The organism is Bradyrhizobium sp. 23AC (genome assembly GCF_054863025.1).
Genome location: NZ_JAVAYN010000006.1, coordinates 1 through 114,322, shown reverse-complemented (window position 1 = coordinate 114,322; position 114,322 = coordinate 1). Strand labels below are relative to the sequence as shown.

At 64.4% G+C, this 114,322-nt stretch carries 104 protein-coding genes and 1 tRNA gene; 67 read left to right on the top strand and 38 right to left on the bottom strand.

Going from position 1 to position 114,322, the window contains the following annotated elements:
* Positions 1–91: 91 nt before the first annotated feature.
* From RAD10_RS16430 to RAD10_RS16410, 5 genes are all read left to right on the top strand, one after another.
* A complete protein-coding gene (locus RAD10_RS16430) occupies positions 92–1,210 on the top strand; it encodes a helix-turn-helix transcriptional regulator (RefSeq protein ID WP_461618338.1) in 1,119 nt (372 codons plus the stop codon).
* Positions 1,211–1,318: 108 nt separating this feature from the next.
* Positions 1,319–2,437, top strand: coding sequence for a helix-turn-helix transcriptional regulator (locus RAD10_RS16425; protein WP_461618337.1), 1,119 nt, complete (start codon positions 1,319–1,321; stop codon positions 2,435–2,437).
* Positions 2,438–2,689: 252 nt separating this feature from the next.
* Positions 2,690–2,926 (top strand): hypothetical protein, encoded by a 237-nt coding sequence (locus RAD10_RS16420; RefSeq protein ID WP_461618336.1) that lies wholly within the window; start codon positions 2,690–2,692, stop codon positions 2,924–2,926.
* Positions 2,865–3,098, top strand: coding sequence for a hypothetical protein (locus tag RAD10_RS16415; RefSeq protein WP_461618335.1), 234 nt, complete (start codon positions 2,865–2,867; stop codon positions 3,096–3,098). Before RAD10_RS16420 ends, RAD10_RS16415 begins: the two co-directional genes overlap by 62 nt.
* A gap of 14 nt (positions 3,099–3,112) precedes the next feature.
* Positions 3,113–3,841 carry a sulfite exporter TauE/SafE family protein gene (locus tag RAD10_RS16410; RefSeq protein ID WP_461618334.1) on the top strand — a complete coding sequence of 243 codons (729 nt, stop codon included), beginning with the start codon at positions 3,113–3,115 and terminating at the stop codon, positions 3,839–3,841.
* On the opposite strand, the gene RAD10_RS16405 is transcribed toward RAD10_RS16410, so the two are convergent.
* Together RAD10_RS16405 and RAD10_RS16400 are read right to left on the bottom strand one after the other, a co-directional pair.
* Positions 3,838–7,038 carry an efflux RND transporter permease subunit gene (locus RAD10_RS16405; protein ID WP_461618333.1) on the bottom strand — a complete coding sequence of 1,067 codons (3,201 nt, stop codon included), beginning with the start codon at positions 7,036–7,038 and terminating at the stop codon, positions 3,838–3,840. The two genes, RAD10_RS16410 and RAD10_RS16405, sit on opposite strands and share 4 nt — an antisense overlap.
* A gap of 160 nt (positions 7,039–7,198) precedes the next feature.
* Positions 7,199–8,440: an efflux RND transporter periplasmic adaptor subunit gene (locus RAD10_RS16400; protein ID WP_461618332.1), complete on the bottom strand. Its 1,242-nt coding sequence runs from the start codon at positions 8,438–8,440 to the stop codon at positions 7,199–7,201.
* A gap of 198 nt (positions 8,441–8,638) precedes the next feature.
* Here RAD10_RS16400 and RAD10_RS16395 point away from each other — a divergent pair, with 198 nt between their 5' ends.
* Positions 8,639–9,244, top strand: a complete 606-nt coding sequence (locus RAD10_RS16395; RefSeq protein ID WP_092252553.1) for a TetR/AcrR family transcriptional regulator — start codon at positions 8,639–8,641, stop codon at positions 9,242–9,244.
* Positions 9,245–9,278: 34 nt separating this feature from the next.
* Here the strand turns inward: RAD10_RS16395 and RAD10_RS16390 are convergent, their stop codons facing one another.
* Positions 9,279–10,760 (bottom strand): amidase, encoded by a 1,482-nt coding sequence (locus tag RAD10_RS16390; RefSeq protein ID WP_461618331.1) that lies wholly within the window; start codon positions 10,758–10,760, stop codon positions 9,279–9,281.
* Between the two features lie 522 nt (positions 10,761–11,282).
* Here RAD10_RS16390 and RAD10_RS16385 point away from each other — a divergent pair.
* The 4 genes from RAD10_RS16385 to rnz are packed head-to-tail and all read left to right on the top strand — an operon-like array spanning position 11,283 to position 15,865.
* Complete coding sequence (locus tag RAD10_RS16385; protein ID WP_461618330.1) at positions 11,283–12,500, top strand: multidrug effflux MFS transporter; 1,218 nt, start codon at positions 11,283–11,285, stop codon at positions 12,498–12,500.
* 15 nt (positions 12,501–12,515) lie between these two features.
* On the top strand, positions 12,516–13,913 hold the full coding sequence (gene guaD, locus RAD10_RS16380) for a guanine deaminase (protein ID WP_461618329.1): 1,398 nt from the start codon (positions 12,516–12,518) through the stop codon (positions 13,911–13,913).
* A gap of 10 nt (positions 13,914–13,923) precedes the next feature.
* Complete coding sequence (locus RAD10_RS16375; protein WP_461618328.1) at positions 13,924–14,907, top strand: antibiotic biosynthesis monooxygenase; 984 nt, start codon at positions 13,924–13,926, stop codon at positions 14,905–14,907.
* A 52-nt stretch (positions 14,908–14,959) separates the two neighbouring features.
* Positions 14,960–15,865, top strand: coding sequence for a ribonuclease Z (rnz, locus tag RAD10_RS16370; protein ID WP_461618327.1), 906 nt, complete (start codon positions 14,960–14,962; stop codon positions 15,863–15,865).
* A gap of 41 nt (positions 15,866–15,906) precedes the next feature.
* Here rnz and RAD10_RS16365 read toward each other — a convergent pair whose 3' ends face one another.
* Both RAD10_RS16365 and RAD10_RS16360 read right to left on the bottom strand, forming a co-directional pair.
* Positions 15,907–16,638, bottom strand: coding sequence for a DUF3750 domain-containing protein (locus RAD10_RS16365; RefSeq protein ID WP_461618326.1), 732 nt, complete (start codon positions 16,636–16,638; stop codon positions 15,907–15,909).
* Between the two features lie 134 nt (positions 16,639–16,772).
* The gene (locus tag RAD10_RS16360) at positions 16,773–17,606 is read right to left on the bottom strand and encodes an IclR family transcriptional regulator (protein ID WP_461618325.1); all 834 of its coding nucleotides are present in this window, start codon (positions 17,604–17,606) and stop codon (positions 16,773–16,775) included.
* Between the two features lie 121 nt (positions 17,607–17,727).
* On the opposite strand from RAD10_RS16360, the gene RAD10_RS16355 reads away from it, so the two are divergent.
* From RAD10_RS16355 to RAD10_RS16315, 9 genes are all read left to right on the top strand, one after another.
* Entirely contained in the window at positions 17,728–18,648 is a 921-nt protein-coding gene (locus RAD10_RS16355; protein ID WP_461618324.1) for a dihydrodipicolinate synthase family protein, read from the top strand.
* 24 nt (positions 18,649–18,672) lie between these two features.
* On the top strand, positions 18,673–20,112 hold the full coding sequence (locus RAD10_RS16350; RefSeq protein WP_461618323.1) for an FAD-binding oxidoreductase: 1,440 nt from the start codon (positions 18,673–18,675) through the stop codon (positions 20,110–20,112).
* 2 nt (positions 20,113–20,114) lie between these two features.
* Complete coding sequence (locus RAD10_RS16345) at positions 20,115–21,221, top strand: four-carbon acid sugar kinase family protein (protein WP_461618322.1); 1,107 nt, start codon at positions 20,115–20,117, stop codon at positions 21,219–21,221.
* The gene (gene pdxA, locus RAD10_RS16340) at positions 21,218–22,255 is read left to right on the top strand and encodes a 4-hydroxythreonine-4-phosphate dehydrogenase PdxA (protein WP_461618321.1); all 1,038 of its coding nucleotides are present in this window, start codon (positions 21,218–21,220) and stop codon (positions 22,253–22,255) included. The genes RAD10_RS16345 and pdxA overlap by 4 nt, the downstream gene beginning before the upstream one ends.
* The gene (locus tag RAD10_RS16335; RefSeq protein ID WP_461618320.1) at positions 22,212–23,402 is read left to right on the top strand and encodes an iron-containing alcohol dehydrogenase; all 1,191 of its coding nucleotides are present in this window, start codon (positions 22,212–22,214) and stop codon (positions 23,400–23,402) included. The genes pdxA and RAD10_RS16335 overlap by 44 nt, the downstream gene beginning before the upstream one ends.
* Before the next feature lie 59 nt (positions 23,403–23,461).
* A complete protein-coding gene (locus RAD10_RS16330) occupies positions 23,462–24,433 on the top strand; it encodes a Bug family tripartite tricarboxylate transporter substrate binding protein (RefSeq protein ID WP_461618319.1) in 972 nt (323 codons plus the stop codon).
* Positions 24,434–24,465: 32 nt separating this feature from the next.
* Entirely contained in the window at positions 24,466–25,584 is a 1,119-nt protein-coding gene (locus tag RAD10_RS16325) for an acyltransferase family protein (protein WP_461618318.1), read from the top strand.
* Positions 25,585–25,760: 176 nt separating this feature from the next.
* Positions 25,761–25,834: transfer RNA gene (locus RAD10_RS16320), tRNA-Gln, on the top strand.
* 168 nt (positions 25,835–26,002) lie between these two features.
* A complete protein-coding gene (locus RAD10_RS16315; protein ID WP_461618317.1) occupies positions 26,003–26,365 on the top strand; it encodes a DUF1428 domain-containing protein in 363 nt (120 codons plus the stop codon).
* Between the two features lie 17 nt (positions 26,366–26,382).
* Here the strand turns inward: RAD10_RS16315 and RAD10_RS16310 are convergent, their stop codons facing one another.
* The gene (locus RAD10_RS16310; protein WP_461618316.1) at positions 26,383–27,057 is read right to left on the bottom strand and encodes a TetR/AcrR family transcriptional regulator; all 675 of its coding nucleotides are present in this window, start codon (positions 27,055–27,057) and stop codon (positions 26,383–26,385) included.
* A gap of 121 nt (positions 27,058–27,178) precedes the next feature.
* Here RAD10_RS16310 and RAD10_RS16305 point away from each other — a divergent pair, with 121 nt between their 5' ends.
* Positions 27,179–29,467 carry an arylsulfatase gene (locus RAD10_RS16305; RefSeq protein ID WP_461618315.1) on the top strand — a complete coding sequence of 763 codons (2,289 nt, stop codon included), beginning with the start codon at positions 27,179–27,181 and terminating at the stop codon, positions 29,465–29,467.
* 11 nt (positions 29,468–29,478) lie between these two features.
* Here RAD10_RS16305 and RAD10_RS16300 read toward each other — a convergent pair whose 3' ends face one another.
* From RAD10_RS16300 to RAD10_RS16290, 3 genes are all read right to left on the bottom strand, one after another.
* A complete protein-coding gene (locus tag RAD10_RS16300; protein WP_461618314.1) occupies positions 29,479–30,042 on the bottom strand; it encodes an invasion associated locus B family protein in 564 nt (187 codons plus the stop codon).
* A gap of 66 nt (positions 30,043–30,108) precedes the next feature.
* Positions 30,109–33,255 carry a multidrug efflux RND transporter permease subunit gene (locus RAD10_RS16295; protein ID WP_461618313.1) on the bottom strand — a complete coding sequence of 1,049 codons (3,147 nt, stop codon included), beginning with the start codon at positions 33,253–33,255 and terminating at the stop codon, positions 30,109–30,111.
* Positions 33,252–34,424: an efflux RND transporter periplasmic adaptor subunit gene (locus RAD10_RS16290; RefSeq protein ID WP_461618312.1), complete on the bottom strand. Its 1,173-nt coding sequence runs from the start codon at positions 34,422–34,424 to the stop codon at positions 33,252–33,254. The genes RAD10_RS16295 and RAD10_RS16290 overlap by 4 nt, the downstream gene beginning before the upstream one ends.
* A 377-nt stretch (positions 34,425–34,801) precedes the next feature.
* On the opposite strand from RAD10_RS16290, the gene RAD10_RS16285 reads away from it, so the two are divergent.
* The 6 genes from RAD10_RS16285 (at position 34,802) to RAD10_RS16260 (ending at position 40,619) form a co-directional block, all read left to right on the top strand.
* Positions 34,802–35,041, top strand: a complete 240-nt coding sequence (locus tag RAD10_RS16285; protein ID WP_018319817.1) for a hypothetical protein — start codon at positions 34,802–34,804, stop codon at positions 35,039–35,041.
* A 226-nt stretch (positions 35,042–35,267) separates the two neighbouring features.
* The gene (locus RAD10_RS16280; RefSeq protein WP_461618572.1) at positions 35,268–37,667 is read left to right on the top strand and encodes a TonB-dependent receptor; all 2,400 of its coding nucleotides are present in this window, start codon (positions 35,268–35,270) and stop codon (positions 37,665–37,667) included.
* Positions 37,668–37,669: 2 nt separating this feature from the next.
* Positions 37,670–38,359, top strand: coding sequence for a Fe2+-dependent dioxygenase (locus RAD10_RS16275; RefSeq protein WP_028145173.1), 690 nt, complete (start codon positions 37,670–37,672; stop codon positions 38,357–38,359).
* Positions 38,356–39,339: a tonB-system energizer ExbB gene (gene exbB / locus RAD10_RS16270; RefSeq protein WP_461618311.1), complete on the top strand. Its 984-nt coding sequence runs from the start codon at positions 38,356–38,358 to the stop codon at positions 39,337–39,339. Before RAD10_RS16275 ends, exbB begins: the two co-directional genes overlap by 4 nt.
* Before the next feature lie 3 nt (positions 39,340–39,342).
* The gene (exbD, locus tag RAD10_RS16265; protein WP_461618310.1) at positions 39,343–39,798 is read left to right on the top strand and encodes a TonB system transport protein ExbD; all 456 of its coding nucleotides are present in this window, start codon (positions 39,343–39,345) and stop codon (positions 39,796–39,798) included.
* Between the two features lie 8 nt (positions 39,799–39,806).
* On the top strand, positions 39,807–40,619 hold the full coding sequence (locus RAD10_RS16260; RefSeq protein ID WP_104463066.1) for an energy transducer TonB family protein: 813 nt from the start codon (positions 39,807–39,809) through the stop codon (positions 40,617–40,619).
* Here RAD10_RS16260 and RAD10_RS16255 read toward each other — a convergent pair.
* The 3 genes from RAD10_RS16255 to RAD10_RS16245 form a co-directional block, all read right to left on the bottom strand.
* A complete protein-coding gene (locus RAD10_RS16255; protein ID WP_091955167.1) occupies positions 40,607–41,029 on the bottom strand; it encodes a hypothetical protein in 423 nt (140 codons plus the stop codon). The genes RAD10_RS16260 and RAD10_RS16255 overlap by 13 nt on opposite strands.
* Positions 41,030–41,091: 62 nt before the next feature.
* Positions 41,092–41,772, bottom strand: a complete 681-nt coding sequence (locus RAD10_RS16250) for a site-2 protease family protein (RefSeq protein ID WP_461618309.1) — start codon at positions 41,770–41,772, stop codon at positions 41,092–41,094.
* Positions 41,773–41,847: 75 nt separating this feature from the next.
* On the bottom strand, positions 41,848–42,711 hold the full coding sequence (locus RAD10_RS16245) for a LysR family transcriptional regulator (protein ID WP_461618308.1): 864 nt from the start codon (positions 42,709–42,711) through the stop codon (positions 41,848–41,850).
* Positions 42,712–42,800: 89 nt separating this feature from the next.
* Between RAD10_RS16245 and RAD10_RS16240 the strand changes: the two genes are divergently transcribed.
* Positions 42,801–43,712 carry a DMT family transporter gene (locus tag RAD10_RS16240; RefSeq protein ID WP_461618307.1) on the top strand — a complete coding sequence of 304 codons (912 nt, stop codon included), beginning with the start codon at positions 42,801–42,803 and terminating at the stop codon, positions 43,710–43,712.
* A 2-nt stretch (positions 43,713–43,714) separates the two neighbouring features.
* On the opposite strand, the gene RAD10_RS16235 is transcribed toward RAD10_RS16240, so the two are convergent.
* The 5 genes from RAD10_RS16235 to gntR form a co-directional block, all read right to left on the bottom strand.
* Positions 43,715–44,107 (bottom strand): GFA family protein, encoded by a 393-nt coding sequence (locus tag RAD10_RS16235; RefSeq protein WP_461618306.1) that lies wholly within the window; start codon positions 44,105–44,107, stop codon positions 43,715–43,717.
* Positions 44,108–44,114: 7 nt separating this feature from the next.
* Complete coding sequence (locus RAD10_RS16230; protein WP_461618305.1) at positions 44,115–44,861, bottom strand: SDR family NAD(P)-dependent oxidoreductase; 747 nt, start codon at positions 44,859–44,861, stop codon at positions 44,115–44,117.
* A gap of 17 nt (positions 44,862–44,878) precedes the next feature.
* Positions 44,879–45,610: an SDR family oxidoreductase gene (locus RAD10_RS16225; protein ID WP_461618304.1), complete on the bottom strand. Its 732-nt coding sequence runs from the start codon at positions 45,608–45,610 to the stop codon at positions 44,879–44,881.
* A 113-nt stretch (positions 45,611–45,723) separates the two neighbouring features.
* Complete coding sequence (locus RAD10_RS16220) at positions 45,724–47,553, bottom strand: IlvD/Edd family dehydratase (protein ID WP_183237261.1); 1,830 nt, start codon at positions 47,551–47,553, stop codon at positions 45,724–45,726.
* 136 nt (positions 47,554–47,689) lie between these two features.
* On the bottom strand, positions 47,690–48,790 hold the full coding sequence (gene gntR, locus RAD10_RS16215) for an HTH-type transcriptional regulator GntR (protein WP_461618303.1): 1,101 nt from the start codon (positions 48,788–48,790) through the stop codon (positions 47,690–47,692).
* A gap of 202 nt (positions 48,791–48,992) precedes the next feature.
* Between gntR and RAD10_RS16210 the strand changes: the two genes are divergently transcribed.
* The 14 genes from RAD10_RS16210 to RAD10_RS16145 all read left to right on the top strand — a co-directional run bounded on the left by RAD10_RS16210 (position 48,993) and on the right by RAD10_RS16145 (position 61,817).
* Complete coding sequence (locus tag RAD10_RS16210; RefSeq protein ID WP_461618302.1) at positions 48,993–50,060, top strand: ABC transporter ATP-binding protein; 1,068 nt, start codon at positions 48,993–48,995, stop codon at positions 50,058–50,060.
* 46 nt (positions 50,061–50,106) lie between these two features.
* Positions 50,107–51,426, top strand: a complete 1,320-nt coding sequence (locus tag RAD10_RS16205) for an ABC transporter substrate-binding protein (RefSeq protein WP_461618301.1) — start codon at positions 50,107–50,109, stop codon at positions 51,424–51,426.
* 100 nt (positions 51,427–51,526) lie between these two features.
* The gene (locus tag RAD10_RS16200) at positions 51,527–52,444 is read left to right on the top strand and encodes a carbohydrate ABC transporter permease (protein WP_201759889.1); all 918 of its coding nucleotides are present in this window, start codon (positions 51,527–51,529) and stop codon (positions 52,442–52,444) included.
* Positions 52,437–53,372 (top strand): carbohydrate ABC transporter permease, encoded by a 936-nt coding sequence (locus RAD10_RS16195; protein WP_028145159.1) that lies wholly within the window; start codon positions 52,437–52,439, stop codon positions 53,370–53,372. Before RAD10_RS16200 ends, RAD10_RS16195 begins: the two co-directional genes overlap by 8 nt.
* A 68-nt stretch (positions 53,373–53,440) precedes the next feature.
* A complete protein-coding gene (denD, locus tag RAD10_RS16190; RefSeq protein WP_461618300.1) occupies positions 53,441–54,427 on the top strand; it encodes a D-erythronate dehydrogenase in 987 nt (328 codons plus the stop codon).
* Between the two features lie 24 nt (positions 54,428–54,451).
* A complete protein-coding gene (locus RAD10_RS16185; protein ID WP_461618299.1) occupies positions 54,452–55,426 on the top strand; it encodes a sugar kinase in 975 nt (324 codons plus the stop codon).
* Positions 55,427–55,439: 13 nt separating this feature from the next.
* Positions 55,440–56,090: a bifunctional 4-hydroxy-2-oxoglutarate aldolase/2-dehydro-3-deoxy-phosphogluconate aldolase gene (gene eda / locus RAD10_RS16180; protein WP_461618298.1), complete on the top strand. Its 651-nt coding sequence runs from the start codon at positions 55,440–55,442 to the stop codon at positions 56,088–56,090.
* 59 nt (positions 56,091–56,149) lie between these two features.
* A complete protein-coding gene (locus RAD10_RS16175; protein ID WP_028145155.1) occupies positions 56,150–57,319 on the top strand; it encodes an acetyl-CoA acetyltransferase in 1,170 nt (389 codons plus the stop codon).
* A 122-nt stretch (positions 57,320–57,441) separates the two neighbouring features.
* Complete coding sequence (locus RAD10_RS16170; protein WP_028145154.1) at positions 57,442–57,648, top strand: hypothetical protein; 207 nt, start codon at positions 57,442–57,444, stop codon at positions 57,646–57,648.
* Between the two features lie 127 nt (positions 57,649–57,775).
* Complete coding sequence (locus tag RAD10_RS16165; RefSeq protein WP_461618571.1) at positions 57,776–58,990, top strand: CaiB/BaiF CoA transferase family protein; 1,215 nt, start codon at positions 57,776–57,778, stop codon at positions 58,988–58,990.
* The gene (locus RAD10_RS16160; protein WP_461618297.1) at positions 58,987–60,123 is read left to right on the top strand and encodes a thiolase family protein; all 1,137 of its coding nucleotides are present in this window, start codon (positions 58,987–58,989) and stop codon (positions 60,121–60,123) included. Before RAD10_RS16165 ends, RAD10_RS16160 begins: the two co-directional genes overlap by 4 nt.
* Positions 60,120–60,479 (top strand): Zn-ribbon domain-containing OB-fold protein, encoded by a 360-nt coding sequence (locus RAD10_RS16155; RefSeq protein WP_461618296.1) that lies wholly within the window; start codon positions 60,120–60,122, stop codon positions 60,477–60,479. The genes RAD10_RS16160 and RAD10_RS16155 overlap by 4 nt, the downstream gene beginning before the upstream one ends.
* 481 nt (positions 60,480–60,960) lie before the next feature.
* A complete protein-coding gene (locus tag RAD10_RS16150; RefSeq protein WP_461618295.1) occupies positions 60,961–61,488 on the top strand; it encodes a carboxymuconolactone decarboxylase family protein in 528 nt (175 codons plus the stop codon).
* Between the two features lie 26 nt (positions 61,489–61,514).
* Positions 61,515–61,817, top strand: a complete 303-nt coding sequence (locus RAD10_RS16145; protein WP_165637169.1) for a nucleoside triphosphate pyrophosphohydrolase family protein — start codon at positions 61,515–61,517, stop codon at positions 61,815–61,817.
* A 79-nt stretch (positions 61,818–61,896) separates the two neighbouring features.
* On the opposite strand, the gene glsA is transcribed toward RAD10_RS16145, so the two are convergent.
* The 4 genes from glsA to RAD10_RS16125 form a co-directional block, all read right to left on the bottom strand.
* On the bottom strand, positions 61,897–63,744 hold the full coding sequence (glsA, locus tag RAD10_RS16140; RefSeq protein WP_461618294.1) for a glutaminase A: 1,848 nt from the start codon (positions 63,742–63,744) through the stop codon (positions 61,897–61,899).
* 21 nt (positions 63,745–63,765) lie between these two features.
* Complete coding sequence (locus RAD10_RS16135) at positions 63,766–65,841, bottom strand: TRAP transporter permease (RefSeq protein WP_461618293.1); 2,076 nt, start codon at positions 65,839–65,841, stop codon at positions 63,766–63,768.
* Between the two features lie 231 nt (positions 65,842–66,072).
* Entirely contained in the window at positions 66,073–67,239 is a 1,167-nt protein-coding gene (locus RAD10_RS16130; protein WP_461618292.1) for a TAXI family TRAP transporter solute-binding subunit, read from the bottom strand.
* 168 nt (positions 67,240–67,407) lie between these two features.
* On the bottom strand, positions 67,408–67,629 hold the full coding sequence (locus RAD10_RS16125) for an acyl-CoA carboxylase biotin carboxyl carrier protein subunit (protein ID WP_461618291.1): 222 nt from the start codon (positions 67,627–67,629) through the stop codon (positions 67,408–67,410).
* A gap of 93 nt (positions 67,630–67,722) precedes the next feature.
* Between RAD10_RS16125 and RAD10_RS16120 the strand changes: the two genes are divergently transcribed.
* The 4 genes from RAD10_RS16120 (at position 67,723) to RAD10_RS16105 (ending at position 73,033) form a co-directional block, all read left to right on the top strand.
* A complete protein-coding gene (locus RAD10_RS16120) occupies positions 67,723–68,697 on the top strand; it encodes an IclR family transcriptional regulator (RefSeq protein WP_461618290.1) in 975 nt (324 codons plus the stop codon).
* On the top strand, positions 68,627–70,186 hold the full coding sequence (locus RAD10_RS16115) for an acyl-CoA carboxylase subunit beta (RefSeq protein ID WP_461618289.1): 1,560 nt from the start codon (positions 68,627–68,629) through the stop codon (positions 70,184–70,186). The genes RAD10_RS16120 and RAD10_RS16115 overlap by 71 nt, the downstream gene beginning before the upstream one ends.
* A 269-nt stretch (positions 70,187–70,455) precedes the next feature.
* Positions 70,456–72,153, top strand: a complete 1,698-nt coding sequence (locus tag RAD10_RS16110; RefSeq protein WP_461618288.1) for a GMC family oxidoreductase — start codon at positions 70,456–70,458, stop codon at positions 72,151–72,153.
* Positions 72,154–72,439: 286 nt separating this feature from the next.
* Positions 72,440–73,033, top strand: coding sequence for a hypothetical protein (locus tag RAD10_RS16105; RefSeq protein WP_461618287.1), 594 nt, complete (start codon positions 72,440–72,442; stop codon positions 73,031–73,033).
* Positions 73,034–73,132: 99 nt separating this feature from the next.
* Here the strand turns inward: RAD10_RS16105 and RAD10_RS16100 are convergent, their stop codons facing one another.
* The gene (locus tag RAD10_RS16100) at positions 73,133–74,608 is read right to left on the bottom strand and encodes an FAD-binding oxidoreductase (protein WP_461618286.1); all 1,476 of its coding nucleotides are present in this window, start codon (positions 74,606–74,608) and stop codon (positions 73,133–73,135) included.
* A gap of 192 nt (positions 74,609–74,800) precedes the next feature.
* Between RAD10_RS16100 and acuR the strand changes: the two genes are divergently transcribed.
* From acuR to RAD10_RS16070, 6 genes are all read left to right on the top strand, one after another.
* Positions 74,801–75,478 (top strand): acrylate utilization transcriptional regulator AcuR, encoded by a 678-nt coding sequence (acuR, locus tag RAD10_RS16095; protein WP_461618285.1) that lies wholly within the window; start codon positions 74,801–74,803, stop codon positions 75,476–75,478.
* Between the two features lie 16 nt (positions 75,479–75,494).
* On the top strand, positions 75,495–76,070 hold the full coding sequence (locus RAD10_RS16090) for a peroxidase-related enzyme (RefSeq protein WP_461618284.1): 576 nt from the start codon (positions 75,495–75,497) through the stop codon (positions 76,068–76,070).
* Positions 76,071–76,126: 56 nt separating this feature from the next.
* On the top strand, positions 76,127–77,341 hold the full coding sequence (gene acdA / locus RAD10_RS16085; protein WP_461618283.1) for a 3-sulfinopropanoyl-CoA desulfinase: 1,215 nt from the start codon (positions 76,127–76,129) through the stop codon (positions 77,339–77,341).
* A 56-nt stretch (positions 77,342–77,397) separates the two neighbouring features.
* On the top strand, positions 77,398–78,204 hold the full coding sequence (locus RAD10_RS16080) for a CoA transferase subunit A (RefSeq protein WP_461618282.1): 807 nt from the start codon (positions 77,398–77,400) through the stop codon (positions 78,202–78,204).
* On the top strand, positions 78,201–78,947 hold the full coding sequence (locus RAD10_RS16075; protein ID WP_461618281.1) for a CoA-transferase: 747 nt from the start codon (positions 78,201–78,203) through the stop codon (positions 78,945–78,947). The genes RAD10_RS16080 and RAD10_RS16075 overlap by 4 nt, the downstream gene beginning before the upstream one ends.
* A 223-nt stretch (positions 78,948–79,170) precedes the next feature.
* Complete coding sequence (locus RAD10_RS16070; RefSeq protein ID WP_461618280.1) at positions 79,171–79,665, top strand: hypothetical protein; 495 nt, start codon at positions 79,171–79,173, stop codon at positions 79,663–79,665.
* A 135-nt stretch (positions 79,666–79,800) separates the two neighbouring features.
* Here the strand turns inward: RAD10_RS16070 and RAD10_RS16065 are convergent, their stop codons facing one another.
* The 5 genes from RAD10_RS16065 to RAD10_RS16045 all read right to left on the bottom strand — a co-directional run bounded on the left by RAD10_RS16065 (position 79,801) and on the right by RAD10_RS16045 (position 84,248).
* Positions 79,801–80,568, bottom strand: coding sequence for an amino acid ABC transporter ATP-binding protein (locus RAD10_RS16065; RefSeq protein ID WP_461618279.1), 768 nt, complete (start codon positions 80,566–80,568; stop codon positions 79,801–79,803).
* A 23-nt stretch (positions 80,569–80,591) separates the two neighbouring features.
* Positions 80,592–81,284: an amino acid ABC transporter permease gene (locus tag RAD10_RS16060; RefSeq protein ID WP_461618278.1), complete on the bottom strand. Its 693-nt coding sequence runs from the start codon at positions 81,282–81,284 to the stop codon at positions 80,592–80,594.
* Entirely contained in the window at positions 81,281–82,075 is a 795-nt protein-coding gene (locus RAD10_RS16055) for an amino acid ABC transporter permease (RefSeq protein WP_461618277.1), read from the bottom strand. The genes RAD10_RS16060 and RAD10_RS16055 overlap by 4 nt, the downstream gene beginning before the upstream one ends.
* A 62-nt stretch (positions 82,076–82,137) precedes the next feature.
* Entirely contained in the window at positions 82,138–83,058 is a 921-nt protein-coding gene (locus RAD10_RS16050) for an amino acid ABC transporter substrate-binding protein (RefSeq protein ID WP_461618276.1), read from the bottom strand.
* A gap of 29 nt (positions 83,059–83,087) precedes the next feature.
* Complete coding sequence (locus RAD10_RS16045; protein ID WP_461618275.1) at positions 83,088–84,248, bottom strand: aminotransferase class V-fold PLP-dependent enzyme; 1,161 nt, start codon at positions 84,246–84,248, stop codon at positions 83,088–83,090.
* A 239-nt stretch (positions 84,249–84,487) separates the two neighbouring features.
* Here RAD10_RS16045 and RAD10_RS16040 point away from each other — a divergent pair, with 239 nt between their 5' ends.
* Positions 84,488–85,282: an IclR family transcriptional regulator gene (locus RAD10_RS16040; RefSeq protein WP_461618274.1), complete on the top strand. Its 795-nt coding sequence runs from the start codon at positions 84,488–84,490 to the stop codon at positions 85,280–85,282.
* Positions 85,283–85,575: 293 nt separating this feature from the next.
* Here RAD10_RS16040 and RAD10_RS16035 read toward each other — a convergent pair whose 3' ends face one another.
* The 3 genes from RAD10_RS16035 to RAD10_RS16025 all read right to left on the bottom strand — a co-directional run bounded on the left by RAD10_RS16035 (position 85,576) and on the right by RAD10_RS16025 (position 88,711).
* Positions 85,576–85,851, bottom strand: a complete 276-nt coding sequence (locus RAD10_RS16035) for a DUF3303 domain-containing protein (RefSeq protein ID WP_018319867.1) — start codon at positions 85,849–85,851, stop codon at positions 85,576–85,578.
* Between the two features lie 155 nt (positions 85,852–86,006).
* Positions 86,007–86,618, bottom strand: a complete 612-nt coding sequence (locus tag RAD10_RS16030; protein WP_461618273.1) for a YybH family protein — start codon at positions 86,616–86,618, stop codon at positions 86,007–86,009.
* Positions 86,619–87,535: 917 nt separating this feature from the next.
* Positions 87,536–88,711, bottom strand: coding sequence for a patatin-like phospholipase family protein (locus tag RAD10_RS16025; RefSeq protein WP_461618272.1), 1,176 nt, complete (start codon positions 88,709–88,711; stop codon positions 87,536–87,538).
* Positions 88,712–88,910: 199 nt separating this feature from the next.
* On the opposite strand from RAD10_RS16025, the gene RAD10_RS16020 reads away from it, so the two are divergent.
* From RAD10_RS16020 to RAD10_RS16010, 3 genes are all read left to right on the top strand, one after another.
* Entirely contained in the window at positions 88,911–89,690 is a 780-nt protein-coding gene (locus tag RAD10_RS16020; protein ID WP_461618271.1) for an acetoacetate decarboxylase, read from the top strand.
* Positions 89,691–89,802: 112 nt separating this feature from the next.
* Entirely contained in the window at positions 89,803–90,819 is a 1,017-nt protein-coding gene (locus tag RAD10_RS16015) for a transporter (protein WP_461618270.1), read from the top strand.
* Positions 90,820–90,855: 36 nt separating this feature from the next.
* Entirely contained in the window at positions 90,856–92,220 is a 1,365-nt protein-coding gene (locus RAD10_RS16010; RefSeq protein WP_461618269.1) for a carbohydrate porin, read from the top strand.
* On the opposite strand, the gene RAD10_RS16005 is transcribed toward RAD10_RS16010, so the two are convergent.
* From RAD10_RS16005 to RAD10_RS15995, 3 genes are all read right to left on the bottom strand, one after another.
* Entirely contained in the window at positions 92,217–93,512 is a 1,296-nt protein-coding gene (locus tag RAD10_RS16005) for an MFS transporter (protein WP_461618268.1), read from the bottom strand. The two genes, RAD10_RS16010 and RAD10_RS16005, sit on opposite strands and share 4 nt — an antisense overlap.
* 112 nt (positions 93,513–93,624) lie before the next feature.
* Entirely contained in the window at positions 93,625–94,821 is a 1,197-nt protein-coding gene (locus tag RAD10_RS16000; protein ID WP_461618267.1) for an acetyl-CoA C-acyltransferase, read from the bottom strand.
* A gap of 280 nt (positions 94,822–95,101) precedes the next feature.
* Positions 95,102–95,872, bottom strand: a complete 771-nt coding sequence (locus RAD10_RS15995) for an enoyl-CoA hydratase (protein ID WP_461618266.1) — start codon at positions 95,870–95,872, stop codon at positions 95,102–95,104.
* Between the two features lie 154 nt (positions 95,873–96,026).
* On the opposite strand from RAD10_RS15995, the gene RAD10_RS15990 reads away from it, so the two are divergent.
* Entirely contained in the window at positions 96,027–96,560 is a 534-nt protein-coding gene (locus tag RAD10_RS15990) for a PaaI family thioesterase (protein WP_461618265.1), read from the top strand.
* Positions 96,561–96,624: 64 nt separating this feature from the next.
* Positions 96,625–97,242, top strand: coding sequence for a TetR/AcrR family transcriptional regulator (locus tag RAD10_RS15985; protein WP_461618264.1), 618 nt, complete (start codon positions 96,625–96,627; stop codon positions 97,240–97,242).
* A 97-nt stretch (positions 97,243–97,339) separates the two neighbouring features.
* Here the strand turns inward: RAD10_RS15985 and RAD10_RS15980 are convergent, their stop codons facing one another.
* Positions 97,340–98,254 (bottom strand): LysR family transcriptional regulator, encoded by a 915-nt coding sequence (locus RAD10_RS15980; protein ID WP_461618263.1) that lies wholly within the window; start codon positions 98,252–98,254, stop codon positions 97,340–97,342.
* 101 nt (positions 98,255–98,355) lie between these two features.
* Here RAD10_RS15980 and RAD10_RS15975 point away from each other — a divergent pair, with 101 nt between their 5' ends.
* The 8 genes from RAD10_RS15975 to RAD10_RS15940 all read left to right on the top strand — a co-directional run bounded on the left by RAD10_RS15975 (position 98,356) and on the right by RAD10_RS15940 (position 107,585).
* The gene (locus RAD10_RS15975; protein WP_461618262.1) at positions 98,356–99,852 is read left to right on the top strand and encodes a CoA-acylating methylmalonate-semialdehyde dehydrogenase; all 1,497 of its coding nucleotides are present in this window, start codon (positions 98,356–98,358) and stop codon (positions 99,850–99,852) included.
* A gap of 22 nt (positions 99,853–99,874) precedes the next feature.
* The gene (locus tag RAD10_RS15970) at positions 99,875–101,020 is read left to right on the top strand and encodes an isobutyryl-CoA dehydrogenase (RefSeq protein ID WP_092252673.1); all 1,146 of its coding nucleotides are present in this window, start codon (positions 99,875–99,877) and stop codon (positions 101,018–101,020) included.
* Positions 101,017–102,084 (top strand): enoyl-CoA hydratase/isomerase family protein, encoded by a 1,068-nt coding sequence (locus RAD10_RS15965; protein ID WP_461618261.1) that lies wholly within the window; start codon positions 101,017–101,019, stop codon positions 102,082–102,084. The genes RAD10_RS15970 and RAD10_RS15965 overlap by 4 nt, the downstream gene beginning before the upstream one ends.
* Positions 102,085–102,097: 13 nt before the next feature.
* Positions 102,098–103,000, top strand: coding sequence for a 3-hydroxyisobutyrate dehydrogenase (gene mmsB, locus RAD10_RS15960; protein ID WP_283811329.1), 903 nt, complete (start codon positions 102,098–102,100; stop codon positions 102,998–103,000).
* A 128-nt stretch (positions 103,001–103,128) separates the two neighbouring features.
* The gene (locus RAD10_RS15955) at positions 103,129–104,859 is read left to right on the top strand and encodes an AMP-binding protein (RefSeq protein ID WP_461618260.1); all 1,731 of its coding nucleotides are present in this window, start codon (positions 103,129–103,131) and stop codon (positions 104,857–104,859) included.
* On the top strand, positions 104,860–105,339 hold the full coding sequence (locus RAD10_RS15950; RefSeq protein ID WP_028145119.1) for a MaoC family dehydratase: 480 nt from the start codon (positions 104,860–104,862) through the stop codon (positions 105,337–105,339).
* 105 nt (positions 105,340–105,444) lie between these two features.
* The gene (locus RAD10_RS15945; protein WP_018319886.1) at positions 105,445–106,362 is read left to right on the top strand and encodes an SDR family NAD(P)-dependent oxidoreductase; all 918 of its coding nucleotides are present in this window, start codon (positions 105,445–105,447) and stop codon (positions 106,360–106,362) included.
* Positions 106,359–107,585: a BaiN/RdsA family NAD(P)/FAD-dependent oxidoreductase gene (locus RAD10_RS15940; protein WP_461618570.1), complete on the top strand. Its 1,227-nt coding sequence runs from the start codon at positions 106,359–106,361 to the stop codon at positions 107,583–107,585. Before RAD10_RS15945 ends, RAD10_RS15940 begins: the two co-directional genes overlap by 4 nt.
* A gap of 9 nt (positions 107,586–107,594) precedes the next feature.
* On the opposite strand, the gene RAD10_RS15935 is transcribed toward RAD10_RS15940, so the two are convergent.
* The gene (locus tag RAD10_RS15935) at positions 107,595–108,812 is read right to left on the bottom strand and encodes an MFS transporter (protein ID WP_461618259.1); all 1,218 of its coding nucleotides are present in this window, start codon (positions 108,810–108,812) and stop codon (positions 107,595–107,597) included.
* Between the two features lie 90 nt (positions 108,813–108,902).
* On the opposite strand from RAD10_RS15935, the gene RAD10_RS15930 reads away from it, so the two are divergent.
* A complete protein-coding gene (locus RAD10_RS15930; protein WP_461618258.1) occupies positions 108,903–109,802 on the top strand; it encodes a LysR family transcriptional regulator in 900 nt (299 codons plus the stop codon).
* Here the strand turns inward: RAD10_RS15930 and RAD10_RS15925 are convergent.
* From RAD10_RS15925 to RAD10_RS15915, 3 genes are all read right to left on the bottom strand, one after another.
* Positions 109,799–110,878, bottom strand: a complete 1,080-nt coding sequence (locus RAD10_RS15925) for an alanine racemase (protein WP_461618257.1) — start codon at positions 110,876–110,878, stop codon at positions 109,799–109,801. The genes RAD10_RS15930 and RAD10_RS15925 overlap by 4 nt on opposite strands.
* Positions 110,879–110,986: 108 nt before the next feature.
* Positions 110,987–112,798 (bottom strand): ABC-F family ATP-binding cassette domain-containing protein, encoded by a 1,812-nt coding sequence (locus RAD10_RS15920; RefSeq protein WP_461618256.1) that lies wholly within the window; start codon positions 112,796–112,798, stop codon positions 110,987–110,989.
* Positions 112,799–112,800: 2 nt separating this feature from the next.
* On the bottom strand, positions 112,801–113,292 hold the full coding sequence (locus tag RAD10_RS15915; protein ID WP_461618255.1) for a YaiI/YqxD family protein: 492 nt from the start codon (positions 113,290–113,292) through the stop codon (positions 112,801–112,803).
* Between the two features lie 104 nt (positions 113,293–113,396).
* Between RAD10_RS15915 and RAD10_RS15910 the strand changes: the two genes are divergently transcribed.
* Entirely contained in the window at positions 113,397–114,194 is a 798-nt protein-coding gene (locus tag RAD10_RS15910) for a hypothetical protein (protein ID WP_461618254.1), read from the top strand.
* Positions 114,195–114,322 lie beyond the last annotated feature (128 nt).

The following is a 114,322-nucleotide window of genomic DNA, read 5'->3' as shown; positions in this document are numbered from 1 at the left end:
GCCCGGCCGGCGCCTCCTCCGATCGGAGGATGTCGCATGCTACGGTTGTGTTATGCTCCCCGGCATTGATCATTCAGTGCCATTTTGAGCCATGCACGGATCGCAAAAGCTGCCAGATCTCGTCGAGTCCATCTACGATGCCGGGCTCGATCCTTCGCTGTGGAATAACGCGGTGGCCGGTATCCGGGATTTCGTCGGCGGCCAGGCCTGCGGGCTGTTCTCGAAGGATTCGATCAGCAAATCCGGTGTCACGCATTACTATTGCGGAGCGGACCCGCACTACATCCAGCTCTATGCCGAGACCCATTCGAAGTTCGATCCGCTGACGGTGCTGCCGCCACACGGCCAGATTGTGAGCATTCCGGATCTCGTCAATTTCGATGAATATCGGCGCGGGCGCTTCTACCAGGAATGGATGCAGCCGCAGGGGTGCAGCGACGCGGCCAACGTCGTGCTCGAGATGTCGAATGCGAGCTGCCCGGTGATGATGACCGTGCTGTCCGGCCGCCGCATGGTCGATCGGCGCATGAAGCAGCGCCTCTCGCTGCTGGTGCCGCACGCCAGCCGCGCGCTGCTGATCAACCGCGCGATGACCGCGCAACTGACGCTGGCGACGGCACTGGCGGACGTGCTCGATAGTTTGACGGTCGGGATCTTCCTGCTCGACGGCCTCTGCCGCCTGGTGCATGCGAATTCGGCCGGTCAGCTCCTGCTCGCGGCCGATGACGTGGTGCGGTCCGTTGCCGGGCAACTCGTGACCAGCAGCGCTGAAGCCAATCAGAGCCTGCGCAAGGCGTTTGCGGACCATCGCGACGGTAGAGTGTTTTCCGCAGGCGGCCGCGCGATTCCGCTGTTGTCCGCCACCGGCGAGCGCTACGTCGCTCACATGCTGCCGTTGTCGTCCTTGCTGCGCAACGGCAGCGAACGCGTGATCGATGCCGCCGGTGCGCTGCTTGTGCGCAAGGTCTCGCTCGGTGGACAATCCTGTGGCGAATTGATCGCGCGAACGTTCGAGCTGACGCCGGCGGAGCTCCGCGTGTTCCTGTCGATCGTCGAGATCGGCGGCATCCCGGAGACGGCGGCCGCGCTCGGTATCGCGGAGACGACCGCGAAAACGCATCTGCATCGCGTCTTCGCCAAGACCGGCGTGTCGCGGCAGGCCGATCTCGTCAAGCTCGCGGCGGGATTTGCCAATCCGCTCGTCCACTGACAAATTGCCGTCGGCGTTGAACCTTTTTCTCCCGCGACAGACTCACAGGAGCCGCCAGGCGCGGAGAAACATTCCGCAAATCTCCGACTTTGACCATTGGCTCTTCCGATGCCCCGACCGCCAAGACATTCCGAGCTGATCGAGAGCATCTATGATGCAGGACTCCACCCTGAGCTGTGGAGCGACGTCGTCGTCATGCTCAACGCCTTCATCGGCAGCCAGGCCTGCGGCCTGATTTCGAAGGACACGGTCAGCAAGTCGGGGGCGACCCATTATTATTGTGGAGTCGATCCGCACTACATCCAGCTCTATTCCGAAACCTACTCCAGGTACGATCCGCTCGCCCGGCTTCCTGGGTATGGGGAGGTGCGCAACATTCCGGACCTCGTGAATTTCGACGAATACCGCCGCGGGCGGTTCTATCAGGAATGGTTGCGGCCCCAGGGCTGCATCGACGTCGCCAACGTGGTGCTGGAGCAATCGAAGTCGCCATGTCCGATGTTGCTGACCGTCATCCCGGGCAGGGAGATGCTGGGCGCCGAGCAGCGCGCGCGAATGCAGTTCCTGGTCCCGCATGCGAGCCGGGCGCTGATGATCAACCGCGCGATCGAGCGGAAGCAGCAACGCGCGACCGCGCTGGCCGACGTCGTGGATCGTCTGAATGCAGGCGTCATCCTGCTCGATGCAGCCTGCCGGATCGTCCACAGCAATCCGGCGGCCGAGACGATCCTCGCCGCCGACGACGTCCTGCGCTCGATCTCCGGCCGGCTGGTGACGAGATCCTCCGAGGCCAATCTGGCCCTGCGCAAGATCTTCCGCGATCCGGGCGAGGTGGCTCTGGCTGCGGCCAAAGGTCGAAATATCTCTCTGACGGCGCATGACGGTTCGCACTACGTCGCGCACGTGATTGCGCTGCCCTCGCTGCTGCGCGATGGTGCGACCGAGCGCACGTCGGCCGTTGGAGCCTTGCTGGTCTGGAAGGCGGAACTCGACAGCCGCTCATGTGCCGGCCTGATCGATCGCACCTTCGAACTGACGCCCGCGGAACTGAGGGTTCTGCAATCGATCGTCGAGGTCGGCGGCGTGCCGGAGACCGCGGCCGCATTGGGGATCGCCGAGACGACGGTGAAGACGCATCTGCATCGCGTCTTCGCCAAGACCGGCGTGTCCCGTCAGGCCGATCTGGTCAAGCTTGCGGCGGGATTCTCCAATCCGCTTCTGCATTGACGCGCGTGCGCGTCGCGGGCTCTTCGCTGCAGCACGCCGATAGGTTCAAATAGAGACATCATTAGAAAGTTATCGCGCGTCATTCGATCGAATGACGCGATTTTTTGCGTTCTCTTCTACAGACGCGTCACACGATTTCTTGTTCGACGTATCAGGCTTCTTTGTGAAGCAACTCACAGCAGGCCGGGGTGAATCTCATCATTCTCCCGCACAGGTTGAGAGGAGGCCGTTATGCGAAGGACGTCACTTGCCATGGCCGACAAGTTCCGCGACATCGTCGCTCGCATCGGCGCCGTGTTCCGCGAGCAGCGCAAGATCGACGCGCAACGCGCATTGCAACGCTATCACCACTTGCTGGCCCAGCCCGGCGAAACATTGCCTTTGAACGAAATCATTCCGGTCAGCAAGCAAGAGGATGTTTCAGGAAATGCCCACGGATCTGATGCGCGCGAGCGCGCCGCCGGCGAGCCCGCCTACGAGCGCGCGTAATTTCAACATCGTCGCGATCGCGCTGACCGGGGGGCTCGTCGCTCTTCAGCTGGTCGGGCTGGCGCTTCTGGAACGATCCCACGCCCAAGCGATGCAAATGTCGTTTCCGCGCGAACCGGCCGTCTGCACCGAGAGCTCGGATGCTGCCGTTCCGCAGATCCCCTACGATTGACCGGAGGACGGTCCGTGCCTGATGTCACGACTCTGATGCTGCTTAGCATTGCCGTCTTCGCCGGCGCCTTCGTTTCGGGGCTCTCGGGTTTCGCGTTTTCGGCCGTCGCGGGCACGATCCTGCTGCGGGTGTTTCAGCCGCTCGAAGCCGTGCCGCTGATGATGGCTTGCAGCATCGGCGTGCAGGCGACCAATCTGTGGGCGCTCCGGCGCAGCATTCGTTGGGAGGGCAGTCTGCTGCTGATCGTCGGCGGATTGATCGGCGTTCCCATCGCGGTGTCGCTGTTGCAGAGCGCGGATACGCATCTGCTCAGGCGCGGCTTCGGCATCATCGTCGCGCTCTATGCCGCGTATATGCTGCTGCGGCCGACGCTGGTCACGGCCGGAGAGGCCGTCGGCCGGCACTGGGTGGCGCTGATCGGATTTGGAGGAGGGCTCGTCGGCGGGCTCACCGCGATGCCCGGCGCGATCCCGACGATCTGGTGCGACATGCGCGGCATGCCCAAGAGCGAGCAGCGCGGCCTGGTGCAGCCCTTTATCGCGGCAATGCAGCTGTTTGCCATTGCGCTGCTGGTCGGGCATCAGGACCTGTCGTCAAAGGTCTTCGTCGACCTTGCCGTCAGCCTGCCGGCGTTGTTTGCCGGCTCGGCGCTCGGCGTGATCGCTTTCCACCGGGTCAACGAGACGGTCTTTCGCAAGACCGTGCTCGTTCTGTTGCTCGTGTCGGGGATTTCCCTGATCTAGTGTCCTTGGACTTCGTGAAGTCCTTGGACCGGCGCCGCGCTGATGTCGCTGCCGTGATGCACCAGCGGCTTGTTACCGGTCACGGTCCGCAGCAGCACATAGAACACCGGCGTCAGGAACAGGCCGAACACGGTGACGCCGATCATGCCGGAGAACACGGCGACGCCCATGGCTCGCCGCATCTCCGAGCCCGCGCCGGTCGAGAGCACCAGCGGCAGCACGCCCATGATGAAGGCCATCGACGTCATCAGGATCGGACGAAGCCTTAAGCGGCTCGCCTCGATCGCGGCGCGGATCGGCGTTCGCCCGGCGAATTCGAGCTCACGCGCGAACTCGACGATCAGGATCGCGTTCTTGGCCGATAGTCCCACGAGCACGATCAGGCCGATCTGGGTGAAGACGTTGTTGTCGCCCTTGGAGATCCAGACGCCGAACATGGCGGCGAGCAGGCCCATCGGCACGATCATGATGATCGAGAGCGGCAGGGTCAGGCTCTCGTAGAGCGCGGCCAGCACCAGGAACACCAGCAGGATCGCCAGCGGAAACACCCAGAGGCCGGAATTGCCGGCGATGAACTCCTGATAGGTCAGGTCGGTCCACTCGAAGGCAAAGCCGGGTGGCAACGTCTCCGCCGCGATCCGGGTTGCCGCCTCCTGCGCCTGGCCCGACGAGAAGCCGGGCGCGGCGGCGGCGTTGATGTCGGACGACAGGAATCCGTTGTAGCGGATCGCGCGCTCCGGTCCCGCGCTCTGGCGGACATTGAGCAGCGCCGACAACGGCACCATGTCGCCCGAGGACGAGCGCACCTTCAACTGCCTGATGTCGTCGGCGCGCGCACGGAACGGTGCGTCGGCCTGCACATAGACCGAGTAGGTGCGGCCGAACTTGTTGAAGTCGTTGACGTAGTAGGAGCCGAGGTAGATCTGGAGCGTGTTGAAGACTTCAGTCACGGGCACGCCAAGCTGCAGCGCCTTGGTGCGGTCGATGTCGGCGAAGAGCTGGGGCACGTTGACCTGGAAGCTCGAGAACACGCCCGCTATCTCCGGCGCCTTCTGCATTGCCGCCATGAACGCGTTGGTCGCCTCGTTCAGCGCCTCGTAGCCGAGACCGGCGCGGTCCTCGATCTGGAGCTTGAAGCCGCCGATGGTGCCGAGGCCGTTGACCGGCGGCGGCGGGAACATGGCGATGAAGGCCTCCTGGATGCCGGCGTATTTCTTGTTCAGGTCGGCCGCGATGGCATTCCCGCTCAGGGCCGGACCCTTGCGCTCGTCGAATGGCTTGAGGGTCGAGAACACGATGCCGGCATTGGACGAGTTGGTGAATCCGGAGATCGACAGACCGGGGAAGGCCACGGAGCTCTCCACACCGGGCTGGGTCAGCGCGACGTCGCTCATCTTGCGGATCACCTCTTCGGTGCGGTCGAGCGTTGCGCCATCGGGCAGGCGCGCGAAGCCGACGAGATATTGCTTGTCCTGGCCCGGCACGAAGCCGCTCGGCACCTGCTGGAACAAGAGGGCGGTAAGGCCGACCAGGACCACGTAGAGTCCCATCACAGCGGCCTTGCCCGAGATCACCTTGGTGACGGTGCCGCTGTAATTGTCCGAGGAGCGCGTGAAGGCCTTGTTGAAGCCGCGGAAGAACCAGCCAAGGCCCTTTTCCATGATGAGCGTCAACCGGTCCTTCGGCTCGTTGTGCCCCTTGAGCAGCAGCGCCGACAGCGCCGGCGACAGCGTCAGCGAGTTGATCGCCGAGATCACGGTCGAGATCGCGATCGTCAGTGCGAACTGCTTGTAGAACTGCCCGGTGAGGCCGGAGATGAACGCCAGCGGCACGAACACCGCGATCAGCACCATGGCGATGGCGATGATCGGGCCCGAGACCTCGCGCATGGCCTGATAGGTGGCGTCGCGCGGCGACAGCCCGGCCTCGATGTTGCGCTCGACATTCTCGACCACGACGATGGCGTCGTCGACGACGATGCCGATGGCGAGCACGAGGCCGAACAGGCTGAGAGCGTTGATGGAGAAGCCGAACACGTGCATCACCGCGAACGTGCCGACGATCGACACCGGCACGGCCAGCAGCGGAATGATCGAGGCCCGCCAGGTCTGGAGGAACAGGATCACCACCAGCACCACCAGCGCGATCGCTTCCAGCAGCGTGTGGATGACGGCCTCGATCGAGGAGCGTACGAACTGGGTGGGGTCGTAGACGATCTGATAAGACACGCCTTCCGGCATGTTCTTCTTGATCTCGGCCATGGTGGCGCGGACGTTGTCGGAAATCTGCAGCGCGTTGGAGCCCGGCGCCTGGAAGATCGGGATCGCAACCGCCTGCTTGTTGTCGAGCAGCGAGCGCAGGCCATATTGCGAAGCGCCGAGCTCGATCCGCGCGACGTCGCGCAGCCGCACGACCTCGCCGCGCGTGCCGGTCTTGACCACAATATCGCCGAACTGCTCTTCGCTGGAAAGCCGGCCTTCCGCATTGACGGACAGTTGCAGGTCGATGCCCTGCACGTTCGGGGAGGATCCTACGACGCCGGCGGCGGCCTCGACGTTTTGTGCCTGGATCGATTTGACGATGTCGCTCGCGGTCAGGCCGTGCTCGGCCGCCTTCTGCGGATCGACCCAGACCCGCATCGAATAGTCGCCGGCGCCATAGAGCTGGACGTCGCCGACGCCGTCGATCCGTGCCAGCCGGTCCTTGACGTTGAGCACCGCGTAGTTGCGCAAATAGGTCATGTCGTAGCGGCCGTTCGGCGACAACAGATGCACGACCATGGTGAGGTCCGGCGAGGACTTCTTGGTGACGATGCCGAGCTGGCGCACCACGGCGGGCAGGCGCGGCTCGGCCTGCTGCACGCGGTTCTGCACCAGCTGCGTCGCCTTGTCGGGGTCGGTGCCGAGCCGGAACGTCACCGTCAGCGTCATCGCGCCGTCGGTGGTCGCCTGGCTCGACATGTAGAGCATGTTCTCGACGCCGTTGATCTGCTCCTCGATCGGGGTCGCGACCGTCTCCGCGATCACCTTGGGATTGGCGCCGGGATAGGTGGCGCGCACCACGACGGAGGGCGGCACCACGTCCGGATATTCCGAGATCGGCATCGCGAACAGCGAGATCAGGCCGGCAAGGAAAATCAGGACCGACAGCACGCCGGCAAAAATCGGACGATCGATGAAGAATTTTGAGAGATTCATGGCTTTGCCCCTGGGCAATATCTTGGTCGTCCCCGGACAGCTCCGCCGTCATTCCGGGGCGCGCGAAGCGCGAACCCGGAATCCAGAGGTGATGTGATCGGAGTTTCATACGCTCGAGATCCCGGGTTCGCGCGATGCGCGCCCCGGGATGACGGGTGCACTAGCGTTGCACCACGTCCTGGTTGCTGTGGTTCGAAGCCTGTTGCCCACGCGCGCCCATCGCTGCGACCTCCGTCTTGAGGAGGGCGCCGGGACGCACGCGCTGCAGGCCGTTGACGACGATACGATCGCCGGACTTCAGGCCCGAGGTGACGATGCGAAGCCCGTCGACTGCGCTGCCGAGCGTGATCGGACGGTAGACCGCGCGGCTGTCGTCGCCGACCGCCATCACGAACTTCTTGTCCTGGTCGGTGCCGATCGCGCGCTCATCGATCATCACCAGCGTCTGTTGCTTCGGCTGGCCCATGCGCACGCGGGCGAACTGGCCGGGGATCAGACGCCCGTCCTCGTTCTGGAACACCGCGCGCACCCGGATGGTGCCGCTCTGGCCGTTGACCTGGTTGTCGATGAGCTGGATGTGGCCTTTCGCCGAGAGGCCGCCGGAGGTCGCCATCTCCACGGGGATCTGGTCGAGCTTGCCGCGTCCGCCCTTGGCGTCCGCGATCGAGTTCAGCGCACGCAGCACGACCTCTTCGTCCGCATCGAAGGACGCATAGATCGGATTGACCGAGACCAGCGAGGTCAGCACCGGGGAGGCGGTGCCGGCAGCGACGAGATTGCCGACGGTGATCTCGATCTTGCCGACGCGGCCGTCCACGGGCGCGCGCACCTCGGTGTAGTCGAGATTGAGCTTTGCAGTCTGGAGCGTTGCCTCGGCTGCCTTCACGCTGGCGATCGCTTCGCGGTTGGCGTTCTCGCGCTGGTCGAAATCGCGGCGTGTCACGACGGCGTTGCCGACCAGCTGCGCGCCGCGTTCGACCTCGCTGGTGGTGAACACCACGCGCGCCTTTGCGGCCTCGAGTTGGGCGTTGGCCTTGTCGACCTCGGCGGCGTAAGGCGCCGCATCGATCTTGAACAGCACGTCGCCCGCCTTCACCAGCGCGCCTTCGGTGAAGTTGGTCGCAAGGATCGCACCGGCAACGCGCGGGCGGAGCTCGACGCGGTTGATGGCTTCCAACCGGCCGGAGAAGTCGTCCCACAGCGCGGTCTGGCGCGGCTCGATCATGGCGACGGTGACGGGCACCGCCTGTTCAGCCGCAGCAGCGGTTGCGGTTGCCTGCGCGGAACGAAGATAGTGGCTGGTCGCAATCGTACCGGCCACGGCGAGGGCGCCCACGATGGCGACGCCGCCTAGAAGGCGGCGGAAACGGCCCGTGCGGGAGGTCTGTTGGGAGGGGGGCATTTGCGCGCTCCAGATATGTAGTATTCACTACAGATGTGGAGCTGGATGTCGCAGTGCAAGATACATATGTACCATTCACTAAGAAAATTGTACGCCGATACCGCGACGATTGGAAGACACAAGAAAAAGAAAGCCAGAACAAATAGATAGGACCGGCGTTAAGCTGATACAGACCGCCGATTCCGAGGAGACAGGCACATGCGCATGGGACGCCCCCGCGAATTCAACGCCGAAACGGCGTTGGACCAGGCGATGGAAGTGTTTTGGCGCCATGGCTATGAGGGCGCCACGATCGCGCAGCTGACCGAGGCCATGGGCATCAATCCGCCCAGCCTCTATGCCTGTTTCGGCAATAAGGAAGGTCTGCTGAAGGCTGCGCTCGATCGCTACACCAAGCTGCGCGGCGTCTGGATGGACGAGGTGGTGGCCGCATCCACCGCCCGCGACGTCGCCGAACGGATGCTGATGGGCATCGCCGAGAAGCAGACCGATCCCGCCAATCCGCCCGGCTGCCTGCTCGTGCAGGGCGGCATCGCCTGCGGCACCGGCTCCGAAAACGTTCCGTTCGAGCTCGCCGCCCGCCGCGCCCAGAACGAGGACCAGCTCCGCGATCGTTTTGTCCGCGCCAAGGCCGATGGCGATCTCAAGGAGAGCGCCGATCCTGCGGCGCTCGCGCGCTACGTCTCGGCCGTCGCGGTCGGCATGGGCGTGATGGCATCCTCGGGCGCAGATCGCGAAGCGCTGCGGCAGGTGGCGAGTGTCGCCGTGCAGGCGGTCGAGGCGCAGTCGGCCGACCGAGCGTGATGGCCGTAAGCGCCGCCGGCTGTCTTCCCGCAGCTTATGCAGACAGCCCCGGCGGCGGCACGAAGCCGCCGAACTCGCGCTCGATCAGTCCGGCGAGCGCCATCGTCGTACGATCCTCCAGATAGGGCCCGATGATCTGGACGCCGACCGGCAGGCCCGACGACGTCCGCTCGATCGGAACGGCGGTCGCAGGTAACCCGCAGGTGGAAGCGGGGTCGGCCCAGATGAAGCACGCATCGGAGTAGTTGTAGAGCAGTCCATCGATGTCGAGCTGCCGCGCGTCGAACGGTTCGGACTGGTCATGCGGAAAGGCCGGCACCGCCGCTGCCGGATAGATCACCGCGTCGAACTCGCGGAAGAGCTCCTGCCACCGTTGCTGCAGCTGCAGGCGCGCCGCATCGGTCGCGAGCCATTCACGATGGATCATGGCCCAGCCGCGGGCGCGCTCGGCCTGCAGGCTGCGGTCGTCGGGCGCGAGTGTTGCGGCAAGTCCTTGCGCGTCTGCAAGGGCGGCCGGTGTCAGGCGCGGGCTTCGCGCAGCGTTGAGCAGTTTCATGTAGAGCCGCGCAGACTCGGCGAGATCGGGCAGCGAGGTGCTCGAGCGCGCGACACGCGCGCCCGAACGCTCGAGCCGTTCCGCCAATCGCCCGATGGCTGAACGCACGGCGTCACCCGTCGGCATCAACGGATGTGTATCGATCACAAGGATCCTGAAATCCCCGAGCCGGTCGTGGCGCGGGGCCGGCAGCGCGAGGCGGTAGCCGACGCCGTCGCGCGTCTCGTCCGGGCCGGCGATCACGTCGAGCGCCAGTGCAAGGTCCGAAGCTGTGCGCGCCATCGGCCCCACGACCGCGAGATCGCCCTGGCCGGGGACGGGCGGTGCCGGCGGCAGGCTGTATCCGCGCAGCGGGACCAGGCCGAGGCTCGGCTTGTGTCCGAACACGCCGCAGAAATGCGAGGGCACCCGGATCGAGCCGCCGATATCCGAGCCGATCGAGAGCGGACCGAAGCCTGCGGCCAGCGCCGCGCCGCATCCGCCGGAGGAGCCGCCGGGCGACCGGCCGAGGTCCCAGGGATTGCTGGTCGTCCTGTAGATCTCGTTGTAGCTCTGGAAATCCCTGAGGCCGATCGGGATGTTGGTCTTGCCGATGACGATGGCGCCGGCCGCCTTCAACCGCGAGACGACGAGGGCATCCTCTGTCGGCTGGAAGTCCCTGAAATGCGGAAAGCCCCATGTCGTCGGCAGGCCGGCGACGTTGAACGGTTCTTTCATGGTCACGGGAATGCCGAGCAATGGCTGCCGCTCGCCGCAGCCAAGCGCGGCATCGGCAGCGCGCGCGGCCGCTCTCGCGCGGTCGAAATCGCGCACGATGACCGCGTTGATCTGACCGTCGAGTGCCTCGATGCGCGCGATCGTGTGTTCGAGCAATTCCAACGCAGATATCTTGCGCGCATGCAGGGCGCTCGCCAGTGCTCTGATCGAGCCGTAGGTCAAGTCAGCAGCATCTGCGGTCATCACGAACTCCAATGTACCTCATCGCGGCATCCACACTATCCCCGCCGCAGATCGTTCGGGGCACCGAACATGCGATTTTGAAAGGGGGATGAGGAGGCGGCGCAACGGGCACCAGATCTGCTTGCCGGGGGCACCGGTGCGGAGGCCGGGCTTCGAAACAGCTATGCCTTCCGACCCGTTAACGGACCGGCGCGCTGGCGGGATTCACAATCGGCCATCAGGCGAGTCAGCGCCTGCTTTGCCCGACGTGTCAAACGTCCGCGCGGGCGGCCTTGGCGACGTGCGGCGCGAAATTCTTCAATGATTTGTACTTTGCATGGGGTTGTTTTCGCGTTTTTTGTTTGGGCGTCCCCCGGGCCAGGGCATCAGCCGTCAAAGGCCGTATCGGTGCGGGCGCTCCTAAGAATTCTTACACACAGTTCTGGCACGCTCCCGCGCGTCAAAGTTCCCGCAACCTGCATCGTCGCGTCTCACTGCGCGCACGAAAAGACGGGGCCCGCGGAGATCAAGGGGGCGTTGCTCATGACCGCACTTGCTTCGGACGCCGGTTGCGCGAAGCGGGGGATCGTGCCGATCCTGCTGTGCGTCGTGCCGTTCAGCCAGATTCCGCTCGATGCCTATACGCCCGGCCTGCCGCAGATGGTGGTGGATCTGGTCGCCGATCCCGCGTCGATGCAGAACACCGTCACCGCCTACATGCTCGGCATGTCTCTGGCGCTGGTGCCGGTCGGCATCGCCTCCGACACGCTGGGCCGCCGCAACGTCCTGCTCGCAGGCCTGTCGGTGCTGATCGCGATGAGCATCGCCTGCGCGCTCGCCACCAGCGCCTCGCTGCTGCTGGCGCTGCGCTTCCTGCAAGGGATCGGCGGCTGCACCTGCCTTGTCGTGGCCTATGCGGTTGCGGCGGATTGCTATCGCGGCCGTGAGCTCACGGCGATCTCCGGCCTGCTGGGCGCTGCCTGGGGGCTCGCGCCGGTGCTTGCGCCCGCGGCCGGCGGCTTCATCGTCGAGCTGACGTCATGGCGCGGTGTCTTCGTCATCATTGCGCTTGCCGCGGCCATCGTCGCTGCGATCGTCGTGTTTCTTCTGCCCGAGACATTCCCGTCGGAGCGGCGCGCGCCGTTCGATCCGCGCCGCACGGCGGGTATCTTGCGCGAGGCGCTGGTCCGGCCGGGCTTCCTGGCTTTCGTGCTGGTCTTCGCCGCAGCAGCCAGCGCGCAGCTGGCGTTCGGGGTCGTCGCGCCGTTCTTCTACCAGACCGGCCTCGGCTATTCCGCGGCGATCTACGGCCTCGTCGCGCTCGGCCTTGGCGGGGTCAATCTCGCCGGCGAGCTCGGCTGCGCGCATTTCGCGCGCGTCATGCCGGCCCGCATGCTGGGCTTCGGCGCCTTCGCGCTGTTTCTCGCCGGCTCCGCCGTGCTGACCGTGACAGGCATCGTCGTCGGTCTCGATTTCGCGTCGATCACGATCGGCGGTGCGCTGGTGCTCGGCGGCTGCGGCGTGCTGTGCCCGATGATGTACGGCATGGCGCTCGGCCTGTTCGAACGCGACCACGGCCTGATCGGCGGCCTGATCAGCGCGCTCTGCTATCTCGCCGTGAGCGGCGCCATGGCGATCGCGGCGGTGCTGCCCGAAGCAACGCAGGCGCCGATCGGATGGCTCTATCTCGGCCTCTGCGCCATCGCGGGCACGCTGCTCGCGATCTCGCTGCCGTCAGTGCGCCAAGCTACACAGTCTTAAGGAAGGGACCCAATCATGACCACGGTCGGTATTCGCGGCACGTTCTTCGACTTCGTCGACGATCCCTGGAAGCATGTCGGCAACGAGCAGGCCGCCGCGCGCTTTCACCAGAACGGTCTCATGATCGTCACCGATGGCGTCATCAAGGCGTTCGGACCCTACGAGACGATCGCCGCCGCCCATCCCGGCGTTGAGATCACCCACATCAAGGACCGCATCATCGTCCCGGGCTTCATCGACGGTCATATCCATCTGCCGCAGACCCGCGTGCTCGGGGCCTATGGCGAGCAGCTGCTGCCGTGGCTCCAGAAGTGGGTCTATCCGGAAGAGCTGAAGTACCGGGATCGCAACTACGCGCGCGAGGGCGTCAAGCGTTTCCTCGACGCGCTGCTGGCCTCCGGCACCACCACCTGTCAGGCCTTCACGAGTTCGTCGCCTGTTTCAACCGAGGAACTGTTCGAGGAAGCGGCCCGCCGCAACATGCGCGTGATCGCGGGCCTCACCGGCATCGATCGCAACGCGCCGGCCGATTTCATCGATACGCCCGAGAATTTCTATCGCGACAGCAAGCGGCTGATCGCAGAGTATCACAACAAGGGCCGCAACCTCTACGCCATCACGCCGCGCTTCGCCTTCGGCGCCTCACCGGAATTGCTCAAGGCCTGTCAGCGCCTCAAGCACGAGCATCCGGATTGCTGGGTCAACACCCACATCTCCGAGAATCCGGCTGAATGCAGTGGCGTGCTGGTCGAGCACCCGGACTGCCAGGACTATCTCGGCGTCTACGAGAAGTTCGACCTGGTCGGACCAAAATTCTCCGGCGGCCACGGCGTCTATCTCTCCAACAACGAGTTTCGGCGCATGTCGAAGAAGGGCGCCGCAGTGGTGTTCTGCCCGTGCTCGAACCTGTTCCTCGGCAGTGGGCTGTTCCGCCTCGGCCGCGCCACCGATCCCGAGCATCGCGTGAAGATGTCGTTCGGTACCGACGTCGGCGGCGGCAACCGCTTCTCGATGATCTCGGTGCTCGACGACGCCTACAAGGTCGGCATGTGCAACAACACGCTGCTCGACGGCAGCATCGATCCCACGCGGAAGGACCTCGCCGAGGCCGAGCGCAACAAGCTCTCGCCCTATCGCGGTTTCTGGTCGATCACGCTCGGTGGTGCCGAGGGCCTTTATATCGACGACAAGCTCGGCAATTTCGAGCCCGGCAAGGAAGCCGATTTCGTCGCGCTCGATCCGAATGGCGGGCAGATCGCGCAAGCGTGGCACCAATCGCTGATCGCCGAGGGCGCCGGCCCGCGCACGATGGACGAGGCCGCGAGCATGCTGTTCGCCGTCATGATGGTCGGCGACGATCGCTGCGTCGACGAGACCTGGGTGATGGGCAAGCGCCTCTACAAGAAAGGCTGAAGCCGCCGCGATGAGCGCATCTCCTGACACAGCCGGCCAGCCGGTCGCCCTCGTCATCCAGCGCCGCATCACTGATGATGGCTTTGCCACGTTCGCGCGGTGGAACGGCGAGGTGGGCGAGGCGCTCAAGGCCTGGCCCGGCTTCCTCGGCCAGGAGGTGGTGCCGCCGCAGCCGCCGGCGCATGTCGACTGGGTGACGATCCTGCGCTTCGCCAGCCCGGCCGCCGCGCGCGCCTGGCTTCAAAGCGAGGTGCGGGCGAAGCTGATCGGAGAGGTGCAGCGCTTCTTCGTCGGTTCGGAGGATGTCCATATCTTGCCCGACACCGGCGTTCAGCGTGACAGCGCGGTGTCGGCCGTCATCTCCTTCAAGGTGCCGGATGGACTGGAGGACGCGTTTCTGAAATGGCAGCAGCGCATCCAGGCCGCCGAGGCCGAGTTCAAAGGCTTTCTGCGGCACAAGATCGAGCGGCCGATTCCGGGCTTACGCGACGAATGGATCGTCATCCTGTCGTTCGACAGCGACGCCAACCTCAATGCATGGCTGGGCTCGCCCGTCCGGCAGACCCTGCTGAAGGAGGGCGAGCGCTTCAACGCCGGCATGAACGTAAAGCGCGCGAGCTACGGCTTCAATTTCTGGTTCCCGGCCGGCAAGACTGGGGCTCCAGAGCAGGGCCCAGCCCTGATCTGGAAGAGCAACCTCATCGTCCTCCTGGTGCTTTATCCCGTGGTCTATCTGTGGGGCACTTTCGTCAGCCGGCCGCTGATCGACAGCCATGGCGTGCCGGTCTGGCTGTCGCTGTTCGTCGGCAATCTCGTCAGCACCCAGCTGCTCGGCTGGTGGCTCGTGCCCGCGGCCTTCAAGGCACTCGACTGGTGGGTCGCGCCGAAGGCGGCGATCAGTCGCCAAATCGCGGGCTACGCGCTTCTTGCCGCGCTCTACGCCGCGTCGATGGGGCTGTACGCGCTGCTGCTCGCGTGGCAATGGGGACGGTGAGACCGTCCACCGTTCCGTCGCGGAGAGGGGCGGTCGCTGGACATCGACGACCATGTTTGCCCTGACATTCCTCGGCACCTCGGCGAGCGTTCCCTCCGCGGAACGCAACCATCCGGCCCTGCTGATCGAGGTCGCCGGACAGCGCATGCTGGTCGATTGCGGCGAGGGCACGCAGCGCCAGTTGCTGCGCAGTGGCGCAGGTTTTCGACGGCTCGACCGCATTCTGCTGACGCATGCGCATCTCGATCATGTGCTCGGCATCCCCGGCCTGTTCTCGACGCTGCGTTTGCGGCAGAGCGCCGAGGTGATGATGGTTCATGGTGGCCCATCGACGCTGGAGACGGTCATCCAAATGCTGGCCGGCTTGTGGGGCGCGGGCAGGGCGCCGCTTCCGGTGGAATTCTCTCCCTTGGCTGCAGGACGGTTCGTCGACGCCGGTGACTTCACCATCGACTGCTTTCCGGTCCGCCATCGCGACACAGACAGTTTTGGATTCGTCTTCCAAAGCCCCGCTCGCCGCCACCTTCAGCCGGATCGGCTGGCGGCGCTTGGCGTTCCCGACGGTCCCTTGCGCGGCGAGCTGGCCGCAGGCCGGGCAGTCGTAATCGAGGGCGATCAAACGATCAATCCGGAAGACGTCCTGGGGCCGCCGAGCGGCGGCAGGAAGCTCGTCGTGATCGGCGACACCGAAACCACCGAGGGGCTGGCGCAACACGTCGTTGATGCCGACATGCTGGTGATCGAGGCAACGTTTCTCGATCGTGACGCGTCGACCGCGCGGGACTACGGGCATCTCACCGCGGCAGAAGCGGCGTCGTTTGCGGCAGCGAGCAATGTGAAGCAGCTCGTGCTGACCCATATGTCGGGACGCTATGAGGACGAAGAGATTTTCGCCGAGGCGGCGAGCATCTTCCCGAACACCCGGATCGCCGCCGACTTCGATCACATCGTGATCTAGCCGTCGCGACGAGACATCGCCCATCGCCGTCTCGTCCGGCTCTACAGACCGGCGGCAACACCGAGGCGGCCGATGCCCGGCAGCTTGACGGCGGGCCGGCGGATGTCGAGGCCGAGCACGGCGCCGAAGAAGTTGATCTCGAGGCCTTCGACCCAGCCGAGGGTCAGGCCGAGATAGCCGAAGAGCGAGGCATAGAAACCGGTGCGCGAGGCGGTCAGCCCAATCCATTCCCCGGAATAGGGATAATCCTTGCCGATCGCGGTCGGCGGCAGAACCGCGCGAAGTTCCGGCACGGCATCAAGAGCGGCTTGAACGAAGGTATTTGAATTCGGTCCCGGCCAGGCGCTGTAGTCGCCGTAGGTTCGAAACTTGTAGGTCTCGATCACAGTCCGAATCCTGGGAATGAGGAGCTCGGCCCGTGACCCATCTACGGCGACGACGGTTTCCGGCAGGGCGCCGAACCACCTTCCATCGGGGGCGAAGCCGTTGCTCCGGATCGGTTCGCCCCACGCGGTGTAGTCGTATCGGCTGTAGCTGGTCGCATCCTTTTCCTTGACGACGATCCACGTGTGGACGGCAAAGATGCTTCGCCACCGGACCGTTCGGGCCGCATAAACCCGGATCAGGGCATCGGGATGGGAAGAAGCCGGCGGCAGCAGGCCTGCGCTGGAACGGTCAGCCGTCTGCCAATTGCTGCGGCCATCTCCAAGCCAATAGTACCGCGCGGCCGATAGGCCGATCGGCACGAACAGGAGCAGGAAGAAAATGAGCACGGCTCTTCGCAAGGGGAGATCGGGTTTCGGAAGGAAGTCTCGAGGATATAGGTCGCGAAAGCTTTTTCACAATGATCTTCGAATGCAGATCGTCAGCTGTGAGGTCACACGGGACACGTCCGCGAAGAGATCGCTCAGCTCGTCAATCCCGACTTGATCGCGAGATCCTGCACCTGGCTGGTCAGCTCCATCAACCGCGGCAGCGCCTGGTCGCGGAAGGTCGCCATGTCCATGCGCATGGCATCGACCGTGATGCTCAATCCCCCGATCACGAGGCCCTGGGCGTCGAAGATCGGCGTCGCCAGCGTGCGCAGGCCGTAGGCGTTCTCGCCGTCGGAGACGGCGTGGCCCTTTCTCTTCACCTGATCGAGCCGGGCGAGCAGGGCATCGAGATCGGTCAGCGTCCGTTCCGACAGTTTGACGCGAGGGCGCGATTCCAGTCGCTCGATCTGCTCGTCCCGCGCCAGATGCGCCAGCATGACGTGACCGAGCGCGGCGCTGTAGGCGGGAATGCGCGTGCCCGGCCGGCGATCCATCTTGTGGCGGTCGAGGCCCGCGCCGACGCGCGCGAGATAGACCACGTCACCGCCGTCGAGGATACCGAGCGAAGCCGCATCGCCGACATCGGGCACGAGATCTCGCAGCAACGGCTCGACCATCGGCCTTAGCGACCCATGCGACAGCACGGTGTAGCCGAGGTCAAGGCAGGCAACGCCGAGGCGGAACCGGCGGCTCTGCGGCACGGCCTGGAGATAGCCGAGCTCGGTCAGGGTCTGGATCAGCCGGAACGCCGTTCCGCGATCGAGATCGGCCCGTGCGGCAATCTCACTCAGGGTGAGCTCAAAGGCTTCGCTGCTGAAGCTCTTGAGCACGGCAAAGGCCTTGCCGACGGACGCGACGTGATTCTTGGGGTTTTTTGGGAGCGATTCCGATTTGCGCTTTGTGGCCTTCTTTTCGACCTTGGCCATGCTCGAATGCCTTGCCACGACAGCCACCGCCCTTGACGTGGCGGCAAGCTGATTTTACGACTGGTCAAGCCAATAACAAATGTTCGCAATCCGAACAACTGATTTGACGATCGGAGGAAGTTTGTCGACACCATCGCTGCACCCTCATGGTGTGTTTTCCGCCGCGCTCACTCCGCTCGACGCCGAGCTCGCCCCCGATCATGCGCGCTTCATCGCGCATTGCCGCTATCTCCTCGATGAGGGCTGCGACGGCATCGCGCTGCTCGGCACGACGGGCGAGGCGAACTCCTTCTCCGCGGCGGAGCGCATGGCGCTGCTCGAGGCGGTGGTGGCTGCCGGCATCGCGCCGCAACGTCTTCTGCCGGGCACCGGCGTCGCCGCGCTCAGCGAGACCATCGCCCTGACGCGCCACGCGCTTTCAGTCGGCGTCGACACCGTCGTGATGCTGCCGCCGTTTTATTATAAGGGTGTCACGGACGACGGCGTTTACGCGTCCTATAGCGAGATCGTGCAGCGCATTGGCGATGCCAGGCTCAAGGTCGTGCTCTATCATATCCCGCAGATGTCGGCGCAGCCGATCTCGCATGCGCTGATCGAGCGGCTGCGAACGGCATATCCGGCAACGTTCGTGGGTATCAAGGACTCCTCCGGCGACTTCGCGAACATGACCGCGATGGTCGAACGCTTTCCCGGCTTTTCAGTCCTGGTCGGAGCCGATCCGTTGCTGTTGCCGCTGCTGCGCAAGGGCGGCGCCGGCTGCATCACGGCGACCTCCAATCTGGTCGCGCGGGATCTTGCCTATGTCTACAAGCATTTTCGCGATAGCGACGACGACGCGGCGCTCAAGACGGCGCAGGCGCGCATCGTGAAAGCGCGCGAACTGGTCTCGCGCTTCCCGCAGATGGCCTCGCTGAAGACATTGGTGGCAGAGCGCACTGGCCACGCCGGATGGCAGCGCCTGCGGCCGCCGCTTGAGTCCTTGCCGCCAGAGCAGGTGAAAGAGCTGCTCGCGAATGCTGCGGCATTCGCAGCCGCTTTGTAGCCGGCGCGACGACGAGGCGATCCGATGTCAGACTCCTTCCAGGACGCGCTCTCCGGGCTTGCCGCGATCGTCGGCGACAAGCAAATCATCGCGTCCGGGTCCGATCAGGAGCCTTATGTGGTGGACTGGCGCGGGCGTTATCACGGCCGCGCGGTTGCGGTGGTGAAGCCCGGCTCCACCGCCGAGGTCGCCGCCGTCGTCAAATTCTGTGCGGCACGGCAGCTCGCGATTGTGCCGCAGGGCGGCAACACCGGCATGTGCGGGGCGGCAACGCCGGACGATCGGGCCGGCAATGTGGTGATCCGGCTCGACCGGATGCGCGCCGTGCGCGATGTCAGCCCACTCGCGAACACGATCACGGTGGAAGCCGGCTGCATCCTCGCGGAGGTGCAAAATGCGGCGCGCGACGTCGATCGCTACTTTCCCTTGAGCCTGGGTGCCGAAGGCTCCTGCCAGATCGGCGGCAATATCTCGACGAATGCCGGCGGCACGGCGGTGTTGCGTTACGGTCCGACGCGCGATCTCGTGCTCGGGCTGGAGGTCGTGTTGCCCGACGGGCGAATCTTCAACGGCCTGCGTGCACTGCGCAAGGACAATACGGGCTACGCGCTCAAGCAGCTGTTCATCGGGGCGGAGGGGACGCTCGGCATCATCACCGCGGCGGTGTTGAAGCTGTTCGCGCCGCCGCGCAGCTCGGCGCTGGCGCTGCTGAAACTGCACGGCGTGGAGCGGGCGCTCGAGATCATGCAGCGCTTGCGCGGCACGGTCGGTGACCGGCTCGGCAGCCTCGAGATCATGTCGCGCGCGCAGATCGAGGCGATCGCAGAGACCGTGCCGCATGTCACGATCCCCTTCGAGCTGACGACGCCGTGGTATCTGATCGTCGAATTGACCGACACGCTCGCCGGCGTCGACCTCGATGAGCCGCTCGCCACGGTGCTGGCGGATGCGATGGAGGCCCACCTTGCCGAGGACGTCATCCTGACCTCCAACCTCGCGCAGGCGAAGGCGATCTGGGCTGTCAGGCACAGCGTGTCCGAAGGCAACAAGCGTAGCGGCTATGTCGTCTCGCACGACAGTGTCGTTCCGCTGGAGCGTCAGGCCGCTTTCGTCACCAATGTCGAGGCACGGATCAACGCCGCGGTACCTCACGCGCGGGTCGTGATGCATGGCCACATCGGCGACGGCAACATCCACGTCATCGCCCTGATCGACCGCGCGGGTTGCCAGGACCCGGCGGCGACGGCTGCGCTTGTGGCTGAGATCAACGAGATTGTCGATGACGAGACGGCGGCGCAGGGCGGAGCGATCAGTGCCGAGCACGGCATCGGCATCACCAATCGTGGCCGGCTTGCCCGTGTTGCCGATCCTCTCGACATCGAGCTGATGCGCGATATCAAGAAATTGCTCGATCCGAAGGGCTTGATGAATCCCGGCAAGATCTTTGGTGCGGGAGCGGCATAACCATGACGAGCGTCCGCCTGCTTGCCGACGATCTCACCGGTGCGCTCGACACCGCGGCGGAGTTCGTCGGCCTGTGCGGTCCGTTCGATGTCGTCTGGTCGGGCGCGCTTGCGCCGCTGGAGTCCGGGAGCCTGGCGATCGATAGCGGCACCCGCGAGCGGTCGAAGGCCGAGAGCGTCGAAATCGTTGGGCGACTGGCGCCCCACCTTCAGGGCGGGACGATCGCCTACAAGAAGGTCGATAGCCTCCTTCGGGGGTCTTGGGCGGCTGAGCTCGACGCCTGCCTGCGCAGCGGCCATTGGGCTTCTTGCGTGGTCGCGCCGGCGTTCGATTATCAGGGACGTCGCACCGTCGGTGGCCAGCAATTCGCCCGCACCGTGCATGGCGATTGGCACAGAGTCGGCGACAATTTGCTGGATCAATTGCGGCAAGACGGCATCGAAGCACGACAGGGCACGCCCGACACGCTCTCGCAAGGCGGCGTTCAGGTGTTCGATGCCGAGAGCGACCTCGACCTCGATCGCGTCGTCGAAATGGCGCGGCGCATGCCGGGGCCCGTGTTGTGGTGTGGGAGCGGCGGCCTGGCCGGTGCGCTTGCCCGCGGTCAAGGCGCCGCTGCGTCCTCGCAACTGAAGCGGCCGGTGCTGGGGGTGTTTGGCTCCGACCAGGCTGCCACCGCATCCCAGCTGGCGGCATGTGGTAACGCCACCATTGCGCTGGCCGAGGGGGAGGGCGACGCGGGCGTTCGGCGCAAGCTGGCCGACGAGGGTGTGGCGCTGGTGAAATTCGCCCTCGCCGACGGCTTAGTGCGGGCCGAGGCGGCGCGGCGGATCGCGCACGAGATGGCGGGGCTGATCGCGGCACTCGAACCGCCGGGCACGCTGGTTGTTGCCGGTGGGGAAACCCTGAAGGCCGCATGCGTTGCCCTTGGCGCGCATGCGCTCGAGGTGACAGGAAGTATCGTGCCGGGATTGCCGCGCTCGATCTTGCAAGGCGGCCGTTGGGCCGGCGTCGATGTCATCTCGAAGTCCGGCGCATTCGGCCCCAGCGAGCTGTGGCGGGACCTGCTTCGGGATAATCATTTGCTTAGCAAGGGGAGTCCGACATGACCTCTCGTCATCTAGCCATCACCATGGGCGATCCCGCCGGGATCGGGCCGGAGATCATCGTCAAGGCCTGCCTCGGGCTGAAGGATCGGATCGCGAAAGGCGATCTGCGGATCCTGATCATCGGCAGCGGCGCGGCGCTCGATGGTGCGAAAGCCGCGCTTGGTGCCGGCATTGCGATTCCCGAAGTGCGCGCCGAGGATCGCGACTGGCCAAACCTCTGCTTACTCCAGGCCGATAGCGAGGGCGACCCGATCAAGCCCGGCGTGCTCAGCGCCGACGGCGGCCGCTTTGCCTACAAGGCGATCGAGCAGGGCGTGCGCCTGACGCAGGCGGGCCGGACCGCGGCGATCGTCACGGCGCCGCTCAACAAGGAAGCGCTCAACAAGGCCGGCTATCATTTCCCTGGTCATACCGAAATGCTGGCGCATCTCACCGGCGTGCGCGGCTCGGTGATGCTGCTCGCCCATGGCAACATGCGCGTCAGCCATGTCTCGACCCATGTGGCGCTCGAGGACGTGCCGAAGCGTCTGACGCCGGAGCGGCTGCGCATGGTCATCGACCTCACCAACGATGCCCTGCTGCGGCTCGGCATTGCCAAACCGAAGATCGCGATCGCTGCGCTCAATCCACACGCCGGCGAGGGCGGCCTGTTCGGCCGGCAGGACATCGACGTGTCCGCGCCGACGATTGCGGAAGCGGTCGCCGACGGCCTCGACGTCGTCGGCCCCGTGCCGGGCGATACCATCTTCGTCAAGCTGCGCGCCGGCCAGTACGACGCCGCGGTCGCGATGTATCACGATCAGGGCCACATTCCGGTCAAGCTCCTTGGTTTCCAGGTCGATCCTGCGACCGGCCGCTGGCAGGAGCTGTCCGGCGTCAACATCACGCTGGGCCTGCCGATCATCCGCACCTCCGTCGACCACGGCACCGCCTTCGACATCGCCGGCAAGGGCATCGCCAACGAGCACAGCCTGATCGAGGCCATCGACTATGCCGAGCGTCTCGCCGGTGGCGCTTCCCCTGTATCCAAGTGACGAGATCGACCGCACGATGACCAACGCCTTCACGCCCATCGAAATCCAGCGTCCCACCATCCTCGAGTTCGGCAACGGCACGATCGGCGCTGCGGCGCGCTTCGCCGAGCGGATCGGTGCCAGGCGGCCGCTTGTGATTTCCGATCCGTTCAATGCACGCCGGGTCGACATGCTGGCGCTGCCGGGTGCGGTGAAGGTATTCGGTGACGTCAAGCCCGAGCCCGACCTGCCCAATCTCGAGAAGGCCGTGGCGATGGCGAAGGACGTCAGCCCTGATCTCGTGGTCGGTTTTGGCGGTGGCAGCGCGATGGATCTCGCCAAGCTGGTCGCGGTGATGTGCACGAGCGACGTGCCCTTTGCCGACATCGTCGGGCCGGAGAAGGTGGCCGGCCGCAGCGTCGCGCTGATGCAGATTCCGACGACCTCGGGCACCGGCAGCGAAGCCGGCACTCGTGCGCTCGTCACCGATCCCGTCAGCCAGAACAAGCAGGCGGTGCAGAGCCGCTTCATGCTGGCCGACATCGCCATCGTCGATCCGGATCTGACGATGACCGTGCCGAAAGAGGTCACCGCGGCAACCGGGGTCGATGCGCTGGCGCATTGCGTCGAGGCCTATACCAGCCGCAAGGCGCATCCGACGATCGACCTCTACGCACTCGAAGGCGCGCGGCTGGTCGGCCGCTATCTCGAGCGCGCGGTGGCCGATGGCGGCGACCGCGAGGCGCGTGCGGGCCTCGCGTTGGCCTCGCTCTATGGTGGCTATTGCCTGGGACCGGTGAACACGACCGCCGGCCACGCGGTGGCGTATCCGCTCGGCACCCGTCACCACGTGGCGCATGGCCTCGCTTGCGCGGTGATTTTCCCGCATACGCTGGCCTTCAACATGCCGGCGGTTAAAGCGAAGACGATCGCGGTGCTCCAGGCGCTCGGGCTGCCGGAGCAGAGCGATCCAAAGCTCGCATTCGACGCCACCTACGGGTTCTGCAAGAACCTCGGCATCGAGATGCGGCTGTCCGCGCTCGGCGTGCCCCGGGACGATCTCGGCGTGATGGCCGACGAGGCGCACGCCATTCGCCGCCTGCTGGACAACAATCCGCGCGACCTCGGCCGGGATGCGATCCTGAACATGTACGAGGTCGCGTTCTAACAGTCTTCGCCGCACGCGCGCGGCAACCAATCAACAACACGGAAAACAGAGGAACTTCTATGAGATCGATGTGGCTCGTCCTTGCCTCAGCCTTGGTGCTGGCGGCCTCACCCGCAAAGGCGCAGGACGGCTATCCGTCCAAGCAGGTGACAGTGGTCGTTCCCTTCGCCGCCGGCGGCACCGCGGATATCTTCGCGCGGATGGTCTCCAACCATTTGCAGGCGAAGTTCGGCAAGCCCTTCGTGGTCGAGAATGTCGGCGGTGCCGGCTCGATCCTCGGCGTGACGCGGGTGGCGAAATCGGCGCCGGATGGCATCACGCTCGGTCTTGCCAGCACGTCCGCGCTTGCGATCAACCCGTCGCTCTACGGGCCGAAGCTCAGCTACCAGCCGGACAAGGACCTGGTGCCGGTCGCCGAGATCAGCGTCGTGCCCAACGTTCTCGTCGTCAATCCCAACAAGATCAAGGCGCGTACCGTGCCGGAGCTGATTGCCTATCTGAAGGCGAATCCGGACAAGGTCTCGTTCGGCTCGGCCGGCGTCGGCACCTCGCAGCATCTTGCCAGCGAGCTGTTCCAGCAGATGACCGGCACCAAGATGGTGCACGTGCCCTACAAGGGCTCCAGCCAGATGCTGACGGACCTGCTCAGCGGCCAGATCGATCTCGCCTTCGACAACGTTCCGCTGCTGTTGCCGCAGGTGAAGACCGGCCAGCTCGCGCTGCTCGCGACCGCAACGCCGAAGCGCGCCGCCTTCGATCCCGAAGCTCCGGCCGTTGCCGAATTCCTGCCCGGCTTCGAGGCGGTGGCCTGGCACGGTTTCATCGTGCCCGCGGGCACGCCCAAGCCGATCGTCGAAAAGCTCTCGGCCGAGATCCGCGCCTTCATGCAGCAACCGGAGACGGTGCAGAAGATGGCCGAGCTCGGTGCCACCGCGGTCGCCGTGGATTCCGAGCCGTTCGCGGCCTACATCAACGCTGAGACGGCGCGCTGGAAGAAGGTGATCGAGGCCGCCAACATCAAGCTGGAGTAGGGCGGCACGCGATGAGATAAGCCGGCCGCCGCATGTCGAGAGCGGCGGCCGCTTGTTCAGTGCCGGTCGCCGGTCTAAGTTCGCATCAGCCAACGGGTGCGGGGCTGATGGGGACTGTTCGTTTTCTGCTGGCGGCGATCGTCGTTGGATTTCATTGCCAATTTGGCGTCATTCACCAGACAATCGGAGGCTTGGCCGCTGTAGAAGTCTTCTACATCATCAGTGGCTTCTACATGGCCGCCGCCTATGAGCGGCACTATCCCGGACGGCCTGCTGCATTCTTCGCCAGCCGCTTCGCGAGGCTTTATCCGTTCTACCTCGCTGTCCTGGCAGCTACGTTCGCGCTACATCTGTGGAACCCGGCGAACGAGAGCGGCATCTTCAATTCCCTCCGAACGGAAGAGCGGCCCTATGTGATCAACCTGTCGCTGCTGGGTCTCGATCTCTATTCCGCCATGCACAGCACCACGTATCTCCTGGTTCCGCAGGCGTGGTCGATCAGTGCGGAGATCGTCTTCTACGCGCTGCTGCCTGCCTTGCTTCTCCTCAACAGAAAATGGCTCGTTGGGTTGGTGGTCGCTGCCTTCGCGATCAAGATGACCATTCTGCACGTCTACGAATGGAAATGGGCTTACTTCCCGTTTTACAGCCAGATCGGCTATTTCGGCACCGGCGTTGTGCTCTTCTCGTTGCGAGATCGCCTGACATGGTCGACGCGCGCGGGCTACTGGCTCGCGGCTCTCTACTGCCTCTATCTCCTCGGCGACGTCTATGCCGACGTCGACTATCACGGGGGCATCGTTCAGGGCGTGCCGCTGGTCGTCGCGACCTGCATCGTGATTCCGACGCTCTTCACGAGGATCAACGGACCGCTGTCGACCGCATTGGGTGATGCCTCCTATGGCGTCTATCTCTCGCATTTTCTCTTCATCCAGATCGCGATCAATCTGCAGTTCTTTGATCCGATCACGCTGACCAATCCGCACATTGTGAGCCATTGGCGAATTCTGTTTCAGACCCTGGGCATCCTGCTCGCATCCACCGTCGTTGCGCTCGTCTTCGAGTTCACGGTGCAGCGATGGATCGATCGGGCGCGCCGATCGCTGTTCTACAGCCGCAAAGAGCCGCAGGATTCCTTCGGGAAGGCTTGAGACAGTCCGTCTTGCCTGCGCGAACGCAGCGAGAACAACCCGACGATGTTCACAGAGGGGCTGGACCGCGAAGGTCAGCGCGGCTATATGAGCGGCCTGTGAGCCGCTGATTTGCAAAACTGTCAGCCCGCCTTGCAGGACTTCCGAAGAAAGCTCAGCGATTTCAAGCGCTTCGGTGGGGAATGGTGTAACGGTAGCACAACAGACTCTGACTCTGTTTGTCTTGGTTCGAATCCAGGTTCCCCAGCCAGTTCAGGGCACGCCCAAAGGTCCAGATCTCGAGGTCCCTCGGTGACAGTGACGGTCCATGGGCCGCGCCGCCGGTCGCGACCGTTTGCCTCATCTGAAATCGTATTTCCGCGGTCGGATCGCCGTGCTCTGCATCGTCCTTGGGTCACACAACTCAAGGAGATCCCTGATGCCCTATGTCGATGGTTTCGTTCTGGCTGTGCCGAAGGACAAGATCGAGGCCTACAAGGCGCTGTCGACGGCCGCCTGCGCGCTCTGGATGGAGCACGGCGCGCTCGATTATGTCGAATGCGTCGCTGACGATGTCCCCTATGGCGAGCTCACCTCGTTTCCGCGCGCGGTGATGGCGAAGGAGGACGAGGTCGTGGTGTTCGCCTGGATCGTCTACCGCGACCGGGAGACCCGCGATGCCGTCAACAAGAAGGTGATGGCCGACCCGCGGCTGAAGATGGAGGGCATGCCGTTCGACGGCAAGCGCATGATCTATGGCGGCTTCACGACCTTGCTCAGGGCGAGCGACGTCGTCAGCTGACAGGCGGGGGAGAAAGCCTATCTCGGAGGTGCGCGGTCGACTTCGGCCTGCAGCAGCAGCAACAGGCAACCGGCGAGCCGCGCCTCCATCCCCTTCGACGACAGCGATAGCGGGCCGGGATCGTTGAGGATCGCGTTCACCAGCGTGCCGAGCACCACCTGGAAGCCGAACGCGATGGCGCGGCTCTTGGCGGCCTTGCGGCCCTTGCCCATGGCCGGAAGCAGGAGAGGGGTGGCACGCGCAGTGGTCGCCTTTGCGAGCGCCTTGAACGGCGTCCATTTGTCGGGGCGGGTGTCGTCGTGCTGGAGGGCCGCACGCAACACCCCCTCGTGGTTGCGCATCCAGCCGATGATGCCGCTGACGATGATATGGCAGAGCCTGTCGAGGCCCGGATCGGGTGACGGCGGCCCAATCCCCGCAAGGCGCTCCTCGCCGTCGCGCGTGGCCAGCGCCATCAGCGCGTTGAAATAGGTCTCCTTGCTCTCGAAGCGGCTGTAGAAGGCGCCGACGGTGGCGCCGACTTCGGTGCAGAGCGCCTCGATCGAAAGTTCCGCAAGGCTGCGCGTCCTCAGCATCTCCGCGCCGGCGCGCAGCAGCGCCAGCGTAGTCTCCCGGCTGCGCTTCTGCCGCGACGGGGCGACGCCCGGCAGGTCGAAATCGCGAAGCTCCGGCTGGTCTGACCGTGGGCGCATCCGTGCTTGCATCCGCCAAAAATCATAATCATAATTCGGATTATAATTTAGGGCGAACCGCGCCGCGGGTCAACCGCGGATGCGAAGACAATGAAACACCGAATCCGACAGGGAGGATCAGATGAGCGCAGGCAGCGGCACGCCGTTCGGCGGCACCGTCGGCAAGACGGTTGCGGAGTCAAAACCCTGGTGGCCGGATGAGCCGAGGCCGCCCGAGGGGGCGCCGAACATCCTTGTCGTGCTGTTCGACGACGTCGGCTTCTCCGATTTCGGCTGCTATGGCTCGGCGATCAGGACGCCGACCATCGACAGGCTCGCCGCAGAGGGCCTGCGGTACAGCGGTTTCCACACCACCGCGATGTGCTCGACGACGCGCGCCGCGCTGCTCACCGGGCGCAACCATCACTCGGTCGGCGTCGGGTGCCTGGCCAATTTCGATTCCGGCTATCCGGGCTACCGCGGCAAGATCGCGCGCGAGGCCGCGACGCTCGCCGAGATGTTGCGTGTGCACGGCTATCGCAACTACATGGTCGGCAAATGGCACGTCACGCCGCTGACCGAGAGCGGCGCCACAGGTCCGTTCGACGGCTGGCCGCTCGGGCGCGGTTTCGATCGCTTCTACGGCTTCCTCGACGCCGAGACCGACCAGTACGCGCCGGAGCTCGTGTCCGACAACACGCATATCGATCCGCCGGGTACCTATGCCGACTGCTATCATCTGACCGAGGACCTGATCGACCAGTCGATCCGCTTCATCGGCGATCACGTCGCCGATCGTCCTGACGTGCCCTGGCTGACCTGGGTCGCACTGGGGGCCTGCCACGCGCCGCATCAGGCGCCGGCCGAGATCATCAGGAGCTATGACGCCGCCTTCGCGCATGGCTGGGACGTCGAGCGGGAGCTAAGGCTGTCACGGCAGAAGGCGATGGGCCTCGTGCCCGGGGATACGCGGATGCCTGCGCGCAATGACGGCGTGAAGGCCTGGGAGGAGCATTCGGCGGACGAACGCCGCGTCTTCACGCGCCTGCAGGCGGCCTTTGCCGGCATGCTCGACCATTCCGACCGCCATCTGGCGCGGCTGGTCGCATTCCTCGACACGGCCGGCATCCGCGACAACACCGTGATCATCGTGATGTCCGACAATGGCGCGAGCCAGGAGGGCGGACCGCTCGGCTTCGTCAACGCGATGGGACCATTCAACTTCAAGCCAGAGCCGATCGCGGAGAAACTTGCCCGCATCGACGACATCGGCGGGCCCGACACCCACAGCAATTTTCCGCATGGCTGGGCGATGGCCTCCAACACGCCGCTGCGGCGCTACAAGCAGAACACCCATGGCGGCGGCATCCGCGATCCCTTCGTCATCAACTGGCCGAACAGGATCGCGGCCAAAGGCGAGCTGCGGCACCAGTTCGTCCATGCCTGCGACCTCACGCCGACGCTGCTGGAGCTGATCGGCATCGAGGCGCCCGCGACAATCGCCGGCTGCCGGCAGATGCCGCTCGAAGGCGAGAGCTTTGCGCGTTCGATCTCGGATGCGTCGGCGCCGTCGAAAAGCTCGCCGCAATATTTCGAGATGTTCGGCCATCGCGGTCTCTGGCACGCCGGATGGAAGGCGGTCGCCTTCCATCCGTCGGGCACGCCGTTCGAGAACGACAAATGGGAGCTGTTCCATCTCGACGAGGATTTCTCGGAGACCAACGACCTCGCGACGAAGGAGCCGGAGCGTCTGGCGAAGATGATCGCGACATGGTGGGAAGAGGCCGAGAGGCACAAAGTGCTGCCCCTCGACGACCGCTTCGGGCCGCGCTTTGCCGAGAACGCCGCGCGCTTCCACGGTGCGCGCCACCGTTTCGTCTTCCACGCCGGCATGGGGCACGTGCCGACCGACGTCGCGCCTGATGTACGCAGCCGCAGCTACACGATCGAGGCGCATGTCGAGATCGGTGAGGCGGGTTCGGACGGCGTGCTGATCTCGCACGGCGATGCGACGTCGGGCTACAGCCTCTATGTCAGCGAGGGCCATCTCGTGCACGATCTCAACATCGGCGGCAGCCACCAGATCGTGCGGTCGGATCGCAAGGTTCCGTCTGGCGCGCGTCGTCTCGGCGTGCATGTCGAGCGCCTCGTGCGCAAGGAGGCGCCCGCAAAGGGCTCGCGCACCGGCGTCACCGAATACACGCTGCTGATCGACGGCGAGCCGGCTGGCTCGCTCCAGACCCAGCTCGGATTCCACACGCTGATCTCGTGGTCAGGTCTCGACATCGGCCGTGACCGCGGCAGCCCGGTGTCGCATTACGAGGCGCCGTTCGAATTCGCCGGACGGCTGCTGCGCGTCACCGTCACCATGCACAATGACCAGCGGCTCGACGGCGACGCCGTCGGCAACGCGCAGATGGCGCGGCAATAGGGCGAAGTGCGTTACTTGATCTTGTCGTAGGCGGAAGCGAAATCGCCCAGCGGCATCGGGATCGCAATCGTCTCCTTGGCCATGTTCTGGAAGGAGACCTTGAGCTGCTTGCCCGACCGCAACGCGGCAAGCAGGTCCGGCGCGATCGGCGCCGAGGCGTAGCAGCCGCGGTTCTCGCAGGTCTGGATCTGGAGGTCGACCGTCTTGCCTTCGTCGACCTGGAGCTTGGCGCCGATGGGAAGGTTGAGGCCGAGCGGTAATTGCAGCAGGGCCACCGGCGTGCGGGTGTCGGTCGCGATGCGGATGTTGATCAGGACGATGGTCTGGCCGGTCTTGGTCAGCACCGCGTTCTGCTCCATCGCACATTCGAGCGGCGCGTCACGGCTGGCGCTGGTGCAACGCACGATCCAGCCGGGCTGTTGCGCCGGCGCGCCATCAGCCTGTGGCTGCGTCGGAGCCGGTGCCGGCTGTGCCGCAGGGGCGGGGGCGTTCTTCTTGGCCTGTTGGGCATACGCGGCGCCCAAGGGCAACAGGACAGCTGCGGCGAGGGCGACAAGTCTGGATTGCATGAGCATGGCGAAACCGCGTTGGCGTGAACCGGGGGCCTCGCTGTAGCGTCGCCGGAAGCGCCGTGCAAGCCGCTACTCGGCAGCTTCCTTAACGGTGCCGTGCTCGACCGCCTCGCCGCCTTCGCCGTCACCCGAACGGCCCCAGCCCGAGAACCAGTTGTTGAGCTCGTCGAGATAGAGATAGACCACCGGCGTGGTGAACAGCGTCAGCGCCTGGCTGACGATCAGGCCGCCGACCATGGCGTAGCCGAGCGGCTGGCGGATCTCGGCGCCGGTGCCGTGACCGAGCATCAGCGGCACGCCGCCGAGCAGCGCGGCCATCGTCGTCATCATGATCGGGCGGAAGCGGAGCAGGGCGGCCTGGCGGATCGATTCCGCCGGCGTCTTGTGCTCGTCTCGCTCGGCGGCGATGGCGAAGTCGACCATCATGATGCCGTTCTTCTTCACGATGCCGATCAGGAGAATGATTCCGATCAAGGCAATGAGGCTGAAGTCGAAGCCGGCCGCCATCAGGATCGCGAGCGCGCCGACGCCGGCCGAGGGCAGCGTCGACAGAATCGTGATCGGATGGATGTAGCTCTCGTAGAGGATGCCGAGGATCAGGTAGACCACGACGAGCGCGGCAAGGATCAACAGCGGCACAGTGCCGAGCGATTGCTGGAACGCCTGCGCCGTGCCCTGGAAGCTCGAATTCAGCGTCGGCGGCGCGCCGAGATCTGCCATCGCCTTCTGCACGGCTTCCGTCGCCTGGCCGAGCGCGACGCCCTGGCCGAGGTTGAAGCTGATGGTGATCGCCGGGAATTGGCCCTGGTGGCTGATCGAAAGCGGACGGACCGGATCGGTGGTCCAGGTCGCGAAGGTCGATAGCGGGACCTGATCGCCCGTCAGCGGCGACTTCAGATAGAGCTTGTTCAGGCTGTCGAGATTCCCCTGCATCTCCGGCAGGATCTCGAGGATCACCTTATAGGTGTTGAGCTGGGTGAAATACTGCGTGATCTGCCGCTGTCCGAAGGCGTCATACAGCGTGTCGTCGATCAGCTGCGGCTGGATGCCGTAGCGCGCGGCGGTGTCGCGGTTGATCTTGAGCTGAACCGTGGTGCCCTGGGTCTGCTGGTCGGTCGCGACGTCGCGCAGCTCCGGCAGCGTCTGCATCTTGGCGAGGATTTTCGGCGCCCACTCGTTGAGCTCGGCGAGATCGGCGTCCTGCAGCGTGAATTCGAACTGCGTTCGCGTCGGCCGTCCGCCGAGCCGCACATCCTGGGCTGCCTGCATGTAGACGCGGGCGCCCTCGACCTTGTCGAACTGGGGACGCAGTCGCGCGATGATCTGCTGAGCCGAGGCATCGCGCTTGTCGCGAGCCTTCAGCGTGATGAATATGTTGCCGTTGTTGCCGGCGCGGCCGCTGCCGCCGATCGACATGGCGACGCTGGCAACATCGGGATCGGCGAGGATGATCTTGCCGAGCTGTTCCTGACGCCGGGTCATCTCCTTGAACGAAATGTCCTGCGAGGCTTCCGAGGTGGCGGTGATCAGGCCGACATCCTGCTGCGGGAAGAAACCCTTCGGGATCAGGACGAACAAATAGATCGACAGTCCGAGCGTGGCGAAGAAGATCGCCAGCGTGGTGCGCCGCCAGGCCAGGGCGTGATCGAGAACGTATTCGTAGCCGCGCAGCATCGCGTCGAAGGCGCGCTCGCTCCATTGATAGAACCGGCCGTGGCGCACCTCGCCATGGGCGCGCAGGAAGCGCGAGGCCATCATCGGCGTCAGGGTCAGCGACACGAACATCGAGACGAAGATGGTCATCGCCAGCACGACGGCGAATTCGCGGAACAGGCGCCCGATGATGCCGCCCATCAAGAGCAGCGGAATCAGCACTGCGACCAGCGAGATGCTGATCGACACGATGGTGAAACCGATTTCCTTCGAGCCGCGGAAGGCCGCCGCCATCGGCGATTCGCCTTCCTCGATGTAGCGCGTGATGTTCTCGAGCATCACGATGGCATCGTCGACGACGAATCCGACCGCGATGGTGAGCGCCATCAGCGATAGATTGTCGAGGGAATAGCCGACGACCCACATCAGCGCGCAGGCGCCGAGCAGCGCCAGCGGAACCGTGATGGCGGGAATGACGGTGGCCCAGAAGCTGCGCAGGAAGATGAAGATGACCATGACCACGAGCGCGATGGTCAGCAGCAACGTGAACTGGACGTCCTCGACCGCGGCGCGGATGGTCGTGGTACGGTCACTGATGAGCTCGATCTTGATGGCGGGCGGGATCGCCGCCACGAGGCGGGGCAGGGTCGCCTTGATCCGATCGACGGTCTCGATGACGTTCGCGCCCGGCTGCTTGAATATCACCAGGAACACGCCGCGCTTGCCGTTGGCCCAGGCCGCCTGCTTGGCGTCTTCAGCGGCGCTGACCGCCTGGCCGATGTCGCGGATTCGCAACGGAGCGCCGTTGCGATAGGCGATGATGACGTCGTTCCAGTCCTTCGCGTGCGTGAGCTGGTCGTTGGCATAGATCGTGTAGGCGCGCTTTTCGCCGTCGATATTGCCCTTCGGACTGTCAACCGTGGTGATCGCGATCTGGCTGCGTACGTCCTCCATCGACAGGCCCTTGGCGACTAGCTTCGCCGGATCGACCTGGACGCGGATGGAGGGTTTCTGCTGGCCGCCGATGAAGACCTGGGCGACGCCGGAGAGCTGGCTGATCTGCTGGGCGAGCTGGGCGTCGACCGCGTCGCTGACGCTGGTCAGAGGCAACGTCTCCGATGTCGCAGACAGCAGCAGGATCGGCGCATCAGCCGGGTTGACCTTGCGGTACGTCGGCGGCGACGGCAGGTTCTTCGGCAGCTGGCCGCTGGCGGCGTTGATGGCGCCCTGCACGTCATTGGCGGCACCGTCGATGCTGCGGTTGAGATCGAACTGGATGGTGATCGACGCGGTGCCCAGATAGCTCGTCGAGGTCATCTGCGCGATGCCGGGAATCTGCGCAAACTGCCGCTCCAGCGGCTGCGCCACCGACGAAGCCATCGTCTCGGGGCTGCCGCCCGGCAAATTGGCGGTGATCTGGATGGTCGGGAAGTCGACCTGCGGCAGCGGTGCGACCGGGAGCAGGGGATAGGCGACGAGACCGACGAAGAGGATGCCGGCCATCAGCAGCGAGGTGCCGATGGGATAACGGATGAAAGGTGCCGAAATCCCGCCCTCGGTCATTCCTGTCGTACCTTGTTCTGGGCCGGGTTCGAACTCGCCACCGTCGTCGAGACGAGGCTTCCGGGCTGCACCTTGAACTGGCCGCCGGTGATCACCTGCTGACCGGGGCTGAGCCCTTCTTCGATGACCGAATGTCCATCGATGGCGTAGCTGACCTTGACCTTGTGCACCTCGGCCTTGTTGTCCTGATTGACGGTATAGGCGTAGAGGCCGTTGGTCGAATGCTGGACCGCGTCATCCGGAACCACGGTCGCATCCTTCAGCGTCCGCACCAGAAGCCGCGTCGAGACCGACTGGCCCGGCCACAGCGTGTGGTCCTTGTTGTCGAACACCGCCTTGAGCCGGATCGTTCCGCTGCTGGTGTCGACCTGATTGTTGATGACCGCAAGCTTGCCCTCGGCCAGCGTCTTCTTGCCGTCGGTGGTGAAGGCGATCACCTTGAGCGCGCCGCTCTTCTGGCCTTCGGTGATATAGGGCAGCTGGTCTTCCGGCGCGGTGAAGATCACGGAGATCGGCTCGACCTGCGAGATCGTGACGATGCCCGTCTGCGTCGAGGCGTTGACGATGTTGCCGATGTCGACCTGGCGCAGGCCGGCGACGCCGGTGATCGGCGCCTTGACCTGGGTGTAGTCGAGCTGGGTCTGGGCGTTGGCGATCGCGGCTTCGTCGGCGGCGATCTGGGCGGTGAGCTGGGCGACGGTCGAGCGCTGGGTGTCGACCCGCTGGGCAGTCGCGAATTCGCCGAGCTTCATGGCGCGCTGAAGTTCGAGATTGGCGTTGGCGAGACTAGCCTCGTCCTGCTCCTTCTTGGCCTTGGCCTGGTCGAGCGTGGCTTGATAGGGACGGGGATCGATCGAGACCAGAAGTTCGCCCTGCTGGACGATCTGGCCTTCGCGGAAGGCGAGCTTGTCGATCTGGCCATCCACGCGGGTGCGGACTTGCACGGTGTTGAACCCCTGAACCGTGCCGAGACCGGTCAGGTAGACCGGGAAATCGACCTTCTGAACCGGGGCAACGCTGACGGGGACGGCGGGCGGGCGGGGTGGACCCTTCTGGGCGGTCTGGGTTTTTCCAGCCTGGGGGGCGCCGAATTTCTGCCAACCATAGTAACCCGCAGAGGCCACGGCCGCGATGATCAGAATCCAGAGGATCGGCCGGGACTTTTTCATATCGTCTCGTGTCGGCTCTTGTGCCCTCAGCTACGAATTATGGGGCAATCGTAGGGTTCCATAGCGTTTGTATAATACACGCCAAGTTCCAGTGTAAACAGCACTATCCGTTGAGAATCCTAAACAATTGGCAAGCTTTGCACCGTCTGGGCAGTGGTCTGGCGCGGCGGTGTGCAGTGCTGCATTTTCCCGGCAGGTGCGTTCGGCGAGCAAACCCCAAACAGCACTCCCAGGCGGTGTGCTCAGGCCGAACGACGCGAGTGCGAGCCGCAGGTCGGTGCCCGTAACAAGAATGGTTCTAAGTCGGGCGGAAGCCGTTTCGGTTGTCAGGAATTTCGGCATCGTCCATATCGGCGCCGCCACAAAGGGAGCGCAGGATGGACGAGCTGAACGGCAAGCTGATCGCGTGTCAGATTCTGATCACGGGATTGATCGCGCGTGTCGCCAATGAGCAGCGCGATCCCTTGCGCTTCCTCACCGACTTCCGGGACGAGATCAAAGCCGTCGTGAACGGCGTCAACATCGCCGGCATGGACAGCACCGATCGCGTGCGCGCCGTTGCGCTGAAAACCGTCGATGAATTGTTTTCGCTGATGAAGCCGCCGAGCAGCGATTGATGTTGTGAGCGAGACCGTCGATTGCCGCGCATCGGCGCGCTGTCTTTTAGAACGAGTCCAATGTCAGTTTAGAACGGTTTCAAACTGTAGTTTAGAATTGTTTTGAACTGGACTGATTCAAGGGTTCTTGCGAGGCGCTCGCATTGACCCGCTATTTTGCGGTCGATACCAACAACCCACCGTTCGTCGAAGTGAATGAGCGAACAGGAAGATGGGGCGTTTGGTAATGGGGCAGGTGGTCGCACCGAAGTCGTTGCGTTCGGTCGCAGCATTCGGTCTGGTGGATGAAAAATTCGCAAGCGTTTCCGGCAAGAAGGTCTCGGCAGTTGCGAGCTTGATCGCGGTGGCGTCGGTGTCGAGTGGCGCGCAGGCGCAGCAGTCGAACCTGCCGCCGGTGACGGTCGATGCTCCCGTCGAACGTCCGCGTCCAGCGTCGTCGAAGCCCTCGCCGGAGCAAGTCCGCGCCCGCAACGCGATTCGTCGGGCCGCGCAGCGCGAGCAGGCGGCACAGCAGACGGCGCCGACAACGCCGTCAGGCGCTCCCGACGGAAATCCCTATGCCGATCCGGCCGCGCCCTACAAGGTCGACCACGTCCAGGCCAGCGGCAAGTTTCCCGAGAAGATGCTGAACACGCCCAAGTCGATCACGGTGCTCAGCAAGGAAGTGCTCGAGGACAAGAACGCGACGACGCTGAAGGAGATCGGGCGCTCGACCGCGGGCGTGACGCTGGGCTCGGGCGAGGGCGGCAACGCGTTCGGCGACCGTTTCTTCATCCGCGGCTTCGATGCGCGCAATGACGTGTTCATCGACGGCATCCGCGATCCCGCCGTATCCATCCGCGAGAACTTCTTCACCGAGCAGATCGAGATTCTGCGCGGGCCGGCATCCTCCTACGCGGGCCGCGGCACCGCCGGCGGTGCCATCAACATCGTCACCAAGCAGGCTGGCGACGTCAACTTCAAGCGCATGGATACCGAGTTCGGCACCGATCAGACCAAGCGCGTCACGCTCGATGTCAACCAGGTCATCGACCCGACCTTCTCGGTGCGCACCGGCGGCCTGTTCCAGGATGCCAACGTCGCCGGCCGCGATTATGTGACCGACAATCGCTGGGGCACCTTCATCTCGACCAAGTACACCCCGACCAACGATATCAAGATCACCACGAACTACGTCCACACCGACCTCAGCGGTCTGCCGGATTTCGGCGTGCCCTATTACAGGCAGGGCAATGTGCCGGTGACCTCGGCCGGTATTCCGCGCGGCAACTGGTACGGCTTCCTCAATCGCGACTTCCAGACGGCGCGGCAGGATTTCGGCACCGGCACGATCGAGTACAAGGTCAACGATGCCATCACGCTGACCAGCAAGGTGCGCGGCGAGCATTCTGTGCTCAACTATATCGGCACGCTGCCGCAGAACCCGATTACGACCAGCCCCAATCCGATGCTCTGGACTACGACGGCGAGCGCGCAGAGCCGCTTGCAGAACGTGGACGTGTGGACCAATCAGAACGAGGCTACGTTCAAGCTCGATACTGGCGGGGTCAAGCACACCGCCGTGTTCGGCGTCGAATATTCGAACGAGAACATCTCGATCGACCGCTACGCCGGCCTCGCGTCGGAACTGGCCGGAAGCCCCTTCACGAGCACCGGTGCCGTCACGGGGGTCAATCTCTACTCCCCGCAATATACCAACATTCCCTTCGGCATTCCGGGGCTCGTCGGAAATCCGACGCGCTACGGCGTCAACACCAGCAGCGTGTATGTCATGGACACCGCGAACTGGCAGGACACGATCATCGTCAACGGCGGTATCCGCTACGACGGCTACAGCCAGAGCGCGTCGACGAACTCGGCCTACCTCAAGCAGAACAACGATCTCGTCAATTACAACGTCGGCTTGGTCTACAAGCCAATGTCGATCGGCAGCGTCTATGCAGCCTACGCGACCTCGGCCAATCCGTTCGGCTCGGAGCTTGACGCGACCGGTACCGACTACGGTGGTGTTCCCGCCAACTCGACCATCCTGCTCGGACCCGAGCGCAACAAGGCGATCGAGGTCGGTACCAAATGGGAGCTTGCTGATCGCCATCTGCTGGTGACCGGCGCGCTGTTCCAGACCACCAAGGACAACGCGCGCGAGACCGTCAGCGGCCTGCTTACCTCGGGCGCTGCCTACAGGATCCAGGGCATCGACATCGAAGCCGAGGGTAAGATCACCGATCGCTGGAGCATCTTCGGCGGCCTGGTGTTGATGCAGTCCAAGGTCACGCAGAGCGGCGTTGCCTCGAACATCGGCTTGCAGCTTGCCAATATCGCCCACCAGTCGTTCAGCATGCTGACCAAATACAAGTTCGACGATGGCTGGGAGCTTGGCGGACAGGCGGTGTATCGCTCGAAGGTCTATGGCGGCACGTTCGCGGCCAACACCAACGAATTGCCGAGCTATTGGCGCTTCGATGCGTTCGTCGAGAAGAAGATCGACAAGAACTGGACGATGAAGTTCTACGCCCAGAACCTGACCAACAAGCTGTATTACGACTCGTTCTATCGCAGCGCCGTGCCGTTCGTCGCAGTCGCGCCGGGCAGAGCGTTCTACCTCGTGACCACAGCGAAGTTCTGATCATGTTGACGTGCCTGCCTGGCGTTCTCAGCAAGGATGATGTGGCGGATTTCCGCCGCATCATGGACGCAAGCGCATGGGAGGACGGCCGGTCCACCGCCGGCGCGCAGTCGGCGATGGTCAAGCGCAACGAGCAATTGCCGCCCGATAGCGAAGTCGCGCGCAAGCTCGGCAACCGCATCATCTCGGCGCTGACATCGAACCCGCGTTTCATCGCGGCGGCTATACCGCTCCAGATCTTCCCGCCGCTGTTCAACCGCTATGCGGCGGATAGCGGCCACCATTTCGGCCTGCATGTCGACAATGCGATCCGCGGCGACCGTCTGACCGGCCTTCGCATCCGCACGGACCTGTCGGTGACGCTGTTCCTCGCCGAGCCGGAAGAGTACGACGGTGGCGAACTTGTGATCGAGGACACTTACGGCTCGCACGAAGTCAAGTTGCCAGCCGGCGACTGCGTGCTCTATCCCTCGACCAGCCTCCACCTCGTCACGCCCGTGACGAGGGGAACACGGGTTGCGTCTTTCTTCTGGCTTCAGAGCATGATACGGGACGATCAAGCCCGGAGCATGATCTTCGACCTCGACACCGCGATTCAGGCGCTGGTGGACCGGCTCGGGCGTGACGATCCCGAAACGGTCAAATTGACGGGTATCTATCACAACCTCATTCGCTACTGGGCCGAAGTATGAAGACCATGACCTTCCAAGCAAGCCTTGCCGCAGCTTTGATGCTGACGGCCGCCTGGCTCGCATCCCCCGTTTCGGCCCAGACACAACCCCCCTCGGCACCGGCGCAGTCGACGGCTCAGCCGGCCCCGGTCGCTCCGGCGGCGCCCGCGGCCACCACGCCTGCGGTCCCGGCGCCTTCGGCTTCGACGGCAGCCACCCCGGTTGCTCCGACGGCGCCCTCCGCCGCCGCCGTTTCGACCACCGCGAAGCCTGATGCCAAGCCCGATGCGTCGGCCGGCATCGCGCCGGCGATGAAGGAATTGTCGCCCTGGGTGATGTTCATGTCGGCGGACGTCATCGTGAAGGCGGTGATGATCGGGCTCGCCTTCGCGTCGCTGATGACCTGGACCGTCTTCATCGCCAAGTCGATCGAGCTGTCGGTCGCATCCTCCAAGCTTCGTTCGGCGCTGAAGAAGGTTGCGGAGACGCGCTCCCTCGCCGAAGCGCAGATGGCGCTCGGAGCCAAGGAGGGCATCCTGCCGTCGTTCCTGACGGCGGCCCTGCGCGAGGCGCGGATGTCGGCCGGCCTGTCCAGCGACGCCGGTATCAAGGACCGCGCCGCCTCCAGCTTTTCCGAGATCGTGCGCGCCGAGGCGCGGCGGATCCGCATCGGCATGGGCGTGCTCGCGACCATCGGCTCGACCTCGCCCTTCGTCGGCCTGTTCGGCACGGTCTGGGGCATCATGAACAGCTTCATCGGCATCTCGAAGTCGCAGACCACGAACCTCGCCGTTGTCGCGCCCGGCATCGCCGAAGCGCTGCTCGCCACCGCGATCGGCCTCGTCGCCGCGATCCCGGCCGTCATCATCTACAACCACTTCTCGCGCGTGACGAAGAGCTATCTCGAGCTCGTCAGCCGTGCCTCGGGTGCCGCGGGGCGGCTGCTCTCGCGTGATCTCGACCGCAGCCACGGCAGCGTTCATTCGCGCGCAGCGGAGTGAGCCATGGGCGTTTCGCTCGCAGACAATGATGACGACGACGATTTCTCGGAAACGCATGACATCAACGTCACGCCGTTCATCGACGTCATCCTGGTGCTGCTGATCATCTTCATGGTCGCAGCTCCGCTCTCCACGGTCGACCTGCCGATCGATCTGCCGACGTCGAGCGCGACGCCGCAGAAGAAGCCGGACAAGCCGACCTATCTCAGCATCAAGCCCGACCTGACGCTTGCCATCGGGGAAAACCCGGTTCACCGGGCCGAGTTGATCGGGACGCTCGACGGACTGTCCGACATGAGCAAGGATAAGTACGTGTTCCTGCGTGCCGACAAGTCGGTACCGTATGGGGAGTTGATGGGCGTCATGGAGCTCTTGCGTTCAGGCGGCTATACGCGGGTGAAGCTGGTGGCGCTGGAAGGCGCGCCGGGGGCGCCTGCGGCAGGCGCGGCTCAGCCTTAGAGGCCCGCATGTCGGACGAACACAGACCATCTCGGAAGCTCTGGATCCTGGCGGCGGTGGCCGCGCTCGTGCTCCATTTGGGTGGTGCTGCGCTCGCGCTGGCTCATTTGCGCGCTGACGACGACGGCGACGGCCTGGGTGCGAACGGTGCGGAATTCGCCGTGGAGATGGCATCGCCCAAGGCGCCCGAAACCGATCTGCCGCCCGGGCCCGACAGCGAAGCGATGCAGGAGCAGCAGGCGCTTCCTGAGCAGAAGGCCGAGACCAAGGAGACGGAGCTTCCAAAGGACCAGTCGCAGCAGGTCGAGGATCCCGACCGCGTCGTGACCGAGAACAACGCGAAGAAGCCGACCGAAGACGATCCGAAAATTCAAGCGATCGAAACGCCGGCCGCCGAAGCCTCGCCGAAATCGGTTGCGACGGCACGGCAGACGCTCGAGGAGGACGCGCGCGAAGCCGAGAAGGCACTGGCGCCCGTCATCGGCATTGGCAAGGACATCCTGAAGCTGACCGCCGACTGGAACCGCAAGATCAGCGCGCATTTGTCGCTGCACAAGATCAATCCGGAAGGCAAGCAGCCCAATAACCAGAAGGTCAAGGTGAGCTTCGCGATCAACCGGAAGGGCAACGTGCTGTCGGTGGATGTGGTGGAGTCATCAGGGGATTCAGCCTACGACGCGGCCGCGGTCTCGATCGTCCGCAAGTCGGATCCGATCCCGCAGCCGCCTGCCGGGCTGACCGAGGACCGGTTCGAGCGGACCGTCGATATCATCTTCACGCCGGCCGACGCGAAAAAGAAGAAGACCGCTCAGCGCCAGTAGAGCCGGATGCCGACATAGACGACGACCAGGCAGGCGAAGATCAGCGCCACCGGGAGCGGCCGTTTCTGGGTTCCAGCTGCCGCACCAGCCCCGAAAAAGCTGGTCGTCTTTGGCTTCGGCGCCGGACGGCGGAAAGCGGTAACATTGTCCGCCGCTGCTTCAGGCGGGCGAGGGCGGACGTCGGGTGCCGCCCCCGCACCGCCCATCTCGGCATAATAGGCCTTGTAGATCGCACCGATGGTCGCCTCGGTGGCCTCGCCCTCGCTCATCTGCGCCAGCAGGTTCTGGTAGCTCGCCAGAAACTCCTGGGCTTCCGGCGGCAGCGCGGACGCCCCATTGAGCTTGGCCATCATCTTCCAGGTGGCAAAATCGGCGCGGGCGCGGGTGTCCGCGCGTCGCGCGATCAGCATATCGGCAGCTTTGACCAAGTCGGCCTCTGGCCCTTCGGCTTAAAGTTCGGGTGGCTGTTCAACTACGCATTGCCGGTCAGGAAGAGAACAGCCTGAATCACATAACCGGTCAACGTTCGCAGTATTGCTGAAATAACATCAAGATTTAGACCGAACTGGGAACCTGCAAGAGGCAGCAGGATCAACAGGCCGATCAGGATCAGCATCCCGAACGGCTCGAGCCGGGCCAGCGGCATGGCGAGCGGGCGGGGCAACAGCCCGACCGCGACGCGCCCGCCATCGAGCGGCGGGATCGGCATCATGTTGAAGACCGCGAGGATGGCGTTGATGATGAGCCCATTCTTGAGGTTGTCGGCGACCCATTTCGCCGAGCTTGCGGGGACAAGGGGCAGGGCGTGGAAGGCGAGGGCCACTGCAAGCGCCAGCAGGATGTTGGTGACCGGCCCGGCCAGCGCCACCCAGACCATGTCCAGTTTGGGGTTGTTCAGCTTGCGGAAATTGACCGGCACTGGCTTGGCATAGCCGAACAGGAACGGCGAATGCGTAAAGAGCAGCATCGCCGGCAGGATCACGGTGCCGAATGGGTCAATGTGGCGGAGCGGGTTGAAGCTAACGCGGCCGAGCCGCGAGGCCGTGTCGTCCCCGAGCCGGTCCGCGACGAAAGCGTGCGCAGCCTCGTGGAAGGTGATGGCGAGCACGAGGGGAAGCACCCAGACGGAAAGGTCATAGAAGGAAATGTTCACGGCTCGTCCGTCCCGGTTTGCCAGCGCGCTTCGCAAAGCAGGCCGTATAGGGCCACAATCCTTCACGATCCACCGTTATATGGCGTCCAATTCCGAAATTGCCCGTTGCAAATGATCCGCCAGGTGGGTGCCTGCGGTCGACAGGTCGCTCGCGCGGTGGAGGCGTATCTCCGCCGCCGGCAACGGCGGCATGCCGTCACGATCGGACAGCGCACGTAGGCTCGGCGGCAAGGTCCCGGCCTTCACCACCGTCACTGCGAGGCCTTGAGCCGCGATCGTCTCGACCGCTGCGAGCGTCCGGCTGACATAGGCGAGACGCCAAGGCAGGTCCGCGGCGTCGAGCGCGTCCGCAGCCCACTGGCGAAACAGACAGCCCGGCGGGTAGAGCGCCATGGGAAGGGGACACTGCGCCGCGGTCCGATAGGATGGGGCGGCCGCCCAGACCGCCTGTTCGCGCCTCAATAACTCGCCATCGCCGCATCCTTGCGGATGCATGGCGATGACGAGGTCGTAGGCCTCGCCGAGCCGCGCCGGCATCGTCGCGGTCAGTCCCGTCTCGATCTCGACCCGGACTAGTGGATGGTGCTTGGCAAAGCTCGCCAGCAGGGGCGGAATGACGAGGGTGCCGTAATCGTCCATCACGCCGAGGCGGACTACGGCGTCGGCCTTGCGCGCGCGGAGCGCGCCGACGGCCTCCGCGTTGAGTGCGAGAATGCGCCGCGCATAGGCGCGCAGCTCTTCGCCCGTCGCGGTCGGCACGACGCCAGCCCTGGTGCGCTGAAACAGCTTGGTGCCAAGCCGCTCCTCCAGCCGCCTGATCTGGACGCTCACCGCCGATTGCGTGCGATTGAGCACATGGGCCGCGCGCGTGAACGAACGATGCTCGTCGACCGCGAGAAACGCCTTCAGCAGGTCGGGATCGAGATCGGGTGTGCTCATGACGAAAACTTATCCCAGCATCACGGAAATTCCATTCCCTGTTTCGGCGTGCCTCGTATGCTGCCTTCGAAGTATCGACGGGAGGAATCGTGGGCGAAATCTCCGGCGTTCTGGCGGCCGTACTGTCGAGCGGTCTTGGCGGCACCTCGATCGGCGCCACGCGCTATCTCGTGAGCAACCTCGATCCGCTGGCGATCGGTTCGTTCCGCTTCGGCATCGGCTTCCTCTTGCTGCTGCCCCTGACGCTATTGCGCGGCGATCGCTGGCCACCGCGCGCGGACTGGGCCGCCGCGACCGGGCTCGGCATGCTGTTCTTCGCTTTGTTTCCGATCCTGTTCAATGCATCGTTGATCTTCACGACTGCCGCGCGCGGGGCGCTCGCCTTATCCACGCTGCCGCTATTATCCCTCGTGATCGGGGCCGCGCTTGGTGCCGAAGCGCTGACCTGGCGCAAATCGATCGGCGTGGTGATTGCAACCTTTGGCGTCGCGGTCGCGCTGCTCTCCGACCTGAGCTCGGCGCCATCGGGCGCATGGCGCGGTGACCTCTTGATGATGGCGGCCGCACTGTGCATGGCACTGTATGGTATCTGGTCGAAGCCACTGATCCGGCGCTCCAGCCCGATCGCCTTCACCACCATGAGCATGGCCGCCGGCGCAGCCTGCCTCATCCTGCTCTCCTGGATTCGCGGCAGCTTTGCGCCGGTCGCGGGCTTCGGTGCACCGCAATGGCTGGCGGCTCTCTATCTCAGTGCATTCGGCGCGGCGCTGACCTTCTATCTCTGGGCTTTCGCGCTGGAGCGGACGACGCCGACGCGTGTCGCGATCTCGGTGACGGTCAACCCGATCACGGCGTCGCTGGTCGGCGCTTGGCTGCTGAACGAGCCGTTGCGCTGGAATCTGGCGGCCGGGATCGTCGCGGTCTTTGGCGGGATCTGGATCGCGACGACAATGGGTCGGCGGGCGCCGACGTCAAGCGCGCCTGCGTCAGGCCAAGCCTGACATCACGCCGGGATCGTTCCCGGATATTGCACCAGGCCGTCGTCGAGCTTGAGCCAGGCGGGCTTTTCCGAGATCCAGAAGTGCTCGGTCGGCGCGAAGGCATTGCGGTCGTCGAAAACGGAGAGGGACACGCCCGCCAGCGTACCATTGCGCCGCCACGCGAACAGGCGGGTGCCGCAGCGCTTGCAGAACACGCGGTCGATGTTCTCCGACGACGCATAGCGCTCCGTCTCGCCCTCGACGCTCAGCGCGCGCTGGTCGAACTGCGCACGGGCGAAGAAGGGCGAGCCCATCGCCTTCTGACACAGGCGGCAATGGCAGACGCGAACGTTGAGCGGCTCGCCCTCCGCCTTGAACCGCACCGCGCCGCACAGGCATCCACCTTCCCGGGTCATGATGTCCTCAATAGGTTGCGCGCCCGCCCGAGATGTCGAACACGGCGCCGGTCGAGAAGGCACAATCTTCGGACGCGAGCCAGGCCACCATCGCGGCGAGCTCTTCGACCAGCACGAAGCGCGCCTTTGGAATCTTCGACAGCATGAAGTCGATATGCTGCTGCGTCATCTGGTCGAAGATCGCGGTCTTGGCCGCGGCCGGCGTGACCGCATTGACGAGGATATCATGCGCGGCGAGCTCCTTGCCGAGCGACTTTGTCAGCGCGATCAGGCCGGCCTTGGACGCCGAATAGTGCGAGGCGTTCGGGTTGCCTTCCTTGCCGGCGATCGAGGCGATGTTCACGATGCGCCCGTATTTCTGCTTGAGCATCGCGGGCACGATGGCCTTGCAGACGATGAAGGGACCGTCGAGGTTGATGCGCAGCACCTTGCGCCATTCCTCCAGATCGGTCTCCCAGACCGGCTTGTTGACGCCGGCGATGCCGGCGTTGTTGACGAGGATGTCGATCTTGCCGAACGTGGCGAGCGTCGCATCGCGCGCCTGCTCGACGGCTGCGGTGTCGGTGACATCGACCTTGAAGACCTTGGTCTCGCCGCCGATCTCTTTCGCCGTCTTCTCGGCCAGCGCGGCGTCAAAATCCCAGATCCCGACCTTGGCGCCAGAGGCGGTGAGGCGCTCGGTGATGGCGCGGCCAAAGCCCTGCGCGCCGCCGGTGACGATGGCGACGCGGCCGTTGAGGTCGATCTTGTTCATGCCGGGTGCCTCTGGGATCAGAGCATGTAGCCGCCGTCGACGACGAGGTCGACGCCGGTGGTGAAGGCGCTCTCGTCACTGCCGAGATAGACCGCCATCGATGCGATCTCGTCGGCGGTGCCGAGCCGGCCCATCTTCTGGCGGGAGATGAACATCTCCTTGCCTTGCGGTCCCTGTGCGGCGGCGCGGTCGAGCATCGAGGGGGTCTCGACGGTGCCGGGGCAGATCGAGTTGCAGCGGATGCCCTTGGTGATGAAGTCGAGCGCGACTGCGCGCGACAGCAGCGACACTGCCGCCTTCGACGAGCTGTAGACGTAGCGGTTCGCCGGCGGCCGCAGCGCTGCGCAGGACGAGATGTTGACGATGCTGCCGCCGCCGCCCGCGATCATGTCGGGCAGGAAGGCCCTGATGGTCCGGTGCATCGACTTGACGTTGAGGTCGAACGAGAAATCAAAATCCTCTTCCGAGCACTCCAGGATGGTGCCGTGATGCACGAAGCCGGCCGCATTGAGCAGGATGTCGATCTTGCCGATACGCTTGGCAAAGGCGTTGACGTCGGCGGTGTTGCGCACGTCGAGCTTTGCGACCTCGGCGATGCCTTCCTTGGTCAGATCAGCGATGCCGGCCTCGTTGATGTCGGTGGCGATGACGGTTGCGCCTTCACGCGCGAATGCAAGGGCGCATGCGCGCCCGATGCCGGCGGCTGCAGCCGTGACGACGGCGCGTTTGCCCTTGAGGCGGTCTGCCATGTTGTTTTCTCCTGATATCCTCATTGCGTAGCCGGGATGAACGCGCGAGCGCGATATCCGGGAACGGGGTGTCCCGGGTGTAGCTTCGCTCACCCGGGCTACATGTACCTAACTCAGTGATTATCCCGCGCCACACCAAAGGTGCCGGCGACGTTCTGGTAGCGCGTGGCGAGCTCCATGCAGGCGCCGGTCGATTGCTGGCCGACGGTGTTGCGATAGATCTCCTGCCACGGCGTCTGGTTCTGCGGATGCTTGAAGCCGCCATTGGCCTTGAGCTCGGCGTGACGCTTCTTCAGCTCCTCGTCCGAGATCAGGATGTTGGCGCTGCCCTTGTTGAGGTCGACGCGGACCTTGTCGCCGGTCTTGAGGATCGCAAGCCCGCCATTGGCGGCGGCTTCCGGCGAGGCGTTCAGGATCGAGGGCGAGCCCGAGGTGCCGGACTGGCGGCCGTCGCCGATGCAGGGCAGGGACAGGATGCCGCGTTTGATCAGCGCTGCCGGCGGCTGCATGTTCACGACCTCGGCGCCGCCAGGGTAGCCGATCGGCCCGGTGCCGCGGATGAACAGCACGCAGCGCTCGTCGATGTCGAGCGAGGCGTCGTCGATCCGCTCGTGATAGTCCTCCGGACCCTCGAACACGATGGCGCGGCCCTCGAATGCGTTAGGGTCTTTCGGATTGCTGAGATAGCGGTCGCGGAATTCCTTGGAGATCACTGAGGTCTTCATGATCGCGGAATCGAACAGATTGCCCTTCAGCACCAGGAAGCCGGCATCCTTCACCAGCGGCTTGTCGTAAGCCCAGATCACGTCGTTGTCGGGGACCGGCGCGTCCTTGCAGTTCTCGCCGATGCCGCGGCCGTTGACGGTGACGGCGTCTTCGTGGATGCGCTTGTGCTTCATCAACTCGCGCACCACGGCAGGCACGCCGCCGGCGCGGTGGAATTCCTCGCCGAGATAGAAGCCGGCCGGCTGCATGTTGACCAAGAGCGGCACGTCGTGGCCGACCTTCTGCCAGTCCTCGATGGTGAGCTCGACGCCGATGTGGCGGGCCAGCGCGTTGATGTGGATCGGCGCGTTGGTCGAGCCGCCGATCGCCGAATTGATCACGATGCAGTTCTCGAACGCCTTGCGGGTCAGGATGTCCGAGGGCTTGAGGTCTTCCCAGACCATCTCGACGGCGCGCTTGCCGGTCTCGTAGGCGATCTGGCCGCGCTCGCGATAGGGCGCGGGGATCGCCGCACATCCCGGCAGCGAGAAGCCGAGCGCTTCGGCAAGACCGTTCATGGTCGAGGCGGTGCCCATGGTGTTGCAATGGCCGACCGAGGGCGCCGACGAGGCCACGATCTCCATGAACTCTTCATAGTCGATCTCGCCCGCGGCGAGCCGCTCGCGCGACTTCCAGACGATGGTGCCGGAGCCGGTGCGCTCGCCGGCGTGCCAGCCGTTCAGCATCGGGCCGCCCGACAGCACGATCGCGGGCAGGTTGACGGTCGCAGCCGCCATCATGCAGGCCGGCGTGGTCTTGTCGCAGCCGGTGGTGAGCACGACGCCGTCGAGCGGATAGCCGTAGAGGATCTCGACCAGGCCGAGATAGGCGAGGTTGCGGTCGAGCGCGGCGGTCGGGCGCTTGCCGGTCTCCTGGATCGGATGGGTCGGGAATTCCATCGCAATGCCGCCGGCCTCACGGATGCCCTCGCGGACGCGATGGGCAAGCTCGATATGGTGGCGGTTGCAGGGGGAGAGGTCGTTGCCGGTCTGGGCGATGCCGATGATCGGCTTGCCGGACTGCAGCTCGGCACGGGTGAGGCCGTAATTGAGGTAGCGCTCCATGTAGAGCGCCGTCATGCCCGGATTATGCGGGTTGTTGAACCATTCCTGCGAACGAAGGTGGCGGCGGGAGCCGTTGCCGGCGGGCGCATGCCCATTGGTTGGCTTTTTTGTCATTGGTTTCTCCTGCAATGCAAACGCACTGGCGTCCGTCCATTTACATCAGTCTTGGGGTGTCGGCTTGTGCGATGCCCAATGACGCCAATGACGGATCGCTGGCCCGCTGGCGGGTCGTTTCCTCACAAATGCGATACTAGTCATGGCTACTTGGTAACGCTACCATTTTGTTCGCCGCGCCTGCCCCTGAAACGGTCGGCCTGCTGTCCGAATGGCGCGGCGATGAGCTTTGCCGCTCGATCACCCTGAAGCCGAGATCGAGCACCGGCTGCTCCGGACGCCGTCCGTCGATCGCCTCGATCAGCATGGTGGCGGCCGTCTTGCCCATCTCGTAGCGGTTGGTGCGCACGCTGGTGAGGGTGGGGACGGCGGAGGCCATGAATTCTAGGTCGTTGAAGCCGACGATCGCGATCTGCTCGGGGACGGCGATCTCCCGGCGCCGGCATTCGAACAGCACGCCGAGCGCAAGGTCGTCATTGGCGCAGAACACCGCATCGAGATTGGGCTCGCGCGCCAGGAGATCGGTGAACAGCGCGCCGCCCAGCGTCACCGAGGTCGGTGTCGCCGTGGTGACGACGAGACGCTGCTCGAAAAGTGCGGCATCCTTCATCGCCGAGACATATCCGTCCAGCCGCCGCTGCACCCGCGGGTCCATGCGCGCACCGACGAAGCCGATCTTGCGGCGGCCCTGCTCGAACAGGTGCGCAACCGCTGCGCGGGCTGCATCATAGTGCGAAAAGCCGATCATCATGTCGACCGGATCGGGGCCGATCTCCATGATCTGAACGATCGGGCAATCCGCGGCCTCCAGCATGGCGCGCGATTCCGTGGTCTGGTCGATGCCGGTGACGATCAGCCCGGCCGGCTTCTGCGCGAGAAACAGTCGCAGCAGCTTCTCTTCCTGGAGGATGCTGTAGCGCGTGTTGGACAACTGGATCGAGTAACGGCTGCCTTCGGATGCATCGTAGATGCCGCGCAGCACGTCCGAGAACACGTTGTTGGTGAGGGAGGGGATCAAGACACCGATGACCTCGGTGCGTTGCGAGGCCAGCGCGCGGGCCGCAAGGTTGGGCACATAGCCGAGCTCCTTGGCGGCGCTCTCGACCCGCGTCCGCTTGCCGATCGACAGGGCCTCCGGATTACGGAAGAAGCGGGACGCCGTAATCGGGCTGACTCCGGCAAGCTCGGCGACTTCCGCCAGCCGGATCTTGCCTGACTTGGTGCGTTTTCGACCCATTTGCTGCTCTTAACACAGTCAGTCCCGCAAACAAAGGAACGTTGACAGCGCTACCAGCAACGACTAACCAAAGACAAATTGCCAAAACCGCACAAACTGCCGACAATGTTGCCCGCTAAGATCGGGCCGAGTTCGGTGAAGTCTGAAAAAACAAGACGGTCGCGGCGCTAGAGGCGCCGTGGACTTTCGAGGAGGGAGCTAGATGTCGTCTGTGCAAATCCGCGACGTGCGGAAATCGTTCGGCAATTTTGAAGTCCTGCACGGCGTGACTGTACCGATCGAGGACGGCCAGTTCGTCGTTCTGGTCGGCCCCTCCGGCTGCGGCAAGTCGACGCTTCTGCGCATGCTCGCCGGTCTCGAGAACATCACCTCCGGCACGATCTCGATCGGCGACCGCGTCGTCAACAATGTCCAGCCCAAGGAGCGGGACATTGCGATGGTATTCCAGAACTACGCGCTCTATCCGCACATGACGGTCGCCGACAACATGGGCTTCTCGCTGAAGCTGCGGAATGCGGGCGCCGACGAGATCAACAAGCGCGTCAAGCGCGCCGCCGAGATCCTCGCGCTGTCGCCGCTGCTCGATCGCTATCCGCGCCAGCTCTCCGGCGGTCAGCGCCAGCGCGTCGCGATGGGCCGCGCCATCGTGCGCGACCCGCAGGTCTTCCTGTTCGACGAGCCCTTGTCCAACCTCGACGCCAAACTGCGCGTCGCCATGCGCACCGAGATCAAGGAGCTGCACCAGCGGCTGAAGACGACGACCGTCTACGTCACCCACGACCAGATCGAAGCCATGACCATGGCCGACAAGATCGTCGTCATGCATGACGGCATCGTCGAGCAGATGGGCACGCCGCTCGAGCTCTATGACAAGCCCGACAACCAGTTCGTCGCCGGCTTCATCGGCTCGCCCGCGATGAACTTCCTGAAGGGGCATGTGCGCGTCAACGGCGTTGCGACCTTCGAGGGGCCGAACGGCGTCAAGCTGCCGCTCAAGACCGCGCCCGCGGCGTCCGACGGCCGTCCCGCGGTCTACGGCGTGCGGCCCGAGCATTTCACCATTGCCGACGACGGTGCCGAAGCCGAGATCATCGTGGTTGAGCCGACCGGCTCGGAGACGCAGGTGTTCGCCAAGATCGGCGGCGAGCAGGTGGTCGCGGTCTTCCGCGAACGCCACCAGTTCAAACCGGGCGACAAGGTCCGGCTGAAGCCCGACCCGTCACTGGTGCATCTGTTCGACGAGGCGACGGGAAAGCGCCTGAACGCGTAGCGTAAGTTTAAGTTAAGATAATAAAAAGCATCACAGGGAGGACGACATGCAAGACTTTACCCGCCGGACTCTGCTTCAAGGCGGAACGGCACTGGCTGCAACCGGCATGCTTACCGGGCCGGCACTGTTCGATTTCGCCAAGGCCTGGGCGCAGAGCGCGCCCTGGAAGGCGGAGCCCGGTGCCAAGCTGACCGTGATGCGGTGGAAGCGCTTCGTGCCGGCTGAGGACGATGCGTTCAACGCAATGGTCGCGGCGTTCAAGGCTGCCACCGGCACCGAGATGAACGTGTTCAGCGAATCCTTCGAGGACGTGCAGCCGAAGGCCTCTGTTGCGGCCAATACCGGCTCCGGGCTCGATCTCGCCTGGGGCCTGCACACGTTGCCGCAGCTGTTCCCCACCAAAGTGCTGAAGATGAACGACGTCGCCGATTATCTCGGCAAGAAGTACGGCGGCTGGACCGATGCGGCCGCCAAGACCTGCAAGCAAGGCAACGACTGGCTCGGCATTCCCGTCGCGACCAACGGCGGTTACATGACGTACCGCAAGTCCGCGCTCGACAAGGCGGGGTTCAAGGAATTCCCGAAGGACTTCCCCAGCTTCCTCGAGATGTGCAAGGCGCTGAAGGCGAACAACACGCCGGCCGGCTTCGCTCTCGGGCACGCCTCGGGCGACGGCAATTCGTGGCTGCATTGGGTGCTGTGGGGCCACGGCGCCTACACGGTCGACCAGAACGACAAGATCATCATCAATTCGCCGGAGACGGCAAAGGCGCTTGAATATTGCAAGTCGCTGTACGATGCCTTCATCCCGGGCACCGCGTCTTGGAACGATTCGTCCAACAACAAGGCGTTCCTCGCCGGCGAGCTCTATTGCACGGCGAACGGCATCTCGATCTACGTCGCCGCCAAGACCGATGCGAGCAAGAAGGAGCTCGCCGAGGACACCTATCACGCGCTCTGGCCGGTCGGACCGGTCGGCAAGCCGACCGAGCTGCAGCTTGCGCTGCCGATCCTCGCCTTCAACTTCACCAAATACCCGAATGCGGCGAAGGCTTTCGTCGCCTTCATGCTGGAGAAGGAGAACTACGAGAAGTGGCTGGACGGCGCGCAGGGCTATCTGACGCAGACCTTGAACGGCTATGAATCGGCGCCGATCTGGACGGCGGATCCCAAGAATGCCGTGTTCTCGCAGGCGTCCAAGCGCACTCTCCCGGCGGCCGGTATCGGCACCGTCGGCGAAAAGGCGGCGACGGCAATCGCCGACTTCATCGTCGTCGACATGTTCGCCAACTACTGCACCGGCACCAAGGATGCGAAGGGCGCGATGGCGGAAGCCGAGCGCCAGCTGAAGCGCATCTATCGCTAGGCGTCACGGGGCGGGCGGCCATTCGGCCGCCCGCTCGTCAACATTTCGATCAGGGATATCGGGCATGGCTGATGTCGCAATTCCCCGGGCCAAGCCTCATATGAGCGAGGACAGCGCCTGGACCCAGCTCAAACACAATCGCAACTGGCTCGGCTTCTGGTTCATGGTGCCGGCCATGGCGTTCCTGATCTTCTTCCTGGCCTATCCGCTGGGGCTCGGCATCTGGCTGTCCTTCACGGACACCCGCATCGGCAGGGTCGGGCACTTTGTCGCCACCGAGAACTATGAGTGGCTGTGGGACGATTCCATCTTCTGGCTGTCGGTGTTCAACACGCTGCTCTACACCTTCGTCGCCAGCGCCCTCAAATTCGCGATCGGGCTTTATCTCGCGCTGCTGCTGAACGAGAACATGCCGTTCAAGGCGATGTTGCGCGCGATGGTCCTGATCCCCTTCATCGTGCCGACGGTGCTCTCGGCGCTGGCGTTCTGGTGGATCTTCGATTCGCAATTCTCCATCATCTCCTGGTCGCTGAGGCATCTCGGTATCATCAACCAAAACATCAACTTCCTCGGCGACACGACCTGGGCGCGGATTTGCGTGATCTTCGCCAATATCTGGCGCGGCGTGCCGTTCGTGGCGATCACGCTGCTGGCGGGCCTGCAGACGGTGTCGCCCTCGCTCTATGAAGCCGCAACGCTCGACGGCGCCACGCGCTGGCAGAATTTCCGCTTCATCACCTATCCGCTGCTGACGCCGATCATCGCCGTCGTGATGACCTTCTCGGTGCTGTTCACCTTCACCGACTTCCAGCTGATCTGGGCGATGACCCGCGGCGGCCCCGTCAACGCCACCCATCTGATGGCGACGCTGTCCTACCAGCGCGCGATCATCGCCGGGCAGCTCGGGGAGGGCGCGGCGATATCCAGTGCCATGATCCCGTTCCTGCTCGCCGCAATCATGGTCTCGTGGTTCGGCCTCCAGCGCAGGAAATGGCAGCAGGGAGAGAACAATGACTGATCTGCCCACCAGGTCCGTTGATCTCAAGGCCGTGCTATCCGGATCCTCTCCGACGGTGGCGAAGGACGATCACAGCGAGGGCATGAGCTATCTGCAGTCGGTGCCGCGCCGGATGGTGACGCTGTACCTGCCGCTCGCGATCATCGTCATCGTTCTGCTGTTCCCGTTCTACTGGATGGCGCTGACCTCGGTGAAGCCGGACGAGCAATTGCTCGATCTCGACAGGTACAACCCGTTCTGGACCTGGAATCCGACCTTCAAGCATTTCCACAAGCTGCTGTTCGAGAGCTACTACCCGTACTGGCTCTGGAACACGATGTACGTGGCCGTCTGCGCGACGGTGCTTTCGATCATCGCGTCGGTGTTAGCTGCCTACGCCATCGTGCGCTTGCGCTACAAGGGCGCCAATCTCGTCGGCGGGCTGATCTTCCTCGCTTATCTGGTGCCGCCGTCGATCCTGTTCATCCCGCTCGCCACGGTTGTGTTCCAGTACGGCCTGTTCGACTCGCCGCTGGCGTTGATCCTGACCTATCCGACCATCCTGATCCCGTTCTCGACCTGGCTGCTGATGGGTTATTTCAAGACCATCCCGTTCGAGCTCGAGGAATGCGCGCTGATCGACGGGGCGAGCCGCTGGCAGATCCTGATCAAGATCGTTCTGCCGCTCGCAATCCCCGGGCTGATCTCGGCCTTCATCTTCTGCTTCACGCTGTGCTGGAACGAGTTCATTTACGCGTTGACCTTCCTGCAGTCGACCAGCAACAAGACGGTGCCGGTCGCGATCGTCAACGAGTTCGTGGACGGTGACATCTACCGCTGGGGTTCGCTGATGGCCGGAGCCTTGGCCGGCTCGCTGCCGCTCGTCATCCTTTACGCCTTCTTCGTGGAGCATTATGTGTCCGCGATGACCGGCGCCGTGAAGGAATAGTCGGGGGGTCTGCCACGGGAGCGCGCCGGAGGCTGCGCGCTCCGGCCAATAACCAAGGAGTTAAGCTCTTGCACGTTCTGGTTCTGGGCGCCGCCGGCATGGTCGGCCGCAAATTGTGCGAACGGCTGTTGCGTGACGGCCGGCTCGGCAAGAGCGACATCACCAAGCTCACCATGCACGACGTGGTCGAGCCGAAGAAGCCCGAGAAGGCCGGTTTCCCGGTCGAGACGGTGTCGGGCGATTTCGCCGTGCCGGGCGCTGCCGAAAAGCTGATCGCCGGCCGCCCGGACGTGATCTTCCATCTCGCCGCGATCGTCTCGGGCGAGGCCGAGCTCGATTTCGACAAGGGTTACCGCATCAATCTCGACGGCACGCGAATGCTGCTCGATGCCATTCGTTTGGTCGGCGGCGGCTACAAGCCGCGCGTTGTGTTCACGTCCTCGATCGCGGTGTTCGGCGCGCCGTTCCCGGATGCGATCGGCGACGAGTTCTTCCACACCCCGCTGCTCAGCTACGGCGCCCAGAAGGCGATCGGCGAGCTCTTGCTCGCCGACTATTCGCGCCGCGGCTTCCTCGACGGCATCGGCATCCGCCTGCCGACCATCTGCATCCGGCCCGGCCTGCCCAACAAGGCGGCATCGGGCTTCTTCTCCAACATCCTGCGCGAGCCGCTGGCCGGCAAGGACGTGATCCTCCCGGTGTCCGAGGACGTACGCCATTGGCACGCCACGCCGCGCTCCGCGGTCGGCTTCCTGCTCCATGCCGGCACCATGGATCTCGCCACGGTCGGCCCGCGACGCAACCTGACCATGCCGGGTCTGTCGGCGACGGTCGGCGAGCAGATCGCCGCCTTGAAGCGGGTTGCGGGCGACAAGGTCGCGGCGCGCATCAAGCGCGAGCCTGATCCCTTCATCGTCGGCATCGTCGGCGGCTGGCCGCGCAATTTCAATGCGAAGCGGTCGCTCGAGCTCGGCTTCACCACTGCCGAGAAGACCTTCGAGGACATCATCCGCATTCACATCGAAGACGAGCTCGGCGGCAACTTCGTCGCATGATCTCTGACTGAGCGGGCCCTGGTGATGGCGAGCGTTGCTTGCATCGGCGAATGCATGGTCGAGCTCAGACAGGCGCAAGGAAACGCGTCTGCCGGGCAGGGGCAGGGCGGCGGGCTGTATTCGCGCGGCTTCGGCGGTGACACCCTCAACACCGCGGTCTATCTGGCGCGGCTCGAGGTCAAGGTCGATTATCTCACCGCGCTCGGCGATGACGGCCTCAGCGACGAGATGATCGCGGCCTGGAACGCGGAGAATGTCGGTACAAGGCGTGTCGTGCGGCTGGCCGGCAAGCTGCCCGGCCTCTACATGATCCAGCTGGATGCGAAGGGTGAGCGCCAATTCTTTCACTGGCGCGACAGCGCGGCGGCGCGGCAGCTGATGAATCTGCCGGAGACCGATGAGCTCCTCAACTCGCTGATGAGCTACGACATCGTCTATCTCTCCGCGATCACGCTCTCGATCTACGATGCGCCCGGGCGCGAGCGCCTGTTCGCGGCAATCAAGCGCGCGCGCCTGCTCGGCACCCGCTTCGTGTTCGACACCAATTTTCGCGCGCGGGGATGGCCGGACCGCGACGTCGCGCGCGAGGTGTTTGCGGCTGCTTTCGCCGCCGCCGACATCGTGCTGACCTCCACCGAGGATCTGCTCGCGCTCTATCCCGGCGAGAGCAACGACCAGCTGATGGCACGTATCCCGACGCCCGAGCTGGTGTTCCGGCTCGCCGAGCCCGTCAGCCTGCTGCGTTTCCCCGGGGCTACCCATGAGGTCCGCGCCGAACTGATGACCAAGCCCGTCGTCGACACCACGGCGGCCGGCGACAGCTTTGCCGCGGCCTATATCGCGGCCCGGCTCGCCGGTTCCGATCCGGTCGAGGCTGCCCAGGCCGGGCATCGCCTCGCCAGCCTCGTGATCTGCTATCCCGGCGCCATTATTCCGGGCTATGCCATGCCGCCGAAGAAACGGCACCGGCCGGCGACCTCCCGCCAGGCGACCAAGTAAAGATCGAGACCCTATGACCACGACTGCCCAACAGAACCACCTCGCCGCGCTGTTCAAGGCGGCGACCGTCATTCCCGTCCTCACCATCGAGCGTATCCAGGATGCCGTGCCGCTGGCGCGCGCGCTGGTTGCCGGCGGCGTCCGCACGCTGGAGGTGACCATGCGCACCCCGGTTGCGATCGAGGCGGCGAGGGCGATGATGGCCGAAGTCCCGGAGGCGGTCGTCGGCATCGGCACGATCCTCAATCCGGCCGACTTCACCCGTGTCGAGAAGCTCGGCGTCGCCTTCGGCATCAGCCCTGGCCTGACCCCCGATCTCCTCAAGGCCGCCGCCCACAGCTCGCTGCCGTTCGCGCCGGGCATCGCCACAGCGTCCGAGCTGATGATGGCGCTGTCGCACGGCCTCGACGTCGCAAAATTCTTCCCGGCCGAGCAGGCCGGCGGCATCAAGGGCCTGCGTTCGCTCGGCGGACCGTTCCCGAACGTGCGGTTCTGCCCGACCGGCGGCATCGGTGAGGCCAACGCGGCGAGCTGGCTCGCCGAGCCCAATGTGGTCGCGGTCGGCGGTTCCTGGCTGTGCCCGACGGCCGAAATCAGGGCCGGGAACTGGGCCGGCATAACTGCCATCTGCCAGCGCACCCTCAAGGCCCTGAAACCCGCGTGAAGTCTTGCCATCCCTGCGCTAAGACTTAGCTCAGGAAGAGACCCCAGGGAGACATGACCATGACCGCCAGCATCGTCGGATGGGCGCATACGCCGTTCGGCAAGTTCGACACCGAAACCGTCGAAAGCCTCGTCACCCGCGTCGCTAATGAGGCGATGGCCGATGCCGGCATTTCGGCCGGCGATGTCGACGAGATCGTGCTCGGCCATTTCAACGCCGGCTTCTCGGCGCAGGATTTTACCGCCTCGCTGGTGCTCCAGGCCGACCCGAAGCTGCGCTTCAAGCCGGCCACCCGGGTCGAGAACGCCTGCGCCACCGGTTCTGCCGCCGTGCACCAGGGCCTGCGCGCGATCGCCGCAGGCGCCGCCAAGATCGTCCTGGTCGTCGGCGTCGAGCAGATGACCCGCACCCCGGGCGCCGAGATCGGCAAGAACCTGCTGAAGGCGTCCTACCTGCCCGAGGACGGCGACACCGTCGGCGGCTTTGCCGGCGTGTTCGGCAAGATCGCCAGCTCCTATTTCCAGAAGTACGGCGACCAGTCCGACGCTCTGGCGCTGATCGCGGCCAAGAACCACAAGAACGGCGTCGCCAATCCCTTCGCCCAGATGCGCAAGGATTTCGGCTTCGACTTCTGCCGCGCCGAGAGCGAGAAGAACCCCTACGTCGCCGGCCCCCTGAAGCGCACCGATTGCTCGCTGGTCTCCGACGGCGCCGCCGCGCTGGTGCTGGCCGACGCCGAGACCGCCAAGGGCATGACCAAGTCGATCGGCTTCCGCGCCACCGCGCACGCCCAGGACTTCCTGCCGATGTCCAAGCGCGACATTCTCCAGTTCGAGGGCTGCACCGTTGCCTGGCAGCGCGCGCTGGAGAAGGCGGGGGTGACGCTGTCCGATCTTTCCTTCGTCGAGACCCATGACTGCTTCACCGTGGCCGAGCTGATCGAATACGAAGCGATGGGCCTGACGCCGAGGGGGCAGGGCGCCCGCGCCATCAAGGAAGGCTGGACGCTCAAGGACGGCAAGCTGCCGGTCAATCCGTCCGGCGGCCTGAAGGCCAAGGGCCATCCGATCGGCGCCACCGGCGTTTCCATGCATGTGATGACCGCGATGCAGCTCGCAGGCCAGGCGCCCGAGGGCATGCAGCTCAAGAACGCCAAGCTCGGCGGCATCTTCAACATGGGCGGTGCCGCGGTCGCCAACTACGTCTCGGTGCTGGAGCCGCTGAAGTAGGTCTTGTAGGGTGGGCAAAGGCGCGAAGGCGCCGTGCCCACCATCTTCCTTGCGCTAGATCATGGTGGGCTCGCTTCGCTTTGCCCACCCTACGGCTCCTGATTGATTGGCGGAAAAGCATCATGAGCACTGACTACGAAGACTCGCTGTCGATGGACGCACTCAACGGTCGGATTGCGATCCTCGAGGACAATATAAGGCAGCTTATCGAGCAGGCCGCAGCCGCCTCAGGCGAGCAGAACGAGTCGCGCATCGCCGACCGGATCAGCCAGCAGAACGAAGAGCTCGACCGGCTCCTCAAGATCCGCGAATCCCGCCAGAAGAAATAGCGGCCGGTATCACCGCGCGGCGCATGCGGCCATACGCCGGCCGCCCTTGTGCGCGCGGCCTCGCTGCCTTTAGCTGGACCGAAATCGCGGGGCCGCGCCTTGGCCCCCGCGCAATCGGGAGCGAATGATGGGGCCGCTGAAGGGCATCAAGGTCATCGACATGACCACCGTGCTGATGGGGCCTTATGCGACCCAGATGCTCGGCGATTACGGCGCCGACGTCATCAAGGTGGAATCGCTCGATGGCGACGTCACCCGCCTGATCGGCCCGATGCGTCACGCCGGCATGGGCCCGGTGTTTCTCAACACCAACCGCAGCAAGCGTTCGATCTGCCTCGATTTGAAGAAGCCCGCCGGCCGCGAGGCCGTGCTGCGGCTTCTGAAGGACGCCGACGTGTTGGTCTACAACGTCCGTCCGCAGGCGATGGCGCGGCTGCAACTCGGCTACGACGTCGTCTCGAAAATTAATCCGCGCCTCGTCTATGCCGGCGTGTTCGGCTTTGGCCAGGATGGCCCGTATGCCGCAAAGCCCGCCTATGACGATCTGATCCAGGGCGCCACCGCGCTGCCGGCGCTGATGGCGCAGACCGGCGACGGTGTGCCGCGCTACGTGCCGAACGCGCTGGTCGACCGCATCGTCGGCCTTACCGCCGTCGGCGCGATCTGCGCCAGCCTCGTGCATCGCGACCGCACCGGACGCGGCCAGCGGGTCGACATCCCGATGTTCGAGACCATGGCCGGCTTCGTCATGGGCGATCACATGGGCGGGCTCACCTATGAGCCGCCGCTCGACAAGGGCGGCTATGCCCGCCACCTCTCACGCGACCGCAGGCCCTATAAGACCTCGGACGGCTATCTCAGCGTCATCGTCTACAACGACAAGCAGTGGGAGAATTTCTTCAAGGCGACGGCGCGCGATGATCTGCGTGTCGATCCCAAATTCGCGACTTTCGCGGGGCGCGCCGCCAATATCGACGTCGTCTATGCCGAGCTCGCACGCATCTTCGAGACGCGCCCCACCGCCGAATGGATCGACCTGCTCACCAAGGCCGACGTCCCGGTCATGCCGATGCACGACCTCGCCTCGATCCTGCATGATGAACATCTGGAGGCGACGAATTTCTTCCCGGTCGTGACCCATCCGACCGAGGGCCCGATCCGCAGCATGAAGGTGACGGCGACCTGGTCGGAGACGGAGGCCGAGCCGGCGCGGCTGGCGCCGCGGCTCAACGAGCACGGCGCGGAGATTCTTCGCGAGATCGGATACTCCGCCGACGAGATCGCCGCCATGGTGCGCGACGGCGTCACACGCTCGCCACCTGAGTGGGGAGAGGCACCATGAGCTTCATCACCGGCGTCGGCCTCACGCCCTTCGGCAAGCATGAAGGCTCGTCCTCGCTCGACCTGATGAGCCAGGCCGCGCAAGCCGCGCTCGACGATGCCGGGCTGAAGCGTTCGGATATCGACGGCATCCTCTGCGGCTATTCCACCGTCTCGCCCCACATCATGCTGGCGACCGTGTTCGCCGAGCACTTTGGCATTCGCCCGTCTTACGCCCACGCCGTGCAGGTCGGCGGCGCCACGGGGCTCGCGATGACGATGCTGGCGCATCACCTCGTCACCTCGGGCGTCGCGCGCAATGTGCTCGTCGTCGCCGGTGAGAACCGCCTCACCGGGCAGAGCCGTGATGCCTCGATCCAGGCGCTGGCGCAGGTCGGCCATCCCGACTACGAGGTGCCGCTGGGTCCGACCATTCCCGCCTATTACGGCCTCGTCGCCAACAGGTACATGCACGAATTTGGCGTGACCGAACAGGATCTCGCCGAATTCGCCGTGCTGATGCGCAGCCACGCCTGCACCCATCCCGGCGCGCAATTCCACGAGCCCATCACTGTTGCCGACGTCATGGCCTCGAAGCCGGTGGCGATGCCGCTCAAGCTGCTCGATTGCTGTCCGGTCTCCGACGGCGGCGCGGCCTTCGTTATCAGCCGCGAGCGGACCGGAGAGGCGGGCGTGCGCATCCGCGGCTGCGCGCAGGCGCATACCCATCAGCATGTCACGGCCGCGCCAGCGCTCAGTGAACTCGGCGCCGAGATCTCCATCGCCCGCGCCAAGAAGGCCACGGGCCTTGCGATCTCTGACGTGCGCTACGCCGCGATTTACGACAGCTTTACCATCACGCTCGCAATGCTGCTGGAAGACCTCGGCCTTGCCGGCCGCGGCGAAGCGGCCGCGCGGGTCCGGGCCGGCCATTTCGGCCGCGACGGCGCGATGCCGCTGAACACCCATGGCGGCCTGCTCAGCTACGGCCATTGCGGCGTCGGCGGCGCAATGGCGCATCTGGTCGAGGCGCACTTGCAGATGACGGGGCGGGCGGCGAGCCGCCAGGTGCGCGACGCCTCGATTGCGTTGCTGCATGGCGACGGCGGCGTGCTGTCGTCGCATGTAAGCATGTTCCTGGAGCGGGTGCGATGAGCGAGCGTCTGGCGGACTGGACCAAGGGCGAAGCGGCCATCACCTACCAGACCTGCAGCTCATGCGGGCACGTGCAGTATTTCCACTGCGCCTTCTGCGCGGCTTGTGGCGAATCGGATCCGCGCGAGCAGCGCGCCAGCGGCAAAGGCAGGGTCTATGCCACCTCGCTGGTCTGCCGCGCCGCCACGCCCGAGACGCGCGCGCACGTGCCTTACAACATTTTGCTGGTCGATTGCGCCGAGGGTTTTCGCATGATGGCGCATGGCGACAACGGACTCGCCATCGGCGATTCGGTCGTCGCGAGCTTCAAGCCGTTTGCCGGGAAACTCGTGCCGTTCTTCACGAAGGACACGTAACGGGATTCGTCATTCGGGGGCGGTCATGGGACCGAGCCTGGAACGGGTATTCTGGGCCTGGCCTGTGCGAGGGCCACCCCGGAATGACGAAAACTCTAGAACTCCAACTAACGCCCGTAGAACAAGATGCTGGCGATGACGAGCATCGCCGTCACCGCCAGCATATGCGCGAGCGCTCCCGAGGCCGCCCCCTTGGTGGCTTCCTTCATGCCTTTTTCTCCCTAGACTTGGGCGTGACTCATCGTTGTGCGGCTAGCGCACCCAATGGCCAATTGTTTTACTCGGAACACCCCATTTGCGAGTACTCACCGTGATTTGTCCCCACGCGGCGAATATCGACTGTGTCAGGGTCGATCAGCAATGCGGCGGCAATTTGACTCGATAATGTTGCTCCTGCGTCCTCGCGCGAATAGAGTCTTCGGGAACTTGCGCGGACGACGACAAAAAGCATCAAAAAATCAGGGAAAACTTCAGGAAAATCATGGCCCGCATCAGCTACAGCGACCCGTCCAAGGCATCCGACCGCACCCGCGAAATTCTCGACAAGAACCGCAACGCCAACATCTTCCGCATGATGGCGCACTCGCCGAGCTATTTCGAGCAGTACTGCCGCTTGGGGGGCGCCATCCGTCACAAGGGCGAGCTCGATCCGGTTGTGCGCGAGATTGCGATCACCCGCACCGGCATCTTGTGCGAGGCCCCGTACGAGATCGTCGCGCACAAGCGGATCGGCAAGAATGTCGGCGTCACCGACGCGCAGAACGAGGCGCTCGAAAATTGGCAGGCGGCGACGTGCTTCAACGAGGTGCAGCGCGCCGCGCTCGCCTTCACCGACGAGATCGTGAAGCTCAAGAAGCCGACGGATGCGACCTTCAAGGCGATCGCAGCGAAGCTGACGCCGGCTGCGCTGGTCGAGCTCCAGCTCTCGGTCGGCTTCTACATCATGACGTCAAAATTCCTGGAGACGTTCGAGATCGATCTCCAGCCCGTTACCGAAGTGGTGGGCTGATCGAAGCACCGCGGCGAGGGATGCCAATGACGATCGATGAATATGCGGCCTGGGCTGCGAGCGTTGCGAAAGTCGATGAACATCCGTCCAACGAGCGGCTGTCCTATCTCGGTCTCGGCCTCGCGGGCGAGGCCGGCGAGGTGGCAGAGCACATCAAGAAGCTGCTGCGCGATGACTGGCTCGATAAGGCTGGCCTCGTCGATGAGCTCGGCGACGTCATCTATTACTGGGCCTGCCTCTGCGCGACGACCGGCCAGAAACCGTCCGAGCTACTTGAAAAGAGCGCGGCAAAGATCAAGCGACGGCTGGGCGAGGCGGCCAGCCGGTAGGGCGCGACGGACTGAGGGGGAGGGAGCGCACCTCCATCGGGACGCCAAGCGCGGCTCATCCCATCAGGACTTGGATCACTCACGTCGACGTCAGAATATCGACCTTCGCGTTCGCCACGATCAGGCGGTCGGCGAGGAGCTGGGCGAGGTTGCGCATGATGCGCTCGCTGGCGTGCGGGTGCTGCTGGCGAAAGCGTTCGAATTCCTGCAGCGGAGCCTCATAGGCGGTCGCCGCCATGTCGGCGAAGACGTCGGCCGAGCGCGTGGACTCCAGCAACGCCATCTCGCCGAACGCCATGCCCGCGGTCAGCGTCGCGAGCCGCACGCCGTCAGGCAGCGTGACGTGCACGGCGCCGCTGCGCAGGAAAAACAGGGAATCGGCGGGATCGCCCGTGGTGAGAATCTTCGCGCCGGACTGATAGGTGCGGATGGTGCAGATCGAGGTGAGATCCGTCAGCTCGTCCTCGCCAAGGCCCTCGAGCAGCGGTTGCTCGGCAAGCTCGGTGGTCTCGTGGAAGTCGATCGAGCCGCCGTAGCGGTAGACGATCTGGTCTTCGGCCCATTCGATCGCGGTGTCGAGCAGGTAGAAATCACGGACGTTCTTCAGCTCGGCCGTCCATTCCCGCAACGTGTCCCATTCCTTGGATGCGCGCCTGACGCCGGACAGCACGACAGTCACGTTCAGCGCCGCGAGCTCCTCGAACGCTTCGGCGACGAGCCGCGCCCCGGCGCGCGTGGTGGAGGTGACGCGGTGCAGATCGAAGATCACGAATTGCGGACGGGGCCGCCCCGCGAGCCGCCGGGAGACGTAGTCGACCGCGGACAGCGACAGCGTGCCGACCAGCTCGATGATCCGCACCTCCTGCTCATGCGCGGCGAGAATCTCGCGCTCCTGCGGCCGGCGCACGCGGCGTGACGGGCTCTTGCCGATATCGTAGTCGGCGATGACGGCGTTGCGCGCATCGTCGCTGCGGTTGAGCATGTGCAGATCGTAATGCGAAGACAGCGCCTCGCAGACCTTGATGCCGCGCACGCTGTTGCCATGCTTGTCGAGCTTCGGCGAATAGCTGCCGAGCCCGAGGCGGGCGGGGAGGGCGGCAAGGATGCCGCCGCCGACGCCGCTCTTGGCGGGAATGCCGATCCGGTAGATCCATTCGCCGGCATAGTCGTACATGCCCGAGGACGTCATCACCGACAGCGTGCGCGAGATCGCGTAAGGCGTCAGCACCTGCTCACCCGTGACCGGATTGACGCCGCGATTGGCGAGGGTCGCCGCCATCACCGCGATGTCGCGCGCGGTGACCAGCACGGCGCATTGCCGGAAATAGACGTCGAGGACGCCTGCGACATTGTCGGAGATCACGGCGTTGGTCTTGAGCAGATACCCGATCGCGCGGTTGCGGTCGCCGGTCTGGCTCTCCGAGCCGTAGACGGCCTCGTCCACCGCGAGATCGCGGCCGGCGAAGCGGCTCAGCGCGCGGCGAATCTGCTCGAAGGCATCTGCACCCTTGCTGTCGTAAATCAGCCCAGTGCAGGCGATCGCGCCGGCATTGACCATCGGGTTGAACGGGTGGTTCTCGGAATTCAGCCGGATCGAGTTGAAGGGATCGCCTGATGGTTCGACGCCGATCGCGCTCTCGACCCGGCCTGCGCCCAGAAGGTCCAGCGCCAGCGCAAACACGAACGGTTTTGACATCGACTGGATGGTGAAGGGCACCCTGGAGTCGCCGACCTCGTAGACATGGCCGTCGAGCGTGGCGAGGCTGATGCCAAAATAGGCAGGATCAGCCTTGCTCAGCTCGGGGATATAGTCGGCGACGCTGCCCGAGGTTTCGGCGGAGAATTCGTTGAGGCAATTATCCAGAAACCGCAGCAAGGGCGGCTTCGAGCGGGTCCAGGCGGCGGCGAGAGGCGAGAGCGGGGTCATCGCCTCTCTTGTGCAACGCAATCAGGGTACGCGCAACCCGTTCGGCACCTCCGTCTGCCGTCGGACTAGCAGCAGGGCGAGCAGAACCGTGGGTGCAAGGATGGCAAGGCCCAGCAGCGTCACCTGCATCTGCGACAGCGGCATGATCCCGCCGCCCGGTGTCGCCACCACGAAGCCGCCGATCACCAGCAGAACGCGGATCGGCCATTCCAGCCCGCCAGCGCGGCGGAGGTCGCCGACGAAGGGCTGGTAGCCCTGGATGCCGCCGCAGATGAACAGCGTGCCGAACGCGGCAAGTCCCATCAGGCCGAGACCGGCGAGATACGGGCTCGGCCCTTGCAGCACCAGCGCCGGATTGAGCACGAAGAAGAACGGGATGAAATAGATGATGCTGCCGACCCACATCGATTCCCAGCCCGTCTTCATCGCCGGCGAGCCGGCAATGCCCGCGGCCGCGAAGGACGCGATCGCGACCGGCGGGGTGATCGACGACAGCATGCCCCAATAGAAGATGAACATGTGCACGGCCATCTTGTTCAGCCCGAGCTTCTCCAGCGCGGGCGCGACCAGGATGGCGAGGAAGATGTAGCAGGCCGTCGTCGTCAGCCCGAGGCCGAGGATCAGGTTGGTGAGGGCGCACATGCCGAGCAGCAGGAAGGGATTGTCGCCGGCAATATGCAGGAGATCGTTGGCAAGGCTCGACACCACGCCGGTCATCGAGAAGGCGCCGATCAGGAGGCCGCAGCCGGCGAGGATGCCGACCAGCTCGACGAAGGTGCGGCCGTTGACCTCGAGAAACTTGCCGATCGTCGCAAAGGTCCAGCGCGTGTCCTTGGAGAAGAACTGGTTGAGCACGAGCAGCAGCGCGGTCGCGTAGAATGGTGCATGGCTCTCGCGCTTGAAGTAGAGCAGCATCACGATCAGCAGGGCGATGACGAAGACGTAGTACCAGCCGTCCTTGATCGTATCCATGATCCGCGGCAGCTCGGCGCGCGGAATCCCCTTCAGCCCGTGGCGCGCGGCGTAGGAATCGACCTGCATGAACAGGCCGACATAATAGAGCGCGGCCGGGATGATGGCGGCGACCGCGACCTCGGCGTAGCTGACATTGAGGAACTGCGCGATCACGAAGGCGGTCGCGCCCATCACCGGCGGCGCCAGCACCGCGCCGGTCGAGGCGCAGGCCTCGATCGCGCCGGCATAGGAGGCGCGAAAGCCGCTCTTCTTCATCACGGGGATGGTCATGGTGCCGGCGGTCAGCACGTTGGAGATGATCGAGCCGGACATCATGCCGAGCAGGCCGCTCGCAAAGATGCAGACCTTGGCCGCGCCGCCGCGGAACGTGCCGCACATCGCGAAAGAGAGGTTAATGAAGAATTTGCCGGCGCCCGTCATCATCAGCGCAGTGCCGAATACGAGGAAGCCGATCACGGTATCGGCGAAGGCCTGGATCGGAATGCCGAGCAGGCTTTCGCCGGAGAGCACGTGATAGGCGGTCGCCTGCTCCAACGTCGATTGCGTGCCGCGGAACGGGCCGAGCCAGCTGGATTCGGCGAACAGCGGATAGACGGTGAAGGGGAACACGCTCAACAGCAGGCTCCAGCCGCCGGTGCGGCGCAACGCCTCCATCAGCATCGCCCACATTACGAGCCCCGCGGCGATCACGTTGTTCGGCGCGCCGCCGAACTCCCAGCCGGCCTCCGCCGCCTTGCGCACGTTCGACATCAGCAGCAGCGCTGCGGCGAAAGTCGCGACGAACAAGACGAGGTCGTACCAGGGAATCCGGTCGAGCGGGGCGCGCTCCGTGCCGGGAAAGATCAGGAAGGTGAAGGGCAGCATCAACGCGATCAGGAGATAGAAATACTCCGTGTTGAGCTGGGTGTAGCCGATGAAGAAGCGCAGCGAGAATTGCTGGTTGATGCAGAGCAGGATCGTCGCCGCGGTCGCCGCGACCAGCGTCCAGCGCCAGGCGCCGCGCAAGGTGCGCACGCGCGTGACTTCGGCCTCCTGCATGTTGCCGGCCGCGCCATGGGGATCGTCGAACACGACCCGCTTGGTCTCGTCTTGCGGGGCAGTGGAGGTGGAAACAGAAGACATCAATCGACCCCGCGCGTGGGCTGGTAACTAATTAGGCGAATGGCCGTTGGTTGACTCGAATGCGGCCGCGAGCTCGCTCAACCTCTCTCGCTTGCGGGAGAGGTCGGCGCGAAGCGACGGGTGAGGGCTCTCTCCTCTGGGGGAGTCCCACTGCGGAGATACCCTCTCCCGCAAGCGGGAGAGGGGGCGCACTTCTCGCGCGGCGGCCATCAAGCCCAACAACATCGCGCTCTAATCCTCGAACCCGTTCGGCATGTCGGCTTTCGCAAGCGCTGTTGCGCGGGCCTTCATCCAGCCGTCGAGAAACGCCTTGTCGTCCGACGGCGGGTTGGACTTGCCGTAATCGGCCCACGCGGCTGCCAGCACCTCCTGCCGCTTGATCAGCTTGTTGTTGTGCGCCTCCTGCGCATCGCTCCATTGTCCGGCTTCCTTCAGCGCCTTCACCGAGCCGGGATGCACCGGCACCACCCAGTTCTTGGTCTGGCGGTCGGCCGCGAGCCCGCCGGCACCGGGCGCCGAATCCTTGTAGGCGTCGTAATTTGTGATCATCGCCTTGGTGATCGCATAGACCTGGTCGGCGGGCTGAGAGGCATAGGCGACGAAGATCGGATAGGGGTAGTTGCCGAGCTCGACCGGCTTGTCCGGCGAGATGCCGGCCCCGCAGGTCGCAGTTTGCGGGAAGAAGAACGATCCAACCTTCTGCATTCGCGCCCAGCCTTCCTTGTCCTTGGCGGGCAGCGGCGGCCAGATCAAGCCGCGCGGCGAGGTCTCGGCTTCCTTGGCGGGGCCGGTGATGGTGGTGCCGAAAGCGGCGTCGACGTCGTTGTTGATCAGACCTTTCCACATCGCGCCGTAGCTTGCGAATTCGACGGCCTTGACGTCTTTCTGCGTCAGCCCGGCGAAGGCGAGCACTGCGAGCGAGTTCTGGTTCAGCGCGGGTGAGCCGACCACGAAGCCGACACGCTTGCCCTTGAGGTCCTTCAGCTCCTTCACACCGGTGTCGGCGGCGACGCCGAGCGATCCGCAATTGCAGTCGACGGTCGAGAGCAGGATCTGAAGCGGCTGCGGACCCCATTCCTTCGCGCCGAACTCGAACATGCCTTCCTGCGCGAAGTAGGTGCCGGATCCCATCGCCGAGGATGCCGCGCGCTTGGCGCGCAGCGGCGCGAGGCGGGCGACGTCGTTGCCTGCGGGCAGCACGCGCACATCGGTGCCGTATTTGTCCTTCATCATCTTGCCGACGCCGACCGCGATGTTGAAGCCGGCGGTTCCGGTATCATAGGCGGTGAACGTCAACGTCGCCGGCAGCTTGATGTCTTCGGCGAACGAATAGCGTGTAGACGCAAAAGAGATGCCCGCCACCAAGGCAGGCGCGAGCACGAGCAGCCCACGAAGCATGTTTCCCTCCAATGATCTTTCGCGTTTGCCGCGAAGATTTTCGTTCTTTGTTTGAAACAGAGTTTTGTTTGCGACGGATCATGTCACCCGTATCAGGCGATGGCAACGCCGTACCGCGCGTGCGGGAACGAGACTGACAGATTGCCGCGGAAGCGACGGATAACGCCGTCAGCACGCGACAATCGCGACCGCCTGTCCCTCGGCAACGACGTCGTCGAGTTTCACCAGAAGCGATGTGATCGTGCCGTTCGCGGGCGAGGATACCGGTATCTCCATCTTCATGGCTTCGACGATTACAACGTCATCGCCATCCGCAACGGTTCCTCCAACTTGCACGGGAGTTGCGCAGACGCGCCCGGCGACCTCCGTGACGATCTTAATTTCTGGCATGCCATCCCTTTTTGTTGTCGTCGCAAAATGCCTGAGGTAGCGTCGTCTGCAAGTGGAATTTAATTCCGCACAGCGGAACAAACGGTAGGGAACATGGGACGACGATCCGAGCGGTTGAGTAGGCAAGGTGTGCTCGCTGGCGATGCCGGTGAGGGTGATGTCATCCAGGTGGTCTCGCGCGCGTTCGACGTGTTGCGATGCTTCGAGGGCCACGAGGCAAGGCTCGGCAATCTCGAGATTTCAAATCGCTGCGGCCTGCCGCGCTCGACGGTGTCGCGGCTCACGCACACGCTGACGCGGATGGGCCAGCTGGTCTACCTGCCGCGCGATCAGAAATATCGCATCGGCCCGAGCGCGGTGGCGATGAGCGCCTCGATGATGAAGGGCGCGCAATTGCGCAGCATGATCCGGCAACGGCTTCAGGAAGTCGCCGAGCAGCTGCCGGGCACCGTCGGCCTCGTCGTGCCCGATCGCTTCCATCTGGTCTATCTGCAGTTCGCGCGCTCGGCGACCGCCCTCGGCCTGCACGAGGGCACCGGCAGCCGCATCTCGATGGCCTCGACCGCCGCGGGCGCGGCCTACACCGCGGCGCTGGCGCCGGAGATCGGCGATGCCTTCATCGCGGACGTGGAACGGGAAGCGCCCGAGGCTGCGAAGATCCTGAAACCCCGCATTGAAGCCAATCGGCAGATGTTGCGTGAGCGCGGCTATGTCGTGGCCTGCGGCTTGTGGAGCCCGCACATCAACGGACTCGCGGTGCCGATCTGGTCGCCGCAGTACCAGACCTACGTCGTCATCACGATCGGCCTTCTGTCCACGATGTATGACGAGCAGCGGCTGCATGCCGAAGTCGCACCCCTGATGCTCGAGCTCGGCCGGTCGCTCGGCAGCCTGATGGAGGGCGCGGAAGGTGACGCCTTCAACAACCGCATCCCGCGTAAACCGGTCGCAATGGCCGTGCACAACAATAACAAGCCGATCAATTCGGAGGGAGTGAATGAACTGGAAGCCGGAACTCGACGAGCTCGCCCGGCGCGAAGCCTTCGCGCGGGAGATGGGCGGCGTTGACAAGGTCAAGCGACAGCATGACCAGGGCCGGCTGACTGTTCGGGAGCGTATCGACAAGCTGATCGACAAAGGCAGCTTCCACGAGATCGGTGCCGTCTCCGGCATCGGTGAGTACGACACCAGCGGCGAGTTGCAGAAATTGACGCCGGCGAACTGCGTGTTCGGCCGCGCGCGCGTCGATGGCCGCACCGTGGTGGTGGTCGGCGACGATTTTACCGTGCGTGGTGGCTCGGCGGATGCGTCGATCTCGGCAAAACCGCTGATGGCGGAGGAGATGGCGCATGATTTCCGCCTGCCGATCGTCCGCATCATCGAGGGCTCCGGCGGCGGCGGTTCGGTCAAGACCATCGAGACCAAGGGCGCGGCGAACCTGCCTGGAGGCATCGGCGGCACACGCTGGTATCGCTTCACGACGGAGAATTTGTCGCGCGTTCCCGTGGTCGCCCTCGGCCTTGGCTCGGTCGCAGGCCTTGGCGCGGCACGCCTTGCCGCCAGCCACTATTCGATCATGACCCGGAAGTCCGCGATGTTCGTCGCGGGCCCGCCGGTGGTGAAGGCGCTGGGGCAGGACCTGTCGAAGGAGGAGCTCGGCGGCGCCGACATCCAGACCCGGGCCGGCGCGGTCGACCATGCCGTCGATACCGAAGAAGAGGCGTTCGCCTGCGCGCGGCGCTTCCTGTCTTATCTGCCGTCGTCGGTCTACGAGCTGCCGCCAACCTTGCCCTGCACCGACAATCCCGAGCGCTCCGAAGAGGCGCTGATGAACGCGGTGCCGCGCAACCGCAAGCAGGTCTACAAGATGCGGCCCATCATCGAGTCCGTCGTGGACAAGGGCTCGTTCTTCGAGGTCGGCAAGAATTTCGGCAAGCCCATCATCGTCGGTCTCGCGCGACTCGAGGGCAGGGCGGTGATGGTGCTCGCCAGCGACAGCTTTCATTATGGCGGCTCCTGGACGGCGGATGCGTGCCAGAAGGTGGTGCGCTGGGTCGACTTCGCCGAGACCTTCCATCTGCCGGTCGTCTATCTCATGGATTGCCCGGGCTTCATGATCGGTCTCGATGCCGAGAAGGCGGCGACCATCCGCCACGGCGTTCGTGCCATGGCCGCAGTGAACCAGACCACCGTGCCCTGGTGCACCGTGATCCTGCGCAACGCGTTCGGCGTCGCTGGCGTGGTGCATCAGCCGGCTGATCGCTTCTCGATCCGCTACGCCTGGCCGTCGGCCTATTGGGGCTCGCTGCCGCTCGAAGGCGGCATCGAGGCCGCCTACCGCGCCGACATCGATGCGGCCGAGGACAAGGCGGAGAAGCTCAAGGAGATCGAGGGGCGCCTCAACAAGCTGCGCTCGCCGTTCCGCTCGGCCGAAAAATTCTGGGTCGAGGAGATCATCGATCCCCGGAAGACAAGGTCGCTGCTGTGCGAGTTCGCGCGCCTCGCCGAGCCGCTGCGAAAAGCGGGACCGCCGGAGAATTTTTCGATCAGGCCTTAGGCCTCCTTGTGCCAGGCCGTGACGCTCGTGCCCCGGACGCAGCGCAGCGCTGCCCTGGCGATGCGAAGCATCGTCCGGCAGCGGTGCGCTGCAGAGCCCATGCAATAGCGAGCTCGCAGCCTTCTGGGTCCCGGCTCAGCACCGCAACGCTACGCGTTGCGGTGCGTCCGGGACACGAGAAGCTGGCGCCCGGCGCAATCCAAGGCTCTTCCACAGCAAAACAATAACGCGCTAAGCTCCGCCAACAAAAACAACAGGAAACGCCAATCGTGTATGACTTCATTATCGTGGGCGGCGGCTCGGCGGGGTCCGTGCTGGCCCACCGGCTCTCCGCGAAGAGTGCCAACAAGGTCCTGCTGTGCGAAGCCGGCCAGGACACGCCGCCCGGCAACGAGCCGGCCGAGATCAGGGACAGCTATCCAGGCACGGCCTATTTCGATCCGCGCTTCCACTGGACCGAGCTCAAGGTCACGACGCAGGTCGTCAGCCACAATAACCCGCACGTGGGGCGGCCTCCCTTGCGCAAATACGAGCAGGCGCGCGTGCTCGGCGGCGGCTCGTCGATCAACGGCCAGATGGCCAATCGCGGCGCTCCCACCGATTACGACGAATGGGACGCGCGCGGCGCCGAAGGGTGGACGTGGAACGACGTGCTGCCCTTCTTCAAAAAGGTCGAGCGCGATCTCGACTTCGACGGACCGTACCATGGCAAGGATGGCCGGATCCCGGTCCGCCGCATTCCCCGCGAGCACTGGACGCGGCATTCGCAGGCCTTCGCCGAGGCCTTCCAGCAGGCCGGCCACCGATTCCTGCCGGACCAGAACGGCGAGTTCGTCGACGGCTTCTTCCCGGTGACGCATTCGAACCAGGCCGAGCAACGCGTCTCCGCCGCGATGGGCTATCTCGATCGCGACACCCGCCAGCGCGCCAATCTCACCATCTCCACCAACACGCAAGTCCACGAGCTGCTGTTCGAAGGCACGCGATGCGTCGGCGTCAAAGCGATGGTTGACGGACGCGAGCAGGAATTCCGTGGACGCGAGATCATCCTCTCCAGCGGCGCCATCCATTCGCCGGCGCATCTGTTGCGCGCCGGCATCGGGCCGGTCGGCCACCTCAAGGATCTAGGCATTCCCGTGCTGATGGGACTGCCGGGCGTGGGGCAGCGCCTGATGGATCATCCTTCGATCTCGCTGTCGTCCTTTGTCCGCCGCGGCGCGCGCATGAACGAGCACACTAGGCGCCACATGCAGCTGGGCCTGCGCTATTCCTCCGATCTCGCAGGCGTGCCGAAGGGCGACATGTTCGTCGTGCTGCTCTCCAAGTCGGCCTGGCATGCGGTCGGCGAGCAGATCGGCTCGCTGCTGACCTTCGTCAACAAGACCTATTCCGAGACCGGACAGGTCAAGCTCGCCTCGCGCGATCCGTCGGCAGAGCCGATCGTCGAGTTCAACCTGTTGTCCGACCGGCGCGATCTCGATCGGCTGATGAGCGGCTTCCGCAAGATGGCGGCGGTGCAGATGAGCGACGTGGTGAGGGCGGTGACGGACAAGCCGTTCCCGGCCGCCTATACGGACAAGGTCCGCAAGATCGGCGTGGTCAACACCAAGAACAGGATCTTGACCAAGATCGCCGCGACGCTGATGGACGGACCGGCGGCGCTGCGTCACTACATGATCGACAATTTCGTGGTCGAAGGTTTTACCTTCGATCAGGTGATGAACGACGACGAGGCGCTGGAGGCCTTTGTGCGCAAGGCCACCATCGGCGTGTGGCACGCCTCCTGCTCATGCCGCATGGGCCGCGCCGACGATCCGATGGCGGTGGTCGACAACCAGGGCCGCGTCAAGGGCATCCAGGGCCTGCGCGTCGTCGACGCCTCGATCTTTCCGGTGGTGCCATGCGCCAACACCAACTTTCCCGTGTTGATGTCGGCGGAGAAGATCGCGGCCGCGATGATGCAGTGAATAGCGGCGTTGTGCCGATCAGGGCAGCGCAGTGACGAGGAGAGCTTGCTGCAGAATCTACGACGAATGCGAACCGGGCTTGATTGCATGCGGTGCGTTGGACACGCCGAGCGTTCATTCGTTCTCTGCGAGTTAATCATTTCGGTCGCTATTTGTAGGCTATGATGATTGCAGACAGCGTCGCGCAGACGCAGCCATTTTCAGCCGCTCTTTAGGCCCATTTCAGCCAAACTGTTATTGGTTTCTCGTTGCCTGGGGCAGGACAACTCTATTTTGGAGTCCTGCAATGTACAGGCTAGTAATTTCTGCGTACCTTTTCGTTGTCTTGAGCTCTGTTACTTCGGAAGCGCGACCTTATCGCATTCATCATGCTTCCGAATGCAATGTCACCATGCCCTGCGACTTCTCGTATTCGCAGATGCAACGCGAGCGGACTTTCAAGTCTTCACTTACTTCCAGATCCTCACTGAATTCCACGCCGTCACTGCAAGCGTACCGCTCGACGCAGCTGACAGTGACTGATGCTGGGGGCGCCGCCACGCCGGCGACCGTCTCCGGTGTCTCCGGGGCTCGCGTTGTCGGTGGTCGTCCGGCAGGTTGCCCTTCGTCCTTCTGCGGCTGCGGCGCGGCTCTGCGCGTGTTCGGTCGTATCGTGCCGGAATTGAATCTCGCGGCCAATTGGCTGCGCTTTCCGCGGACATCACCCGCACCGGGAATGGTTGCTGCGCGACGAGGACACGTTTTCGTTCTGGAGCAGCACCTCGGAGGCGATGTCTGGATGGCTTATGATGCCAACTCGGGCGGACACACCACGCGAATCCACGCACGTTCATTGCGAGGGTATGCGATCGTCAATCCGCGCGGCGGTTCGGCGGCTTGAGGACCGCGGCCACCACTCTCGACAAGATCGCGGACGGGTCGCAACATCGTTGCGACCTGCCCACGCTTGACCGATCGTCGGCGCGGGGCACAGCGTCGGTCACAGCCGCAGCACCTTGCCGGGGTTCATGATGTTCTGCGGATCGAGCGCGCGCTTGATGGTTCGCATGATGTCGAGCTCGGTCTTCGAGCGGTAATGGCTGAGCTCGTCGAGCTTGTCGATGCCGATGCCGTGTTCTGCCGAGATTGAGCCGCCCATCGAGGTGACGAGATCGTTCACGGCCCGCGTGATGGCGCCCTTGTACTGGGTCAGCGTCTGCTGATCCATGCCGGCCGGTCCCATGAACGAAAAATGCAGATTGCCATCGCCGATGTGCCCCAAAGGATAGGGCCTGATGGTCGGGAGAATGTCGAGCACGGCCTTGGTGCCCTTGGCGATGAACTCCGGAATCCCTGAGATCGCCACCGACACGTCAAAGCTGAGCCCCGGACCTTCGGCCCGGGAGGCCTCGGCGACACTTTCGCGGATGTGCCACATGTTGCGCGATTGACCGACCGTGTGGGCGATCACCGCATCGAGCACGCGGCCGGCCTCGAGTTGATCGGCGAGAAACTGCTCCATCTTCTCGGATATGCCCTCCGCGCCGTCCTGGCGCGCCCGCGAGGACGACCATTCCAGCAGCAGATACCATGGCGTGTCGGCCTTGAGAGGATCCTGGGTGCCGGGAATATGGCGCAGCACCATGTCGATGGCGGCGCGGCTCATCAGCTCGCAAGAGCCGACATTGTCTCCGGATGCCGCGTGCGCTTCCGACAGGATCTCGAGGGCCGCGCGTGGATCGCGGATCGCCAGCCACGATGTAGAGACGTCCTTCGGCGCCGGCCACAGCTTGAGCACGGCCTTGGTGATGATGCCCAGCGTGCCCTCGGCGCCCATGAAGAGGTGCTTGAGGTCATAGCCGGTGTTGTCCTTCTTGAGCGCGCGCAATCCGTCCCAGACCTCGCCGCTCGGCAGCACCACCTCCAGCCCGAGCACGAGATTGCGGGCATTGCCATAGCGCAGCACCTGCACGCCGCCGGCGTTGGTCGACAGATTGCCTCCGATCATGCACGAGCCCTGGGCGCCGAGGCTGAGCGGCAGGAACCTGTCGTGCCGGCTTGCCGTCTCCTGCAGCGTCTGCAGCACGCAGCCGGCCTCGACCGTCATCGCGTAGCCGACGGGATCGACGTCCAGCACGCGGTTCATGCGGCCGAGCGACAACACGATGCCGGTGTGCGCAGGCCAGGGCGTCGCCCCGCCCATCAGGCCGGTATTGCCACCCTGCGGCACGATGGCGACGCCATGCTCATGGCAAAGCCGGACCACTTTCGAGACTTCCTCGGTGCTGCCAGGACGAACAACGGCGCCGGCGCCGCCAACCAGCAATCCCCGCCAATCCGTCAAGAACGGTTGCTTGCCGTGCTCGTCCTCGATGAGGCCCTTCTCACCCACGATCGCGCGCAACGCATCGCGAATCTCGGCAGTCAAGGGAGCGGTCGGAATGGTGGGTTCGGACGACGGGAAGGCAACCGGCATTTTCGTTTCCCCTGGCGCATCTTGGTGTGCACTGCGCACGTAACGTGCCCGGGTATTGTCCACGTTTGGCGCGGGGAGTCTAACGGCAAGATGTCTCGAATCTGGAGCCGGTGACGAATGCGGTCCGCGGGAGAGTTGAGTCTTGGGGAGGTGAGGGTTGATTTTGCAAGACGACCGGTCTAATAAATTCTGATGAACAGAGCAGCCTCGGTTTCAGAGCCGCGCCGACGGGGTCGTCCACCCAGGGACCAGTCGCAGCCGAACGCGCCGCGCGCGCGTCTGTTGCGCACGGGCGTTGCGATTCTGACCGAGAAGGGATTCAGCGCCGTCGGCGTCGAGGAGATCCTGGACTCCGCGGACGTGCCGAAAGGGTCGTTCTATCACTACTTCGGCAGCAAGGAGGCTTTCGGCCTCGAGCTAATCGATGCCTACGCCGCCTATTTCGCCCGCAAGCTGGATCGATGGTTCGACGACATAGAGCGGGCGCCGCTGGACCGCCTGCGCGATTTCATTGCAGACGCGCGGTCGGGCATGGCGCGCTACGGCTATCGGCGTGGTTGTCTCGTCGGCAATCTCGGACAAGAGATGGGCGCGCTGCCGGAGCCGTTCCGAAAGCGGCTCGCCGCCGTCTTCAGGGATTGGGAGGCGCGGACCTCGCGCTGTCTCCGCGCGGCGCAGCAGGCGGGCGACATCCCCAAAGGCGTCGATTGCGACAGCCTCGCGCATTTCTTCTGGATCGGCTGGGAGGGCGCGGTGCTGCGGGCGAAGCTGGAAAGACGCCCCGACGCGCTCGACGTCTTCGCGCGAGGATTTCTCGCGATGATCCAGGCGAAGGAACGCGTGATCGTACCGATTTCCATCGACGAGTAACAAGGATAACCAGGCCATGACCCAGGCACTTGCAATTAGTCGCTTCCCTGTCCCTGATCTGGCCGACATGCCAGAGGACATCCGCGCCCGCATCGTCGCCGTCCAGGAGAAGTCCGGCTTCATCCCAAACGTCTTTCTCGTGCTGGCGCACCGGCCAGACGAGTTTCGCGCGTTCTTTGCCTATCACGATGCGCTGATGGACAAGCCCGGCAACCTCACCAAGGCCGAGCGGGAAATGATCGTGGTTGCCACCAGCAACCTCAATCAATGCCAGTATTGCGTTATCGCCCATGGCGCGATTCTGCGCATCCGCGCCAAGGATCCCCTGATCGCCGATCAGGTCGCGGTCAACTACCGCAAGGCGGATATCACCGACCGGCAGAAGGCGATGCTCGATTTCGCCGTGCGCGTTTCGACCGAGGCCTACAAGGTTTCCGAATCCGATTTCGCCACGCTGAAATCGCACGGGTTCACGGAAGACGACATCTGGGACATTGCCGCGATCTCGGCCTTCTTCGGCCTCTCCAACCGGCTTGCCAACGTCACCAGCATGCGTCCGAACCCGGAATTCTATAACATGGGACGCGGCTGATCGGGCTGACTGACCTGTTCGGCAAGCACGCTTGTCCGCGGACATGGAGAACGGACATGGAGCTCTCATCCCAGCAGCTGGCGCTGAAGGAGAGGGCTGCTGCGCTCTCCAACGAGACGATCCGCAAACGTGCTGCCGACATCGACCGGTCGCGTGAATATCCATGGGACGTCGTCGAGGCGCTGAAGGCCGAGCGCTTCATGGGAATGACCATTCCGGTCGAATATGGCGGCGAGGGACGAAGCTTCCTCGACACGGTGCTGGTCATCGAGGAGATCGCCCGGTCCTGTACCGTGTCCGCGCGCATCGTGGTCGAGGCCAACATGGGCGCCATCTCGACCGTGATGGCCTATGGCACCGACGCGCAGAAAAAGCGCGCGGCCGATCTCGTCCTGGATGGCGACAAGCCGGCCATCTGCATCACCGAGCCTGACGCGGGGAGTGATGCGAGCGGAATGACGACGCGAGCCGACAAGCGTGGCAACCGCTATGTGCTCAACGGCAAGAAGCACTGGATCACCGGCGCCGGGGTGTCCCGCCTCCATTTGATCTTTGCGCGCGTGTTCGACGAGAGCGGAGAGGAGCTGGGTGTCGGCGGCTTCCTGGCGGTGCGCGGCGAGGCGGAGGGGCTCCGCGTCAGCAAGCGCGAGACGACGATGGGACTGTGCGGCATGCCGGAAGGCGAGCTCGTCTTCGAGGACCTCGAGATCACGCCGGACATGGTGCTGCTGCCGCCGTCAGGCTTCAAGCGCGGCTTTGCCGACCTCATCAATGCCTACAACAGCCAGCGTGTCGGCGCCGGCACGGTCGCCATGGGGATTGCGGCCGGCGCGCTGGAGCACGCCATCGCATGGGCGAAGACGCGCGAGCAGTTCGGCCGGCCGATCGGCGAATTTCAGGGGCTGCACTGGATGCTCGCCGATATGCAGACGCAGCTGACCGCATCGCGCCTGATGCTCCACGCTGCGGCGGCTTCTCGCGGGCCGGGCGACAGCGCATTCCCCGATCCCATGCTTGCCGCTCAGGCGAAGATCTTCGCCTCGGAAGCCGCCATCAAGATCGTCAACGACGCCCTGCAGGTGTTCGGAGCCCGCGGCTATTCGCGCGACTTTCCGCTCGAACGGATGGCGCGCGATGTCCGCATGTTCACGATCGGCGGCGGCACGGCCCAGGTGCTGCGCACATTGGTCGCCAGCAAGATCCTGGGCTGGAAGCTGCCGCAGACGCGCGATGGCTACGTCGTGTCAAGGGACCTTGCGGCAAAGGGCTAGGGCGCTATCGTGCGCGACACGGCGTGTTGATGGGGACCCGAGGGAGAGGTGAAGAGATGACAGACTTCGTAACGCCGCGAGAGATGGCGGAGATGATACCGTCGGGGTGCAAGCTCGGCCTGGCGCCGGATGACTACGCCGCCGCCCCGGGACTGGTTCGGATGCTGATCGATCGCGGCATTCGCGATCTCCATGTGGTCTGCGCGCCGATCGGCGGCATGCAAGTCGACATGCTGATCGGCGCCGGTGCCGTGGCGACGCTGGAGACGAGCGCCGTCAGTCTCGGCGAAGCGGGCGGCGCGCCCTGTTTCAGCCGGGCTGTGCGCGACGGATCCATTCGCCTGCGTGATGCCACCTGTCCGGCGGTGTTCGCAGGGTTAACGGCCGCGGAGAAGGGCGTGCCGTTCATGCCGATCCGCGGCATCATCGGCAGCGACGTCCTGGAGAAGCGCGACGATTGGAAGGTGACGTCCAATCCGTTCGATGACGCTGAGAAGATCGTCGTGGTCTCGGCGATCCAGCCCGACATCGCCTTGTTTCATGCACCTGAAGCGGACCGGTTCGGCAACGTCAGGCTCGGGCGCCGGCGCGAAACGATGCTGCTGGCCCACGCGTCGAAGAAGGCTTTTGTGACCGTCGAGCGCATCTCCGAAGTGTCGCTGCTGGAAGACGAGAAAATGGCCGCGGGAATCCTGCCCGCGATCTATGTGAGCGCGGTGGCACAGCTCGAGAAGGGTGGATGGCCGACCGGGCTCTACGCCGAATATCCGAGGGACGGGCAGGAAATCGAGAAATACGCGCGCGCGGCGCGTTCGCCGGAGGGATTCCAGGCCTACGTTCGGGGCCTGGGGAGCGCGGCATGAGCGAGGCGTGCACCAGCCGTGAGTTGATGATCTATACGATCTCGCGGCTGCTGAAAGGCGTGCGGCATGTTGCGGTCGGTCAATCGTCGCCGATGCCGGCGGCGGGAGCGATGCTCTTGCGCGCGCTCAACCAGCGTGACGGATTGGAGCACGTGCAGGTCTCGATCCTCGGGTCGGTCAAGCACAATTCCTTCACCGGCGGTGCCGAGGAGCTGTTCGATTGCGCCGCGCAGGGACGCCTCGACGCCTTCTTTCTCGGCGGCGGCCAGATCGACGGCCAGGGCAACGTCAATCTCGTTGGCACCGGCGACTATCCAAACAATCCGGTCAGATGGCCCGGCTCGTTCGGCTCCGCCTATCTGTATTTCCTGGTGCCGCGGGTCATTCTGTTCCGCGAAGAGCACAGCCTGCGATCCCTGGTGGAGCGCGTGGACTTCGTCTCCGCACCTGGAGTTACCGACGAGACGGTCTATCGGCGAGGCGGCCCTCATGCGCTGCTGACCAATGCGGCGTTGTTTTCCTTCGACCGAGAGGCGGGACGCTTTCGCCTCGAGAGCAGCCATCCGGGATATGGTTGGCGCGACATTCGAGGCACGACAGGATTCTCGTACGAGAACGAGCAATGCGAGGTCACGACGCCGCTGCCGGACGAGGCGACGTTGGCCTTGATCCGGGGCCGAATTCGCGAGGAACTGCGCGAGTGTTATCCGCAGTTCGCGGGCAATATGCCCGGTCCGAACTGAGGCCGGGCAATAGCGTATGGTGTGCAGGATGCGGCGGCATCGGCACTCGGCTCCCTCTCCCGCAAGCGGGAGAGGCGGAGCAAGCCCGCAAGGATGCGATGACCCCACCAGCAACCCGGCAACGTTCAGACAATCTCTGCAACATTTCTAAACATCTCCGTCAACTTCCCGCGACCGTTCGGGCGTAGAACGCGCTCGGACTTTACAGATCGGGATTGATGAAATGCGATTGAAGTTTTTGGCGGCGCGCATGGGCATCGGCGCGGCCTGCCTCGTGCTCGTCGGCGTCAGCCCATTGTGCGCAGAGCCGGTGTTCGACAGCTTGGCCGGTGCATGGTCGGGCATCGGCACGATGAGGCCGTCGGACGGTCCGCGTGAGAAGGTTCGCTGCAAGGTGGCGTACAACGTCACCAGGCCGGGGCGGTCGTTGACACTCGACCTCCGCTGCGCAAGCGATGCGTACAAGATGGTCCTGTCCGCGAACATCGAGCAGAGCGGGACGGAGCTTTCCGGCAACTGGTTCGAGAGCGAGTACCGGCAGGGCGGCAAGGTCTACGGCACCAACAAGGACGGATTGATCGAGGCGCGAATAGAGGGAAACACAGTGGCCGCGCTGGTGACGATCCAGACCAGGAGCAACCATCAATCCTTTTTGATGGAGGCGCCGGGCTCCTGGATGGCGGAGGTCGCGATCGAATTGAACAAGGACGCGAAGTAGCCGCTGTCCGGAGATTTTAGGAGACGGCCGGACCCTAGAGCATGATCCGGAAAAGCGCGCAGCGGTTTTCCGAAGAGATCATGCTCAAACAATAAACTAAAGCGCGATGACGATTCATCCTGGTCTCATCGCGCTTCAGTGGATGATCTGGTTCAGAAAACCCTTCGCTCGCTCCGTGCGGGGAGCCCGAAAGAATGTTCCCGGATCTGCCTCCTCGACGATGCTTCCGCGATCCATGAAGACCACCCGGTCGGCAACCTCGCGGGCGAAGCTCATCTCGTGTGTCACGCAGACCATCGTCATTCCGTCCCGCGCCAACTCGACCATGGTGTCCAGCACTTCCTTGACCATCTCGGGATCGAGCGCGGATGTCGGTTCGTCGAACAGCATGATCTTGGGCTGCATGCACAGCGCTCGGGCGATGGCAACGCGTTGCTGCTGGCCGCCTGACAATTGCGCAGGATATTTGTCCGCCTGATCCTGAATGCGAACCTTGCGCAGCAAGCCCAGTGCGCGATCGCGGGCTTCTGCTTGCGAAATGCCGCGAACCTTCATCGGGGCCAGCATGCAGTTCTCGGCGACCGTGAGGTGCGGAAACAGGTTGAAACTCTGAAACACCATCCCGGTTTCGCAGCGCACGCTGTTGATGTCGGCGAGGCGGTTGCTCAGTTCGATGCCGTCGACGATGATCCGGCCTCCGTCGTGCTTCTCGATATGGTTGATGCAGCGGATCAGCGTCGACTTGCCGGAGCCCGAAGGTCCGCACAGCACGATCTTCTCGCCTTTGCCGACCCTGAGGTTGACGTCGTTCAGCGCGGTGAATGCCCCGAACCGCTTCACCAAGCTCTCGATGACGACAATCGCACCCGCCTGCACGGCATTGCTGGAGGTCTCTCGATGCATGTTCGTCTCCCGGATTCGAGGCGCTATCGCGATCTGGCGAGCGCGTATCGTTTGCGAAGGACAGCGACACACTGGGAAGCTGCCGAGCTGATGGCGAGATAGGCTACTGCGACGACGAGGTACATTTCGACGAGGCGGCCGTTGAGCTGCGCAAGCTTGGAAGCGGCGCCCAGAAGATCCGTCAGCGACAGCACGTAAACGAGCGAGGTGTCCTGAAAGAGGATGATCGTCTGGCTGAGGATGATCGGACTGGCCACGCGCAGGACCTGCGGGAGGACGATATGGCGGTAGGTGTCGTAGGTGGACAGCGCGAGCGCCTGGCAGGCCTCGAACTGGCCCTTGTTCACCGCTCGCAGCCCGACACGGATGATCTCGGAGTAGTAGGCGGCCTCGAACAGGCCGAAGGTGATGAAGGCCGTATAGGTGGCGCCGATCGGAATCGGGCGGCCGTTGCCGCTGAGATGCCCAAGCACGATCGGCACCAGGAAGAAGAACCAGAACAGGACCAGGATCAGCGGAATCGATCGGATGACCGCAACGTAGCCGCGGATGATCTGGGCGAACACCGGAATCTCGAAATGCTGAACGAGCGCCAGGCAGGTTCCGAGAACCATGCCGATCACGAATGCGGCGGCCGTGAGCGCAAGCGAGAACAGCAGGCCCGACCAGAGATAGGGCCACGATAGCGTTACGATCGAGAAATCGAGGGTGTTCATTTCACGACCTCCATGGTGACGGGCAGGGCGGCGCCTTGCCGCATCTCAGTGGCCAGATCCTCGTCAGTCGTGGGCTTGACGGGAGCGCTGCCGGGAATGCGGACGGCTTTGTCGATGAGCGTCATGGCCTGATAGGCAACCAGCGCCAGACAAAGGTAGATGATCGTCGCTGCGCCAAATGCCGTAAATGTCTGGAACGTGGCCTCGCTGATCTGGCGCGCCTGGGCGGTCAGCTCCATCAAGCCGATCGTGAGGGCGACGGAGGTGTTTTTGTAGATGCCCATCACCTCGCTGGTGAGGCTCGGCACGATGAGGCGCAAGGCCTGCGGCACGATGACGTATCGATAAGTGAGGTAGCCATTGAGGCCGAGAGCGTTGGCCGCTTCGAACTGTCCCCTTGGGAGCGCTTCGATGCCCGCCCGGACCTGCTCGGCTATTCGGGACGCCGTGTAGAGTCCCAGGCAGAGGAGCGCCGGGAAAAACGACGCCCAGGGTGGCGGGATCTGCTTGATGGCATCGCCCAGCACGCTGGGCACGACCTCCGGGAAGACGAAGTACCAGAGGAACATCTGCACCAGGACGGGGATGTTCCGGAATATCTCGACATAGAGCCGGGCCGGGACGGAGAAGAAGCGATTCTGCACCGTGCGGCCTACGCCGACGACCACACCGATGCCGAAGGCGATCCACCAACCGAAGAAGGCCAGGGCCAACGTCCAACCGAGACCCGACAGAAGCCAGTCGATATAGCGCTGGCCGTCCGCCGTCTGTTCAAAAAGCACTCCGAACATCGCGAGCCCTCAGGTTGCAGGTGCGAACGAGGATTTCCGTGCGAGACGGTCAGCTCCGTCAATCAGTCGACAGCATCGCTGGGATGCGCGATCCGCGCCATCAACTCGTCGGTGAGCGGGAATGCGAGGTTCTCACTCTTGGGCGGAATCGGCTTGGTGAACCATTTCGCGTAGGTCTTCTCGAACTGGCCGGATGCCATTTGCTTGGAGAGGACGTCGTCGACGAGGCTCTTGAACCCGGCATCACCCTTCGTGAACATCAATCCATAGTAGATCTTTGCGTAGCCCTCGGGAAGGAACAGGAGTGCGTCCGGATTTGGCGCGGCAGCCTTGAGCCCGGCGAGGAGGATATCGTCCTCCATGAAGGCGGCCGCACGGCCGGTGTTCAACATCAGGAAGGATTCCGCATGGTCCTTGGCCTGGACGATGTTGAGGCCGAGTTGCTCCTTGGCGTTGACGCTCTGCGCGAAACCGACTGCGTTGGAGCCTTGGGTGACGACAATCGTCTTGCCTTTCAGGTCGCCGGCGGTCTTCACGCCGCTGGTGGCCTTGACGAGCCATCGCGGTTGACTGACGAACGTCGCGACCGAAAACGAGACCTGCTCCTGCCGCTTCTTGTCGTTCGCGGTGCCGCCGCACTCGATGTCGACAGTCCCGCTCTGGATCAGCGGAATCCGGTTCGAGGAGTTCACTGGCGTGTAGTTGACTTTGAGGTTGGGCAACTTCAGCTCCTCCTTGATGCGATCGACGATCGCCGCGCAGAGATCGAGCGAGAAGCCGATGGGCTTCTGATCGGGCCCGAGATACGAGAACGGTATCGAAGCCTCGCGGTGGCCGATCGTGATTGCGCCGCTGGATTTGATCTTATCGAGCGTCGGGCTGTCGGCCGCCGCGGAAGGACTTGGGCTGACGGCCAGGAGTACGGCCAGGAATACGGCCAGCAGTCCTGAGAGAAGTCCGAGCATCTGAACAAGCTTCTTCATGGTTTTTCCCTTCCCATCGGTTGTCGAAGTCAAGCTGCGGCGGAAGGGCGTCCGAGCCCCCGCCGGCGGATGACGTCGATCAGGCGATCGATGTCGGTGGCGGTGTTGAACATGCCGAGTGAGACGCGGATGCCATCCCGTTCGGGTGACACGCGCACACCGTTCTCCTCGAAATGGCCAAGCCAATCCGATGCCGGCAGGGCGATGACGTAGATATGCGGAGCGCGGTGCTTGCGCTCGCGCGGGCCAACGAGGCGGACGCCCAGCTCGTCCAGGCGCGCGATCAGGTGATCGCCGAGGTCGAAGCAGTGGTTCTGGATGTTCTGCACCCCGATCTGCTCGATCATGTCGAGGGAAGCACCCAGCGCATGGACCGCGGGCAGATTGAAGTTGCCGAGCTCAAAGCGCCTGGCGGCGGGCGAGGGCGCCATTCTGTCGGCACGCGCGATGAGATCATCGGGGATCTCGGCGAGGCTCGCGGCCGCCAGATAGGCCGGCTCCAGCTCTTTGAGCGTCTTGTCCCAATAGAGAAGCCCGAGCCCTTGCGGAACCAGCAATCCCTTGTGGCTGCCGGATCCGATGAAGCTTGCGCCAATCGCCGTCGCGTTGACCGGCACCACGCCGATTGCCTGCATCACGTCCACCACGAAGTAGAGCTTCTTCCTGGTGCACATCGCGCCGACGCTCTCGATGTCAAAGCGGTGACCGGCGTGGAAGGTCACGTGCGACATAGAGATCGCACGCGTTTTCTCGTCGATGAAAGGCGCAAAGCTGTCGGCATCGACGACGTCAGTCATCGGGATGAAGCGGACCTCGACGCCCTTCCGTTGCAGATTGAGGAATGCGTAGGCGTTGTTCGGATGATCGCCGTGGATCATCAGGACATTGTCGCCGGCCCGGAGCGGCAGTGCGTTTGCCGCGACATTCATGCTTTCCGACGTGTTTTTCGTGAAGGCGATTTCATCCGCCGTCACGCCGAGAAAGCGAGCGACCTTGGCGCGGGTCTGCTCCACCCGGTCGAGCCAGACGCTCTTCGGTCCAGCCGTCTCGAAGCCCTCGCGAAGGAAGAGTTCGATCGCGGCCTTCACCGGGCGCGCAAGCGGGGTTTGAAACCCGGAGTCCAGATAGACCATCCGCTCGACAGCGGGGAATTCCTTCCTCACGGCGTCCACGTCGTAGTGACGAGACATGCACATCTCCTGTTGGCGCCCCGCCAGCGACTTGGCTCTCGGCCAAGCGGCGGAGCGAGATTCTGGGAACGGCGAGACTGCGTTGCACAATTTCTGGTCAATCACCGGCAGCGCTGAGAATATGAGCTTTGAGAATTTCAACAAACAAATTTTTCGATTTTCAATATATTTCATTCCGAAAAATGATAATAGTTGGAATTGATCTTGATTTCGCTGGCGATTTTGGCCTGGTGGGGACAATGACGAAGCGCATTCAGAAGGACGGGCCATTGGATCGTGCTTTCGCGATCGTTCGGCACGTCGCCGACCAACGCAAAGCCGTCTCGGCGGCAGAGATCGCAAAGGCTCTCTCGCTGCCGCTGCCGACGGCGCACAGGCTGATCGGAAATCTCGAGGACCGCGGACTGCTTCAGAAGGCGTTGGGGACCAAGCGTTACGTTGTCGGAAACCAGCTCGTCACACTGTCCGCGGCCGTCATCGGAGCGGCCTTCCGCACCGCGCGACGGCACGCGGTGCTTCGGGCGGTTGCGGGAGAGATCGGCGAACAGTGCGAAATCGGCGTCGTCCGCGACAACGTCGTTGCCTATGTCGACAGCGTTCGCGTTTCGGAGCCGCAAGGCCTTCAGTTCAATCCGGGAGAAGCGGCGCCGCTACACTGCACGTCGACCGGAAAGATCTACATGAGCAGACTGCCTGAGCGGACGAGGGCGAGTTTGTGCCGCGCACTCCCTCTGACCAGATACACGGAAACGACGATCGTCGATGTCCACGGACTGATGAAGGTCCTCGAGGACACGCGGCAGAAGGGCTGGGCCAAGACAAACGAAGAATACGTCAAGGGCGTTGTGGGGTGCGCCGTCCCCATTCTGTCACCCGATCGAGAATTGATCGCTTGCCTGGGCGTCTCGGTGCCGGTAGCGCGCGTGAGTTTCGTCGAACTGGACCGGTTCATCGCGCCGCTTCAAAAGGCGGCCGCCTTGCTGTCGGAGACCATTCTGCAGGTTGAAGACGACGATGGGGCGGATGGCCAATGATGGCATCAGCGCTCTCGCTGGCGCGCCGGTTCTCCTCATGATTGGCTGGGCCAGCACGATAGGCGCGCGCCAATCGACCGGCTCGAGCAATGGGAGATTCGGCCCCTGTCTGAGCGCTAAAGCATGATCCGGAAAAGTGCGCCGCGGTTTTCCGAAAAGATCATGCTTAAACAACAACCTAAAGCGCGATGACGATTCATCCTAATCGCATCGCGCTTTAGCGGCGACGTCACCACGGTCGAGCACGTCACCACCGCCGGTTTTAGCGGCGGCAGCGACGTGAGTATTGATGATCAACGCTTGGGAAGCGACGCCATCACCTCGCCCGCGTCTCCGTCCTCAAGGCAGGGCGTGACGGTCAACGGGAGCAGGTCGGACCATTGTGCGAGCCAACGATACATGGCTTTTGGATCACTCGATTCAGAGATCGCAAATCCCTGTCCATTCATGCCATGCCAGCGACCCAGCATCTTGACGCCCTCGGGTGGTGCGCCACCGGTCTCGAGAAAGCGGGCGACGGCTGCATTGAAGGTGCCTTGAGGTACGCTCCAGGTGGTTATGAATTTCATGCGATTCTCCCATGACTAGAATTATCGGATGAATGTCGCGGCTGCGCCGCATGCGCACGATAGCGCCTGCGTATCGAATGACAACGGCGAATGAACACGCGCGTCGGTTTGATCCCTCCTGCTTCCTGCGCAAGCGCTGTTTGGACGTAAGACGGCTACTTGCCGTCGTTCCAGATGTCGGTGGCGAGCTTCCAGTCGTCTCCGACCTTCTCCCAGACGACGACATACTTTCCGGTCACGTCCTGCGGTGTCGATCCCTTGGTCTTCAGGACGAAGGTGCCGATCTCACGGGCCGCGGAAGAACCGAGCGGCTTGACATCCACCGTTGTGAGCTTCGGATCGGTCACTTGTTCAGCCATGCTTTTCCACATGACCTCGATGGCTGGTCGGCCTCGCACCATCGCGGAGCCGGGCGGGAGCGCGGTCGCATCGGCGCTGTAGAGGGACGCAATCCCGGAAAAATCTCCCTTGTTGAACATCTCGATCCATTTCGCATTGTTTGCTTCGATCTCGGCCTTCTGAGCCAAAGCCGGCGCGCTCAACGCGATCACGATTGCAATCGCCGATGCAATGTTGCGCATGATCATCTCCAGACTCAATGTACGATACAGATACAGGGGCAGTCGTCTTGTCTCGACGTGGATGCATTGAATGGCCCATCCCAGACCGGGGCAGACGCAACGGCAATTCCGGAGAATTACCGTCAGCACCGTTGACGAAGCTGCGCACTGGAAATTGACGGGCAATTGACCTAACGAGTATTCCATGTCGCGGCTCGAACGCTTGACCAGGCGCGCTCTTCGTCCCTGGCAGGCGCGGCCCGAAGGCGAGCGACTTGCTCGAAACGATCTGCTGTTGCCCGCCCCCGGTAATTAGGAGAGGGACCCGAACGCCCATTACGCTATTGCATCGAATATTCAGTCACGGTGGCACCCGCCCGCCGCCCGTCGGGCAAAACACCCTGTCAATCCCTCCACGCAAAAACATTCTTGTTTACCGAATTTCGGATATGTCGTATCAACGGCCCATCCCGCCCGCCACGAGGGGCGTTTCGCGATCGTCACGAGACGCGGGCCGGGAGGCGGTGGCCGCGACGGCGTCGGCGCGCTGGGCAGGCTGCAGGGCGGGAATCCCCGTGAGCAGCAGCACGCGCGATACGACACGGCGCTGGCGGCGTCCTCGGTTCGGCCTCGACGGCGAGCGCACGCAAGCCATCGGGGACAGGAACGGGGATGTGCGCGGACGGCAAAATCGTGTGGTCCTGACGCCCGGGGTCTGTGCGTCAAGTGTTGCGGTGATGTTGCGGCCCAACCGGGTCTGCACATCAGTCATCCGCAAGGCGACGGGGGCAATAGTGCATCGCTCCCCGGGGAGAGCACGACATAAGCCGTAAAGCCATTCGCGCAGGGAAGGCCGGTCGCCCGGCTACACCTGTTGTCCACCCCGTGCGCGTCTTGTTCGCACACGGGACCGCGGGTGCCAGCCGGCGCCCGGCCTTCCCTGCGCCCTTTCTGAACAAGAAGGGCAACGAAGAGAGCAAAGCTCGGGCGAAATGGGCCGCGAGAATGCGAGGCCGTGTCTGCTAGGTCGTAGGATGGGTAGAGCCCTTGCGAAACCCATCATGGTTCGACGTCGAAGAAGCGTTGATGGGTTTCGCTTCGCTCTACCCATCCTATGAGCGCTCCTACGCGCTCTCCGTCTCCCGGTGCACGTCGTGCACCACGAGTCCCATGCCTTCCTCCGGCATCTTGATCCAGTCGCGGCGCTTCAGGGTGCGCTTGGTGTCCTCATAGCCGCTGGTCCAGTGCTCGCGCATCGAGGTGCCCGAGAATTCGTGGTCCTTGGCGTCGCCCTCATAGGCCTTCTGCTGGTAGATCAGATGCAGGATCGCGATCTCCGGCATGTGGCACAGGCTCGCCTTGAGCTTGCGCTCCTCGTCGGACAGCTGCTCGTCCGGCAACTTCGCCAGCGCCTTGTGGAGCAGGACCTTCAGATTGTGGGTGCGGCGATAGACGTCGGTGTTGTGGCGCGTGCGCGAGGAATACATGATGTCCTTGTGGCGGGCCATCACGTCCTGGATCGAGCGCGGCAGCACGCCGCGCGCGCTGAACAGGTCGACCTGGAACACCAGCGAGTTGAGCGCATCCTCCTGGTCGAGCAGGTGCTGCAGCGGCGTGTTGGAGACGATGCCGCCGTCCCAGAAATGATCGGTGCCGATCCGCACCATCGGCAGCGCCGGGGGCAGGGCGCCGGAGGCCATGATGTGCTCCGGCTCGATCTCGTCATGGGAATTGTCGAAATAGATGAAATTGCCCGAGAGCACGTTGACCGCGCCGACCGCGAAACGGACCTTTTTCTCGTTGATGAGATCGAAGTCGACCAGCTCGAGCAGGCTCTCCTTCAACGGCATCGTGTCGTAATAGCTGGTCGCGGTGCGCGCGCCGACCGGGCTGAACCAGGGGTTCATTTGGTGCGGGGTGAAGAAGCCCGGCTGTCCCATCGCCGAGGTCATCCAGGCGCTGGTGAGATTGCGCCACTGGCGGAAGATGTCGCCGTCGGGCGTGTAGTGCCAGATCTTGCGGTTGGTGATGCGCTCCCAGAAGATGCGCAGCGCCTCCAGCCGCTTCTCCGGCCTGTTGCCGGCGATGATGGCAGAGTTGATCGCGCCGATCGAGACACCGCAGACCCAGTCGGGCTCGATGCCGGCCTCGTGCAGCGCCTGGTAGACGCCGGCCTGGTAGGCGCCGAGCGCGCCGCCGCCCTGCAGCACCAGCGCGACGCGATCGCAGCGCTCGGGCCGCCAGCCCCGCGAGGGCGCCTGATGTGTCTGATAGGTCGGTTGCGACGTGCGGGCGTCCATGGCGATGCCTCCTGCTTGCGCCAGACGATTGCGTCCCGCGGTGACGGCGTGATGACAAGGCGGCACCAATGCATCGCCGGCAACGCAGATCGACCACGCTGCAATGGCAGGGGTCGTGCGCCTGACGGAAAAGCTTCACATCGCAGTCAATGAGGATCGCTAGCAATTGCCGCCGATCAGGATTCACAGGAGACCAGCGATGCGAAGCGAAGACGTGCTGAGACTTCCGTCCATGCCCGCGGCGGGGCCGAGCTATCCGGCCGGGCCGTATCGGTTCGTCAACCGCGAATTCCTCGTCATCACCTACGAGACCGACCCGGTGCTGATCCGCGCCGGCCTGCCTGAGCCATTGCAGCCGATCGACCAGCCGATCGTGCATTACGAATGGATCAGGATGCCGGATTCTTCCGGCTTCGGCAGCTACACCGAATCCGGCCTCGTCATCCCCGCGCGTCTCAACGGCGAGGACGTCAACTTCGTCTCGCAGATGTATCTCGACGACGATCCGCCGATCGCCGCCGGCCGCGAGATCTGGGGCTTTCCCAAGAAATACGCCCACCCCAAGCTCGAGATCGTCAAGGACACGCTGACGGGCACGCTGGAATATGCCGGCCAGCTCGTCGCCATGGGCACCATGGGCTACAAGCACGAGAGCATGGCCGGCAACGGCGATCTCACCCGCGCCACGCTGTCGAAGACGCAGATCAATCTGAAGATGATCCCGGGCGTCGACGGCCGTCTCGAAGTCTGCCAGCTGGTCGCGATCAACCTCGTCGATATCGTGCCGAAGGGCTCCTGGATGGGGCCGGGCCGGCTGCATCTGGTGCCGCATGTCAACGCGCCAGTTGCGGATTTTCCGGTCCGCCGCTGCCTCGGGGCGCATCATTACATCGCCGATCTGACGCTGCCGTTCGGCCGCGTCGTGCACGACTACATCAGGCAAGCCGAGGCGGCCGCGACCGGGCTCGCGGCGGAATAGGGCGGCATCATCAAACTGTAACACTGGCGTAATTGAGTACCCGCGTGGGGGTCCGGAAGATGCCGTCAGCCATCTTCCGGAATGGGGCAGTTGTTGGCGGTTGGGGTTGGCCATGGCTGAGCCGGCAAAGCTTGTCAGCGCACTATCGGACGGCGAACCCGCCATTCCCGGCCTGGTCTGGGCCTTCCGCCTGCACGGCGACGGCAGTGCCGAGGCGCTGCCGGTCGAGCAGCCGATCGAGTTCAGCCATGACGGCCGGCTGTGGCTGCATTTCAACCTGACTGACGCGCGGGCGCGGCCCTGGATCGCGGCGTCGCAGCTGCCGCCGCTCGCGCGCGAGCTGCTGCTGTCGAGCGACACCTTCCAGCAGCTTCACGTCATCGATCACTGCGTCTATGGCGTGTTTTCCGACCTCGTGCGCGAGATCGACAGCGCGACGGAGGAGACCGCGTTCCTGCGCTTCGCCATGACCGAGCGGCTGCTGGTCTCCGGCCGCCATCAGGCGCTGTGCTCGGCGGACGCCACGCGGCGGGTGCTCGAAGGCGGCTACCGCGTCGACAACGTCGCCCATCTGCTCGAAAAGATCGTCGACGAGGTCGCCGACACGCTTGACCGGATGGCCGACAAGCTCGGCCAGGAGATCGACGATATCGAGGAGCGCATCCTGGCCGATGACGCCAAGCCGCAGATGCGCCGCAACCTCGGCCGGCTCCGCCGCACCTGCGTGCGGCTGCATCGGCAGCTGACCGGATTGCGCACGCTGTTTCACCGTCTCGATCAGAAGAACACCGATCATTTGTCGCCGGCGTTGCGGATCCAGGCCGGCAAGCTCGCGCAGCGGCTCGATGGCCTCGATCACGACATCGTCGAGCTGCGCGAGCGCAGTCGCCTGCTCGAGGAGGAGCTGCGCTTCAAGAACGAGGAGGAGAGCAACCGCCATCTCCACACCCTCTCCATCGTGACCTCGCTGTTGCTGCCGCCGACGCTGATCACCGGCATCTTCGGCATGAACACCAAGGGCCTGCCGCTGACCGAGGTCGAGAGCGGATTCCTCTGGGCCGCGGTACTGATGGCCTCCTCGGTTGCCGCGGCCTATCTGTTCATGCGGCGCACCGGTATCTTCAAGTAGCGTGTGTCGATCGTGAGTTGGGGGACCCAAATATCCGTGGCGGCCGCGCTTGCCGTGGCCTGCACGGCGACGAGCGCGCTCGCCGGCGCCAAGGACGAGAGCGCGGCCGCATGGCTGTTTCCCAAATGGTTCAACGCGTGGCATGACGGCCTTGCCGGCAAGGGCCTGAATTTCGGTGCCACCTATATCGCAGACAATATCGCCAACGCCGCCGGCGGCGTGAAGCGCGGTGCCGTCCATTTCGGCCGGCTTGATCTGTCGGTCGACGCCGACCTCGACAAGCTGGTCGGCTGGACCGGCGGCCGCTTTTACGCCAATGCCTTCATCATCTACGGCCAGGGCCTCTCCCGCAACTACGTGATGAACCTCGCCACCATCAGCGAGATCGAGGCGCTGCCGGACCAGCGGCTTTACAATGCCTATTTCGAGCAGAGCTTTTTCAATGACCGCCTGAACATCCGGGCCGGCCAGCAGGCCGCCGATGTCGAGTTCTTCGACAGCCAGACCGACGACCTCTTCATCAACGGCACCTTCGGCTGGCCCGCGATCAAGGCCAGCAATCTTCCGGCGGGCGGCCCGGCGCCACCGATCGCGGTGCCGGGCATTCGCATCAAGGCGGCACTGACCGACAAGATTATCGCGTATGGTGCGGTGTTCAATGGCGATCCGTCCGGGCCGGGCGATGTCGATCCGCAGCTGCGCGACCATCATGGCCTGGCATTCCGCATCAACGATCCGCCATGGGTGATCGGGCAGGTCCGCTTCAACTACGACATCGATATCGGCGGCCGCCCGCTCGCCGGCAATTTCACGCCGGGTGCGTGGAAGCATTACGGCTCGTTCGACAGCCAGCGCTTGACGGCGGAGGGGATGTCGATCGCCGATCCCGGCGGCAGCGGCATTCCCGCAAGACTCAAAGGCAATTACGGCATCTTCGCCGTGATCGAGCAGGTGCTGTATCGCCCGCCTGAGGTCACCGAGACCAGCACGTCGGCCTCGCTCCCCGGCATCACCGCGTTCGGCCGCATCGCCTACAGCCCGCCGGATCGCAATCTGATCGACCTCTATATGGACGGCGGCATCGGCTTCGTCGGCTTCACGCCGGGCCGTCCGCTCGACCGCTTCGGCGTCGCCATGGCCTACATGCGGATCTCGAATACCGCGCGCAATCTCGACGTCGACACGCAGGCCTTCACCGGCATCCGCAGTCCGGTGCGCAGCAACGAGACGCTGATCGAGATGATCTACGAGGCGCACATCAAGCCGGGCTGGCTGATCGCGCCTTACTTTCAATATGTGTTCCGTCCCTCCGGCGGCGTCCCGAATCCGAACGATCCGAGCGGTGTTTCGCGGATCGGTGACGCCGCAGTGTTCGGCGTCACCACCACGATTAGATACTAGGCCGAGGCCGCCGCCGGCTGCAGCTTCGGTTGCCGCGAGAGCGCCAGCACGATCAACGAGGCGAACACGCAGAGCGCGCCGGCGATGAAGAACGCAGGCAGGTAACTCTCATAGACGGTCCGCGACAGGCCGGCACCGAAGGCGGCGGTACCGGCGCCAAGCTGGTGGCCGGCAAAGATCCAGCCGAACACCAGGTTGGCGCGCTCGGGCCCGAATTTCTGCGCGGTGAGGCGCACGGTGGGCGGCACGGTTGCGATCCAGTCGAGCCCGTAGAACATCGCGAAGATCGACAGGCCGTAGAACGAGAAATCGCTGAACGGCAGGAAGATCAGCGAGAGCCCGCGCAACCCGTAATACCAGAACAGGAGATAGCGGTTGTCGTAGCGGTCCGACAGCCAGCCCGACATGATGGTGCCGAAGAAGTCGAAGATGCCCATGGCTGCGAGCAGGCTCGCGGCCTGCACCTGCGGGATGCCGAAATCGAGGCACATCGGGATCAGGTGAACCTGGACGAGGCCGTTGGTGGAAGCGCCGCAGACGAAGAAGGTCGCAAACAGGATCCAGAATGCGGTCGACTTCGAGGCATCGCGCAGCGTGCCGAGCGCCACGCCCGTGATCGAGCCGTGGCTCACGGGCGGGGCCGGCAGGGGCTCGGTGCCCCCATCGCCGTACGGGCGCAGGCCGAGATCGCTCGGACGGTCGCGCATCGCAAGCAGGACGGCCACCGCGGAGACGCCGAGCATGATGCAGACAAAGCCGAGCGCCAGCCGCCAGCCATAGCGTTCGGTGAGGCTTGCGAGCAACGGCAGGAACACGAGCTGACCGGTAGCGACGCTTGCGGTCATGATGCCGACGACGAGGCCGCGCCGCGCCGCGAACCAGCGCGTGGCAATGGTTGCGCCGAGCACCAGCGCGGTCATGCCGGTGCCGATGCCGATCACCACGCCCCACAGCGCAACGAGCTGCCAGACCTCGGTCATGCCGAGCGATGCTACGAGCGCCGAGACGACGATCAGCTGGGCCGCCAGCGTGACGTTGCGCAGGCCGTAGCGGTTGAGCAGGGCGGCCGCGAATGGCGCCATCAGTCCGAACAGGATGAACCGGATCGACAGCGCGGAGGAGATCTCCGCCGTGCTCCAGCCGAACTCCTTCTGAAGCGGAACGATGAACACGCCGGGCGCACCGACCGTGCCGGCGCTGATCAGCGCGGCAAGGAAGGTCACGCCGACCATCACCCAGCCGTAATGAATGTTGCGGCGGGACAATGCTGCCGCGAGCCGGTTCGAGATCATTGGGCCTCAATGTGGGTTGGCGAGCCCGGTGGGACTCGCGTCATGGTTCCAGTCTGGCACGGGGAAGGGAAGTCTGAAATGACAGACTTCCCTCTATTTCGGACACCCGCGCTCAGCGTGCCAGCCGCTCCACCGCGATCGCCGTGGCTTCGCCGCCGCCGATACAAAGCGCGGCAATGCCGCGCTTGAGGTTGTTCGCCTCGAGCGCGTGCAGCAGCGTCACGATCAGCCGCGCGCCGGTCGCGCCGATGGGATGGCCGAGTGCGCAGGCGCCGCCGTTGACGTTCAGCTTGTCGCGGGGAATGCCGAGGTCGCGCTGCGCCGCCATTGCGACCACGGCGAAGGCCTCGTTGATCTCGAACAGATCGACGTCGGAGGCAGCCCAGCCGACCTTGTCGAGCAGCTTGCGGATCGCCGGGATCGGCGCCGTGGTAAACCATTGCGGTTCCTGGCTGTGGGTGGCGTGGCCCTTGATCTCCGCGAGAATGGGCAGGCCAGTCCGATCGGCGAGCGACCGCTTCGCCAGCACCAGCGCGGCGGCGCCGTCGGCATTGGCGGAGGAGGCGGCCGGCGTGATGGTGCCGTTGGCACGGAACGCCGGTTTCAGGCCCGGGATCTTTGCCGGATCGACTTTGAGTGGATGCTCGTCATTGGCGACGATGCGGGGACCGGCCTTTTCCGCGAGCGTGATCGGCGCAATCTCGGCCTTGAACGCGCCGCCCTCGACAGCCTTGCGGGCGCGGCTGAGCGTCTCCATCGCATAGGCGTCCTGGTCCTTGCGGGTGAACTGATAGGCCTCGGCGGTCGCTTCGCCGAAATCGCCCATGGAGCGGCCGGTCTCGTAGGCATCCTCCAGGCCGTCCATCATCATGTGGTCGATGATACGGTCGTGGCCGACGCGATAGCCGCCGCGCGCCTTGGCGAGCAGATAGGGCGCGTTGCTCATGCTCTCCATGCCGCCGGAGACGACGATGTCGGCCGAGCCGGCGCGGATGATGTCGTGCGCCAGCATGGTCGCCTTCATGCCGGAGCCGCAGACCTTGTTGACCGTGGTCGCGCCGGTTGCGTCGGGCAGTCCGGCCGCGCGCGCCGCCTGACGCGCGGGCGCCTGGCCCTGTCCGGCCGGCAGCACGCAGCCCATGAAGACCTCGTCGACTTTCTCGGGTGCAAGTCTTGCGCGCTGCAGCGCCGCGCCGATCACGTGTGACCCGAGCTTGTGCGCGGGGAGCGGCGAGAGCTCGCCCATGAAGCGGCCGAGCGGGGTGCGGGCGGCGGAGACGATGACGACGGGATCGGCGGCTTCGGCCATGATGGGGCTCCCTGGCGGTGATGTGTAAGATTATGATCATCATATGATGCGGTGCAAAAAATGCAACCGCGCAAGGGATGAGAAATTGTCGTGGGTGGGATGAGATTTGGTCGTTCGAGCGAGGGAGGCTTACCTACGGCACACTGTCATCGCCCGCGAAAGCGGGCGATCCAGTATTCCAGAGGCCGTGAGGCTAGAACCGAGAGGCTGCGGCGTACTGGATGCCCCGCCTTCGCGGAGCATGACATCGTCTTTGAGGAAGCGCCTTCGTTCCTCGCGCCTATCGCTTCCTGTTCACAAACGCCTGCATCAGCCGGGTCGGCTCGTCCGTCAGGAACGACTCGCCGAACACCTTGACGCTCAGATTCACCGACTCCGTCAGCGGCAGTTCCTCCCATTGCCGCAGCAGCGCCTTCTGCGAGCGCAGCGCCTCCGGGCCGCATTCGAGCAGCGCCTTCACGGTGTGCTCGACGGCCGCGTCCAGTTCGCCCTCCGCCGCGACCTTGTCGACCAGTCCCCAGGCGAGCGCGGTGGCTGCGTCGATATTCTCCGCCGTCATCACCAGCCAGCGCGCGCGGGCCCAGCCGATCAGGCGAGGCAACAGCGCTGCGTGGATCACCGAGGGGATGCCGACGCGCACCTCCGGCATTCCGAAATGCGCATCATGCGCGGCAATCCGGAAATCGCAGGCGGCCGCCACTTCGAGACCGCCGCCAAGGCACCAGCCGGGCATACGCGCGATGACCGGGGCGGGGAAGGCGCGCACGGCCTCGCAGAGATCGCGCAGGCGGCTGATGAAAGCTTCGGCCGATCGTTGGTCGAGCTTGGCCATCTCCTTGATGTCGGCGCCGCCGATCATGCTCTTCTCGCTCTGGCCGCGCAGCACCACGACGCGGATGCTGCGGTCGGATGCAAGCTGCTGCAGGCCTTCGCGCACGGCGTCGGTCACCGGCGAGCCGAGAATATTGAGCGGGCCGGCGTTGCAGATCGCGACATGAACGACGCCGCGCGCATCGCGAGTCACGCCGCAGTGGGGGTTGAGCATTTCCATCGTGGGATCTCGAAGGTTTCGTGGACCGGCGCGAGGCGCGCGGGTCGGTGCCACTTCCGGGCCGAAACGTCCTTATTGTCAAGCGGGGCGGGGGGCGAGTTGCAAGGGCGAAGTCCGTGGCATAGTATGATGAGTAACATACAAAAGGGATCTTATGACTGAACCCGACCAATTCGATCTGTTTTCGCCCGCGCAGCGGCGCGAGCGCGTGGTGGACTGGCAGGTGCCGGCGCTGGTCGCGAAAGTAGCGATGGGCCTGTCGGGCATGGACGCCATGCTGGGCATTCGCGATGGCCGGCTGCCCCCGCCGCCTTTCGCAAAACTGATCGGCTTCACGGTGGGGGTGGTCGAGCCGGGGCGGATCGTCATGGAACTGGAGCCGCGCGAGGACCTCGAAAACACCATCGGCCTCATCCACGGCGCGACCGCAGCTGCGCTGCTCGATACCGCGATGGGATGCGCGATCTCGACCCGGTTGGAAGCGGGGCAGAGCTCTGTGACGCTCGACCTGAAAATGACCTTCCTGCGTCCGCTCTCGGTTCGCTCAGGCCTGATCTCGGCCGAAGGCAAGGTGATCAAGTTGGGACGGCAGACCAGCTACACCGAAGGCTTCGTCCGGGACGGCAAGGGCGCCCTTGCGGTGCACGCAACTGCAACGTTTTCCATGATCGGAAGCAACTTAACATGAATTAATGCACCCTTTTCGTCATTTGGGTGTTATGAGATGACCATCGACATTCAATGAGAACCGCATGCGCTACTCCCGGGAACACAAGCAGGAAACCCACGACCGGATCGTGAAGAGGGCTTCTGTGCGGCTGCGCGAAAAGGGCGCCCATGGCATCGGCGTGGCCGACCTCATGAAGGAGGCGGGCCTGACCCATGGCGGCTTCTACGCGCATTTCGATTCCCGCGAGGCGCTGGTGATCGAGGCGTTCGGTTACGCGATGGACCGCTCGATGGAGCACTGGCGCAAGATCACCGACGAGGTTTCGCCGGACAAGCGGCTGGCGATGATCGCGGAGGCCTACCTGTCGGCGCTGCATCGCGACAATCCCGGCCATGGCTGCTCGATTCCCGCTCTCGGTGCCGAGATCGCCCGCGAGAGCCCGAAGGCGCGAAAGGCCTTTGCCGGCAAGCTCGATGAGATGATCGAGGTGCTGGCGGACAACATTCCGAACATGCCGCGCAAGGCCGCGCGCAAGCAGGCGGTTGCGACGCTGGCGACGATGGCCGGCACCATGTTGCTGGCGCGCATTGCCGGGTCGAGCGAGCTCTCCGACGAGGTGTTGAAGGTGGGCCGGGACAGTGCGGTGGAAGGTACGAAGCGTGAGCCGAAGGCGGCGGCGGTGAAGAAGGTGAAGAACTAGGCGAGGTGCCGTTGAATGCGTAGGGTGGATTAGCGAAGCGTAATCCACCTCTTCGATTTCCGCGGAGACAGACGTGGTGGGTTACGCCTAACCCACCCTACGAAGTGCGCCCCGCAAACAACGCCCGCTCGCGCTCCACGATCTCGCCGATGTAGTCCGCCACCGCTCGGATCCGCGCCAGATCCTTGCTGTCGGCGTGCATCAGCATCCAGAATGTCCGCGTGATCGAGATCTCCTCGGGCAGCACCGGCACGAGTTGCGGATAATCGCTCGCCATGAAGTGCGGCAGCACTGCGATGCCGAAGCCAGAGAGCGTGGCGTTGAGCTGTGCGATCAGATTGGCGCTGCGGAAGCGCGCGGAGATCCGCGGCGACACCTGCGGCAGATAATCGAGTTCCGGTGTGAACAAGAGCTCTTCGATGTAGCCGACGAAGCGGTGCTGCGGCAGGTCCTGCCGCGAGACGATTTTCGGGAAGCGGTCCAGATAGGTGGGGGCGGCGTAGAGGCCGAGGCGGTAGTCGAGCAGCTTGCGGCCGACGATGCGGCCTTCCTTCGGCATGGTCAGGCTGATGGCGATATCGGCCTCGCGCTTTGAGAGACTGAACAGCCGCGCGGTGGCCACAAGTTGCAGATCGAGATCGGGATACCGGTCGGCGAAGGGGGCCAGCCGCGGCGCCAGGAAAGCGGTGCCGAAGCCATCAGGCGCGCCGATCCGCACCGTCCCCGTCAGCCGCGCCACGGAGCCGCCGACCTGCTCCTGGTTGGCGACGATGGTCGATTCCATCGCTTCCGCGCTGTCGGCCACGCGCTGGCCGGCCTCGGTGAGGAGGTAGCCGGTCTTGCGCCGGTCGAACAGCTTGGCCGAGAGGTGCTTTTCCAGCCGGTCGACGCGGCGGATCACCGTGGCATGGTCGACCCCGAGCTGTTTTGCCGCAGCCGAGACCGAGCCGCCCCGCACGATGGCCAGCACGAAGCGAAAGTCGTCCCAATCGATAGCGCCTTGATCCAGCATTTTCGCACATCTATGGTGCATTATCTCAGACTTGAATCCTATAAAATGCAGGTCGATAGGATTTGTCAAAGCGTTCAAGCTCGGCCTCAAGGAGATCATTCATGCGTTCAGTCGGACATTTCATCGGTGGCAAGGAAGTAAAGGGCACGTCTGGCCGCACCGCCGACGTTTTCGAGCCGATGACCGGTGACGTCCAGGCCAAGGTGGCGCTGGCGTCCAAGGCCGAGGTCCGCGCCGCCGTCGAGAATGCCCGCGCCGCGCAGCCGGAATGGGCCGCGACCAATCCGCAGCGCCGCGCCCGCGTCATGATGAAATTCGTCGAGCTGGTTCAGCGCGACTACGACAAGCTCGCCGAGCTGCTCGCCCGCGAACACGGCAAGACCGTTCCCGATGCGAAGGGCGACATCCAGCGCGGCCTCGAGGTCGCCGAGTTCGCCTGCGGCATCCCGCATCTGATGAAGGGCGAATACACCGAAGGCGCCGGCCCCGGCATCGACATCTATTCCATGCGTCAGGCACTCGGTGTCGTCGCCGGCATCACGCCGTTCAACTTCCCGGCGATGATCCCGATGTGGAAGTTCGCGCCCGCGATCGCCTGCGGCAACGCCTTCATCCTCAAGCCGTCGGAGCGCGATCCCGGCGTGCCGATGCTGCTTGCCGAACTCATGATCGAGGCGGGCCTGCCGGCCGGCATCCTCAACGTCGTCAACGGCGACAAGGAAGCCGTCGATGCCATCCTCGACGATCCCGATATCAAGGCCGTCGGCTTCGTCGGCTCCACGCCGATCGCGCAGTACATCTATGAGCGCGCCGCCCAGACCGGCAAGCGCTGCCAGTGTTTCGGCGGTGCCAAGAACCACGCCATCATCATGCCGGATGCCGACATGGACCAGGCCGTCGATGCACTGATCGGCGCGGGCTACGGCTCGGCCGGCGAGCGCTGCATGGCCGTCTCGGTCGCAGTCCCCGTCGGCAAGTCCACTGCCGACCGTCTCATGGAAAAGCTGATCCCGCGCGTCGAGTCGCTCAAGATCGGCACCTCGATCGATCCCTCGGCTGATTACGGCCCGCTGGTGACGCGCGAGGCGGTCGAGAAGGTCAAGGGCTACATCGACATCGGCATCAAGGAAGGCGCGACGCTCGCAGTCGATGGCCGCGGCTTCAAGATGCAGGGCTATGAGAACGGCTTCTATCTCGGCGGTTCGCTGTTCGACAACGTCACCAAGGACATGCGGATCTACAAGGAAGAGATCTTTGGCCCCGTGCTCTCGGTCGTCCGCGCGCACGACTACAAGGAGGCGCTGGCGCTGCCGTCGGATCACGATTACGGCAACGGCGTTGCGATCTTCACCCGCGACGGCGATGCCGCCCGCGACTTCGCGGCCAAGGTCAATGTCGGCATGGTTGGCATCAACGTGCCGATCCCGGTGCCGATCGCCTATTACACCTTCGGCGGCTGGAAGAAGTCGGGTTTTGGCGATCTCAACCAGCATGGCCCGGATTCGGTCCGCTTCTACACCAAGACCAAGACGGTGACCTCGCGCTGGCCGTCCGGCGTCAAGGAAGGCGCGGAGTTCTCGATCCCGCTGATGAAGTGATCCCCTTGAGAGCGAGGCTCATATGCAGTTCGCTCTGAACGAGGATCAGATCGCGGTTCGCGACATGGCGTTGGCGTTTGCGGCGGAGAAGATCGCGCCGCACGCGCTGCGCTGGGACGAGGAGAAGCATTTCCCCGTCGACGTGATGCGCGAAGCCGCTACGCTCGGCATGGGCGGCATCTACATCCGCGAGGATGTCGGTGGTTCCGCGATGACGCGGTTCGACGCGGCGCTGATCTTCGAGGCGCTGGCGACGGGCTGTCCGACCACTTCGGCCTTCATCTCGATCCACAACATGGCGAGCTGGATGATCGATGCCTTCGGCAGCGACACCCAGCGCCATACATGGCTGCCAAAACTCTGCACCATGGAGCTGATCGCCAGCTACTGCCTGACCGAGCCGGGCGCGGGCTCGGATGCCGCGGCGCTCCGCACCCGCGCGGTGCGCGATGGCGATCACTACGTTCTCAACGGCCAGAAGCAGTTCATCTCCGGTGCCGGCGGTACTGATCTGCTGGTCGCGATGGTGCGCACCGGCGGCGATGGCCCGGGCGGCATCTCGACCCTCGTCATCGACGGCAAGACGCCGGGCGTCTCCTTCGGCGCCAATGAGCGCAAGATGGGCTGGAACGCACAGCCGACCCGCGCCGTGATGTTCGAGAATGCCCGCGTCCCAGTCGCCAATCGCCTCGGCGAGGAGGGCATCGGCTTCAAGATCGCGATGGCGGGCCTCGACGGCGGCCGGCTCAACATCACGGCCTGCTCGCTGGGGGGTGCGCAGACCGCGCTCGACAAGGCGCGCGCCTACATGAAGGAGCGCAAGGCCTTCGGAAAGCGCCTCGACGAATTCCAGGCGCTGCAATTCCGTCTCGCCGACATGGCGATCGAGCTCGAGGCCGCGCGCACTTTTCTGTGGCGTGCCGCCGCGGCGCTGGACCGCAAGGACCCCGATGCCACGATGCTATGTGCAATGGCCAAACGCTTCGGCACCGATGTCGGCTTCGAGGTCGCCAACCATGCGCTGCAGCTTCACGGCGGCTACGGGTACTTGAGCGAATATGGGATCGAGAAGATCGTGCGCGATCTGCGCGTGCATCAGATCCTCGAAGGCACCAATGAAATCATGCGGCTCATCGTGGCGCGCAAACTGATCGAGGGCGCGCGATGAGTTCAGTGGAAGAGGGCGATCTCGTTGCCCGCGTCGAGGGCGCGGCCGGAATCATCAGGCTCAATCGTCCCAAGGCCATCAACGCCGTCACGTTGGAGATGTTTCGCGACATCGACAAGGCGCTCGACCGCTTCGAGGCCGATCCCGCCGTCGCGGTGATCGTGCTGGAAGGCTCCGGCGAGCGCGGCCTCTGTGCTGGCGGCGACATCCGCACGCTCTGGGAAAGCTCGAAGGTCAACGGCGACCTCGGCAAGATCCTTTGGCGCGAGGAGTACATCCTCAACGCCCGGATCAAGAAATTCCCAAAACCATATATCGCTTTCATGGACGGCATCGTGATGGGCGGCGGCGTCGGGCTTTCCGCCCATGCCAGCCACCGCATCGTCACCGATCGCACTAAGCTCGCGATGCCCGAAGTCGGGCTCGGCTTCTTCCCTGACGTCGGCGGCACCTTTCTGTTGTCGCGCTCGCCGGGCGAGGTCGGCACTTACTTCGGCCTCACCGGCCAGACCATGAACGGGCCCGACGCGATCCACGCGAAATTCGCCGACGCCGTGGTGCCGGCAGCCAAATGGCCCGAGCTGCGCGAGGCCCTCACCAGGGTTCGTCAGGGAGTGACCGCGGCTGAGGTGACCAAGCTCATCAACAGTTTTGCGACCGGTGAGACCGCGGGACCGGTCGCTGCAAAAGAGCCGGCAATCGACGCATTGTTCGGCTTCGACCGGATGGAAGATATCCTTGCCGCTCTGAAACGTGACGGCTCGGAGTTCGCGCTGGCGACGCTGAAGACGCTCAACGAGAAATCGCCGCGCGGCATGGTGGTGACGCTGAATCTGTTGCGACTGGCGCGCACCGCGTCGAGCCTGGAGGAATGCCTGGTGCGCGAATACCGTGCCGCGCTCGAGGTGTTCCGCAGCGATGATTTTCGCGAGGGCGTGCGCGCGGCCGTGATCGACAAGGACCGCAATCCGATCTGGTCGCCGCCGCGGATCGAGGATGTGACGCCAGAGATGCTTGCGCCGTATCTCGCCGAGATCGGCGCCGACGAGCTGAAGTTCAACTAATCAACGATTGAAGCTGGAGGAAACGACAATGGCCACGATCGCATTCATCGGTCTCGGCAACATGGGCGGCCCGATGGCGGCCAATCTGGTCAAGGCGGGCCACAAGGTGGTGGCGTTCGATCTCGTCGAAGCCTCGCGCAATCAGGCCAAAGCCGACGGCGCCGGCATCGCCGACAGCGCCGCGGGCGCGGTGAAGGGCGCCGATGTCGTCGTCACGATGCTGCCGGCCGGCAAGCATGTGCTCGGCGTTTGGAACGAAATCCTTCCCGCGATGACCAAGGGCGCGCTGGTCATCGATAGCTCCACCATCGACGTCGAGAGTGCGCGGCAGGCGCATGCGCTCGCCGGCAAGCACGGCGTGCTCTCGGTGGATGCGCCGGTCTCCGGCGGCACCGGCGGCGCCAAGGGCGCGACGCTCACCTTCATGTGCGGTGGCGAGGAGAACGCTTTCGCGGCGGCAAAGCCGGTGCTGGAGAACATGGGCAAGAAGATCGTGCATTGCGGCGGCGCCGGCGCAGGGCAGGCGGCCAAGATCTGCAACAACATGATCCTCGGCATCTCCATGATCGCGGTGAGCGAGGCGTTTGCGCTCGGCGAGAAACTCGGACTCTCGCATCAGGCGCTGTTCGACGTCGCCTCGACCTCGTCGGGCCAGTGCTGGTCGCTGACGACCTATTGCCCGGTGCCGGGCCCGGTGCCGACCTCGCCAGCGAACAACGATTACAAGCCGGGATTCGCCTCGGCGCTGATGGTGAAGGATCTGACGCTGGCGCAGGACGCCGCGAAGGCTGCGGGCGCGGCCACCCCGCTCGGCAAGCATGCGCAGGAGATCTATCAGTCTTTCGACGCAGCCGGGCAAGGTGGGGTGGATTTTTCCGGAATTATCAAGCACGTTCGCAGCCTCGCTGGAAAATAGCGAGGCTTCGTAGCCCGGATGGAGCGAAGCGAAATCCGGGACAGCTGCTTCCAATGGCGTAGCCGGCCCCGGATTGCGCTTCGCTCCATCCGGGCTACGCTCGAACATCAATTCGACGGGCCCGGAACATGACGACATTTCAGGACGCGCGCGCGTTTCTGCTCAACCACCGCACGGATTACGAGACGGCGGTCAAAGGCTTCCGCTGGCCGGATCCGGTTCCCTTCAACTGGGCGCTCGACTGGTTCGACGAGCTGGCGAAGGACGCCGAAGCCAAGGACCGGCCCGCGCTCTGGATCGTCGACGCCGCGCAGGACCGGCAGACAAAACTATCCTTTGCGGCGCTGTCGAAGCGCTCGAACCAGGTCGCGAATTTTCTCCGCGCGCAGGGCCTGAAGCGCGGTGATCATCTCTTGCTGCTGCTCGGCAATGTGGTTCCGCTCTGGGAGACGATGCTGGCGGCGATGAAGCTCGGCGTCGTCGTGATCCCCGCGACCACGCTGCTCACCGCGGATGAGCTCCGCGATCGCCTCGATCGCGGCAAGGCGAGGGCGGTGGTCGCGGCCGAGGATCAGGTCGCGAAATTCGCAAGCCTTAAATTCGAAAGTCTTGGTGCCGAGAACGTGGTCCGTATCGTGGTCGGTGCGCCCTCCGATGGCTGGCTCGCTTACGATGATGCCGCAAAGGCCCCGGAGAGTTTTAGCGCCGAGGGCCCGACTAATGCCGACGACCCGATGCTGCTCTACTTTACCTCGGGGACCACTGCAAAACCAAAACTCGTCCGGCACAGCCAGCGCAGCTATCCGGTCGGGCATCTGTCGACCATGTACTGGATCGGGCTGAAGCCCGGCGACGTCCATCTCAACATCTCCTCGCCGGGTTGGGCCAAGCATGCCTGGAGCTGTTTCTTCGCGCCGTGGAACGCGGGCGCCACCGTGTTCGTGGTCAATCAGCCGCGCTTCGATGCGAAGGCGCTGCTCGCGACCATCGGCCGCTGCGGCGTCACCACGCTGTGCGCGCCGCCGACGGTGTGGCGGCTGTTCATCCAGGAGAACCTTGCGTTCTTCAAGGTGAGCTTGCGCGAGGTCTGCGGCGCCGGCGAGCCGCTGAATCCTGAAGTGATCGACCAGGTGCGGGCGGCCTGGGGGCTCACCATCCGCGACGGCTATGGCCAGACCGAAACCACTGCGCTCGCCGGCAACTCGCCGGGCCAGAAGATCAAGATCGGCTCGATGGGCCGGCCGCTGCCGGGCTATCGCGTGCAGATCAGCGACGCCGACGGCAACAAGGCGAAGGAAGGCGAGGTCACGCTGGTGCTCGGCGCCGAGCGGCCCGCCGGCCTGATGCAGGGTTATCAGAGCGACGACGGCAAGCTCTCCGGCGCCGAAGGCGAGCTCTATCGCAGCGGCGATGTCGTGTTCGAAGACGACGAGGGCTATCTTACCTTTGTCGGCCGCTCCGACGACGTGTTCAAGTCGTCGGATTACCGGATCAGCCCGTTCGAGCTGGAGAGTGTGTTGCTCGAGCATGAGCTGGTCGCGGAAGCCGCGGTGGTGCCGAGCCCGGATCCGATCCGGCTCGCGATCCCCAAGGCGTTCGTGCTGCTGACCTCGGGCGCGGAGCGGACGCCCGAGACCGCGCTGTCGATCTTCCAGCATCTGCACACGCGGCTCGCCCCGTTCAAGCGCATCCGCCGCCTCGAAATCGTCACCGAGCTGCCGAAGACGATCTCTGGAAAAATCCGCCGGGTGCAGCTACGCAGGTTGGAGCGCGACGATGATCGCAACGATCCGCTGCGCGGCCGGGAATTCCGTGAGGAGGATTTTCCGGAACTGCCGAAAACACGGAGTGAGACCTAAGTGAACGAAGTCTGGAAGAAGCCGCCGATTTCCTTGGAAGCCTATCAGGCCATGGTCGGCAAGGAGATCGGCGTGTCGTCGTGGCACTTGATCGATCAGCCGCGCATCGACACCTACGCCGACGTGATCGAGGATCACCAGTTCATCCACGTCGATCCTGAACGTGCCAAGAAGGAGACCGCCTTCGGCACCACCATCGCGCACGGCTTCCTGACGATGTCGCTGCTGTCGATCATGTCCTATGAGGTGATGCCCGTGATCGCGGGGACCACGATGGGCGTCAATTATGGCTTCGACAAGCTGCGCTTCATCTCGCCGGTCCGCTCGGGCAAGCGCGTCCGCGGCCGTTTCGTGCTGGCCGAAGCCAAGCTCCGCAAGCCCAACGAGCTGCAGTCCCGCACCAATGTCACGGTGGAGATCGAGGGCGAGGACAAGCCGGCGCTGGTCGCGGAGTGGCTGGGTCTGATCTATTTCGCGTAGGGCGGGCGGGCTTGACCCGGCCGGTCTTCGCTGCTCAAAAGCCTGTCAATTTGATGGATGGCCGGGTCAAGCCCGGCCATGACGACCAGCATTAGGAACGCACTCATGGCAATCAGGTTCGACGGACGCGTCGCCATCGTCACCGGCGCCGGCAATGGTCTGGGGCGCGCGCATGCGCTGGGGCTGGCCAGCCGCGGCGCGAAAGTGGTCGTCAACGATTTCGGCGGCGCGCGTGACGGCACCGGTGGCTCGCTGTCGCCGGCCGAGACCGTGGTCGAGGAAATCCGCAAGGCCGGCGGCACCGCGATGGCGGATGGCGCCGACGTCTCCAATTTCGAGCAGGTAACCGCCATGGTCGAGCGCGCCACCAAGGAGTGGGGCAGCGTTGATCTCTTGTGCGCCAATGCCGGAATCCTGCGCGACAAGTCGTTCGGCAAGATGGAAGCGGCCGACTTCCAGAAGGTGCTCGACGTCCACCTCGTCGGCACCTTCTATTGCTGCAAGGCCGCCTGGGCCGGCATGCGCGACCGCAACTATGGCCGCATCGTGCTGACGACGTCGTCCTCCGGCCTCTACGGCAATTTCGGCCAGGCCAATTACGGCGCGGCCAAGTCCGGCATGGTCGGCCTGATGAACGTGCTGGCCGAGGAAGGCCGCAAGTCCGACATCCGCGTCAACATCATCTCGCCGACGGCCGCGACCCGCATGACGGAAGAGCTGTTGCCTCCGCAGGCGCTGCAGCTGATGAAGCCGAACGCGATCACGCCCGCGGTCGAGTACATGCTCAGCGAGGACGCGCCGACCCGCACCATCATGGGCGCCGGCGCGGGCTCCTTCGCGGTGATCAAGATCGTGGAGAGCGAAGGCATCAACTTGCCGGAGTCCGAATGGACGCCGGACGCCGTCGCCGCGCATTTCGCCGAAATCAGCGACATGTCGAAGGCCAAGGCGCTGACGGGGGCGTTCGAGCAGACGCAGAAATATGTGGCGCAAGCCGCGGCACGGGCGGGGATCAAGCTCTGACCGATGTCGCCGTCATCGGGGCCGGTCCCGCCGGGCTGACGGCGGCGGAGGTGCTGGCGCAGGGCGGCGCGCGCGTCACCGTGTACGACGCGATGCCGTCCGCGGGCCGAAAATTCCTGATGGCCGGCCGCGGCGGGCTCAATCTCACCCACAGCGAACCGCTGTCGGAGTTCATGGCGCGCTATCGCGAGGCGGCCCCGAAGCTGCAGGCGGCAGTCGAGGCGTTTTCGCCTGGGGCGTTGCGCGCGTGGAGCGAAGCCTTGGGTGAGCCGACCTTCGTCGGCACCAGCGGGCGGGTGTTTCCAAAAGCGTTCAAGGCCTCGCCCTTGCTGCGCGCGTGGCTCCGGCGGCTCGATGCGAGCGGCGTGCGGTTTGCCTTTCGTCATCGCTGGACCGGCTGGGATGACGAGGGGCGGCTGTTGTTTCGAACGCCAGATGGCGGTGCGGCTGTCGTTGCCAATGCGACGGTGCTTGCGCTTGGCGGCGCCAGCTGGCCGCGGCTGGGGTCGGATGGCAGCTGGGCCGACATCCTTGCCGCGAAGGGCGTTGCCATCTCAAAGCTGCGGCCAGCCAATTCCGGCTTCACGGTCGCCTGGTCCGATGTGTTCCGCGATCGCTTCGAGGGCCAGCCACTCAAGGGCGTGGCGCTGACGATCGGCGCGCATACGGTGCGGGGCGAAGCCATGATCACGCGTAGCGGCATCGAGGGCGGCGCGATCTACGCGCTGTCGGCCGAGCTTCGCGAGGCGGTGCTGGGTCTCGGACAGGCGACGCTGATGATTGCGTTGCGGCCCGACCTCGATGCCGCCGCTCTGACCACGCGGCTATCAGGCACGCGCGGCAAGCAATCGCTCGCGAACTTCCTGCGCAAGGCGGCGCAAGTGTCGCCGGTCGGCATCGGCTTGATGCAGGAGGCCGCCATCGTGTCCAGCCGGCCACTGGCCGCGTTCTCGCCCGCCGAGCTTGCGCATCTGATCAACGCCGTTCCGGTTCAGCTTACCGGCGTTGCCCCGATTGATCGCGCGATCTCGACTGCGGGCGGAATCACCTTCGATGAGATCGACAACCAATTCATGCTGCGCAAGCTGCCCGGCGTGTTTGTCGCGGGCGAGATGCTGGATTGGGAGGCGCCGACAGGCGGTTACCTGCTGCAGGCGTCTTTTGCGACGGGCGCGGCCGCGGCACGAGACGTGTTGCAGTGGCTCGCGCAATCGTCGTCCTGATTTCGGGGATCATGACGTTCCGGTCCGGGTCGCGAGATCGGTAACGAGTCCGAGCGCGCCGAAGCTCGCCGCGACCGCGCAGACCAGCGTCCAGCCGCCGTAACTCCAGGCAACGGATGCGGCCGCTGCGCCCACGCCGCCGCCGATGAAGAACAATGCGACGAACAGGCCGTTGATGCGGCCGCGTGCCTCGGGGCGCAGCAGATTGATGGCGCGGCGGCCAAGCGTCTGGTCGGTGGTGATGCCGATGTCGAGCAGGATCGTGCCCAGGCTCAACACCAGCAGAGCGGCGTTGCGGGATTCCAGCATGCCGGCCCAGGCACAGAGCGCGAGCGAGCCAATGATGAGCGTATGGGCTGCGACGAACATGGGGCGGGCCCAGCCCTTGTCGCCCCAGCGGCCGGCCAGTGGCGTTGCCGCAGCGCCGGCCACGCCGATCAATGCGAAAGCGGCAATTCCCTTGATGTCCAGGGCGAACGGCGCGTCCGGCAGCCGCAGCGCCACCGCGGCCCAGAAGGCGGTGAAGGACGCCATGACCAGCGCTGCAGTCCAGGCTCGTACGCGGAGTACGGGCTCTTCCCGCAGCAACCTTGGGAAGGAGCGGAGCAATTCGCGGTAGCTCGCGCGCGCAGTGGGCTGAAGTGCTGGCAGATAGCGGCCGAGCGCGCCGGCGAGGAGCGCCATAAGACCTGCCGAGACAACGTAGTAGGCGCGCCAGCTCCAGAGATCGGCAATCAGGCTTGCCGCTGGCCGCGACAACAGGATGCCGATCATCAATCCGCCCATGACCTCGCCGATGGCCTGGCCGCGACGCTCCGACGCCACCATGGACGCGACCAGCGGGACCACCATCTGGATTGCCGCGCAGGAGGCACCGAGAACGAACGTGGCGAACAGCAGAAGCAATGGCGTCGGCGCCAGTGCTGTCGCAAGTGCGGCAAGGATGGCGCAGCCGAGCGTCCGCAGGATGAGGCGCTTGTTCTCGACGAGATCGACGAGCGGGACAAGCAGCAGGAGACCGAGTGCATAGCCGAGCAGCGTCAACGTACTGACGAGGCCGGCCTGCCAAGGCGCCATGCCCAGGGAGCCGCCGATCAGGCCAACCAGAATTTGCGGTGCAAACAAATTGGTGACGACGACGCCAGTGGTGATCGCGCCGAGCCAGATCAGGGGGCGCTCGGCGAGTTGTTTGGGAGATGCAAACCTGGTGGTTTCGGAGACGGTCATCGGTCCTCGCTACAATGGTGTGGGTCCTTTAAGCGAGTGGGCTAATATGCTACAATTCAAATAAGCCTATAAAGAATATGCGAGTATGTTATGAATACCCATGACCTCGTCGCCTTCGTTGCGGTGGTCGAGACCGGATCGATCGTCGCGGCTTCTGCGCGCCTCAATCTTACTCAGCCCGGCGTAACTCGGCGCATCCAGAATCTCGAGGAGATGCTGGGTGCGCAGCTTCTCGACCGGCTCTCCAAGCCGTTAAAGCCGACGGCTGCGGGCCACGAGGCCTATGAGCAGGGACGACGCCTGCTCAGAATGCTGGATGATCTCAAATCGGGCGTCGCGAATGATGGGGTGGTGCGCGGTGAGTTCAGGCTGGGCCTCACGCCGTTTCTCTCGGAGGCGGGGCTCACCGCGCCGCTCGACGCCGTGCGGGCCGAATTTCCGGCTCTGGCCGTGCGGGTCGTTTCCGGCTGGTCGCCGCTTCAGGTCGAGCGGGTCTGTCGCAACGAACTCGATGCTGCAGCGATTTGCTTGCCTGATGGCGCTGTGCCCCCTGCGGAGCTTCTCGCCGACGATCTCGGTGCGGAGCCGGTCATTTTCGTCGTCGCACGCGACGTGAAGATGCCCCGTATCGTCGATCTGGAGCGATTGTCGCAAATGTCGTGGGTGATCAACCAGGATGGTTGCGGATTTCGTGACGGGCTGAAGCGTCGCTTCGATGCCGAGCATCTGCCCTTCAACATTGCGGTGGAGGCCCTCGACAGCGAGCTTCGTCTGTCGCTGGTCGCGCGCGGCCTCGGCGTCGGTCTGGTGACGCCGATTGCGCTGAAGCGGAGCGCATTCCGCGGCAAGCTCAAGCCGGTCGCGGTGCGTGGCTTCAACCCGGCCGTGCGCGCATGGATCGTGCATCGCCCGCCCGCCGGCCGATTGGCGCGTCCGATCAAGTTGTTTCGCGACGGACTGGATCGGGAGCTGAAGGCGTTGATCGGTTAGCGCAGCTTGCCCCGCGCCGCCACGGGCAGCGTGCCGATGATCTCCTCGCCGCGCACCATCACCACTTCGTCCATCATGTTGACGACGACGCAGACATGGTTCGGCACGACGCGGACGACGTCGCCGACGTTCGGGCGCGTGTTGCTGCGGGAGAGATCGAGGAAGCCGTGCTCCTCGGCGAAGCGCGCGATCTTGGCTTCGGGGTGCTCCAGGATCAGGCCATGGCCGTCGAGACCGCCGGTATCAGTGGTCAGCGTCTTCGAGCCGGCATCGAGGATGCCGCGCTCGGGCGCGGCGCGACTCACCATCGTCGAATAGATGTGCAGCGCGCAGTCGTCCCAACTGGCGACGCCGGCCGCCACCTGCATGCGGTCGTTATAGATGTAGGTGCCGAAACGATGCTCGGTGCCGCCCTTGAGCTTGCCGATGTTCTTCAGGTTCGGCGTGCCGCCGGTCGAGACGATTTTTGCGTCCAGCCCGTGCGCGCGCACACCGGCCAGCGCCTCATCGTAGAATTTCTGCGCGTCCGCCCAGCCGGTCTCGGTCGGATACATCATGAAGCCGGCGAACTGCAGCCCCTTGGATGCGGCGATCTCGCGCGCCAGCGCAATGGCTTCCGCCGGCGTCTCGACACCGGCGCGCTTGCGCCCCGTATCGCATTCGACCACGACCGAGAGCGGACGGCCCGACGCCGCCGCAGCCTTGGGCAGGCCGGCGACGACGGTCGAATTGTCGGCGGCCACCGTCATGTTGGCCTTCGCCTGCAGCGCGCCGAGGCGGGCCATCTTCTCTTCGCCGAGAAGATTGTAGCTGATCAGGATGTCGTCGATGCCGGCATTGACCATGATCTCGGCTTCGCCCAGCTTCTGGCAAGTGATGCCCTTGGCGCCGGCCGCGACCTGCATCTTGGCGATGGTCGGGTTCTTGTGCGTCTTGATGTGCGGACGGTTGGCGACACCGACCTCGTCGCAGGCTTTCTGGATCCGCGCGATGTTGCGCTCGACCCTGTCCATGTCGATGACGGCGCAGGGCGTGCCATATTCGCGGGCGATTTTTGCGGCGAGGGGAGTTGTCATGAGATCTCTCTATTTCCGGATCCGTAGGATGGGTAGAGCGAAGCGAAACCCATCATAACCTAATCCCTTTGTGCGATGGGTTTCGCTGCGCTCTACCCATCTTACAAGCTAAGCCTGTTCAATCTCTTCGCGGAGCATTTCCAGTTCGAGCCAGCGCTCTTCGGACGCCGATAGCTCTTCGTGCGCCTTCGCGATAGCGGCGGAGGTGTTGTCGAATTTCTTGCGATCTTTCGCATAGAGATTGGGATCGTCGAGCACGCGCTGCAGTTTTGCAATATCGGCCTGCAGCGTTTCCATTTTCTTCGGCAGCGTTTCCAGCGCGTGCTTCTCGTTGAAGCTTAGCTTGCGCCTCGGTGCGGAGGCGGGAGCAGCGGCGCGCTCCTCTCTCTTCTCCGCAATCGGCTGCGCCTTCGCCGTTTCACGCTTCAGATCCGCACCGCGCTGGGTCAGCATGTCGCTGTAGCCGCCGGCATATTCGGTCCACTTGCCGTTGCCCTCAGGCGCTATCACGGAGGTGACGACGCGATCGAGGAAGTCGCGGTCATGGCTGATCAGGATGACGGTGCCCTCGTAATCGCCGAGCATGTCTTCGAGGACGTCGAGCGTTTCGAGATCGAGGTCGTTGGTCGGCTCGTCCAGCACCAGCAGGTTCGAGGGTTTTGCCAGCGCGCGCGCCAGCATCAGCCGGCCGCGCTCACCGCCCGAGAGGACTTCCACCGGCGTGCCGCGCTGCTCCTGCGTGAACAAAAAGTCCTTCATGTAGCCGACGACGTGCTTCGGCTTGCCGCCGACCATGATCTGATCGCCACGACCGCCGGTCAAGGCTTCAGCCAGCGTCGATTTCGGATCGAGGCTTTCGCGATGCTGATCGAGCGTCGCTACCTCCAGATTGGCGCCGAGACGTATCGTGCCGGAATCTGGTTGCCCGCCGCCGGTGAGCAGATTGACCAGCGTGGTCTTGCCGGCGCCATTCGGGCCGATGATGCCGAGCCGGTCGCCGCGCTGGATGCGCGTCGAGAAATTCTCGACGATCATGCGCTCGCCATAGGCCTTGGTGACGCCCTTGGCCTCGATCACCAGCTTGCCTGATTGCTCCGCTTCGCTAGCTGCAAGACTGGCGGTGCCGGCCGTGCCGCGATAGTTGCGGCGCTGGTCGCGCAGCGCATGCAGATTGCCGAGACGCTTGACGTTGCGCTTGCGGCGGCCGGAGACGCCGTGGCGCAGCCAGTGCTCCTCATCGACGATCTTGCGGTCGAGCTTGTGCTGGTCGCGCTCCTCTTCCGCCAGCACCTCGTCGCGCCAGCTCTCGAACGAAGCAAAGCCACGATCGATCTGCTTGATCTTGCCGCGGTCGAGCCACGCGGTGGAGCGCGAGAGATTGGTGAGGAAGCGGCGGTCGTGGCTGATGATCACCAGCGCGCTGCGCCTGGAGTCGAGCTCCTGCTCCAGCCACTCGATGGTGGCGAGATCGAGATGGTTGGTCGGCTCGTCCAGCAACAAAATGTCAGGCGAGGGCGCGAGCACATACGCCAGCGCCGCGCGACGGGCCTCGCCGCCGGAGAGATTATGCGGGTTCTCGTCACCGGTCAGGCCAAGCTGCTCCAGCAGGTAGCGCGCCTGGTGCTGATCGTCGCCGGGCGCGAGACCGGACTCGACATAGGCAAGCGTGGTCTTGTGCTCGCCGAAGTCGGGCTCCTGCGGCAGGTAACGCACGGTCGCGCCCGGCTGCACGAAGCGCGTGCCGCCATCGGGTTCGACGAGGCCGGCCGCGATCTTCAGCAACGTCGACTTGCCCGAGCCGTTGCGGCCGATCAGGCAGACGCGCTCGGATGGCGCGACGTTGAGCTCGACGCCTGACAGCAGCGGCGTGCCGCCAAAGGTCAGCCTGATGTCTTTGAGTTGGATCAGCGGCGGCGCCATGATCAGCCTTGATGTGTTGCGGCCTGATCGGCGCGGCGGCGCTGGATCCGGCGCAGCGTCTGGTCGAGCGCCGAGAGGAAGGCGGAACGGTCGCGCGGTGCGAATGATCGCGGGCCGCCGGTGACCTCGCCGGCCGAGCGCAGATCCGTCATCAGATTGCGCACCGCCAGCGTCATCCCGATCGACTCTTCCGTGAACGGCTTGCCGTTCGGGGCGATCACGTCGGCGCCGGCCTTGACGCAGCGGCTCGCCAGCGGAATGTCCGATGTCACGACGACGTCCCCCGGCTTGACGCGCTCGACGATCCAGTCGTCGGCGGCGTCCATACCGGCGCCTGCGGCGATGCGCTCGATCAGTGGATCGTGCGGCACGCGAATGAAATTGCCGGCGACCACGCTCACGGGCACGCCGTGCCGGAGCGCGACGCGATAGATCTCGTCCTTTACCGGGCAGGCGTCGGCGTCGACATAGATGCGGGTGGGGGTGTCAGTCATTCGCCGCGTGGTACCCCATTCGGGCCGCAAAGGCGAGGGGATTGACCGGTGTTCCCTGGAGCCTACGATCCGCCCGAAACAACAAGAACAGGGAAGATGACCCCATGCCGAACCGGCTCGAAACCTGGCGCGTCGAGGCCTACAACACCGCCAAGCAATCCGAAAACAAGATGCATGACGACACGGTGGCGCGTCGCTTCGGCTTTTCCGGCGGGCTGGTCCCCGGCGTTGATGTCTTCGCCTACATGATGCATGTGCCGCTGGCGCGCTGGGGCCGCGATTTCCTGTCCCGCGGGCTGGTCGAGGCCCGCTTCATCAAGCCGGTCTATGATGGCGAGCCTGCCGATGTCGATGCGACCGAGCACAACGGCTTGCTGACGATCGAGGTGTTCAGCCGCACCGAACTCTGCGCGACAGGCACGGCCTCGTTGCCGGCCGCGCCGCCTGTGGTGTCGCTGAGCGACTATGTCGCGGTCCCCGTGGTCGCCGAGCGCACGCCGGTCAGCCCCGCGACGTTCGAGACAGGCAAATGGTTGGGCACGACGCCCCGACGATGGGCCGGGCAGGATGCGGCTGACTATCTCGCCGACATCAGGGAAACCGATCCGATCTTTGCGCGCGAGGGGCTCGGCCATCCCGGTCTGATCCAGCGCGTCATGAACCGCGTGCTGGTGGACAACACCGTTCTGGGCCCGTGGATCCACGTCGGCAGCCGCATGCAATTGCTGTCGGCGGTACGCACCGGCGACGAGATCGCCGCGCGGGCCAAGGTCACGGCGAATTACGAGAAGAAAGGCCACCGCTTCGTCGAGCTCGACGCGCTCGTCGTCGCCAACGGCACGACGCCGCTCGCGCATTGCCAGCACATTGCGATCTACCAGCCGCGCGAGCAGGCGGTGTAGGGCGGGAAGGGCGAAGCTGCCGCTCCGAAAATGCTGTCATGCCCCGCGGAGTGTTTAGTCCGGAGACATGGCTGACACCTGTTCGGACACATCACTGACAGGTTGGCCATTGGTCAAGTCGATGGATG

Bases quoted from the DNA above. Each gene is read 5' to 3' on its own strand.
- RAD10_RS15915 (WP_461618255.1), bottom strand. From the start codon at position 113,292: ATGACTGACACCCCCACCCGCATCTATGTCGACGCCGACGCCTGCCCG.
- exbD (WP_461618310.1), top strand. From the start codon at position 39,343: ATGGGCGTTTCGCTCGCAGACAATGATGACGACGACGATTTCTCGGAA.
- RAD10_RS16300 (WP_461618314.1), bottom strand. From the start codon at position 30,042: ATGCTCATGCAATCCAGACTTGTCGCCCTCGCCGCAGCTGTCCTGTTG.
- glsA (WP_461618294.1), bottom strand. From the start codon at position 63,744: ATGACCCCGCTCTCGCCTCTCGCCGCCGCCTGGACCCGCTCGAAGCCG.
- RAD10_RS15945 (WP_018319886.1), top strand. From the start codon at position 105,445: ATGGCAATCAGGTTCGACGGACGCGTCGCCATCGTCACCGGCGCCGGC.
- RAD10_RS16035 (WP_018319867.1), bottom strand. From the start codon at position 85,851: ATGAAATTCATAACCACCTGGAGCGTACCTCAAGGCACCTTCAATGCA.
- RAD10_RS15975 (WP_461618262.1), top strand. From the start codon at position 98,356: ATGCGTTCAGTCGGACATTTCATCGGTGGCAAGGAAGTAAAGGGCACG.
- RAD10_RS16185 (WP_461618299.1), top strand. From the start codon at position 54,452: ATGGCGAGCGTTGCTTGCATCGGCGAATGCATGGTCGAGCTCAGACAG.
- RAD10_RS16165 (WP_461618571.1), top strand. From the start codon at position 57,776: ATGGGGCCGCTGAAGGGCATCAAGGTCATCGACATGACCACCGTGCTG.
- RAD10_RS16080 (WP_461618282.1), top strand. From the start codon at position 77,398: ATGACAGACTTCGTAACGCCGCGAGAGATGGCGGAGATGATACCGTCG.
- RAD10_RS15990 (WP_461618265.1), top strand. From the start codon at position 96,027: ATGACTGAACCCGACCAATTCGATCTGTTTTCGCCCGCGCAGCGGCGC.
- guaD (WP_461618329.1), top strand. From the start codon at position 12,516: ATGACCACGGTCGGTATTCGCGGCACGTTCTTCGACTTCGTCGACGAT.
- RAD10_RS16115 (WP_461618289.1), top strand. From the start codon at position 68,627: ATGAACTGGAAGCCGGAACTCGACGAGCTCGCCCGGCGCGAAGCCTTC.
- RAD10_RS16005 (WP_461618268.1), bottom strand. From the start codon at position 93,512: ATGATCTCGAACCGGCTCGCGGCAGCATTGTCCCGCCGCAACATTCAT.
- RAD10_RS15930 (WP_461618258.1), top strand. From the start codon at position 108,903: ATGAATACCCATGACCTCGTCGCCTTCGTTGCGGTGGTCGAGACCGGA.
- RAD10_RS16230 (WP_461618305.1), bottom strand. From the start codon at position 44,861: ATGAACAAGATCGACCTCAACGGCCGCGTCGCCATCGTCACCGGCGGC.
- RAD10_RS16065 (WP_461618279.1), bottom strand. From the start codon at position 80,568: ATGCATCGAGAGACCTCCAGCAATGCCGTGCAGGCGGGTGCGATTGTC.
- RAD10_RS16395 (WP_092252553.1), top strand. From the start codon at position 8,639: ATGCGCATGGGACGCCCCCGCGAATTCAACGCCGAAACGGCGTTGGAC.
- RAD10_RS16200 (WP_201759889.1), top strand. From the start codon at position 51,527: ATGAGCGAGGACAGCGCCTGGACCCAGCTCAAACACAATCGCAACTGG.
- pdxA (WP_461618321.1), top strand. From the start codon at position 21,218: ATGACCTCTCGTCATCTAGCCATCACCATGGGCGATCCCGCCGGGATC.
- RAD10_RS16050 (WP_461618276.1), bottom strand. From the start codon at position 83,058: ATGAAGAAGCTTGTTCAGATGCTCGGACTTCTCTCAGGACTGCTGGCC.
- RAD10_RS16105 (WP_461618287.1), top strand. From the start codon at position 72,440: ATGTACAGGCTAGTAATTTCTGCGTACCTTTTCGTTGTCTTGAGCTCT.
- RAD10_RS16260 (WP_104463066.1), top strand. From the start codon at position 39,807: ATGTCGGACGAACACAGACCATCTCGGAAGCTCTGGATCCTGGCGGCG.
- RAD10_RS16030 (WP_461618273.1), bottom strand. From the start codon at position 86,618: ATGGAATACTCGTTAGGTCAATTGCCCGTCAATTTCCAGTGCGCAGCT.
- RAD10_RS16040 (WP_461618274.1), top strand. From the start codon at position 84,488: ATGACGAAGCGCATTCAGAAGGACGGGCCATTGGATCGTGCTTTCGCG.
- RAD10_RS16135 (WP_461618293.1), bottom strand. From the start codon at position 65,841: ATGTCTTCTGTTTCCACCTCCACTGCCCCGCAAGACGAGACCAAGCGG.
- RAD10_RS16225 (WP_461618304.1), bottom strand. From the start codon at position 45,610: ATGGCAGACCGCCTCAAGGGCAAACGCGCCGTCGTCACGGCTGCAGCC.
- RAD10_RS16285 (WP_018319817.1), top strand. From the start codon at position 34,802: ATGGACGAGCTGAACGGCAAGCTGATCGCGTGTCAGATTCTGATCACG.
- RAD10_RS16195 (WP_028145159.1), top strand. From the start codon at position 52,437: ATGACTGATCTGCCCACCAGGTCCGTTGATCTCAAGGCCGTGCTATCC.
- RAD10_RS16025 (WP_461618272.1), bottom strand. From the start codon at position 88,711: ATGGACGCCCGCACGTCGCAACCGACCTATCAGACACATCAGGCGCCC.
- RAD10_RS16220 (WP_183237261.1), bottom strand. From the start codon at position 47,553: ATGACAAAAAAGCCAACCAATGGGCATGCGCCCGCCGGCAACGGCTCC.
- RAD10_RS16290 (WP_461618312.1), bottom strand. From the start codon at position 34,424: ATGAAAAAGTCCCGGCCGATCCTCTGGATTCTGATCATCGCGGCCGTG.
- rnz (WP_461618327.1), top strand. From the start codon at position 14,960: ATGTTTGCCCTGACATTCCTCGGCACCTCGGCGAGCGTTCCCTCCGCG.
- RAD10_RS16245 (WP_461618308.1), bottom strand. From the start codon at position 42,711: ATGAGCACACCCGATCTCGATCCCGACCTGCTGAAGGCGTTTCTCGCG.
- acuR (WP_461618285.1), top strand. From the start codon at position 74,801: ATGAACAGAGCAGCCTCGGTTTCAGAGCCGCGCCGACGGGGTCGTCCA.
- RAD10_RS15935 (WP_461618259.1), bottom strand. From the start codon at position 108,812: ATGACCGTCTCCGAAACCACCAGGTTTGCATCTCCCAAACAACTCGCC.
- RAD10_RS15970 (WP_092252673.1), top strand. From the start codon at position 99,875: ATGCAGTTCGCTCTGAACGAGGATCAGATCGCGGTTCGCGACATGGCG.
- RAD10_RS16055 (WP_461618277.1), bottom strand. From the start codon at position 82,075: ATGTTCGGAGTGCTTTTTGAACAGACGGCGGACGGCCAGCGCTATATC.
- RAD10_RS16405 (WP_461618333.1), bottom strand. From the start codon at position 7,038: ATGAATCTCTCAAAATTCTTCATCGATCGTCCGATTTTTGCCGGCGTG.
- RAD10_RS16205 (WP_461618301.1), top strand. From the start codon at position 50,107: ATGCAAGACTTTACCCGCCGGACTCTGCTTCAAGGCGGAACGGCACTG.
- RAD10_RS16315 (WP_461618317.1), top strand. From the start codon at position 26,003: ATGCCCTATGTCGATGGTTTCGTTCTGGCTGTGCCGAAGGACAAGATC.
- RAD10_RS16145 (WP_165637169.1), top strand. From the start codon at position 61,515: ATGACGATCGATGAATATGCGGCCTGGGCTGCGAGCGTTGCGAAAGTC.
- RAD10_RS16330 (WP_461618319.1), top strand. From the start codon at position 23,462: ATGAGATCGATGTGGCTCGTCCTTGCCTCAGCCTTGGTGCTGGCGGCC.
- RAD10_RS16060 (WP_461618278.1), bottom strand. From the start codon at position 81,284: ATGAACACCCTCGATTTCTCGATCGTAACGCTATCGTGGCCCTATCTC.
- RAD10_RS15955 (WP_461618260.1), top strand. From the start codon at position 103,129: ATGACGACATTTCAGGACGCGCGCGCGTTTCTGCTCAACCACCGCACG.
- RAD10_RS15980 (WP_461618263.1), bottom strand. From the start codon at position 98,254: ATGCTGGATCAAGGCGCTATCGATTGGGACGACTTTCGCTTCGTGCTG.
- RAD10_RS16275 (WP_028145173.1), top strand. From the start codon at position 37,670: ATGTTGACGTGCCTGCCTGGCGTTCTCAGCAAGGATGATGTGGCGGAT.
- RAD10_RS15995 (WP_461618266.1), bottom strand. From the start codon at position 95,872: ATGGAAATGCTCAACCCCCACTGCGGCGTGACTCGCGATGCGCGCGGC.
- RAD10_RS16155 (WP_461618296.1), top strand. From the start codon at position 60,120: ATGAGCGAGCGTCTGGCGGACTGGACCAAGGGCGAAGCGGCCATCACC.
- RAD10_RS16255 (WP_091955167.1), bottom strand. From the start codon at position 41,029: ATGCTGATCGCGCGACGCGCGGACACCCGCGCCCGCGCCGATTTTGCC.
- RAD10_RS16425 (WP_461618337.1), top strand. From the start codon at position 1,319: ATGCCCCGACCGCCAAGACATTCCGAGCTGATCGAGAGCATCTATGAT.
- RAD10_RS15965 (WP_461618261.1), top strand. From the start codon at position 101,017: ATGAGTTCAGTGGAAGAGGGCGATCTCGTTGCCCGCGTCGAGGGCGCG.
- RAD10_RS16310 (WP_461618316.1), bottom strand. From the start codon at position 27,057: ATGCGCCCACGGTCAGACCAGCCGGAGCTTCGCGATTTCGACCTGCCG.
- RAD10_RS16175 (WP_028145155.1), top strand. From the start codon at position 56,150: ATGACCGCCAGCATCGTCGGATGGGCGCATACGCCGTTCGGCAAGTTC.
- RAD10_RS16100 (WP_461618286.1), bottom strand. From the start codon at position 74,608: ATGCCGGTTGCCTTCCCGTCGTCCGAACCCACCATTCCGACCGCTCCC.
- RAD10_RS15925 (WP_461618257.1), bottom strand. From the start codon at position 110,878: ATGACAACTCCCCTCGCCGCAAAAATCGCCCGCGAATATGGCACGCCC.
- eda (WP_461618298.1), top strand. From the start codon at position 55,440: ATGACCACGACTGCCCAACAGAACCACCTCGCCGCGCTGTTCAAGGCG.
- RAD10_RS16335 (WP_461618320.1), top strand. From the start codon at position 22,212: ATGCCGAGCGTCTCGCCGGTGGCGCTTCCCCTGTATCCAAGTGACGAG.
- RAD10_RS16390 (WP_461618331.1), bottom strand. From the start codon at position 10,760: ATGACCGCAGATGCTGCTGACTTGACCTACGGCTCGATCAGAGCACTG.
- RAD10_RS16075 (WP_461618281.1), top strand. From the start codon at position 78,201: ATGAGCGAGGCGTGCACCAGCCGTGAGTTGATGATCTATACGATCTCG.
- RAD10_RS16160 (WP_461618297.1), top strand. From the start codon at position 58,987: ATGAGCTTCATCACCGGCGTCGGCCTCACGCCCTTCGGCAAGCATGAA.
- RAD10_RS16020 (WP_461618271.1), top strand. From the start codon at position 88,911: ATGCGAAGCGAAGACGTGCTGAGACTTCCGTCCATGCCCGCGGCGGGG.
- RAD10_RS16000 (WP_461618267.1), bottom strand. From the start codon at position 94,821: ATGGCCGAAGCCGCCGATCCCGTCGTCATCGTCTCCGCCGCCCGCACC.
- RAD10_RS16345 (WP_461618322.1), top strand. From the start codon at position 20,115: ATGACGAGCGTCCGCCTGCTTGCCGACGATCTCACCGGTGCGCTCGAC.
- RAD10_RS15920 (WP_461618256.1), bottom strand. From the start codon at position 112,798: ATGGCGCCGCCGCTGATCCAACTCAAAGACATCAGGCTGACCTTTGGC.
- RAD10_RS16350 (WP_461618323.1), top strand. From the start codon at position 18,673: ATGTCAGACTCCTTCCAGGACGCGCTCTCCGGGCTTGCCGCGATCGTC.
- acdA (WP_461618283.1), top strand. From the start codon at position 76,127: ATGGAGCTCTCATCCCAGCAGCTGGCGCTGAAGGAGAGGGCTGCTGCG.
- RAD10_RS16305 (WP_461618315.1), top strand. From the start codon at position 27,179: ATGAGCGCAGGCAGCGGCACGCCGTTCGGCGGCACCGTCGGCAAGACG.
- RAD10_RS16090 (WP_461618284.1), top strand. From the start codon at position 75,495: ATGACCCAGGCACTTGCAATTAGTCGCTTCCCTGTCCCTGATCTGGCC.
- RAD10_RS16015 (WP_461618270.1), top strand. From the start codon at position 89,803: ATGGCTGAGCCGGCAAAGCTTGTCAGCGCACTATCGGACGGCGAACCC.
- RAD10_RS16235 (WP_461618306.1), bottom strand. From the start codon at position 44,107: ATGACCCGGGAAGGTGGATGCCTGTGCGGCGCGGTGCGGTTCAAGGCG.
- exbB (WP_461618311.1), top strand. From the start codon at position 38,356: ATGAAGACCATGACCTTCCAAGCAAGCCTTGCCGCAGCTTTGATGCTG.
- RAD10_RS16360 (WP_461618325.1), bottom strand. From the start codon at position 17,606: ATGGCCAAGGTCGAAAAGAAGGCCACAAAGCGCAAATCGGAATCGCTC.
- RAD10_RS16280 (WP_461618572.1), top strand. From the start codon at position 35,268: ATGGGGCAGGTGGTCGCACCGAAGTCGTTGCGTTCGGTCGCAGCATTC.
- RAD10_RS15985 (WP_461618264.1), top strand. From the start codon at position 96,625: ATGCGCTACTCCCGGGAACACAAGCAGGAAACCCACGACCGGATCGTG.
- RAD10_RS16415 (WP_461618335.1), top strand. From the start codon at position 2,865: ATGCCCACGGATCTGATGCGCGCGAGCGCGCCGCCGGCGAGCCCGCCT.
- RAD10_RS16400 (WP_461618332.1), bottom strand. From the start codon at position 8,440: ATGCCCCCCTCCCAACAGACCTCCCGCACGGGCCGTTTCCGCCGCCTT.
- gntR (WP_461618303.1), bottom strand. From the start codon at position 48,790: ATGGGTCGAAAACGCACCAAGTCAGGCAAGATCCGGCTGGCGGAAGTC.
- RAD10_RS16295 (WP_461618313.1), bottom strand. From the start codon at position 33,255: ATGACCGAGGGCGGGATTTCGGCACCTTTCATCCGTTATCCCATCGGC.
- RAD10_RS16210 (WP_461618302.1), top strand. From the start codon at position 48,993: ATGTCGTCTGTGCAAATCCGCGACGTGCGGAAATCGTTCGGCAATTTT.
- RAD10_RS16170 (WP_028145154.1), top strand. From the start codon at position 57,442: ATGAGCACTGACTACGAAGACTCGCTGTCGATGGACGCACTCAACGGT.
- RAD10_RS16325 (WP_461618318.1), top strand. From the start codon at position 24,466: ATGTCGAGAGCGGCGGCCGCTTGTTCAGTGCCGGTCGCCGGTCTAAGT.
- RAD10_RS16070 (WP_461618280.1), top strand. From the start codon at position 79,171: ATGCGATTGAAGTTTTTGGCGGCGCGCATGGGCATCGGCGCGGCCTGC.
- RAD10_RS16130 (WP_461618292.1), bottom strand. From the start codon at position 67,239: ATGCTTCGTGGGCTGCTCGTGCTCGCGCCTGCCTTGGTGGCGGGCATC.
- RAD10_RS16125 (WP_461618291.1), bottom strand. From the start codon at position 67,629: ATGCCAGAAATTAAGATCGTCACGGAGGTCGCCGGGCGCGTCTGCGCA.
- RAD10_RS16375 (WP_461618328.1), top strand. From the start codon at position 13,924: ATGAGCGCATCTCCTGACACAGCCGGCCAGCCGGTCGCCCTCGTCATC.
- RAD10_RS16120 (WP_461618290.1), top strand. From the start codon at position 67,723: ATGGGACGACGATCCGAGCGGTTGAGTAGGCAAGGTGTGCTCGCTGGC.
- RAD10_RS16420 (WP_461618336.1), top strand. From the start codon at position 2,690: ATGGCCGACAAGTTCCGCGACATCGTCGCTCGCATCGGCGCCGTGTTC.
- RAD10_RS15910 (WP_461618254.1), top strand. From the start codon at position 113,397: ATGCCGAACCGGCTCGAAACCTGGCGCGTCGAGGCCTACAACACCGCC.
- RAD10_RS16385 (WP_461618330.1), top strand. From the start codon at position 11,283: ATGACCGCACTTGCTTCGGACGCCGGTTGCGCGAAGCGGGGGATCGTG.
- RAD10_RS16150 (WP_461618295.1), top strand. From the start codon at position 60,961: ATGGCCCGCATCAGCTACAGCGACCCGTCCAAGGCATCCGACCGCACC.
- RAD10_RS16430 (WP_461618338.1), top strand. From the start codon at position 92: ATGCACGGATCGCAAAAGCTGCCAGATCTCGTCGAGTCCATCTACGAT.
- RAD10_RS16045 (WP_461618275.1), bottom strand. From the start codon at position 84,248: ATGTCTCGTCACTACGACGTGGACGCCGTGAGGAAGGAATTCCCCGCT.